Origin of the sequence: Streptomyces atratus (genome assembly GCF_900119365.1) — a bacterium.
GTDB classification, from domain to species: domain Bacteria; phylum Actinomycetota; class Actinomycetes; order Streptomycetales; family Streptomycetaceae; genus Streptomyces; species Streptomyces atratus_B.
Genome location: NZ_FPJO01000017.1, coordinates 1,838 through 117,180, shown reverse-complemented (window position 1 = coordinate 117,180; position 115,343 = coordinate 1,838). Strand labels below are relative to the sequence as shown.

Annotated in this window: 103 protein-coding genes, 3 tRNA genes and 5 pseudogenes; 65 read left to right on the top strand and 46 right to left on the bottom strand. The window is 69.7% G+C overall.

Annotated features, from left to right (window positions below):
* Positions 1-101 precede the first annotated feature (101 nt).
* From gnd to BT364_RS25500, 7 genes are all read left to right on the top strand, one after another.
* Positions 102-980, top strand: a complete 879-nt coding sequence (gene gnd, locus BT364_RS25530; RefSeq protein WP_072487581.1) for a phosphogluconate dehydrogenase (NAD(+)-dependent, decarboxylating) — start codon at positions 102-104, stop codon at positions 978-980.
* A gap of 84 nt (positions 981-1,064) precedes the next feature.
* Complete coding sequence (recF, locus tag BT364_RS25525; RefSeq protein ID WP_072487580.1) at positions 1,065-2,195, top strand: DNA replication/repair protein RecF; 1,131 nt, start codon at positions 1,065-1,067, stop codon at positions 2,193-2,195.
* Positions 2,192-2,764: a DciA family protein gene (locus BT364_RS25520; RefSeq protein WP_072487579.1), complete on the top strand. Its 573-nt coding sequence runs from the start codon at positions 2,192-2,194 to the stop codon at positions 2,762-2,764. Before recF ends, BT364_RS25520 begins: the two co-directional genes overlap by 4 nt.
* Positions 2,765-3,191: 427 nt before the next feature.
* The gene (gyrB, locus tag BT364_RS25515) at positions 3,192-5,297 is read left to right on the top strand and encodes a DNA topoisomerase (ATP-hydrolyzing) subunit B (protein WP_072487578.1); all 2,106 of its coding nucleotides are present in this window, start codon (positions 3,192-3,194) and stop codon (positions 5,295-5,297) included.
* Between the two features lie 46 nt (positions 5,298-5,343).
* Positions 5,344-7,965: a DNA gyrase subunit A gene (gyrA, locus tag BT364_RS25510; protein WP_072487577.1), complete on the top strand. Its 2,622-nt coding sequence runs from the start codon at positions 5,344-5,346 to the stop codon at positions 7,963-7,965.
* A 93-nt stretch (positions 7,966-8,058) separates the two neighbouring features.
* Positions 8,059-8,667 (top strand): DUF3566 domain-containing protein, encoded by a 609-nt coding sequence (locus BT364_RS25505; protein ID WP_072487576.1) that lies wholly within the window; start codon positions 8,059-8,061, stop codon positions 8,665-8,667.
* 71 nt (positions 8,668-8,738) lie between these two features.
* Positions 8,739-8,815 (top strand) — tRNA-Ile (locus tag BT364_RS25500).
* Between the two features lie 323 nt (positions 8,816-9,138).
* On the opposite strand, the gene BT364_RS25495 is transcribed toward BT364_RS25500, so the two are convergent.
* Entirely contained in the window at positions 9,139-9,510 is a 372-nt protein-coding gene (locus BT364_RS25495) for a DUF6344 domain-containing protein (protein ID WP_072487575.1), read from the bottom strand.
* 308 nt (positions 9,511-9,818) lie between these two features.
* Between BT364_RS25495 and BT364_RS42305 the strand changes: the two genes are divergently transcribed.
* The 3 genes and pseudogenes from BT364_RS42305 (at position 9,819) to BT364_RS25480 (ending at position 13,367) form a co-directional block, all read left to right on the top strand.
* The gene (locus BT364_RS42305) at positions 9,819-9,953 is read left to right on the top strand and encodes a DLW-39 family protein (RefSeq protein ID WP_003958712.1); all 135 of its coding nucleotides are present in this window, start codon (positions 9,819-9,821) and stop codon (positions 9,951-9,953) included.
* A 233-nt stretch (positions 9,954-10,186) separates the two neighbouring features.
* Positions 10,187-12,021 (top strand): annotated as a pseudogene (locus BT364_RS25485) (vWA domain-containing protein).
* Positions 12,021-13,367: a hypothetical protein gene (locus BT364_RS25480; RefSeq protein ID WP_177328219.1), complete on the top strand. Its 1,347-nt coding sequence runs from the start codon at positions 12,021-12,023 to the stop codon at positions 13,365-13,367. Before BT364_RS25485 ends, BT364_RS25480 begins: the two are co-directional and overlap by 1 nt.
* 49 nt (positions 13,368-13,416) lie before the next feature.
* On the opposite strand, the gene BT364_RS25475 is transcribed toward BT364_RS25480, so the two are convergent.
* Both BT364_RS25475 and BT364_RS25470 read right to left on the bottom strand, forming a co-directional pair.
* Positions 13,417-14,790 carry a serine/threonine protein kinase gene (locus tag BT364_RS25475; protein ID WP_072487572.1) on the bottom strand — a complete coding sequence of 458 codons (1,374 nt, stop codon included), beginning with the start codon at positions 14,788-14,790 and terminating at the stop codon, positions 13,417-13,419.
* 83 nt (positions 14,791-14,873) lie between these two features.
* Positions 14,874-15,422: a helix-turn-helix domain-containing protein gene (locus BT364_RS25470; protein WP_072487571.1), complete on the bottom strand. Its 549-nt coding sequence runs from the start codon at positions 15,420-15,422 to the stop codon at positions 14,874-14,876.
* Positions 15,423-15,592: 170 nt separating this feature from the next.
* On the opposite strand from BT364_RS25470, the gene BT364_RS25465 reads away from it, so the two are divergent.
* Positions 15,593-15,665: transfer RNA gene (locus tag BT364_RS25465), tRNA-Ala, on the top strand.
* Positions 15,666-15,755: 90 nt separating this feature from the next.
* Here BT364_RS25465 and BT364_RS25460 read toward each other — a convergent pair.
* On the bottom strand, positions 15,756-16,481 hold the full coding sequence (locus tag BT364_RS25460; RefSeq protein ID WP_072487570.1) for a DUF5324 family protein: 726 nt from the start codon (positions 16,479-16,481) through the stop codon (positions 15,756-15,758).
* Positions 16,482-16,856: 375 nt separating this feature from the next.
* Between BT364_RS25460 and BT364_RS25455 the strand changes: the two genes are divergently transcribed.
* Both BT364_RS25455 and BT364_RS25450 read left to right on the top strand, forming a co-directional pair.
* Positions 16,857-17,384 carry a peptidylprolyl isomerase gene (locus BT364_RS25455; RefSeq protein ID WP_072487569.1) on the top strand — a complete coding sequence of 176 codons (528 nt, stop codon included), beginning with the start codon at positions 16,857-16,859 and terminating at the stop codon, positions 17,382-17,384.
* 157 nt (positions 17,385-17,541) lie between these two features.
* Positions 17,542-18,444: a rhomboid family intramembrane serine protease gene (locus tag BT364_RS25450; RefSeq protein WP_072487568.1), complete on the top strand. Its 903-nt coding sequence runs from the start codon at positions 17,542-17,544 to the stop codon at positions 18,442-18,444.
* Positions 18,445-18,739: 295 nt separating this feature from the next.
* Here the strand turns inward: BT364_RS25450 and crgA are convergent, their stop codons facing one another.
* Positions 18,740-18,994 (bottom strand): cell division protein CrgA, encoded by a 255-nt coding sequence (crgA, locus tag BT364_RS25445; protein ID WP_072487567.1) that lies wholly within the window; start codon positions 18,992-18,994, stop codon positions 18,740-18,742.
* A gap of 140 nt (positions 18,995-19,134) precedes the next feature.
* On the opposite strand from crgA, the gene BT364_RS25440 reads away from it, so the two are divergent.
* Genes BT364_RS25440 through BT364_RS25415 form a run of 6 tightly spaced genes read left to right on the top strand, consistent with a single transcriptional unit; the run spans position 19,135 to position 23,633 of the window.
* A complete protein-coding gene (locus tag BT364_RS25440; protein ID WP_072487566.1) occupies positions 19,135-19,902 on the top strand; it encodes a DUF881 domain-containing protein in 768 nt (255 codons plus the stop codon).
* 29 nt (positions 19,903-19,931) lie between these two features.
* Positions 19,932-20,648 (top strand): class E sortase, encoded by a 717-nt coding sequence (locus tag BT364_RS25435; protein ID WP_072487565.1) that lies wholly within the window; start codon positions 19,932-19,934, stop codon positions 20,646-20,648.
* Positions 20,649-20,704: 56 nt separating this feature from the next.
* Complete coding sequence (locus tag BT364_RS25430; RefSeq protein ID WP_072487564.1) at positions 20,705-20,887, top strand: hypothetical protein; 183 nt, start codon at positions 20,705-20,707, stop codon at positions 20,885-20,887.
* Positions 20,884-21,522: an aminodeoxychorismate/anthranilate synthase component II gene (locus BT364_RS25425; RefSeq protein WP_072487563.1), complete on the top strand. Its 639-nt coding sequence runs from the start codon at positions 20,884-20,886 to the stop codon at positions 21,520-21,522. Before BT364_RS25430 ends, BT364_RS25425 begins: the two co-directional genes overlap by 4 nt.
* Positions 21,519-22,877 (top strand): class E sortase, encoded by a 1,359-nt coding sequence (locus tag BT364_RS25420; RefSeq protein WP_072487562.1) that lies wholly within the window; start codon positions 21,519-21,521, stop codon positions 22,875-22,877. Before BT364_RS25425 ends, BT364_RS25420 begins: the two co-directional genes overlap by 4 nt.
* A 27-nt stretch (positions 22,878-22,904) precedes the next feature.
* Entirely contained in the window at positions 22,905-23,633 is a 729-nt protein-coding gene (locus BT364_RS25415) for a class E sortase (RefSeq protein ID WP_072487561.1), read from the top strand.
* 360 nt (positions 23,634-23,993) lie between these two features.
* On the opposite strand, the gene pknB is transcribed toward BT364_RS25415, so the two are convergent.
* The 6 genes from pknB to BT364_RS25380 form a co-directional block, all read right to left on the bottom strand.
* Positions 23,994-25,976 carry a Stk1 family PASTA domain-containing Ser/Thr kinase gene (gene pknB / locus BT364_RS25410; protein ID WP_072487560.1) on the bottom strand — a complete coding sequence of 661 codons (1,983 nt, stop codon included), beginning with the start codon at positions 25,974-25,976 and terminating at the stop codon, positions 23,994-23,996.
* 167 nt (positions 25,977-26,143) lie between these two features.
* The gene (locus BT364_RS25400; protein WP_072487559.1) at positions 26,144-27,601 is read right to left on the bottom strand and encodes a penicillin-binding transpeptidase domain-containing protein; all 1,458 of its coding nucleotides are present in this window, start codon (positions 27,599-27,601) and stop codon (positions 26,144-26,146) included.
* The gene (locus BT364_RS25395; RefSeq protein ID WP_072487558.1) at positions 27,598-29,007 is read right to left on the bottom strand and encodes an FtsW/RodA/SpoVE family cell cycle protein; all 1,410 of its coding nucleotides are present in this window, start codon (positions 29,005-29,007) and stop codon (positions 27,598-27,600) included. The genes BT364_RS25400 and BT364_RS25395 overlap by 4 nt, the downstream gene beginning before the upstream one ends.
* 22 nt (positions 29,008-29,029) lie before the next feature.
* Positions 29,030-30,535: a Stp1/IreP family PP2C-type Ser/Thr phosphatase gene (locus BT364_RS25390; protein WP_072487557.1), complete on the bottom strand. Its 1,506-nt coding sequence runs from the start codon at positions 30,533-30,535 to the stop codon at positions 29,030-29,032.
* Between the two features lie 129 nt (positions 30,536-30,664).
* Positions 30,665-31,180, bottom strand: coding sequence for an FHA domain-containing protein FhaB/FipA (locus tag BT364_RS25385; RefSeq protein ID WP_072487556.1), 516 nt, complete (start codon positions 31,178-31,180; stop codon positions 30,665-30,667).
* Between the two features lie 10 nt (positions 31,181-31,190).
* Entirely contained in the window at positions 31,191-32,060 is an 870-nt protein-coding gene (locus tag BT364_RS25380) for an FhaA domain-containing protein (protein WP_072487555.1), read from the bottom strand.
* Positions 32,061-32,375: 315 nt separating this feature from the next.
* Between BT364_RS25380 and BT364_RS25375 the strand changes: the two genes are divergently transcribed.
* Positions 32,376-32,458, top strand: a tRNA-Leu gene (locus tag BT364_RS25375).
* 249 nt (positions 32,459-32,707) lie between these two features.
* Here BT364_RS25375 and BT364_RS25370 read toward each other — a convergent pair.
* Positions 32,708-33,178: a MarR family winged helix-turn-helix transcriptional regulator gene (locus BT364_RS25370; protein WP_072487554.1), complete on the bottom strand. Its 471-nt coding sequence runs from the start codon at positions 33,176-33,178 to the stop codon at positions 32,708-32,710.
* A 90-nt stretch (positions 33,179-33,268) separates the two neighbouring features.
* Between BT364_RS25370 and BT364_RS25365 the strand changes: the two are divergent.
* The 4 genes and pseudogenes from BT364_RS25365 to BT364_RS25350 all read left to right on the top strand — a co-directional run bounded on the left by BT364_RS25365 (position 33,269) and on the right by BT364_RS25350 (position 37,463).
* Positions 33,269-34,382: pseudogene (locus BT364_RS25365) on the top strand (hypothetical protein).
* Between the two features lie 193 nt (positions 34,383-34,575).
* On the top strand, positions 34,576-36,027 hold the full coding sequence (locus tag BT364_RS25360) for a DUF2252 domain-containing protein (protein WP_072487553.1): 1,452 nt from the start codon (positions 34,576-34,578) through the stop codon (positions 36,025-36,027).
* A gap of 58 nt (positions 36,028-36,085) precedes the next feature.
* Entirely contained in the window at positions 36,086-37,072 is a 987-nt protein-coding gene (locus BT364_RS25355; protein ID WP_072487552.1) for a J domain-containing protein, read from the top strand.
* Between the two features lie 46 nt (positions 37,073-37,118).
* Entirely contained in the window at positions 37,119-37,463 is a 345-nt protein-coding gene (locus BT364_RS25350) for a rhodanese-like domain-containing protein (protein WP_072487551.1), read from the top strand.
* Between the two features lie 48 nt (positions 37,464-37,511).
* Here BT364_RS25350 and BT364_RS25345 read toward each other — a convergent pair whose 3' ends face one another.
* From BT364_RS25345 to paaA, 6 genes are all read right to left on the bottom strand, one after another.
* On the bottom strand, positions 37,512-38,684 hold the full coding sequence (locus BT364_RS25345) for an acyl-CoA dehydrogenase family protein (RefSeq protein WP_072487550.1): 1,173 nt from the start codon (positions 38,682-38,684) through the stop codon (positions 37,512-37,514).
* Between the two features lie 138 nt (positions 38,685-38,822).
* On the bottom strand, positions 38,823-39,884 hold the full coding sequence (locus BT364_RS25340) for a 2Fe-2S iron-sulfur cluster-binding protein (RefSeq protein WP_072487549.1): 1,062 nt from the start codon (positions 39,882-39,884) through the stop codon (positions 38,823-38,825).
* A complete protein-coding gene (paaD, locus tag BT364_RS25335) occupies positions 39,885-40,397 on the bottom strand; it encodes a 1,2-phenylacetyl-CoA epoxidase subunit PaaD (protein WP_072487548.1) in 513 nt (170 codons plus the stop codon).
* Complete coding sequence (gene paaC, locus BT364_RS25330) at positions 40,391-41,092, bottom strand: 1,2-phenylacetyl-CoA epoxidase subunit PaaC (protein WP_072487547.1); 702 nt, start codon at positions 41,090-41,092, stop codon at positions 40,391-40,393. The genes paaD and paaC overlap by 7 nt, the downstream gene beginning before the upstream one ends.
* The gene (paaB, locus tag BT364_RS25325) at positions 41,089-41,379 is read right to left on the bottom strand and encodes a 1,2-phenylacetyl-CoA epoxidase subunit PaaB (RefSeq protein ID WP_072487546.1); all 291 of its coding nucleotides are present in this window, start codon (positions 41,377-41,379) and stop codon (positions 41,089-41,091) included. The genes paaC and paaB overlap by 4 nt, the downstream gene beginning before the upstream one ends.
* Positions 41,376-42,410: a 1,2-phenylacetyl-CoA epoxidase subunit PaaA gene (paaA, locus tag BT364_RS25320; protein WP_072487545.1), complete on the bottom strand. Its 1,035-nt coding sequence runs from the start codon at positions 42,408-42,410 to the stop codon at positions 41,376-41,378. The genes paaB and paaA overlap by 4 nt, the downstream gene beginning before the upstream one ends.
* Positions 42,411-42,525: 115 nt before the next feature.
* Between paaA and BT364_RS25315 the strand changes: the two genes are divergently transcribed.
* The 3 genes from BT364_RS25315 (at position 42,526) to BT364_RS25305 (ending at position 45,364) form a co-directional block, all read left to right on the top strand.
* Entirely contained in the window at positions 42,526-43,347 is an 822-nt protein-coding gene (locus BT364_RS25315) for a DUF5819 family protein (protein WP_072487544.1), read from the top strand.
* Entirely contained in the window at positions 43,242-44,609 is a 1,368-nt protein-coding gene (locus BT364_RS25310; RefSeq protein WP_256260213.1) for an HTTM domain-containing protein, read from the top strand. Before BT364_RS25315 ends, BT364_RS25310 begins: the two co-directional genes overlap by 106 nt.
* Positions 44,610-44,725: 116 nt before the next feature.
* A complete protein-coding gene (locus BT364_RS25305; protein WP_177328223.1) occupies positions 44,726-45,364 on the top strand; it encodes a TrmH family RNA methyltransferase in 639 nt (212 codons plus the stop codon).
* 46 nt (positions 45,365-45,410) lie between these two features.
* Here the strand turns inward: BT364_RS25305 and paaN are convergent, their stop codons facing one another.
* Positions 45,411-47,111, bottom strand: a complete 1,701-nt coding sequence (paaN, locus tag BT364_RS25300; protein ID WP_072487542.1) for a phenylacetic acid degradation protein PaaN — start codon at positions 47,109-47,111, stop codon at positions 45,411-45,413.
* 123 nt (positions 47,112-47,234) lie between these two features.
* Between paaN and BT364_RS25295 the strand changes: the two genes are divergently transcribed.
* Positions 47,235-47,828, top strand: coding sequence for a TetR/AcrR family transcriptional regulator (locus tag BT364_RS25295; protein WP_072487541.1), 594 nt, complete (start codon positions 47,235-47,237; stop codon positions 47,826-47,828).
* A 42-nt stretch (positions 47,829-47,870) separates the two neighbouring features.
* On the opposite strand, the gene BT364_RS25290 is transcribed toward BT364_RS25295, so the two are convergent.
* Positions 47,871-48,377: an Lrp/AsnC family transcriptional regulator gene (locus BT364_RS25290; protein ID WP_072487540.1), complete on the bottom strand. Its 507-nt coding sequence runs from the start codon at positions 48,375-48,377 to the stop codon at positions 47,871-47,873.
* A 263-nt stretch (positions 48,378-48,640) separates the two neighbouring features.
* Between BT364_RS25290 and pdhA (BT364_RS25285) the strand changes: the two genes are divergently transcribed.
* From pdhA (BT364_RS25285) to BT364_RS25255, 7 genes are all read left to right on the top strand, one after another.
* Entirely contained in the window at positions 48,641-49,813 is a 1,173-nt protein-coding gene (gene pdhA / locus BT364_RS25285) for a pyruvate dehydrogenase (acetyl-transferring) E1 component subunit alpha (RefSeq protein ID WP_072487539.1), read from the top strand.
* Entirely contained in the window at positions 49,810-50,841 is a 1,032-nt protein-coding gene (locus BT364_RS25280) for an alpha-ketoacid dehydrogenase subunit beta (RefSeq protein WP_072487538.1), read from the top strand. The genes pdhA (BT364_RS25285) and BT364_RS25280 overlap by 4 nt, the downstream gene beginning before the upstream one ends.
* Complete coding sequence (locus BT364_RS25275) at positions 50,841-52,247, top strand: dihydrolipoamide acetyltransferase family protein (protein WP_072487537.1); 1,407 nt, start codon at positions 50,841-50,843, stop codon at positions 52,245-52,247. Before BT364_RS25280 ends, BT364_RS25275 begins: the two co-directional genes overlap by 1 nt.
* Before the next feature lie 119 nt (positions 52,248-52,366).
* On the top strand, positions 52,367-53,221 hold the full coding sequence (locus BT364_RS25270; protein ID WP_072487536.1) for an NTP transferase domain-containing protein: 855 nt from the start codon (positions 52,367-52,369) through the stop codon (positions 53,219-53,221).
* 50 nt (positions 53,222-53,271) lie between these two features.
* Complete coding sequence (locus BT364_RS25265; protein ID WP_107408305.1) at positions 53,272-54,969, top strand: molybdopterin molybdotransferase MoeA; 1,698 nt, start codon at positions 53,272-53,274, stop codon at positions 54,967-54,969.
* A complete protein-coding gene (locus BT364_RS25260; protein WP_072487534.1) occupies positions 54,927-56,069 on the top strand; it encodes a potassium channel family protein in 1,143 nt (380 codons plus the stop codon). Before BT364_RS25265 ends, BT364_RS25260 begins: the two co-directional genes overlap by 43 nt.
* A gap of 136 nt (positions 56,070-56,205) precedes the next feature.
* A complete protein-coding gene (locus tag BT364_RS25255) occupies positions 56,206-57,192 on the top strand; it encodes an NAD(P)H-quinone oxidoreductase (RefSeq protein WP_072487533.1) in 987 nt (328 codons plus the stop codon).
* Positions 57,193-57,357: 165 nt separating this feature from the next.
* Here the strand turns inward: BT364_RS25255 and BT364_RS25250 are convergent, their stop codons facing one another.
* The 7 genes from BT364_RS25250 to BT364_RS25220 all read right to left on the bottom strand — a co-directional run bounded on the left by BT364_RS25250 (position 57,358) and on the right by BT364_RS25220 (position 65,432).
* Positions 57,358-57,906, bottom strand: coding sequence for a bacterial proteasome activator family protein (locus BT364_RS25250; RefSeq protein WP_072487532.1), 549 nt, complete (start codon positions 57,904-57,906; stop codon positions 57,358-57,360).
* A 128-nt stretch (positions 57,907-58,034) separates the two neighbouring features.
* A complete protein-coding gene (locus BT364_RS25245) occupies positions 58,035-60,881 on the bottom strand; it encodes an FtsX-like permease family protein (RefSeq protein WP_072487531.1) in 2,847 nt (948 codons plus the stop codon).
* Positions 60,878-61,645, bottom strand: a complete 768-nt coding sequence (locus tag BT364_RS25240; protein ID WP_072487530.1) for an ABC transporter ATP-binding protein — start codon at positions 61,643-61,645, stop codon at positions 60,878-60,880. The genes BT364_RS25245 and BT364_RS25240 overlap by 4 nt, the downstream gene beginning before the upstream one ends.
* 133 nt (positions 61,646-61,778) lie before the next feature.
* The gene (locus tag BT364_RS25235) at positions 61,779-62,393 is read right to left on the bottom strand and encodes a PadR family transcriptional regulator (RefSeq protein WP_072487529.1); all 615 of its coding nucleotides are present in this window, start codon (positions 62,391-62,393) and stop codon (positions 61,779-61,781) included.
* Positions 62,394-62,499: 106 nt separating this feature from the next.
* Positions 62,500-62,898, bottom strand: coding sequence for a hypothetical protein (locus BT364_RS39330; protein ID WP_256260209.1), 399 nt, complete (start codon positions 62,896-62,898; stop codon positions 62,500-62,502).
* Between the two features lie 392 nt (positions 62,899-63,290).
* A complete protein-coding gene (locus tag BT364_RS25225; protein ID WP_143166545.1) occupies positions 63,291-63,719 on the bottom strand; it encodes a hypothetical protein in 429 nt (142 codons plus the stop codon).
* An 81-nt stretch (positions 63,720-63,800) separates the two neighbouring features.
* Positions 63,801-65,432: a protein kinase domain-containing protein gene (locus BT364_RS25220; protein ID WP_072487527.1), complete on the bottom strand. Its 1,632-nt coding sequence runs from the start codon at positions 65,430-65,432 to the stop codon at positions 63,801-63,803.
* Between the two features lie 294 nt (positions 65,433-65,726).
* Here BT364_RS25220 and BT364_RS25215 point away from each other — a divergent pair, with 294 nt between their 5' ends.
* Positions 65,727-67,352 carry a protein kinase domain-containing protein gene (locus BT364_RS25215; RefSeq protein ID WP_072487526.1) on the top strand — a complete coding sequence of 542 codons (1,626 nt, stop codon included), beginning with the start codon at positions 65,727-65,729 and terminating at the stop codon, positions 67,350-67,352.
* 31 nt (positions 67,353-67,383) lie between these two features.
* On the opposite strand, the gene BT364_RS25210 is transcribed toward BT364_RS25215, so the two are convergent.
* The 3 genes from BT364_RS25210 to BT364_RS25200 form a co-directional block, all read right to left on the bottom strand.
* Positions 67,384-68,376 carry a phosphotransferase gene (locus BT364_RS25210; RefSeq protein WP_072487622.1) on the bottom strand — a complete coding sequence of 331 codons (993 nt, stop codon included), beginning with the start codon at positions 68,374-68,376 and terminating at the stop codon, positions 67,384-67,386.
* 162 nt (positions 68,377-68,538) lie between these two features.
* Positions 68,539-68,982, bottom strand: coding sequence for a pyridoxamine 5'-phosphate oxidase family protein (locus BT364_RS25205; RefSeq protein WP_072487525.1), 444 nt, complete (start codon positions 68,980-68,982; stop codon positions 68,539-68,541).
* Between the two features lie 142 nt (positions 68,983-69,124).
* On the bottom strand, positions 69,125-69,784 hold the full coding sequence (locus BT364_RS25200; RefSeq protein ID WP_072487524.1) for a response regulator: 660 nt from the start codon (positions 69,782-69,784) through the stop codon (positions 69,125-69,127).
* A 340-nt stretch (positions 69,785-70,124) separates the two neighbouring features.
* On the opposite strand from BT364_RS25200, the gene pdhA (BT364_RS25195) reads away from it, so the two are divergent.
* The 8 genes and pseudogenes from pdhA (BT364_RS25195) (at position 70,125) to BT364_RS25160 (ending at position 76,302) form a co-directional block, all read left to right on the top strand.
* Complete coding sequence (pdhA, locus tag BT364_RS25195) at positions 70,125-71,330, top strand: pyruvate dehydrogenase (acetyl-transferring) E1 component subunit alpha (protein WP_072487523.1); 1,206 nt, start codon at positions 70,125-70,127, stop codon at positions 71,328-71,330.
* Between the two features lie 2 nt (positions 71,331-71,332).
* Complete coding sequence (locus BT364_RS25190; RefSeq protein ID WP_072487522.1) at positions 71,333-72,313, top strand: alpha-ketoacid dehydrogenase subunit beta; 981 nt, start codon at positions 71,333-71,335, stop codon at positions 72,311-72,313.
* A 10-nt stretch (positions 72,314-72,323) separates the two neighbouring features.
* Complete coding sequence (locus BT364_RS25185; RefSeq protein ID WP_072487521.1) at positions 72,324-73,736, top strand: dihydrolipoamide acetyltransferase family protein; 1,413 nt, start codon at positions 72,324-72,326, stop codon at positions 73,734-73,736.
* A gap of 222 nt (positions 73,737-73,958) precedes the next feature.
* Positions 73,959-74,165 (top strand): hypothetical protein, encoded by a 207-nt coding sequence (locus BT364_RS25180; protein WP_072487520.1) that lies wholly within the window; start codon positions 73,959-73,961, stop codon positions 74,163-74,165.
* Positions 74,149-74,673 (top strand): DUF6879 family protein, encoded by a 525-nt coding sequence (locus BT364_RS25175; RefSeq protein WP_072487519.1) that lies wholly within the window; start codon positions 74,149-74,151, stop codon positions 74,671-74,673. Before BT364_RS25180 ends, BT364_RS25175 begins: the two co-directional genes overlap by 17 nt.
* Positions 74,657-75,380 (top strand): annotated as a pseudogene (locus BT364_RS25170) (helix-turn-helix domain-containing protein). The gene BT364_RS25175 and the pseudogene BT364_RS25170 overlap by 17 nt, the downstream one beginning before the upstream one ends.
* A 140-nt stretch (positions 75,381-75,520) precedes the next feature.
* The gene (locus BT364_RS25165; protein WP_072487518.1) at positions 75,521-75,751 is read left to right on the top strand and encodes a DUF397 domain-containing protein; all 231 of its coding nucleotides are present in this window, start codon (positions 75,521-75,523) and stop codon (positions 75,749-75,751) included.
* Positions 75,752-75,834: 83 nt separating this feature from the next.
* On the top strand, positions 75,835-76,302 hold the full coding sequence (locus tag BT364_RS25160) for a hypothetical protein (protein WP_072487517.1): 468 nt from the start codon (positions 75,835-75,837) through the stop codon (positions 76,300-76,302).
* Between the two features lie 6 nt (positions 76,303-76,308).
* Here BT364_RS25160 and BT364_RS25155 read toward each other — a convergent pair whose 3' ends face one another.
* On the bottom strand, positions 76,309-76,788 hold the full coding sequence (locus tag BT364_RS25155) for an ATP-binding protein (protein ID WP_072487516.1): 480 nt from the start codon (positions 76,786-76,788) through the stop codon (positions 76,309-76,311).
* 252 nt (positions 76,789-77,040) lie between these two features.
* Between BT364_RS25155 and BT364_RS25150 the strand changes: the two genes are divergently transcribed.
* From BT364_RS25150 to BT364_RS25125, 6 genes and pseudogenes are all read left to right on the top strand, one after another.
* Complete coding sequence (locus BT364_RS25150; RefSeq protein ID WP_072487621.1) at positions 77,041-77,922, top strand: helix-turn-helix domain-containing protein; 882 nt, start codon at positions 77,041-77,043, stop codon at positions 77,920-77,922.
* 5 nt (positions 77,923-77,927) lie between these two features.
* Positions 77,928-78,119 (top strand): DUF397 domain-containing protein, encoded by a 192-nt coding sequence (locus BT364_RS25145; RefSeq protein ID WP_072487515.1) that lies wholly within the window; start codon positions 77,928-77,930, stop codon positions 78,117-78,119.
* A gap of 73 nt (positions 78,120-78,192) precedes the next feature.
* Positions 78,193-78,732: a GNAT family N-acetyltransferase gene (locus tag BT364_RS25140; protein WP_107408304.1), complete on the top strand. Its 540-nt coding sequence runs from the start codon at positions 78,193-78,195 to the stop codon at positions 78,730-78,732.
* A 338-nt stretch (positions 78,733-79,070) separates the two neighbouring features.
* Positions 79,071-79,835: a DUF6879 family protein gene (locus BT364_RS25135; RefSeq protein WP_072487514.1), complete on the top strand. Its 765-nt coding sequence runs from the start codon at positions 79,071-79,073 to the stop codon at positions 79,833-79,835.
* A gap of 12 nt (positions 79,836-79,847) precedes the next feature.
* Positions 79,848-80,183 (top strand): annotated as a pseudogene (locus BT364_RS25130) (helix-turn-helix domain-containing protein); the annotation flags it as partial.
* Between the two features lie 76 nt (positions 80,184-80,259).
* Entirely contained in the window at positions 80,260-80,694 is a 435-nt protein-coding gene (locus BT364_RS25125; protein WP_072487513.1) for a VOC family protein, read from the top strand.
* 66 nt (positions 80,695-80,760) lie between these two features.
* On the opposite strand, the gene BT364_RS25120 is transcribed toward BT364_RS25125, so the two are convergent.
* Positions 80,761-81,660 (bottom strand): D-alanyl-D-alanine carboxypeptidase family protein, encoded by a 900-nt coding sequence (locus tag BT364_RS25120; protein WP_072487512.1) that lies wholly within the window; start codon positions 81,658-81,660, stop codon positions 80,761-80,763.
* 229 nt (positions 81,661-81,889) lie between these two features.
* On the opposite strand from BT364_RS25120, the gene BT364_RS25115 reads away from it, so the two are divergent.
* Both BT364_RS25115 and BT364_RS25110 read left to right on the top strand, forming a co-directional pair.
* Positions 81,890-82,573 carry a GntR family transcriptional regulator gene (locus BT364_RS25115; protein ID WP_072487619.1) on the top strand — a complete coding sequence of 228 codons (684 nt, stop codon included), beginning with the start codon at positions 81,890-81,892 and terminating at the stop codon, positions 82,571-82,573.
* Positions 82,570-83,880 (top strand): MFS transporter, encoded by a 1,311-nt coding sequence (locus BT364_RS25110; protein WP_072487511.1) that lies wholly within the window; start codon positions 82,570-82,572, stop codon positions 83,878-83,880. Before BT364_RS25115 ends, BT364_RS25110 begins: the two co-directional genes overlap by 4 nt.
* A gap of 111 nt (positions 83,881-83,991) precedes the next feature.
* Here BT364_RS25110 and BT364_RS25105 read toward each other — a convergent pair whose 3' ends face one another.
* On the bottom strand, positions 83,992-84,816 hold the full coding sequence (locus BT364_RS25105; RefSeq protein ID WP_072487510.1) for a maleylpyruvate isomerase family mycothiol-dependent enzyme: 825 nt from the start codon (positions 84,814-84,816) through the stop codon (positions 83,992-83,994).
* A gap of 171 nt (positions 84,817-84,987) precedes the next feature.
* Here BT364_RS25105 and BT364_RS25100 point away from each other — a divergent pair, with 171 nt between their 5' ends.
* Entirely contained in the window at positions 84,988-85,785 is a 798-nt protein-coding gene (locus BT364_RS25100; protein WP_072487509.1) for a carbon-nitrogen family hydrolase, read from the top strand.
* A gap of 32 nt (positions 85,786-85,817) precedes the next feature.
* On the opposite strand, the gene BT364_RS25095 is transcribed toward BT364_RS25100, so the two are convergent.
* Positions 85,818-86,309, bottom strand: coding sequence for an LURP-one-related/scramblase family protein (locus BT364_RS25095; RefSeq protein ID WP_072487508.1), 492 nt, complete (start codon positions 86,307-86,309; stop codon positions 85,818-85,820).
* Between the two features lie 64 nt (positions 86,310-86,373).
* On the opposite strand from BT364_RS25095, the gene BT364_RS25090 reads away from it, so the two are divergent.
* Positions 86,374-88,224 carry an NHL domain-containing thioredoxin family protein gene (locus tag BT364_RS25090; RefSeq protein WP_072487507.1) on the top strand — a complete coding sequence of 617 codons (1,851 nt, stop codon included), beginning with the start codon at positions 86,374-86,376 and terminating at the stop codon, positions 88,222-88,224.
* 34 nt (positions 88,225-88,258) lie between these two features.
* Here BT364_RS25090 and BT364_RS25085 read toward each other — a convergent pair whose 3' ends face one another.
* From BT364_RS25085 to BT364_RS25065, 5 genes are all read right to left on the bottom strand, one after another.
* Positions 88,259-91,270 carry an AfsR/SARP family transcriptional regulator gene (locus tag BT364_RS25085; RefSeq protein WP_072487506.1) on the bottom strand — a complete coding sequence of 1,004 codons (3,012 nt, stop codon included), beginning with the start codon at positions 91,268-91,270 and terminating at the stop codon, positions 88,259-88,261.
* Positions 91,271-91,474: 204 nt separating this feature from the next.
* On the bottom strand, positions 91,475-92,773 hold the full coding sequence (locus BT364_RS25080; protein WP_072487505.1) for a M18 family aminopeptidase: 1,299 nt from the start codon (positions 92,771-92,773) through the stop codon (positions 91,475-91,477).
* 61 nt (positions 92,774-92,834) lie between these two features.
* Positions 92,835-93,512 (bottom strand): hypothetical protein, encoded by a 678-nt coding sequence (locus BT364_RS25075; protein ID WP_143166544.1) that lies wholly within the window; start codon positions 93,510-93,512, stop codon positions 92,835-92,837.
* Between the two features lie 75 nt (positions 93,513-93,587).
* Positions 93,588-94,211, bottom strand: coding sequence for a Uma2 family endonuclease (locus tag BT364_RS25070; protein WP_072487503.1), 624 nt, complete (start codon positions 94,209-94,211; stop codon positions 93,588-93,590).
* A 108-nt stretch (positions 94,212-94,319) separates the two neighbouring features.
* Positions 94,320-96,146, bottom strand: coding sequence for an acyl-CoA dehydrogenase (locus BT364_RS25065; protein WP_072487502.1), 1,827 nt, complete (start codon positions 96,144-96,146; stop codon positions 94,320-94,322).
* 171 nt (positions 96,147-96,317) lie between these two features.
* Here BT364_RS25065 and BT364_RS25060 point away from each other — a divergent pair, with 171 nt between their 5' ends.
* The 3 genes from BT364_RS25060 (at position 96,318) to BT364_RS25050 (ending at position 99,030) form a co-directional block, all read left to right on the top strand.
* Entirely contained in the window at positions 96,318-96,758 is a 441-nt protein-coding gene (locus BT364_RS25060) for an SseB family protein (RefSeq protein ID WP_072487501.1), read from the top strand.
* Positions 96,759-96,904: 146 nt separating this feature from the next.
* Positions 96,905-97,861, top strand: coding sequence for a pirin family protein (locus BT364_RS25055; protein WP_072487500.1), 957 nt, complete (start codon positions 96,905-96,907; stop codon positions 97,859-97,861).
* An 83-nt stretch (positions 97,862-97,944) separates the two neighbouring features.
* Positions 97,945-99,030 (top strand): AI-2E family transporter, encoded by a 1,086-nt coding sequence (locus tag BT364_RS25050; RefSeq protein WP_072487499.1) that lies wholly within the window; start codon positions 97,945-97,947, stop codon positions 99,028-99,030.
* Between the two features lie 7 nt (positions 99,031-99,037).
* Here the strand turns inward: BT364_RS25050 and BT364_RS25045 are convergent.
* Positions 99,038-100,292: pseudogene (locus BT364_RS25045) on the bottom strand (SpoIIE family protein phosphatase).
* Between the two features lie 361 nt (positions 100,293-100,653).
* On the opposite strand from BT364_RS25045, the gene aspS reads away from it, so the two are divergent.
* Positions 100,654-102,471 carry an aspartate--tRNA ligase gene (gene aspS, locus BT364_RS25040; RefSeq protein WP_072487498.1) on the top strand — a complete coding sequence of 606 codons (1,818 nt, stop codon included), beginning with the start codon at positions 100,654-100,656 and terminating at the stop codon, positions 102,469-102,471.
* 149 nt (positions 102,472-102,620) lie between these two features.
* Here the strand turns inward: aspS and BT364_RS25035 are convergent, their stop codons facing one another.
* Genes BT364_RS25035 through BT364_RS25020 form a run of 4 tightly spaced genes read right to left on the bottom strand, consistent with a single transcriptional unit; the run spans position 102,621 to position 106,268 of the window.
* Complete coding sequence (locus BT364_RS25035) at positions 102,621-103,814, bottom strand: ABC transporter permease (protein ID WP_072487497.1); 1,194 nt, start codon at positions 103,812-103,814, stop codon at positions 102,621-102,623.
* Positions 103,811-104,530 (bottom strand): ABC transporter ATP-binding protein, encoded by a 720-nt coding sequence (locus BT364_RS25030; RefSeq protein ID WP_072487496.1) that lies wholly within the window; start codon positions 104,528-104,530, stop codon positions 103,811-103,813. Before BT364_RS25030 ends, BT364_RS25035 begins: the two co-directional genes overlap by 4 nt.
* Complete coding sequence (locus BT364_RS25025) at positions 104,527-105,606, bottom strand: peptidoglycan-binding protein (protein ID WP_072487495.1); 1,080 nt, start codon at positions 105,604-105,606, stop codon at positions 104,527-104,529. Before BT364_RS25025 ends, BT364_RS25030 begins: the two co-directional genes overlap by 4 nt.
* Positions 105,603-106,268 carry a hypothetical protein gene (locus BT364_RS25020; RefSeq protein ID WP_072487494.1) on the bottom strand — a complete coding sequence of 222 codons (666 nt, stop codon included), beginning with the start codon at positions 106,266-106,268 and terminating at the stop codon, positions 105,603-105,605. The genes BT364_RS25025 and BT364_RS25020 overlap by 4 nt, the downstream gene beginning before the upstream one ends.
* A gap of 134 nt (positions 106,269-106,402) precedes the next feature.
* Between BT364_RS25020 and BT364_RS25015 the strand changes: the two genes are divergently transcribed.
* The 5 genes from BT364_RS25015 (at position 106,403) to BT364_RS24995 (ending at position 110,851) form a co-directional block, all read left to right on the top strand.
* Entirely contained in the window at positions 106,403-107,098 is a 696-nt protein-coding gene (locus BT364_RS25015; protein WP_072487493.1) for a response regulator transcription factor, read from the top strand.
* Positions 107,095-108,615 carry a sensor histidine kinase gene (locus BT364_RS25010; RefSeq protein ID WP_079179620.1) on the top strand — a complete coding sequence of 507 codons (1,521 nt, stop codon included), beginning with the start codon at positions 107,095-107,097 and terminating at the stop codon, positions 108,613-108,615. The genes BT364_RS25015 and BT364_RS25010 overlap by 4 nt, the downstream gene beginning before the upstream one ends.
* Positions 108,612-109,103: a hypothetical protein gene (locus BT364_RS25005; RefSeq protein ID WP_072487492.1), complete on the top strand. Its 492-nt coding sequence runs from the start codon at positions 108,612-108,614 to the stop codon at positions 109,101-109,103. Before BT364_RS25010 ends, BT364_RS25005 begins: the two co-directional genes overlap by 4 nt.
* 271 nt (positions 109,104-109,374) lie before the next feature.
* Entirely contained in the window at positions 109,375-110,202 is an 828-nt protein-coding gene (locus BT364_RS25000) for a L,D-transpeptidase family protein (RefSeq protein WP_072487491.1), read from the top strand.
* Positions 110,203-110,269: 67 nt separating this feature from the next.
* Positions 110,270-110,851: a Uma2 family endonuclease gene (locus tag BT364_RS24995; protein ID WP_072487490.1), complete on the top strand. Its 582-nt coding sequence runs from the start codon at positions 110,270-110,272 to the stop codon at positions 110,849-110,851.
* Positions 110,852-110,936: 85 nt separating this feature from the next.
* Here BT364_RS24995 and metG read toward each other — a convergent pair whose 3' ends face one another.
* On the bottom strand, positions 110,937-112,550 hold the full coding sequence (metG, locus tag BT364_RS24990; RefSeq protein WP_072487489.1) for a methionine--tRNA ligase: 1,614 nt from the start codon (positions 112,548-112,550) through the stop codon (positions 110,937-110,939).
* A gap of 148 nt (positions 112,551-112,698) precedes the next feature.
* Here metG and BT364_RS24985 point away from each other — a divergent pair, with 148 nt between their 5' ends.
* Positions 112,699-113,352 carry a response regulator transcription factor gene (locus tag BT364_RS24985; RefSeq protein WP_072487617.1) on the top strand — a complete coding sequence of 218 codons (654 nt, stop codon included), beginning with the start codon at positions 112,699-112,701 and terminating at the stop codon, positions 113,350-113,352.
* Positions 113,349-114,560: a sensor histidine kinase gene (locus tag BT364_RS24980; protein ID WP_072487488.1), complete on the top strand. Its 1,212-nt coding sequence runs from the start codon at positions 113,349-113,351 to the stop codon at positions 114,558-114,560. The genes BT364_RS24985 and BT364_RS24980 overlap by 4 nt, the downstream gene beginning before the upstream one ends.
* Here the strand turns inward: BT364_RS24980 and BT364_RS24975 are convergent.
* The coding region (locus tag BT364_RS24975; protein ID WP_143166547.1) for a VWA domain-containing protein at positions 114,494-115,343 on the bottom strand (850 nt) is incomplete at its 5' end. The two genes, BT364_RS24980 and BT364_RS24975, sit on opposite strands and share 67 nt — an antisense overlap.

Below are 115,343 nucleotides of genomic sequence, written 5' to 3'. Positions count from 1 at the left end.
CGACGGGCATGCTCGGCGCCGGGCATGCCCGTCGGTCCGTCCCCGGCCGGGCGTAGGCTCGTCCTTGGGTACGAATCGGCACAACGCTTAAGGAATCTCTGATGGAGCTCGGTCTCGTCGGCCTCGGCAAGATGGGCGGCAACATGCGCGAGCGCATCCGCCGCGCAGGCCACACCGTCATCGGTTACGACCGCAACCCGGACGTCTCCGATGTCCACAGCCTCGAAGAGCTTGTGGGCAAGCTGAAGGGTCCCCGGGTCGTCTGGGTGATGGTTCCGGCCGGAGCTCCGACCCAGGCCACCATCGACGAGCTCGCCGGTCTCCTCTCGCCCGGCGACATCGTCGTGGACGGCGGGAACTCCCGCTGGACCGACGACGAGAAGCACGCCGTCGAGCTGGGCATCAAGGGCATCGGCTTCGTGGACTGCGGTGTCTCCGGCGGCGTCTGGGGCCTGGAGAACGGCTACGCGCTGATGTACGGCGGCGACGCCGAGAACGTGGCGAAGGTCCAGCCGATCTTCGACGCGCTGAAGCCCGAGGGCGACTTCGGTTCCGTGCACGCGGGCAAGGTCGGCGCCGGCCACTTCGCGAAGATGGTCCACAACGGCATCGAGTACGCCATGATGCAGGCCTACGCCGAGGGCTGGGAGCTCCTGGAGAAGGTCGACTCCGTCACCGATGTGCGCGAGGTCTTCCGCTCCTGGCAGGAGGGGACGGTCATCCGTTCCTGGCTGCTCGACCTGGCGGTCAACGCGCTGGACGACGACGAGCACCTCGACAAGCTCCGGGGCTACGCCGCCGACTCCGGCGAGGGCCGGTGGACGGTGGAGGCCGCGATCGACAACGCGGTGCCGCTGCCCGCGATCACCGCGTCGCTCTTCGCGCGTTTCGCCTCGCGCCAGGACGACTCCCCGCAGATGAAGATGATCGCCGCGCTGCGCAACCAGTTCGGTGGCCACGCGGTCGAGAACAAGAAGTAACCGCAACGGGAAGCGGGCCGGCCCCAGACGTCCGGTCCGCTCCACGAAGCACGGAGCAGGAAGCCGGGAAGGTCGGCGTACACCATGCATGTCACGCATCTCTCGCTGGCCGACTTCCGCTCGTACGCCCGGGTCGAGGTGCCTCTCGACCCGGGCGTCACCGCTTTCGTGGGGGCCAATGGCCAGGGCAAGACGAATCTGGTCGAGGCGGTCGGCTATCTCGCGACGCTCGGCAGCCACCGGGTCTCCTCCGATGCGCCGCTGGTGCGGATGGGCGCCGACCGGGCTGTCATCCGTGCCGCCGTGACGCAGGGAGAGCGTTCGCAGCTGATCGAGCTCGAACTCAATCCCGGCAAGGCCAACCGGGCTCGTATCAATAGATCGTCGCAGGTCAGGCCGCGTGACGTGCTGGGGATAGTGCGTACGGTGCTGTTCGCGCCGGAGGACCTGGCGCTGGTCAAGGGAGACCCCGGGGAGCGTCGGCGCTTTCTCGACGAGTTGATCACGGCTCGTTCGCCGCGGATGGCGGGGGTGCGCTCGGACTACGAGCGGGTGCTGAAGCAGCGCAACACGCTGCTGAAGTCGGCGGCGATGGCGCGCCGGCACGGCGGCAGGTCGATGGACCTGTCCACGCTCGACGTGTGGGACCAGCATCTGGGCCGGGTGGGTGCGGAGCTGCTGGCGCAGCGGCTGGATCTGCTCGCGACCCTGCAGCCGCTGGCGGAGAAGGCGTACGCGGATGTCGCGCCGGGCGGCGGCCCGGTGGCGCTGGAGTACCGCAGCTCGGTCGGGGCCGGCGTGGAGTCGGCCCGTACCCGCGAGGAGCTGTACGAGCTGCTGATCGCCGCTCTGGCAGAGGTCCGCAAGCAGGAGATCGAACGGGGTGTGACCCTGGTCGGTCCGCACCGCGACGATGTGCTGCTGGGGCTGCGCGGGATGCCGGCCAAGGGGTACGCGAGCCACGGTGAGTCCTGGTCGTACGCGTTGGCGCTGCGGCTGGCTTCGTACGATCTGCTGCGCAGCGAGGGCAATGAGCCGGTGCTGGTGCTGGACGACGTCTTCGCGGAGCTGGACGCGCGGCGCCGTGAGCGGCTGGCGGAGCTGGTGGCCCCGGCCGAGCAGGTGCTGGTGACGGCCGCGGTGGACGACGACGTTCCGGGCGTGCTGGCGGGGACGCGGTACGCGGTGTCCGCGGGTGAGGTGGAGCGGCTGTGAGCGGCCGCGGCGAGAGAGCCGGGGAGCCGTCGCGGGAGCGTTCCGGCGGGGGTAGGGCTCCGGAGCCCTCGGGTGTCGATCTGGCGCGGGTGGCGTTGCGCGCGGCCAAGGAGCAGGCGCGGGCGCGTGGTGCTGCGGCGCAGCAGAGGAAGCAGGCCAGGCGGGGTGGCGGGCTGCGCTCGGGGGCGCGGGCCGATGGGCGTGATCCCTTGCCGCTGGGTTCTGCGATCAACCGACTGATCACCGAGCGCGGCTGGGAGACGCCTGCGGCGGTGGGCGGGGTGATGGGGCGCTGGCCGCAGATCGTCGGTGAAGATCTGGCCAATCATTGTGTGCCGCTGCGGTACGACGAGGACCCGGACGAGCGGGTGCTGACGGTGCAGTGCGACTCGACGGCGTGGGCGACGCAGCTGCGGTTGCTGGCGCCTCAGCTGGTGGCCCGGCTGAACGCGGATCTGGGGCAGGGCACGGTCCGGTTCATCAAGGTGCTGGGGCCCGGTGGCCCGCAGCGCAGGTTCGGTCCGCTGCGGGCGCCGGGGAGCACGGGTCCGGGCGACACCTACGGCTGACCTGGGCTTTTCCCTGTTCTCGGGCTGTTCCACAGCCCTTCCCGGGCCGCTCCAAAGCCCTCCCTCGGACCGCTCACGAGCCGTCTCCGGGCCGTTCCCGCGCTCTGTGGGGGCACTGTCCGTCGGATCCGTGTTGTACGGGTATGCGGTGGTTGAAACCACGGGCTGAGAATGGGGCGTCCCTCACGGTAGCGGGAGGTTGACAGGCCGAAGCGCTCAAGGCCCGCGTGAGCCTCCTGAGGGCCCTTCCTGAATATGGGGAGTCGTCAGCCGCTCATTCAGGGCGGCACATGCGTACTCAGGTACCGGCAAACCCCCATTCATGTCAGCGCTACCGGTAGACTGGTGGACAATCCCGCATCCTTGCGGGAGTCGTCGATTACAAGCCGAACGACGCAGCCGCTCCCGTTTGCCCGGAGAACGGCCTGTGCTGTGCCAGAAAGGGCGCTTCGTGGCCGATTCCGGCAACCCCAACGAGAACATTCCGTCCACACCCGGTGAGAGCGCCGAGGCTGTCGCCGCGGGCGAGACCGCGGGCACCGGCGAGGTCACCTCGTCGTACGACGCCAGCGCGATCACCGTCCTCGAGGGCTTGGACGCGGTCCGCAAGCGACCTGGCATGTACATCGGTTCGACCGGTGAGCGCGGCCTCCACCACCTCGTGCAAGAGGTGGTGGACAACTCGGTCGACGAGGCGATGGCCGGGCACGCGGACACGATCGACGTCACGATCCTCGCCGACGGCGGGGTCCGCGTGATCGACAACGGCCGCGGTATCCCGGTCGACATCGTGCCGTCGGAGAAGAAGCCCGCGGTCGAGGTCGTGCTGACGGTGCTGCACGCCGGCGGCAAGTTCGGCGGTGGCGGCTACGCCGTCTCCGGCGGTCTGCACGGCGTCGGTGTCTCCGTGGTCAACGCGCTGTCGTCGCGGGTCTCGGTCGAGGTCAGGCGCGACGGTTACCGCTGGACCCAGGACTACAAGCTCGGTGTGCCGACCGCTCCGCTGGCCCGTAACGAGGCCACCGACGAGTCGGGGACGTCCGTCACCTTCTGGGCCGACGGGGACATCTTCGAGACGACCGAGTACTCCTTCGAGACCCTGTCGCGCCGCTTCCAGGAGATGGCGTTCCTCAACAAGGGTCTGACGATCAAGCTCACCGACGAGCGCGAGTCGGCGAAGGCGACGCTGGGCGCGGAGGTCGCCGAGGTGGCCGAGGTCGCCGAGGCGGAGCAGGCCCGCACGGTCACGTACCACTACGAGGGCGGCATCGTCGACTTCGTGAAGTACCTGAACTCCCGCAAGGGCGATGTCATCCACCAGTCGGTGATCGACATCGAGGCCGAGGACAAGGAGCGCCTCCTCTCGGCCGAGATCGCCATGCAGTGGAACACGCAGTACAGCGAGGGCGTCTACTCCTTCGCGAACACGATCCACACGCACGAGGGCGGTACCCACGAGGAGGGCTTCCGCGCCGCGCTGACCACGCTGGTCAACAAGTACGCGCGCGAGAAGAAGCTGCTGCGCGAGAAGGACGACAACCTCACGGGTGACGACATCCGCGAGGGCCTCACGGCGATCATCTCGGTGAAGCTGGGCGAGCCGCAGTTCGAGGGTCAGACGAAGACCAAGCTGGGCAACACGGAGGCGAAGACCTTCGTCCAGAAGGTCGTCCACGAGCAGCTCACGGACTGGTTCGACCGCAATCCGAACGAGGCGGCCGACATCATCCGCAAGGGCATCGCGGCGGCCACGGCCCGTGTCGCGGCCCGCAAGGCGCGTGACCTGACCCGTCGCAAGGGGCTCCTGGAGAGCGCCTCGCTGCCGGGCAAGCTGAGCGACTGCCAGTCCAACGACCCGACGAAGTGCGAGATCTTCATCGTCGAGGGTGACTCCGCCGGTGGTTCGGCGAAGTCCGGCCGCAACCCGATGTACCAGGCGATCCTGCCGATCCGCGGCAAGATCCTGAACGTCGAGAAGGCCAGGGTCGACAAGATCCTGCAGAACACCGAGGTCCAGGCGCTGATCTCGGCCTTCGGTACCGGGGTCCACGAGGACTTCGACATCGAGAAGCTCCGCTATCACAAGATCATCCTGATGGCGGACGCCGATGTCGACGGTCAGCACATCAACACCCTGCTGCTGACGTTCCTCTTCCGCTTCATGCGTCCGCTGGTCGAGGCCGGGCACGTCTACCTCTCCCGCCCGCCGCTCTACAAGATCAAGTGGGGCAGGGACGACTTCGAGTACGCGTACTCGGACCGTGAGCGCGACGCCCTGGTCGAGCTCGGCAAGCAGAACGGCAAGCGGATCAAGGAAGACTCGATCCAGCGCTTCAAGGGCCTCGGCGAGATGAACGCCGAGGAGCTGCGTGTCACCACGATGGACATCGACCACCGGGTCCTCGGCCAGGTCACGCTGGACGACGCGGCGCAGGCCGACGACCTCTTCTCGGTGCTGATGGGCGAGGACGTCGAGGCGCGGCGCTCGTTCATCCAGCGCAACGCCAAGGACGTCCGCTTCCTCGACATCTGAGTCGGCCGTACCAGCAAGCCGCCGCTCGAAAGGACTTTGACCAGCAATGGCCGACGAGAACAACCCTGTGACACCTGAAGAGGAGCCCGCCGCCGGTGTGGGCATGCGTGTCGAGCCCGTGGGGCTCGAGACGGAGATGCAGCGCTCCTACCTCGACTACGCGATGTCCGTCATCGTCTCGCGTGCGCTGCCGGACGTACGGGACGGTCTCAAGCCCGTGCACCGCCGGGTGCTGTACGCGATGTACGACGGCGGCTACCGGCCCGAGAAGGGCTTCTACAAGTGCGCCCGTGTCGTCGGTGACGTCATGGGTACGTACCACCCGCACGGTGACTCGTCGATCTACGACGCACTGGTGCGTCTGGCGCAGCCGTGGTCGATGCGCATGCCGCTGGTGGACTCCAACGGCAACTTTGGTTCTCCGGGCAACGACCCGGCCGCCGCCATGCGGTACACCGAGTGCAAGATGATGCCGCTGTCCATGGAGATGGTCCGGGACATCGACGAGGAGACCGTCGACTTCCAGGACAACTACGACGGCCGCAACCAGGAGCCGACGGTTCTGCCGGCGCGCTTCCCGAACCTGCTGGTCAACGGTTCGGCGGGCATCGCGGTCGGTATGGCGACCAACATCCCGCCGCACAACCTGCGCGAGGTCGCGGACGGCGCGCAGTGGTACCTGGAGCACCCGGAGGCCTCGCAGGAGGAGCTCCTGGACGCGCTGATCGAGCGGATCAAGGGCCCGGACTTCCCGACCGGCGCGCTGGTCGTGGGCCGCAAGGGCATCGAGGAGGCGTACCGCACCGGCCGTGGCTCGATCACGATGCGCGCGGTCGTCGCGGTCGAGGAGGTCCAGAACCGGCAGTGCCTGGTCGTCACGGAGCTTCCGTACCAGACCAACCCCGACAACCTTGCGCAGAAGATCGCCGACCTGGTGAAGGACGGCAAGATCGGCGGGATCGCCGACGTCCGTGACGAGACCTCGTCGCGTACCGGTCAGCGTCTGGTCGTCGTGCTGAAGCGGGACGCGGTCGCCAAGGTCGTTCTGAACAACCTGTACAAGCACACCGATCTGCAGACCAACTTCGGCGCCAACATGCTGGCGCTGGTCGACGGTGTGCCGCGCACCCTCTCGATCGACGCGTTCATCCGGCACTGGGTGACGCACCAGATCGAGGTCATCGTCCGGCGTACGAAGTTCCGGCTGCGCAAGGCGGAGGAGCGGGCGCACATCCTGCGCGGTCTGCTCAAGGCGCTGGACGCGATCGACGAGGTCATCGCGCTCATCCGGCGCAGCCAGACGGTCGAGGTGGCGCGCGAGGGCCTGATGGGCCTGCTGGAGATCGACGAGATCCAGGCCAACGCGATCCTGGAGATGCAGCTGCGCCGGCTGGCCGCGCTGGAGCACCAGAAGATCACGGCCGAGCACGACGAGCTCCAGGCGAAGATCAACGAGTACAACGCGATCCTGGTGTCGCCGGAGCGGCAGCGGAAGATCGTCAGCGAGGAGCTGGCGGCGATCGTCGACAAGTTCGGCGACGACCGGCGCTCCAAGCTGGTGCCCTTCGACGGTGACATGTCCATCGAGGACCTGATCGCCGAGGAGGACATCGTCGTCACGATCTCGCGCGGCGGCTATGTGAAGCGTACGAAGACGGACGACTACCGCTCGCAGAAGCGCGGCGGCAAGGGCGTGCGCGGTACGAAGCTCAAGGAAGACGACATCGTCGACCACTTCTTCGTGTCGACGACCCACCACTGGCTGCTGTTCTTCACGAACAAGGGCCGGGTGTACCGGGCGAAGGCGTACGAGCTCCCGGACGCCGGCCGTGACGCCCGCGGTCAGCACGTCGCCAACCTGCTGGCCTTCCAGCCGGACGAGCAGATCGCCCAGATCCTGGCGATCCGCGACTACGAGGCCGCGCCCTATCTGATCCTGGCCACGAAGGGCGGTCTGGTGAAGAAGACCGCGCTGAAGGACTACGACTCGCCGCGTTCCGGTGGTGTCATCGCCATCAACCTCCGCGAGACGGCGGATGGCTCGGACGACGAACTGATCGGTGCGGAGCTGGTTTCGGCCGAGGACGATCTGCTGCTCATCAGCAAGAAGGCCCAGTCGATCAGATTCACCGCGACGGACGACGCGCTGCGCCCGATGGGCCGTGCGACCTCGGGCGTCAAGGGCATGAGCTTCCGCGAGGGAGACGAACTGCTCTCGATGAATGTTGTCCGGCCGGGTACGTTCGTGTTCACTGCCACCGACGGCGGGTACGCGAAGCGGACTCCCGTCGACGAGTACCGGGTTCAGGGCCGTGGCGGTCTGGGCATCAAGGCTGCCAAGATCGTCGAGGACCGGGGCTCGCTGGTCGGCGCGCTGGTGGTCGAGGAGACGGACGAGATCCTCGCCATCACGCTCGGCGGTGGTGTGATTCGCACGCGAGTCAATGAAGTCAGGGAGACGGGCCGTGACACCATGGGCGTCCAACTGATCAATCTGGGCAAGCGCGATGCCGTCGTCGGTATTGCCCGTAACGCCGAAGCCGGTCGCGAGGCCGAAGAGGTCGAGGGGTCCGAGGACGCCGAGGCCGCGACGGCGGAGGGTGCCGAGAGCACGGTCGAGGGCAATGTCGAAGGCACGTCGCCTTCGGCCGGGGAGCACGAGGAGTAGAGCGTGAGTGGAGCCACGGGCGCCGGTTCGGCCGCTTCCGGAGCAGGAGCGAGCGGTGCCCGTGGCCCTGCCACGGACTCCCAAGGGGGCATTGTGACGGACACCCGGGGGCCTCAGCCCCAGTACGAGGGCTATGCGACCGGGCCGTTGCCGGGTGAGCGCGAGCCCGCATCGGGGCAGGCGAGCGGGCCGTACCACCCGCCGCAGGCGTATTCCTCGCCCGCGGGCGGGACGGAGGGCGGCCGGCCGCACGGCACACAGGGCGGCGCGCAGGGCGTCGGCGCCGCGCAGGCGGCCCGGCGGCCGCGGACGGGGGCGCGGACGACTCCGCGTACCCGCAAAGCACGGCTGCGGGTGGCCAAGGCCGACCCGTGGTCGGTGATGAAAGTCAGCTTCCTGCTCTCCATCGCGCTCGGCATCTGCACGGTGGTGGCGTCCGCGGTGCTGTGGATGGTGATGGACGCGATGGGCGTCTTCGAGACCGTGGGCGGAACGATCAGCGAGGCCACCGGTTCGAACGACAGCAACGGCTTCGATCTCCAGTCGTTCCTGTCGCTGCCGCGGGTTCTCATCTTCACCTCGGTCATCGCGGTGATCGACGTGGTCCTGGCGACCGCGCTGGCGACGCTGGGCTCCTTCATCTACAACCTGTCGGCGGGTTTCGTGGGCGGTATCGAGCTCACGCTGGCCGAGGACGAGTAGGGCGCCGGGTATCGATTTTGGGACTGGCCCCGACGTGCGCTAATCTTCAGAAGTCAGCGCAGCAGCGCGGCGGGGCTATAGCTCAGTTGGTTAGAGCGCATCCCTGATAAGGATGAGGCCACAGGTTCAAATCCTGTTAGCCCCACCAGCACGAAGGCCCCTCACCGGAAACGGTGGGGGGCCTTCGGCGTACCCGGCCGACGGGTGGGGGCGGGGTGCGTACGGCCGGTGCGTATGCGCGGTGTGTACGTGTGGCGGGTACGGCCGATGTGTGCCGCCGGAACCGGCCGGATCGTGGATCTGATCCGCCGCCAGGCGCCTGGGACCGTCGTGTGCTGGGACTGCCGGCGCATTCGACGGTGCCGAGGTGGCAGCCGGCTCCGGCGGGCGGGGCAAGCCCCTGGACGGCACGGAGAAGCCCCCGTCCGGTGTGAACCGGCCCGGGGGCTCCGTACGTCAGTTGAGCGGCTCTCAGGGCGGAAGGAAGGACGCGTCCCCCGCCGGGGCCCCGTGGGCGGTGCGGGCGGCGTTCCTGGCGTTCATGATGTCCGTGGTGTCGACGGACAGATGGCGGGTCGCGGGTGAGGAGCCGTGTGCCTCGGCGCGGATGCGCTGCTTCATCGTGGGTGGCAGCGTCCGGTCGCGCGGAAGGGTCCATCGCACCGACGGGGTGGTCGCGGTTGCCGCGGTCGCACCCATGTGTTCCTGGGTCGTGGTGGTCGGCTCCGTGGCGCTCTGTTCCGTGGCCGTCGCCGGGGTGCTCATGAGCCCCAGCGCGGCGAGCAGTGCGAAGAAGGCGGTGACGAAGGCGGTCCAGATGTTCTTGGGCTTGAAGGTGCTCATGGCCCCTCGCTCTCGGGTGGTCCGGTTTGCTTACCTTTCTGATGATGTGGATGTGGCTCGCGATTTCATGGACCGACGCCACCGATCCGTCGATCTTCGGATGAACACCACTCATATGGTTCAACCGGTCCCGACGGGCTTGTGCCGGGCCGTGCATCGCCGCCGGATCTCCAGGTCGGAGCGGTCCTGGGATGGCCGCTCGCTCCCGGGCGCCAGTTGGGTTGCGGGCAGGTCACCGGTTGATATCGGCCGGTGTGTATAGTCGGGCGGCAGAAGTCCCCTACGTCAAGGAAAGACGAGGTCGCGCGGTGAAGAAGCTTCTCCTGGTCGCACTGGCCGCCATCGGCGGGCTCCTCGTGTACCGCCAGATCCAGGCGGATCGCGCCGAGCAGGATCTGTGGACGGAGGCGACTGACTCCGTGCCCGCAGGTTCGGGTGTGTGAGACAGAACAGCCTGATTGCGGGCCCCGGTCGCTGAGCGGCCGGGGCTTCGTGCTGTTGCGGGGCTGTGACGCCTGTGCCCTTGAGTTCACCTGAGCAAATCAATACGTTGCTTGAGCAAAACTGCCGGGTTTTGTTCGAGGGGGCACGGGTGAAGGCACGGGACCACCACCGCCATGGCGCGGGCGTGGGGGCATGGATCGGCGGGGCGCTGCTCGCCCTGGTGGCGGGCGCGATGCCGGCCGCGGCGGCGCCCGCGGACAGTGCGACCGAGCCATCCGGAGCCGGTCCGAACGGCAGCCTGGTCATGGTCCTCGACTCGTCCGGCTCCATGGGGACGACGACGGCACGGGGCGCACCCGGATGGAGAGTGCCCGCGAGGCCGTCGGAACCGTCGTCGACGGCCTTCCCGACGGGTATCCGACCGGACCGCGGGTGTACGGCGCCGACCGCGCCCGGGGCTGTACGGACACCAGGCTCGTGCGGCCGGTGTCCGCGCTCGGCCGGGCGGCCGTGAAGCGGGCCGTGGCGGCCGTACGGCCCCGGGGCGACACACCCATCGGCCTCTCGCTGCGGAAGGCCGCCGAGGACCTTCCGCGGCCCTCGGGCGGCGCCATCGGTGCGCACACGATCCTGCTGATCTCCGACGGCGAGGACACCTGCGGTGCGCCACGGCCATGCGAGGTCGCCGAACAGCTCGGCAAGGAGGGTATCGGGCTGCGGATCGACACCGTGGGCTTCCAGGTGGAGGGCGCGGCCCGCGAGCAGCTCGAATGCGTCGCGGCGGCGGGCAACGGCCGCTACTACGAGGCACCGGACGCCGATTCGCTGGCCAGGCAGCTGCAGCGGGCGTCCCAACTCTCCGCGGACGGCTACCGGTTCAGGGGCGAACCGATCGCGGGCACGGCGACGGGTTCGGGGGCGCCCGTGCTCGCGCCGGGGCAGTACCTCGACACCATCGGGCCGGGCGAGAAGCGGTATTACGCCGTCGATCTGGACGCCGTCTCGACGGCGGACTTCTCGGCCACGGCGGTGCCGCAGCCCGGGGCCGCCCTCGACACCTTCGACGCGATGCGTACCAGCATCGCGTACGGCACTGACAGTTCCTGCGGGTCGGAGACCGCGCGCTTCTCCCAGAAGGAGGGCGCGACCCCGCTGACCTCGGCGATCGCCCGAATCCCCACCGTGCGGGGCACCCACCCCTGCGACCGGGCGGGGCGGTACTGGCTGGTGGTCGAGCGGGAGAGCAAGAAGGGCTCCGACGCGGCGCGTTGGCCGCTCGAACTCGTCCATGGGGTGGAGGCGCCGTTGGCGAAGGGTGTCACGCCCGCCCAGTCGCAGCCGGAGTACGGCAAGGGCGGCAAGGGCGCCGTACCACCCTCCGGCGACCCTCGCGACGTACGCGGCGGCACCGGCTTCAACGATGCCGAGGAGATCGGCCGGGGCGTGTGGCGCGACCGGATCCTTCCGTCGCAGACCCTCTGGTACAAGGTCCCGGCCGGCTGGGGCCAGCAGGTGCGCTACGACGTGGAGTTCGCGAACGCGCCCACGGTGGAGCGCGGCGCCTCCACGTACTCGTACGGGGCGACGCAGCTGTTCACCCCCGCCCGGTTCCCGCTCACCGGGGGTGGCGAGTTCACCCCGACGACGCTGTACAGCGGCCGTCCGGCGGCGATCGGGATGGGCGGTGTGCCGGTCGCCTGGACCAATCGCTACGAGAACGCCTCCCATGTCCGGGCCGTGCACGCCGGCGGCGACTTCTATATCTCGGTGACGCTGGGGGCGCGGGCCGCGGACATCGCGGAGAACCGGCGGATCGGTGTGGTGCTGCGGGTGTCGGTCCTCGGCGACGAGCTGGCCGGCCCCGAGCACCACGCCCCCGCCGCGGCCAAGAAGGCGGACAAGAAGGGCAATTCGATCAGGGTCGAAGACAGCAGCGGTACGGGCGGGGCAGGATGGACCGGCATCGCGGTCGCTGCCGGGGCGGGCGCCATGGTGGTGCTCGCGGGGCTCGTGTTCGTACGCGGGCGTCGCGGGCGGGCCGCACAGACGACGAGGGGAAGCGCGTGATGAGGCAGCGCAGCAGGGGCCGGGTGGCGCTGGCCGCGGTCGCGGCGATGTGCGCGGCGGCGGCGCTGCCGGGGCAGGCGTTCGCGGCCGGGGAGCCCGCCGCGTACACCTTCGATCCCGGGGCGAAGAAGGTCGTCGGTACGGAGGCCAGCACGGAGGCGTCGGCGCTGACGCCCGGATCGGTCTACAAGAGCTCGATCAAGCCCGGTGAGAAGCTCTACTACCGCCTCAACCTCGACGCGAGGACCAACGCATACGTCTCGGCGGTGGCCGTGCCCAGGGGCGGCGGTCAGGTCGCCTACGGGGACGGCATCACGGTCAGCATCCGCGACACCACGGACATGCAGTGCAGTTCCGAGGACGCGCGGTTCGAATCGGCGGAGTTCGCCCGTCCGATCGCCACGTACGCCTACCGGATCATGGAGAAGGGCAGCAGCACCTGCCAGGAGGCCGGCACGTACAACGTCCTGATCGAGCGGGAGAGCAAGGAGACCTCGGCCCCCGACGAGTGGGACCTGGAGCTGCGCTACGAGTCGGAGCCGCAGCTGAAATCGGCCGGTTCGATGCCGACCGACGCGCCGGAGGACTGGCCGTCGGCCTCGCCCGTGCCGCCCATCGCCGCCCCGCAGAAGCGGTCGGGCGGTACCAGCTACCACGACGCGACCGGTCTGGAGACCGGCGAGTGGCAGGAGAAGGACGGCATCAAGCCGGGGCAGACCCTCTTCTACCGGGTGCCGGTGGACTGGGGCCAGCAGATCTTCGCCACCGCGGACCTGAGCAACAACAACGCCTCGGACGATTTCATCGGCAACGCGCTCGCGCTCTCCCTCGACAACCCGGCGCACGGCCATGTCGATTCCGCGACGCCGCTGTCGTACTCCGGCAAGTCCGCGTCCGTGTCGCTGGATCCGCTGCCCCCGGTGGCGTACGAGAACCGCTACGACTCCACCGGCAGCGTCAGCGCGATGCGGTTCGCCGGCTGGTACTACCTGTCGGTGACACTCAGCCCGCAGGTCGCGAAGTCGTACGGCGACAAGGCGATTCCGCTGACCCTGAAGATCAAGGTCGAGGGGAAGGCCGGGAATTCGCCGTACACGGGGGACGCCGGGATCTTCTCGGTCACGCAGGACGACAGGGACATGGCGAGGGAGGGCCAGGCGGCCCCGCAGGCGGCCAGGAGCGACAGGATGAAGGCGGTCGGCGTGGCCGGGATCGGCGCGGGTTCGGTGCTGGTGCTCGGGCTCGGGGTGTGGACGCTGCTGGCCCGGCGCCGCGCCGCGAGCACCGCCCCGGCGGGCCCGTCCGCCGACGCGCAGCCGTACGGAGGCCCGCCGCAGGCCTGGTAGCCGGGGCGGATCCCGGGCCCCGTACGGCAGGGGCCAGGGACGACCGGGTTCAGCTCTGGGTCAGCGCCCAGATGCCCACCGCGAAACAGATCAGCGCCACCACCAGCACCGGGACCGCCACCTTCGGGGACGGCCCCGGACGTCTCTGCGGCGCCCGCGCCCCGGCGGCCGCCGGGCCGTGCGGGGACACCCCCGCGCCGGGCGCGGCGGCGGGAGCCTGCGGCTGCCCGACGGTGTACGCGCGGGTGAGGGCGGGTTCGTGCTGCACGGCGGCCGTGGGCGCCTGCGAGGGATTCGGCGCGGGAGCGGGGACGGGAGCGGCGTAGGGGGAGGCCGCGTCCGGCTGAGCCTGCTGGGGCGGCGGCGTGGGCTGCTGCGGAGGCGGCGGGAGGTGGAAGCTGCCCGTCTCCGACATGGGGACCGGCGGCTGGGCGTACGGCTGCTGTACGGGCTGCTGGGCCGACGCCTGACCCGGCTGGGCTTCCTGGACGTTCTGCGGGTTCTGGACGTTCTGCGGGCTCTGGGGGCTCTGAACGGGGGCCGTGATCGGTCCTGCGGGGCCGAAACCGGGCGGCAGCGGCCCGATTTGATCGAAGACCTCGACCGGCTCGTCCTCGGCTCCGGGCTCCGGCAGCATCTCGACCGCGGCCGTCAGCGCCTTGCGCGCACCCGTGGCCGTACGGAACCGGGCCTGCGGATCCGGCTGCAGCAGCCCCGCGAGGACCTGCCACAACGGCTCGGGGATCCCCTCCGGGGCGGACGGCGTGCCGTACGAGGCGAAGTGCTCGACGATCGCCTGCGCGTCGGGCTTCCTGCCCTGGAGCAGATACAGCGCGACAAGACCGACCGCGAACAGGTCCGCGGGGAAGTCGGGCTCCGCGCCCATCATTTGCTCGGGAGCGAAGTAACCGGGCGTTCCCACCACATAGTTGGTCTCGGTGAGACGCGGCTCTCCCTTGCGCATGGAGATCCCGAAGTCGGACAGCCGCAGATGCGGTCGTCCGGTTCCGGTCGCCTCCATCAGGATGTTGGCCGGTTTGATGTCCCGGTGCACGACGCCCTCCGCGTGCACCGTGGACAGCCCGGACAACAGCTGGTCGAGGAGCGTGCAGACGAAACGGGGCGGCAACGGCCCGTAGTCGCCGATGACATGGGCCAGCGAACCGCCGCTCACCAGATCCATGGTGAACAGGACCTTGTCGTCGTCCGCGGCCCAGCTGGCGGGCGCGAGCACATGCGGATGCTCGATCCGCAGCGCCTGCTCGCGGACGAAGCGCAGCAGCGTGTGCGCGTCGCTCTGCTGGAGGACCTTGGCCGCCACGTAGCGGCGGCGCCGGTGGTCCCAGGCCCGCCAGACGGCGCCGACTCCACCACGTCCGATCGGATCGATCAGTTCGTACCGACCGGCGAAGACCTCACCCATTGCGCTGCGCCCGCTCCCAGTTCCTGTTTCGGCCCACGGTCGGCCTTCGGAGGTAGTGCCCGGCCCGATCCGGACGAAAGGCCCTAGCTCTGGTGTCCCTCGTAGTGCGCCACCGCGTCCGCGGTGCGCCCCGCGCCGTACACCTTGAGGAACTCTGCCAGTTCCGGGTGGGTCGGGGCGAGCGAGTCGGCGGCATCGATGATGTCACCGGCGGCCGCGACCGACCGCAGCAGCGACTGGATCTCGCGGACCACGCGCCGGACGGTGGGGGCGCCGCCGGTGTTCGAGGTCTGGCCGGTGCCGGTGAGGACGGAGCCCCCCTGGGACTTCTTGACCTCTTCCATGCGGTCGGTGGCCTCGCCCGCGCTGACGCTGCCGTCCGCGACCTGCCCGGCCAGTTCCTGGAGCGCCTGGACGCGCTGGACGACCGCGGGATTGCCGATCTTCGCCCGCTGGCCGCTCATCAGCTGGGAGAGCATGGGGGCGGACAGCCCGAGGACAGCGGCGAGCCGGGCCTGGTTCAGGCCGAGATCATCGATCAGCCGGCGGAAGAGCGCTCCGAGAGGCTCTCCGTACCAACTGCGCTGAAGCTCCCTGGCCCTTGCCGTTGCCTCTTGCTGCGCTGCGTCCATGGCGTCTCCCCTTCGCTGCGGCTTCGCTGCTGCGAACCTCGTCGAGCATCTTACGGAGAGTGGTCGCCGACCGGGAGACCCCATCTTTTTGCAGGATTCCGGGGAGTACCCGGTACTCTGGTCTGCGGCGGTGGCCAAGGCGCTGAAGCGTCCGGGGCTGTCCGTTTTTCGGGGCCTTAGCTCAGTTGGTAGAGCGCTGCCTTTGCAAGGCAGATGTCAGGAGTTCGAATCTCCTAGGCTCCACACACAAACCCCCTCCGACCGGCACAAACACGGTCGGAGGGGGTTTTGCGTGCTGTCGCCTGTTTTCGCGGCGGTCGTCCGGGAGCCGGCTCAGCGGCGGTCGTCCGGGCCGGTGCCGTCCGTGCCCTCCGGGCCGTCGGCCTCCGACTTGTCCTGCTCGGCCCGGACCTCGGGGTCGAGCGGGGCCGGGCCGCTGCCGTCGACCGAGGTCAGCGGTGCACGGTCGGAGACCTCCGTGGCAGCGGGCGGTTCGACCAGCCAGTCGGGGTTGGCCTGCCTGTCCCACCACCGCCAGGCGGCGTAGGCGCCGCCGGCCACGAGGCCGACCACGACGAGCCCCTTGAACAGCCGCCCGGCCTTCGCCCGCCGTTCGTGCTTTCTGGCCAGCCGGCGGATCTCCTCCGCCGTGACCTGTCCGCGCAGCGCGGCCAGCGCGGCGGCGCTGCGGGCCGTGGCCTCCTCGGCCACGGGCTGGGCAATGGCCATCGCGTGCTCGACCCGCGGCACCGTGAAGTCCGCGGCGGTACGGGCCGCCCGGCGGGTGTGGAGGGCGGCGCGCCGGCCGGCCTCGTCGACCTTGGGCGGCACATGGGTGAGGGCCAGTTCGATACGTGGTGCCAGATGCGCGTCGTACTGGACGCGGGCCTGCTGGGCCGCCTTGGACACCTTCGGCGCGAGCCGCGTGCGGGCCTCGTGCGCGAGATGTGCGGCCTGGTCCTTGGCCGTGTCGGCGTAGGGCGCCACCACTTCCGCGGCGTGCTGCACGCTGTCCTTCGCCGAGTCGGTTGCGGCGCGCACGCTGTCGATGCGGGTCACGGGATCCTCCTCCTTGGTGGCGGGTAGACACTCCGCCTTTCCACCCATTTCGAGATCATGCCCGCCGGAGCCCTGTATGGCATGCGGGGCGGGCATCCGGGTTATTCAGGTCATGAGCGACACCTGCGGGCAGTGCGGTGCAAAGGGAGCTTGCCGACGACAATGCCACGGTTCGCTCCAGCCCGCGCCGCTGCGTCACGCACTTGGCCGCATTTGTTCCTGCGGGGAGCGGCACGGAAGCGGCGGCTCCGCGCGAAGCGCGGAACGGGGCGGGAGGGTGAGCGCCACGCGTTCGCCGACGGCGGCCGAACGGCCGGGACGCGACGTCCGTGCGAGGATCGTCGGACGTCACTGAAGACTTACGGAAGGCAGATCGTGGCCGAGCAGCTTTACGCCACCTTGAAGACCAACCAGGGCGACATCGAGATCCGGCTCCTGCCGAACCACGCGCCCAAGACGGTCAAGAACTTCGTGGAGCTCGCCAAGGGCGAGCGTGAGTGGACGCACCCCGAGACCGGTGAGAAGTCGACGGACAAGCTGTACGACGGCACCGTCTTCCACCGCGTCATCAGCGGCTTCATGATCCAGGGCGGCGACCCGCTGGGCAACGGCACCGGTGGCCCGGGGTACGAGTTCGTGGACGAGTTCCATCCCGACCTCAGCTTCAACAAGCCGTACCTGCTGGCCATGGCCAACGCGGGTCCGGGCACCAACGGCTCGCAGTTCTTCGTGACCGTTTCGCCGACCGCCTGGCTGACCGGCAAGCACACCATCTTCGGCGAGGTCACCGACGAGGCCAGCAAGAAGGTCGTGGATGCCATCGCCGCCACCCCGACCAACGCCCGCACCGACCGCCCGGTGCAGGACGTCGTGATCGAGTCGGTCGTCATCGAGACGCGTTGATCACCCGCGGTCATCGGCCGATCACACGCTGATTGTCCGTTCGGGAACCAACCGCCCTGCCCGTCCGTACTGATACATAGCGGACGAGCAGGGCGGCGTTGTGCGTGCCCGTGCCCGCCATGACGAGGACCGAAGGGACCGGGAAGCGATGGGACCGATGGACCGGCAGCCGCCGGGAGGCACGGACCAGCCGGCCGCCGCGGACGGCTCGCTCAGCTGCTACCGCCACCCCGGTCGCGAGGCGAACATCCGCTGCACCCGCTGCGACCGCCCGATCTGCCCCGAGTGCATGATCAATGCCTCGGTCGGCTTCCAGTGCCCGGACTGCGTACGCCAGGGATCGGGCACGGGACACGGCCCGGCCGCCAATCAGCCGCGCACCGTCGCGGGCGGCAGCATCACCGCCGATCCCCGCCTCGTCACCAAGATCCTGCTCGGCATCAACGTCGCCGTGTACCTCGCGGTGCTGGCGAGGGGCACCACGCTGGTCGACGAGCTGATGCTGCTCGGCCGCGCCACGACCCACTACGGTGGTCCGCTCGAAGGCGTCGCGGAGGGCCAGTGGTACCGACTGGTGACATCGATGTTCCTGCACCAGGAGGTGTGGCACATCGCGTTCAACATGCTGGGGCTGTGGTGGCTCGGCGGGCCGCTGGAAGGGGCGCTCGGCCGCGCCCGCTATCTCACGCTCTACATGATCTCCGGCCTGGCCGGCAGCGCCCTCACCTACTGGCTCTCCGCGCCCGTGCAGGGCTCGCTCGGAGCCTCCGGGGCGATCTTCGGACTGCTGGGCGCCACCGCCGTGCTCATGCGCCGGCTCAACTACGACATGCGCCCGGTCTTCGCGCTGCTCGCGGTGAACCTGGTCATCACCTTCAACCCCTGGGGCGGAATCGCCTGGCAGGCACATGTCGGCGGCCTGATCGCGGGCACGCTGATCGCGATCGGCATGGTCCACGCACCCCGCGAGCGGCGCGCACTGGTGCAGTACGGCACCTGCGCCCTGGTCCTGGCGGCCGTGATTTTTGTGGTCGTCGCCAGAACGGCCGCGCTGACCTGAGCGGGCATCGTCCCCGGGCCGGTTGTCCACAGTCGGAGTTGTCCACAGCGGGTGCCGGATCTTGTGCATTCTGTGCGAACAACTGTGCCCCTTGTCGCTGAGCTGGGTTTTTCCAGTCAGGACAAGGGGCGTGCCATCTCTCGATGGGGGAGACTGTAGTCACATCGGCGTCAACCGACCGGGAGTTATCCACAGATCGTCTGACCTTTTCCCCCGCCTGTGGATAACGCTGTGGGTAACTCGGGGCAAGGCTTGCGGGACAGGGGCCCGCTGTGCACCTACGAGCGCCGCGGTACTACTTCCACTGCGTGGAGACACCGAAGCCGCCGGCGATGAAGCCGAACCCGACGACGATGTTCCAGTTCTCGAGGTCCTTGATCGGCAGGTCGCCGTCGGTCACATAGAAGACGACGATCCAGGCCAGACCGATCAGGAAGAGCGCCAGCATCACCGGCGCCACCCAGCTGTGGCTGGTCAGCTTTATGTTGGTTGCCTGCTTCGCCGGAGGGGGCGTGAAGTCGGCCTTCTTGCGGATACGTGACTTCGGCACGAGGAACTCTCCTGTCGATGCGCTGCGTGACCGCGCAGGGAACTGTGGCTGGCGCCGGGGCGGGCTCGAGGGGGAATGCTGCCTCCCTCGGGCGTCCGTTAGCGTAGTGCTTCCCTGGCGCCGAAGGAGATAAGGGTACGTTGAGCAATTCTGCCGACTCCCCCCAAGGGTCCGTCCGGCGCAACTTCCGGCACCCGGCCCGTGTGCTCACCGCTGCCGTCTTCGCGCTCGCCGGGCTGATCTTCGTGACCAGTGCCAACACGGCCAAGGGCACCAATATCCGCACCGACTCCTCGCTGCTGAAGCTCTCCGATCTCATCCAGCAGCGCAGCAACAAGAACGCCCAGCTGGACGAGACCACCGCGGCCGTGCGCAAGGACATCGACGCCCTCGTCCGGCGGGACGACGGCAGCACCGAGGCGGAGGACGCCCGGCTCAAGGAGCTGGAGCGGGACGGCGGCACCACGAAGCTCACCGGCCACTCGGTGAGCGTCACGCTCGACGACGCCCCGCCCAACGCCACCGCCAACCCCGGCTACCCCGACCCGCAACCCAATGACCTGGTCATTCACCAGCAGGACCTGCAGGCGGTCGTCAATGCCCTCTGGCAGGGCGGTGCCCGGGGCATCCAGGTCATGGACCAGCGGCTGATCTCCACCAGTGCGGTGCGCTGCGTCGGCAACACCCTGATCCTCCAGGGCCGGGTCTACTCCCCGCCGTACAAGATCACCGCGGTCGGCGACCCGGGCAAGCTCAAGCAGGCGCTCAACAACTCCCCGGCGATCAGCAACTACCTGTTGTACGTGAAGGCGTACGGGCTCGGCTGGAAAGTCGACGAGCACGAGGCGGTGACTCTTCCCGGCTACTCGGGCACAGTGGACCTCCACTATGCGGAGCCGGTGAAGTAGTAGCGAGCGGCTGTGGGGAGGCCGGCCAGGTGTCGGTGCGACTGATCGTCAGGACGTTCAGCGAACTCTGCATCACCGTCGGTGCCCTGATCGTGCTCTTTGTGGTGTACGTGCTGTTCTGGACCGGGGTGAAGGCGGCCGACGCCACCGAGGGGCAGATCGACTCCCTGCGCAGCCGGTGGGCGCAGGGGGCGGTGTCCTCTCCGGGGCCGCAGGTCTCCCCGAGGTCGAATCCATCGGGGTCTTCGAAAGAGCCCCCAGCCCCCGCCGCGTACCGGGACGGCAAGCCGTTCGCGATGCTGTACATACCCCGCTTCGGCAAAGGCTGGGAGTGGCCCGTCCTGGAGAACACCGAGGTCAGGACCTTACAGAAGGGCCTCGGCCACTACACAGGGACCGCCCGCCTCGGTGCGACCGGCAATTTCGCGGTGGCCGGACACCGCCGTACCTACGGGGATCCGTTCAAGGACTTCCCGAAGCTGCGTCCGGGAGACGCGGTGGTGCTGACGGACGGGACGACGTGGTTCACGTACCGCATCGACAAGAAGCCCTACCGGACGGTGCCGAGCGACATCGGGGTCATCGATCCCGTACCCCGCAAGTCCGGCTTCGACGGGCCGGGCCGCTATCTGACGCTGACCACCTGCGACCCCGAATGGGGCAGCAGCCACCGGCTGATCGCCTGGGCGCACCTCGACGCCACCCAGCCTGTGACCGAAGGCAAGCCGGCAGCTTTCCACAGCTGACCCACGCTCCTGCCCCCGCCCTTTAGTCTGGTCCCGTACCGAATGGAGGGGACAGCATGTACGGCTGGATCTGGCGGCATCTGCCGGGCAACGCATGGGTGCGTGCGCTCATCTCGCTCGTGCTGGTGCTGGCCGTCGTCTACGCGCTTTTCCAGTACGTCTTCCCTTGGGCGGAACCGCTGCTTCCGTTCGGCGATGTGACGGTCGACGGCTCGACCGGGACGGAGGCCGGCCAGTGAGTGCCCGCATTCTCGTCGTGGACAACTACGACAGCTTTGTCTTCAACCTCGTCCAGTACCTCTACCAGCTCGGCGCCGAATGCGAAGTGCTGCGCAACGACGAGGTGACCACGGCGCACGCCCAGGACGGCTTCGACGGTGTCCTGCTGTCGCCCGGTCCCGGCACCCCGGAGCAGGCGGGCGTCTGCGTCGAGATGGTGCGCCACTGCGCGGCGACGGGCGTCCCGGTCTTCGGGGTCTGCCTGGGGATGCAGTCGATGGCGGTGGCGTACGGCGGCGTGGTGGACCGCGCCCCGGAGCTGCTGCACGGCAAGACCTCGCCGGTGACCCATGAGGGAGCGGGGGTCTTCGCCGGCCTGCCGTCCCCGTTCACCGCGACCCGCTACCACTCGCTCGCCGCTGAACCGGACACAGTCCCGGCGGAGCTGGAGGTGACGGCGCGGACTGCCGACGGCATCATCATGGGGCTGCGCCACCGTGAACTGCCGGTGGAGGGCGTGCAGTTCCATCCGGAGTCGGTGCTGACCGAGTATGGGCACCTGATGCTGGCCAACTGGCTGGCACAGTGCGGCGACACGGGGGCCGTCGCGAGGTCGGCGGGGCTCGCGCCGGTGGTGGGCAAGGCCGTCGCGTGACCGCACTCCGCCCCGAACACGACGCCGGACAGGACGGCCCGTACGAGCAAGGAGCGTACGAGGCCGCAGGCGCGTTCGAGGCGGCGGTCGACCGGCTGGCGGACCCGTTGAACGATCCGCTGCCGGGGCGACACGCCTCGCCGTGGTTCAGGGCGGACAACATCCCGGCCGAGACATCCGAGGCACAGGCAGAGTCTCCAGCGCAGGCAGAGCCTCCGGCACAGGCACAGGCGCGGGCGCCACAGGGGGTGCAGAGCCCCGAGGGGGCTCCGCGGGAGTGGTACGACCCCGAAGGGTTCGAACGGGACTGGTACGGGCAGCAGACGCCCGCTCCGGCCCCCGTACGGGCCCCCGCTCCGGCCCCTGCTTCGGCCCCCGTACCGGGGACCCGGGTGCAGCCCGCGCCCCTTCCCTTCCCGCTCGACGACGAGACGATCGGCCTGCGGACGGGCCTCGAACCGGATCAGGCGGGCGATGCGGAGAGCTTCCGGGAATCCGAACCGGACTCCGAAGGCACCGATCCGGAACCGCGCACCGGAGGCCGCGCCGAACGCCGCCGCGCCGCCAAGGGGCGGGGCCGCCACCATGCCGAACAGCGGCCGGACACCGCAGCCACGGCCGCCACGCAGGCCGACAAGCCGATGTCACGCGTCGAGGCACGGCGTGCGGCGCGCGCGGCCAAGGACAGCCCGGCCGTGGTGGCCAGCCGGGTCACCGGAGAGCTGTTCATCACGCTCGGTGTGCTGATGCTGCTGTTCGTCACGTATCAGCTGTGGTGGACGAATGTGCGCGCCGATCAGTACGCCGGCAAGGAGACGCACAAGATCCAGGACGACTGGGCGAAGGGCGACCGCAACCCCGGTGTGTTCGAAGCGGGGCAGGGGTTTGCCATCATCCACATCCCCAAGCTGGACGTGGTCGCTCCGATCGCCGAGGGCATCAGCAAGGAGAAGGTCCTCGACCGGGGCATGATCGGTCACTACGGAGAGGGCGCGCTCCGCACCGCGATGCCGTCGGCCAAGCAGGGCAACTTCGCCCTGGCCGGTCACCGCAACACACACGGTGAGCCGTTCCGCTACATCAACCGGCTGAACCCCGGCGACCTGATCGTGGTCGAGACGCAGGACGCGTACTACACGTACAAGACGACGAAGACCCTGCCGCAGACGTCGCCGTCCAACGTCTCGGTGATCGATCCCGTGCCGCAGGGTTCCGGGTTCACCGGGCCGGGCCGGTACCTCACTCTGACGACCTGTACGCCGGAATTCACGAGTACGTACCGTTTGATCGTCTGGGGCAAGATGGTCGACGAACGACCGCGCAGCAAGGGGAAGCCCGACGCGCTCGTGGGCTGAATCATCATCACGACAGGGACGGGTGCGGTGACAGCGAGGACCGAGCACGAAGAGCGAACCGGCGAGTCCGCGCCCCCGCCCCGGCGCCGGGGCCGCCATCCCGTCGCGACCGTGGTCAGCGTTTTCGGCGAACTGCTGATCACCGCGGGCCTGGTGCTGGGGCTCTTCGTCGTCTACTCCCTCTGGTGGACGAATGTCCTCGCCGACCGTGAGGCCACCAAGCAGGGCCACACCGTCCGCGACCGCTGGGCGGGCGGCCCGGGCGCGCTGGACACGAAGGACGGCATCGGCTTCCTCCACGTCCCGTCGATGAAGAACGGCGAGGTGCTGGTCAAGAAGGGCACCGACACCGAGAACCTCAACAACGGAACCGCGGGCTACTACACGGACCCGGTGAAGTCGGACCTTCCGTGGGACAAGAAGGGCAACTTCACCCTGGCCGCCCACCGTGACGGACACGGCGCCAAGTTCCACAACATCGACAAGGTGAAGACCGGGGACGCGGTCGTCTTCGAGACCAAGGACACCTGGTACGTCTACAAGGTCTTCGAGGAGCTTCCCGAGACGTCGAAGTACAACGTCGACGTCCTCCAGGCGGTACCGAAGGGATCGGGCGCGAAGAAGCCCGGCCGCTACATCACGCTGACGACCTGCACGCCGGTCTACACGTCGAAGTACCGCTACATCGTGTGGGGCGAGTTGGTACGCACGGAGAAGGTGGACAAGGACCGTACGAAGCCGGCGGAGCTGCGCTAGCCGATACGACGAGTCGGGCCCGAAGCCGCAGCCAATCCTTGCGACTTCGGGCCCTCCGCAGTCCTGGTCCCTGGCTCCTACTTGAGTACTTGCAGTTTCGCGCCCGCGCTCCAGGCCTCCAGGAGGTCCTCGACTCCAGGAGAACTGCCTCGGTGAACATGCTTCTGCCCTTCTGCCCACTCAGCGGTACGGCCGGAGTCCGATGCTCCGCCCCACCGGATCAACGAATTGCCACATATGAAGACGTGATCGGTTTACGGATATATATGCGGTATGCACCGGATATTTCGTGGCGGGCACAGCAAAGGACCCCGGCACTGTGAGGTGCCGGGGTCCGATGGCGGTCGGTGCGACTCGGGGTCAGTGCCGGCGTGAGCCGGATGGGCCACCGAAGATGTTGCCGTCTCCGCCGCCCGGCATGGTCTGGACGTTGACCGCGCTGTTCTTGTCGACCGGCTGTCCCGAGAGGGGCTGGAAGGCGACGATCTTCGCCTTGTCGTCAGTTGGCCCCTGCACCTGACCGAGCTGCAGACCCGCCTGGGCAAGCAGGGCCTTCGCCTCAGCGAGTGTCTTGCCCTGCAGATCGGGAACTGTGGTCTGTTCCGGCTGCTGCGGGCCCTTCGAGACCGTCAGCACGATCTGGGCCGTCAGCGGCTGCATCGAGTCGGCGAGCGGTGTCTGGCTGATCACCTGGTTCGCGGGCTTCTCCGAATCGACGTCGGTCCTGGAGACATTCGTGAAGCCCAGGCCATTGAGCTGGGCCACGGCGGCGTCGTAGTCCCGGTCGGCGACGTTCGGCACCTTCTGGGTGGCCTGCTTGGCGACCGTGATCGTGACTTCGGAGTTCTTCTCGGCCTTCGAGTTGCCCGCGGGGTTCTGCGTGATGACCGTGCCCGCGGTCTTGCCGGACTCGACCGAGGTGACCTTCACCGTGAAGCCCTTGGCCTCGAGGTCCTTGCGGGCGGTCGCCTCGGTCTTCTCCACGACGTCCGGGACGTCGACCTTCGGGGCGCCGGTGGAGACGACGACCGTGACGGTGTCCTTCTTGTCCATCTCTTCGTCCGAGGTCGGCGTCTGGCTGCAGATCTTGCCCTTGGGCTGCTCCTCGCACGGTTCGCGCGAGCCGATCTTCAGGACGACGTCGGAGTGCTCCGCGAGCTTCTGTGCTTCCTCCACGGTAGAGCCGACCATGTTCGGCACATCGACCTGGTTGCTGTCGTTGGTGCTGCTGAAGACCGACCTGCCGATCAGGATCGCGCCGATCAGCACCAGGACGCCCGCGACGATCAGCAGGATCGTCGAGGTGTTGCTCTTCTTCTGGCGACGGCGGTCCGGCCGGTCGTCGTAGCCGTAGCCGCCGTCGTCCGGGTTGACCGGGGGCAGCATGGACGTGGGTGCGCCGTTCTGGTCGGCGGCGCGCAGTGCGGTGGTCGGCTGGTCGTTGCCGTATCCGTCGTAGCCGCCGTAACCGGCCGCACCCATCGCCGCGGTGGCGGCGACCGGCTGGCCGTCGAGGCAGGCCTCGATGTCGGCGCGCATTTCGTCGGCCGACTGGTAGCGGTAGTCGGGGTCCTTGACCAGGGCCTTCAACACGATCGCGTCCATTTCGGGCGTGATCTCGGGGTCGAAGTTGCTGGGCTTCTGCGGCTCTTCCCGTACGTGCTGGTAGGCGACCGCGACCGGTGAGTCCCCGATGAAGGGCGGTCGGACCGTCAGCAGCTCGTAGAGCAGGCAGCCGGTCGAGTAGAGGTCGGAACGCGCGTCGACCTGCTCGCCCTTGGCCTGCTCCGGGGAGAGGTACTGGGCGGTGCCGATGACGGCGGCGGTCTGCGTCATCGTCATTCCGGAGTCGCCCATGGCGCGGGCGATACCGAAGTCCATGACCTTGACCTGACCGGTGCGCGTCAGCATGACGTTCGCCGGTTTGATGTCGCGGTGGACGATGCCGGCGCGGTGCGAGTACTCCAGCGCCTGGAGGATGCCGACGGTCATCTCAAGGGTGCGCTCGGGCAGCAACTTGCGGCCGGAGTGCAGGAGTTCCCTGAGCGTCGACCCGTCGACGTACTCCATCACGATGTACGGGATGGAGACCCCGTCGACGTAGTCCTCGCCGGTGTCGTAGACGGCGACGATCGCCGGGTGGTTGAGCGAGGCGGCGGACTGGGCCTCACGGCGGAACCGGGCCTGGAACGACGGATCGCGGGCCAGATCGGCCCGGAGCGTCTTCACGGCTACGGTGCGGCCGAGCCGGGTGTCGTGTGCGAGGTAGACCTCGGCCATGCCACCACGGCCGAGCACCGAGCCCAGCTCGTACCGGCCGCCGAGGCGACGCGGCTCTTCCATAACAGTTCCAGCCCTCTCCGTCAGTCCCGACCGCACCGGTGTGTGGTCCGGCGGTGTGCTGCTCGCGCATACGCTACCGGCCGCGCACTACCTGATCGGCCTGGAGTCCGGACCTGATATCTGACCGGTATCCCGATGTGCAGGTATGGCACCCGATGTGATGGGCGTCACTTCTTGCTGTCGATGACCGCCTTCATCACGTCCCGCGCGATCGGGGCGGCCAGGCCGCCACCGGAGATGTCGTCGCGGTTGGCCTGGCTGTCCTCGACGACCACGGCGACGGCGACCGGGGAGCCGCTGTCGGTCTTTGCGTACGAGATGAACCAGGCGTACGGGTTCTCACTGTTGTTCAGGCCGTGCTGGGCGGTACCGGTCTTGCCGCCGACAGTGACGCCGTTGATGAGGGCATTGGTTCCCGTGCCCTTCTTGACGACGGTCTCCATCATCTGCTGGAGCTTCTGCGCGTTCTCACCCGAGAGGGGCTGGCTGAACTGTTCCTTCTCGTGGGTGTAGATCACGTCGAGGTTGGGGGCCTGGCGCTCGGCGACCATGTACGGCTGCATCAGCTTGCCGTCGTTGGCGACGGCCGCGGCGACCATCGCCATCTGGAGCGGGGTGGCGCGGTTGGACGCCTGGCCGATGCCGGCCATGGCGTTCTGCGGCCGGTTGTCCTTGGGGTAGACGCTGGCGTCGGCGCGTACCGGGGTGAAGATCTCCTCGTTGAAGCCGAACTTGTTGGCCTCGTCGATCATCTTCTGGTTGCCGAGATCGTCGCTGATCTTGCCGAAGACGGTGTTGCAGGACCACCGCAGCGCTTCCCGGAGCGAGGCGTTCTCGCACGGGATGTTGCCCTCGTTGTCGAGGTTGCCGGTGGTCAGCGGGAGCCGCCAGGGCAGCGGGGAGTTCGTCTTGTCGTCGATGCCCTTGTACAGCCCGTTCTCAAGGGCCGCGGCAGCGGTGACGACCTTGAAGGTCGAGCCGGGCGGGTAGGTCTCGCGCAATGCCCGGTTGAGCATCGGCTTGTCCTTGTCGGCAAGGAGCTTCTGCCGGGCCTTGCTGTCCTTGTCGGAGTTGCCCGCGAAGACCGACGGGTCGTACGACGGGGTGCTCACCAGGGCCAGGATGGCGCCGGTCTGCGGGTCGAGCGCGGCCACGGCGCCCTTCTTGCTGCCGAGCCCCTTGAACGCGGCCTTCTGCGCGGCGCCGTTCAGGGTGGTGACGACATTGCCGCCCTGCTTCTTCCCGCCGGTGAACATCGAGAGGGTGCGGTCGAAGAAGAGCTGGTCGTCGTTGCCCGTGAGGATGCCGTCCTCGATGCTTTCCAGCTGCGAGGCGTCGAAGGCCTGCGAGGAGTATCCGGTGACGGGCGCCCACATGGCGCCGTTCTTCCAGACCCGCTTGTACTTGAAGTCGCTGCCCTTGGTCTCGACGGACCCGGTGACCGGATTGCCGTCGACGATGATGTTGCCGCGCTCGTGGGCGTAACGCTCGATGCGGACGCGGCGGTTCTCGTCGCGGCTGTTCAGTTCGTCGGCACGGACGTACTGCAAGTAGTTGGTCCGTACGAGCAGGGCGAGGATGAGGATGCCGCAGAAGATCGCGATCCGGCGCAGGGGCTTGTTCACGGTCGGACCACCTGGGTCATCTCGGCGTCGGGGGACGGTGCGGGTGCCGGTGCCGGGCGGCGAGCGGTGTCGCTGATCCTGATCAGGATGGCGATCAGCGCCCAGTTGGCCAGCACGGACGAACCGCCGTACGCGAGGAACGGCATGGTCATACCGCTGAGCGGGATGAGCCCCATGACACCGCCGGCAACCACGAAGATCTGGATCGCGAAGGCTCCCGACAGGCCGATGGCGAGTAGCTTGCCGAAGGGGTCGCGGGCGGCGAGCGCCGTGCGGACGCCCCGCTCGACGATCAGGCCGTAGATCAGCAGGATGGCCATCATCCCGGCCAGGCCCAGCTCCTCGGCGACGGTGGAGAGGATGAAGTCGGCGTTGGCGGCGAACATGATCAGGTCGGAGTGACCCTGGCCCAGTCCGGTGCCGAGCGTGCCACCGGAACCGAAGGCCATCAGTGACTGGGCGATCTGGTCGCTCTGCTCCATAGTCGCCTTGGCGAACGGGTCGAGCCATGCATTCACCCGGGACTGCACGTGCGGCTCGAAGGACGCCACACCCACCGCGCCCACCGCGGACATCAGCAGGCCGAAGACGATCCAGCTGGTTCGTTCGGTGGCGACGTAGAGCATCACCACGAAGAGCCCGAAGAACAGCAGGGAGGTGCCGAGGTCGGTCTCGAAGACCAGGATCAGGATCGACAGGGCCCAGATGGTGATGATCGGTCCGAGATCGCGTCCGCGCGGCAGGTACATCCCCATGAAGCGGCGGCTCGCCAGCGCCAGTGCATCACGCTTCACCATGAGGTAGCCGGAGAAGAACACTGCGATGAGGATCTTGGCGAACTCCCCCGGCTGGATCGTGAACGGGCCGAGGCTGATCCAGATCTTCGCGCCGTTCACCGCCGGGAAGAACATCGGCAGGATCAGCAGGACCAGCGCCACGGCCATCGAGATGTAGGTGTAGCGCTGCAGGATGCGGTGGTCCTTGAGGATCACCAGCACGGCGACGAAGAAAGCGACGCCGATTGCCGAGTAGAGCAGTTGCTTGGGGGCGTCCGGGCTGTATTCCCCGTACAGATACTCCGCACGCTGGATCAGCCGCTGCGACTGGTCCAGCCGCCAGATCAGCACCAGGCCCAGGCCGTTGAGCAGGGTGGCGAGCGGGAGCAGCAGCGGGTCCGCGTACGGGGCGAACTTGCGTACCACGAGGTGGGCGACGCCGCCGAGCAGGATGAGTCCCGCTCCGTATCCGAACATGCCGGACGGGAGCTTGCCGTCGATGGCGAGCCCGACATTGGCGTAGGCGAACACCGAGATGGCGATGGCGAAGCCCATCATCATCAGTTCGGTGTTGCGACGGCTCGGTGCGTCGATCGCGCCGATCGTGGTCGTGTTGGTGACAACGCTCATGGTGCTGAAGGCCCCCTACGGCTTACTGCTTACCGCACTGCGGGACCAGCTTTTTCTCTTCCTCCGAGAGGCTGGGACCAGGAGCGGGAGTTTTGGTCGGCTTGGTCTTGGCGGCATCGGACGTCTTGGCGCCGCTGGATGTCTTGGCAGCGTCCGTACCCGGTGCCTGGCCCTCGTCGGCGCTGGCCTTCTCGGCGGCACGTCGTTCGGCGTTCTTCTTGCAGGCGGACGCCTGGACGGAGAGTTCGTCGATCTTGTCGCGGGCGGCGGTGAGGGTGCCCTCGGCGATGGTCGCCTCGACCTGCTTGCGCTGGTAGGCCGGGAGGTACTTGAGTTCGATCTCGGGGTGGTCCTTCTCGACCTTCGAGAGCGAGACCCAGGCCAGGTCCTGGCTGATGCCGCGGAACAGTGCGACGTGTTCGTTCTTCGCGCCTACGTAGAACTGGTTCTGCGTCCAGCGGTAGCCGCCGTAGAGGCCGCCGCCGATGACGGCGAGCGCCAGCACGGAGTAGAGGGACCGCTTCAGCCACTTGCGACCGCCGCCGGGCTTGACGAAGTCGTCGTCGGTGTACGCGTCGAAGGAGCCGTCGGGCATGCCACCGTAGTCGCCGCCGTCACCGCTTCCGGGCGGGCCGAAGCCTCCCGCGGGCGGCGGTACGGGGCGGCCGAGGCCGGCTGCCCGTCCGGCGGGGGTCTGCATGGCGGCCGTGCTCTCGGCGGCGGACATCTGCGCGGCCTGGTTCTCGGCGACCGCGCCGACGATGACCGGGGTGTCGCTGAACTGCGCGGCCAGAGTGTCGTTGCTGTCGACGTCGAGGACGTCGGCGACGATGCAGGTGATGTTGTCGGGGCCGCCGCCGCGCAGGGCGAGCTGGATCAGCTCCTGGATGGTCTCCTGCGGGCCCTGGTAGCTGGCGAGTGTCTCTTCCATCGTCTGATGGGAGACGACGCCGGACAGCCCGTCGGAGCAGATCAGATAGCGGTCGCCGACCCGGACCTCACGGATGGAGAGATCGGGTTCGACGTGGTCGCCACTGCCCAGTGCGCGCATCAGCAGGGCGCGCTGCGGGTGGGTGGTGGCCTCTTCCTCGGTGATCCGGCCCTCGTCGACAAGCCGCTGCACCCAGGTGTGGTCCTGGGTGATCTGGGTGAGTACGCCGTCGCGCAGCAGGTACGCGCGGGAGTCGCCGACGTGGACGAGGCCGAGGCGCTGGCCGGTCCAGAGCAGGGCGGTGAGCGTGGTGCCCATGCCCTCCAGTTGGGGGTCCTCCTCGACCATCATGCGCAGCTGGTCGTTGGCCCGCTGGACCGCCGTGCCGAGCGAGGTGAGGATGTCCGAGCCCGGGACGTCGTCGTCGAGCTGGACGAGCGTGGAGATCACCTCGGAGCTGGCGACCTCGCCGGCTGCCTGGCCACCCATGCCGTCGGCGATGGCGAGAAGGCGCGGTCCGGCGTAGCCGGAGTCCTCGTTGCCCTCCCGGATCATGCCCTTGTGCGATCCGGCGGCGAAGCGCAGGGAAAGACTCATGCGCACCTCTCCCGTCGGCTCGGGGTACAGCCGGTCTCGAGCCACACTGCCCACCCTCCGGTCGGGAGCCGGGCGGGGTCCGTTGCCCGGACCGCCGCGGCTCGCTCGCTCCGCTCGCTCATTGTCGTACTACTTCCGCAGCTCGATGACGGTCTTGCCGATCCGGATCGGCGCGCCCAGCGGAACTGGTGTCGGGGTGGTGAGTCGGGTCCGGTCGAGATACGTGCCGTTGGTGGACCCGAGATCCTCGACGATCCACTGGCCGTCACGGTCGGGGTAGATCCTGGCATGCCTGCTGGACGCGTAGTCGTCGTCCAGCACGATCGTTGAATCGTGCGCCCGGCCCAGCGTGATGGTCTGCCCCTGGAGTGCCACCGTGGTGCCGGTGAGGCTGCCCTCGGAGACGACCAGCTTTGTGGGTGCTCCCCGGCGCTGGCGGCCCGGCTGCTGGCGTTGCTGCGGCGGTGCCGCAGCGTTCTGGCGTGCCTGTGGAGGCCGTGCGTCGTTCGCAGTGCGGCGTGAGCCGCGCTGCGTGACGCGCGTTCCGAACAGGTCGCTGCGAATGACCTGGACGGCCACGATCACGAACAGCCACAGAACAGCCAGGAAACCTAGCCGCATGACCGTCAGGGTCAGCTCTGACATTGCCCCCGCTTCACCCTTCGGCTTGCCGGTAAACGATGGTGGTGCTGCCCACGACGATCCGCGAGCCGTCGCGGAGCGTAGCGCGGGTGGTGTGCTGCCCGTCTACCACGATGCCGTTGGTAGATCCGAGATCCTGGATCGTCGAGGGCGTTCCGGTCCGGATCTCACAGTGCCGACGGGATACGCCGGGGTCGTCGATCCGCACGTCGGCGTCGGTGCTGCGTCCCAGCACCAGCGTCGGGCGGGAGATCTGATGGCGGGTGCCGTTGATCTCGATCCAGCGTCGCACCTGCGCGTTCGGCAGGGGGCTGGGCCCGGCTGGCGGGTGCCGGTCGGTGCTGGGTGCTCCGGGCCTTCCGGCGCCCGGCGGCGGGGCCGCAGGCATGGGAGGGGCGGAGCTGGGAGGGTAGCCGTAGCCGCCGGTGGGCTGCGCGGACCGGCCCGGGCCCGGGTAGGGAGGCTGGCCCTGCAGTTCTTGGTGGCCCTGGGGGTCCTGCTGTGACGAACTCGACGCCAGGGTGCGGCTGCGTACCCGGTAGAGCCCGGTGTCGAGGTCGTCGGCCTTCTCCAGGTGGACCTTGATGGGGCCCATGAAGGTGTACCGCTGCTGCTTGGCGTAGTCGCGGACCAGCCCGGAGAGTTCGTCGCCCAACTGGCCCGAGTACGGGCTGAGTCGCTCGTAGTCGGGGGTGCTGAGCTCGACGATGAAGTCGTTGGGGACGACGGTCCGCTCGCGGTTCCAGATCGTTGCGTTGTTGTCGCACTCGCGCTGGAGGGCTCCCGCGATCTCGACCGGCTGGACCTCGGACTTGAAGACCTTGGCGAAGGTGCCGTTGACCAGACCCTCGAGACGCTGCTCGAAACGCTTCATGACTCCCATGGGGCACCTCCTCCGTTGTTGTCGTCCCTGTACTGCTTACTGATCGTATCCACGCGTCGGGAAATCGGCTGGTTCCCCTTGTCTGCCCTGTGGATGAGTGTCACCTCTCACACGGATCGTAGAGGCGGCCTCCTCACAGTGTCCCGTATCCGGGGTGCACAGAGGAGGAGTGGGGGCGATCGCTCGGCGTTCCCGCTTCCCCCCAGTCGGTCGGTCAAACAACGGATGTGAATCCACCCTGTCCAGCGTGCTAATGTTCCGCATGTCGCCAGGCAATCGCACCAAGCGGTGAGAGAGTCTGGAAACACCACTCTTGCGCGAGTGGCGGAACGGCAGACGCGCTGGCTTCAGGTGCCAGTGTCCTTAGGGACGTGGGGGTTCAAATCCCCCCTCGCGCACAAGAGAGAAGCCCCACAGGCCAACGGTCTGTGGGGCTTCTTCGTTCCCGGTTCCGGAACCGGCTCCCGTTCCGTGGCTCGCGGGTTCCGGTTCCGGTTCGGGATTCTGATTCCGGGTTCTGATTCCCGATTCTGGTTTCACGTGAAACGTCTGATTCGAGGCGCCCTGCGAGGTCTTGGGACTGAGAGGTCGTACGAGTCATAGGTGTCGTACAGGGCTTGTGGGGCTTCTGAGGGCTTAGGGGTGGATCAGGCCTTGGGTGTCTGTTGGGCGGGCGGGACGGTGTCGCCTGCCGAGTTGTAGCGCAACAGGTACTTCGCGAACCGGGCGAGATCTTCCTCCGTCCAGTCCGCCAGGCGTTCCTGGTAGGCCATGCGGCGGCTGGCCTGGGTGGAGGCGAGGGCTTGGGTTCCGGCCGCCGTGGGATGCAGCACCTGGATCCGGTGGTCGTCGGGGTCCGGATGGCGCTCGACCAGTCCCAGCTTCTCCAGGGTGCCGATCTGCCGGCTGACCGTCGATTTGTCCAGCATGTAGTGCGCGGCCAGGTCTGTCGCGCGGCAGCCGTGCTGGTCCTCGATGTGTGCCAGCAGCGTGTACGAGACCAGGGGGAGCTCCGGGTGGAGGCGGGCCGCGGCGGCCCGTGCGCGGCGTGCGAAGGCGGTCAGTTCGCGCTGGATGACGTCCAGTGATTCATTGCGTTCCTCGGGGGTGCCCGGCACTGTTTCGCCTTCCGTCTCGCGGATCTCGAGTTTCAGTTGTATATTACAACGAATTATGAGTTGTAAAAGCCAACTATTTGAGTGTTCCGCATGTCCGCAGGCCCGAGTGCCGCCACCGGCTCCACCGCCGCCGCTCTCCGCCATGTGCTGGGGCATTTCGTCACGCCGTTGCTGATGTGCATCGGCATGGGGGCTTGCCTACCTCGGGGCCTTCCACGCCCCGGAGCCGCACGATCTGCGGGTGGACGTGGTCGGGTCGGGGCCGAGCGCGCAGGTGCTCGCCCAGACGCTGCAGGACAAGAGCGACGGGGCGCTGAGCGTACGTACCGTTCCCGACCGGGCCGCGGCGGTGAACCACCTCAGGACACAGGCGAGTTACGGCGCCCACCTGCCGGGGAAGCACCCCGAGCTGCTCGTGGCCAGTGCGTCCTCGGACACCAGCGCCACGGTGGTCGAGAAGGTGTTCACCAAGGTCGCCGCCGAGAAGGGGCATCCGCTGAAGGTGACGGACACGGCACCGACAGCGGACGGCGATCCGACCGGGCAGGGCATCTTCTTCCTGCTGGTCGCGGTGAGTATCGGCTCGTACGCATCGGTCGCGGTCATCGGTGGCGCGGGTGCCGTGCTGGCGCTGCGGATCAGGGCCGCGCTGGCTGTTGCCGCGTCGCTGGTGGTGAGCGTGATCGGGGTCGTGTTCGCGGGGCCGCTGTTCGGTCTCGTCGACCATGGGCTCGGCGGTCTGTGGGCGATGGCCTGGCTCTACTCGGCGGGCATCCTGCTGATCGGCGTCGGACTGCACACCTTCCTCAAGCGCTGGACGACGCTCGGCCTGATGGTGCTGTTCGTGATGCTCAACTTCACCAGCTCCGGCGGCATCTTCCGGCCCGAACTCCAGCCCGGCTTCTTCGCTTCGCTGCACTCGTTCTGGAACGGTGCGGGATTCGTCGAGGGCGTACGCAGTCATGTGTACTTCGGCGGATACGGGCTCGGCGGACATGTGCTGGTGCTCGCGCTCTGGTTCGTGGCGGGCCTGGCCGTGGTGGGTCTGGCGGGGCTGTCCGAGTCGAAGCGGCGGAAGGCCGCGGCGCGGGTGGCAGCGGCCGGCACCGATGCCGTCGCCGGTTCCGTAGAGGCAGGCGGAACTCACGGGTCGAAGCACGCCGCCAGGACCGAGGAGGAGATCGAAGAGACCGTCGGCGTCTGACCGTCCAGCCGTCTGGCTGTCTGATCAGGGCGGATCGTCGCCCGCAGGCCGCAGAGGCGTTGTCCACAGGCCGCCGGGTGAGTTTTCCACAGGGGCAGACGGCTTTCGGCCGACGACGGTACCTTCGTCGCAATTGATCTGCGACAGGCGTCGGGCCAGGAGCGCAGGGCGAGGGTGGGGGAGGCTGCGCGCCATGGGTGACATCGAAGCAACAGTGCCGGTTCAGCGGGCTGTGACGGGTGATCCGCGTATTCCGGTCGTGCCCGGATTCGCACGGAGGGCGGCCGCGGCGGGCGGGGGCGCGACGCGGTCGCCGAGGGCGGCGGGCAAGGCGCTGCGGGAGCGGGTGCCCAGGGCCTCGCACGCGTTCCTGGACCTTCCGGCCGGGCGGCCCGATGCGGTGCAGGCGGTCGAGGAGTCGAGCCGGGGCAGAGTGCCCTCGCTCGCCCCGATCCGGGTGGGACGGATGGCGGCCACGCCCTTCGCCTTTCTGCGCGGCTCGGCCGGGCTGATGGCCCATGATCTGGTGGGCACACCGGTCAGTGGGGTGGGCGCTCAGCTCTGCGGCGATGCGCGCGCGGCCAATTTCGGGCTCTATGGCGATGCGCGGGGCAGCCTGGTCATCGATCTGAACGACTTCGACGAGACCGTGTTCGGCCCGTGGGAGTGGGACCTCAAGCGGCTGGCCACCTCGCTGGTGCTCGCGGGGCGCGAGGCCGGGGCGGACGAGGAGACCTGTCGGCGGGGCGCGTACGACACGGTGGGCGCGTACCGGCGGACGATGCGGCTGCTGGCCAAGCTGCCCGCGCTCGATGCCTGGAACGCCATCGCGGACGAGGAGTTGGTCTCGCACACGGATGCGCGGGATCTTCTCGGCACGCTGGAGCGGGTCTCGGAGAAGGCCCGCAACAACACCAGCGCCCGCTTCGCGGCCAAGTCCACCGAGGACACCGGGGACGGCGGACGCCGCTTCATCGACGCGCCGCCGGTGCTGCGCCGGGTGCCGGACGAGGAGGCCGCGGCGGTCGCGGCGGGACTCGGCGACTATCTGGGCACGATCTCGGAGGACCGGGTACCGCTCCTCGCCCGGTACGCGATACACGACGTGGCGTTCCGGGTGGTCGGTACCGGGAGCGTCGGCACCCGGTCGTACGTGGTGCTTTTGCTCGATCACCGCGGTGAGCCCCTGGTGCTGCAGGTGAAGGAGGCGCGGCCCTCCGTGCTGGCGCCGTATCTGCCGACGGTCGGCTTCGATGTGCCGGAGGTGGCGCACGAGGGACGCCGGGTGGTGCTCGGGCAGAAGCGGATGCAGGTCGTCAGCGACATCCTGCTGGGCTGGGCGACGGTGGACGGACGCCCCTTCCAGGTACGGCAGTTCAGGAACCGCAAGGGCAGTGTGGACCCGGCGGCGCTGGCAGCCGATCAGGTCGACGACTACGGCCGGATGACCGGTGCGCTGCTGGCGCGGGCCCATGCGCACAGCGCGGATCCGCGACTGATCGCGGGCTACTGCGGCAAGAACGAGGAACTGGACGAGGCGGTGGCGGCGTTCGCGGTCACCTACGCGGATCGTACGGAGGCGGACCACGCGGAGTTGGTGCGAGCCATCGGGTCGGGGCGGATAGCCGCCGAACTGGGCGTCTGAGGGGCATCGGGCCGACCGCGGGTCCTCGGGACGTGGGCCGTGGCCATACGCTGGACGGGTGACCCACGAAGCCGCCGGGGTGCCGACCACCCGGAACGACGATGACCGGCAGGACAACGACCGGCAGCGCGAGCAGCAGGCCCGAAGCGAGCAGCACGAGCAGTACGGGCCGGGCGAGCCGCTTGAGCAGCACGGCCGGCCGGCCGGTGCCGGTCCGGAGAGCGGTGTCGGCCCGGAGAACGGGGCCGGCGCGGGCGGTCGTGCTGAGGGGGAGCGGCCCGAGGCCCGGCTCGCGAAGGCGGTGCGGGCGGCGGAGCAGGCGCTGATCGAGTTCGAGATCGCGGTGGAGACCTTCCGGGTCGAGGTCGAGAACTTCTCCCGGCTGCATCACCAGAAGCTCGGGCCCATGTACACCCGCCTCGACGAGCTCGATGCGCAGATCGCGGAGGCCCGGGCCGCCAGGACGGGCGATCCGGAGGACATCCGCAAGGCGCAGGAGGCACGGGCGATCGTCATGCCGATGCCCGGCGTGGACGAGCTGTTCCACGACTGGATCGACTCCGACGGGCTGTCCCCCGAGGCTGCGGCGATGCTGACCGAGCAGCCGGTCCGGCCGCCCAAGCGGGTCCGGCCGACCGAGGAGGCGCGCAAGCTCTACCGCGACCTGGCCCGCCAGGCCCACCCGGACCTGGCGCAGGACGAGACGGAGCGGGCCCGTCGGGACGAGTTCATCGCCCGGGTGAACGCCGCTTACGGGCGGGGGGACGAGGCGCTCCTGATGGAGCTGGCCCAGGAGTGGGCGGCGGGTCCGGTGGCTCCGGAGGCGGAGCTCAGCGAGAGCGAGGAGCTCTACGCCCGGCTGAACTGGCTGACCCAGCGCAAGGAACTGCTGACGGTGCTCGCCCAGGAGCTGGAGGAGAGCGCGATCGGGGCCATGCTGCGGATGGCGCCGGACGATCCGGACCGGCTGCTCGACGAGATCGCCGAGCAGCTGCTGGGCGAGGTCGCGCAGCGCGAGGCCGAGCTGGCGGGCCTGGTGCAGTAGCGTTCCGGGTGACTCAGGAGCGTACGTACGAGAGAAGGCATGACCCATGAATTTCGCACCGCTGCCCTCGGTGGATGTCGCGGCGGTTCCGTCGGACGGCTTTGTGCTGGACGTCCGGGAGGACAACGAATGGACGGCCGGTCATGTCGAGGGCGCTCTGCACATCCCGATGAGCGACTTCGTGGCCCGCTTCGGTGAGCTGACCGAGGCCGCCGACGACGGCCGGCGCGTGCACGTGATGTGCCGGGTCGGTGGCCGGTCGGCCCAGGTCACCCAGTACCTGGTGCAGCAGGGCATCGACGCCGTGAACATCGACGGCGGGATGCTGGCCTGGGACGGCGCCGGACGCCCGATGGTGACGGACAACGGCAGCCCGGCCTTCGTGCTCTGAGCCGGGCAGCCGCTCTGCCGGGGGCGTGACCGCCGCCCGTGGCCGGTGTCAGCCGAGGAGGTGTGCGGCCAGCAGGTCGCCCAGCGCCTCCTCGTGTGCCGCCGCCGGACCGAGGGACAGCTCGATCTGCTTCGCCCAGGCGTGGAAGCGGTGCAGCGGGTAGTCCGTGTCCGCTCCGAAACCGCCGTGAAGATGCTGTGCCGTCTGCACGACCCGGCGGACGCCGTCCGACGCCCAGATCTTCGCCACGGCGATGTCGCCCTCGGCAGGCAGCCTCCCGCCGGCTCCGGTGGAGATCCGCCAGGCCGCCTGCCAGAGCGTCACTTCCATGGCCCGTAGGTCGATGTACCGGTCCGCGGCCTGTACCGCGACGGACTGGAACGTTGCCACCGGGAAGCCGAACTGCTCGCGCTTGCCGGTGTATTCGCTCGTCATGGCGAGCACGGCCTCGCCCAGGCCCAGTGCCAGCGCGCACGTCCCGGTGGTGAGGAGGGCGCGCAGCCACTCCCAGGCCCCGGCGTCGTCGATCAGTGCGCGGCCGTCGATCCGTACCGACTCCAGCCGGACCTCCGCGAACCGTTCACCGCTGGTGGAGACCTGCTCGGCCAGGGTGACGCCGTCCTGGGCGGGCTGGATCAGGGCGACGACCGCCCGGCCCCCGTCGGTATGGGCCGGAATCGCGATCCAGTCCGCTGCCTGCGCCCACGGCACCGCCGACTGCACCCCGTCGAGCACCCAGTCGGCAATGTCCCCGTCGCGGTTTGTCGGGACGGTTCCAGCTGTCGCTTCCCGGCGGGCGGTGACGGCGAGTTCGGCCGGATCGTGGCCGGAACGGCCGTTGGCCCCGACGGTGAGGACCAGCTCACCCCGGCCGGTCCGGGGCAGCAATTCGGCGGCCAACTGCCGGTCTCCGTAACGCTGGAGTGCCATCGCGACCGCGCACGTCTCCAGCAATGGCACTCTCGCGAGCACCTTGGCGGACTCGCGCAACACCAAACAGAGCGCGACGAGATCGAGTCCGGCCCCGCCGTGTTCCGGCGAAAGCATCAGACTCAGCAGATCACTTGAGGCGAGTCCGGCCCACAGCGGGCGGTCGATGTCCTCGGCCACCGCGCCCGGCACGAGAGCGGGGCTGGGAACCCCGTCCGGTACGACTCCCGAGAAGACCGCTCGCGCTGCCTCCACGGCTGCCTGCTGTTCCTCGGTGAAGGTGAAGTCCACTGTCCTGGCCTCCCGCTGACCGACGCCCCCGCGCCCGAAGTTGACGGGTCGTCAAGATAGAACAGGTTCTACAAGAAGGGAACAGTGGAGGAGCGGGAGACGGGGAGACCGACCGGCGGGGGAGAGGGCGGGGTGCGGTCAGCGGTCGAAGTCGAGCTCCACCTCCGGGGTCGCCGGATGTGACTGGCACGCCAGCACATAGCCCGCGTCCGTCTCTTCGGGCTCCAGCGCGAAGTTGCGGTCCATCCGCACCTCGCCCGAGACCAGGAACGCCCGGCAGGTCCCGCACACCCCGCCCTTGCAGGCATACGGAGCGTCGGCGCGGCTGCGCAGCACGGTCTCCAGCAGCGATTCGCCCTCCTCCACCGGCCAGGTGCCGGAACGGCCGTCCAAGGTGGCGGTGAGTCGGCTGTGGGCGGGCGAGTCGACTCGGGGGCGGGTGGATGTGTTCGGGCCGTCGTCCACATGGAAGATCTCCTGGTGGATACGGGTCCGGTCGACGCCCAGTCCGCGCAGCGCCCGGTCCGCGGCCTGGACCAGTCCGAAGGGCCCGCAGAGATACCAGCCGTCCACCTCGGTCACGGGAAGCAGCGCGGGCAGCAGCTCGGTGAGACGGTCCCGGTCCAGGCGGCCGGAGGGGAGACCTGCCTGCTGCTCTTCCCGGGAGAGTGCCGTGACCAGCTGGAAGCGGTTCGGGTAGCGGTCCTTGAGGTCGGCGACCTCGTCCAGGAACATCGTCGAGAGCGCTGTCCGGTCGCTGCGGATCAGGCAGAAATGGGCGTCGGGCTCCTGTGCCAGCAGCGTGGCCGCGATGGACAGGACCGGTGTGATCCCGCTGCCGCCGACGATCGCCGCGAAGTGCCCGGCGCGGGGCGCCAGCACGAAGCGGCCCATCGGAGGCATCGCCTCGACCAGATCACCGACGGCGAGCTCCTTCAGCGCGTACGTGGAGAACGCGCCGCCGTCGACGAGCCGGATGCCCACACGCAGCACCGGGTCGTCCTGTTCCGCGGCGGTGACCGGGGAGCAGATCGAGTACGAGCGGCGGATCTCCTCGCCGTCGACCGTGTACCGCACATTGAGGTGCTGGCCGGGCTGGTGGTGGAAGGTCTCGCGCAACTCGGGCGGCACAGCGAGGGTGACGGCCACCGAATCGTCCGTGAGCCGTTCGATCGTGCGGACCCGGAGCGGATGGAACATCTACAACTCCTTGAAGTGGTCGAACGGTTCGCGGCATGTCACGCAGCGGCGCAGCGCCTTGCACGCGGTGGAGGAGAACCGGCTCAGCAGCTCCGTATCGGTCGAGCCGCAGTGCGGGCAGCGCACCGAGAGCGCGAGCGGCACCGGACCGTTCGCGGGGGCCGTGGCATCGTGCGGACGCGGGGGCGCTATGCCGAACTCGGCCAGCTTGCGCCGCCCTTCCGCGCTGATGTCGTCCGTGGACCAGGCCGGTGAGAGCACGGTGACCACGGAGACCTCCGGTATGCCGTGGTCGTGCAGCACTCGCTCGATGTCGGCGGACATGGCCTCGATCGCGGGGCAGCCGGTGTAGGTCGGGGTGAGCCGCACGGTGACCTTGCCGGGGGCGAGAACATCCACGCCCCGGAGCACCCCCAGCTCGTCCAGGGTCAGCACCGGCAGTTCAGGATCGGGTACGGAGCCCGCGAGGCGGTGCAGCTCCTTCTCCAGGAGTGTCCCAGTCCCGGTCACCATGACGCCCCCGGGTGGCTGCGATGCAGATGCTGCATCTCGGCGATCATGCGGCCGAAGGGTTCGGTGTGGATGCCCTGGCGTCCCGCGCCCGCCGTCCACGCCCCGGACTGCGGACCGGCCGGCAGCGTCAGCGTGGCCCGCTCCAGCACCGCCGAGACGGACTCCAGCCATCCGCTCCGCAGCGACTGCCAGTCGATCTCCACTCCCTCGACGGGCTCGAAGAGCTCACCGGTGAACCGCCACAGGGCGTCCACGGCGCTCTGCATCCGGTCATGGCTCTCGTCCGTGCCGTCGCCGAGCCGCAGGGTCCAGTGCTCCGCGTGGTCCTGGTGGTACGCGACCTCCTTGACGGCCTTCGCCGCCAGACCGGCGAACGGGCCCTCGCCCGATGCCAGCTGCTCGTACAGCAGCTGTTGGTAGGCGGAGAAGTACAGCTGGCGGGCGATGGTGTGGGCGAAGTCGCCGTTCGGCTGCTCGACCAGCTGGACGTTGCGGAAGGCGCGTTCCTCGCGCAGATACGCCAGCTCGTCCTCGTCCCCGGCCAGGGAGAGGAGCACCCGGGCCTGCCCCAGCAGGTCCAGGGCGATGTTGGCCAGGGCCACTTCTTCTTCCAGCACGGGCGCATGGCCCGCCCACTCCCCCAGCCGGTGCGAGAGCACCAGCGCGTCGTCGCCCAGGGCGAGGGCCGCGGTCACAGGTGCTTCACCCCTTCCGGGATCTCGTAGAACGTCGGATGCCGGTACGGCTTGTCGCCGGCCGGTTCGAAGAAGGAGTCCTTCTCGTCCGGAGAGGAGGCCGTGACCTGAACGGACGGGACCACCCAGATGGAGACGCCCTCGGAGCGGCGCGTGTACAGATCGCGCGCGTTGCGCAGGGCCATCTCCGCGTCAGGGGCGTGCAGGCTGCCCGCGTGGGTGTGGGAAAGACCGCGGCGCGAACGCACGAACACCTCCCACAGTGGCCATTCGGTCGAGCTGCTCATGCTGTCGCCTCCCCGTTCCCCGCTGTTGCGTGTGGTGCTGCGTGCGCTTGTGGCGCTGTGTGCTTCCCGGCGTAGGCAGCCGCCGCGTCCCGGACCCAGGCGCCCTCCTCGTGTGCCCGGCGGCGCTGGCCGAGGCGCTGCTCGTTGCACGGGCCGTTGCCCTTGAGGACCTCCTGGAACTCCTTCCAGTCGATCGCCCCGAAGTCGTGCTGTCCACGCTCCTCGTTCCACCGGATGTCCGGGTCGGGAAGGGTGAGCCCCAGCGCCTCGGCCTGCGGGACACAGATGTCCACGAAGCGCTGCCGCAGCTCGTCGTTGGAGTGGCGCTTGATCTTCCAGGCCATCGACTGCGCGGAGTGGGCCGATGCGTCGTCCGGCGGGCCGAACATCATCAGGGACGGCCACCACCAGCGGTTCACCGCGTCCTGCGCCATTTCGTGCTGCGCCGGGGTGCCGCGGCTGAGGGCGAGCAACAGCTCGTACCCCTGGCGCTGGTGGAAGGACTCCTCCTTGCAGATGCGGACCATCGCCCGGGCGTACGGGCCGTAGGAGCAGCGGCACAGCGGCACCTGGTTGGTGATCGCGGCGCCGTCCACGAGCCAGCCGATCGCGCCGACGTCCGCCCAGGTCAGCGTCGGGTAATTGAAGATCGATGAATACCTCTGGCGGCCCGCGTGCAGCTTGTCGAGCAGCTCCTCGCGGCCGGTGCCGAGCGTTTCCGCCGCGCTGTACAGATAGAGCCCGTGGCCCGCTTCGTCCTGCACCTTGGCCATCAGGATCGCCTTGCGGCGCAGCGAGGGCGCACGCGAGATCCAGTTGGCCTCCGGCTGCATGCCGATGATTTCCGAGTGGGCATGCTGGGCCATTTGCCTGACCAGCGAGGCGCGGTACGCATCGGGCATCCAGTCGCGTGGCTCGATGCGCTCGTCCGCCGCCACCGCGGCGTCGAACACCGCCTCCAGGGCCTCGTCCGTCTCTTCAGGCCTGTCCGCTCCCGCCTGCGCTGTCTGGTCCGCAGTCACTGCCGCCATCCCGGGCTCCCTACCGACCGATCGTTCGGTTCAATGTCTTCAATGGTGAGTCGACGGCCCGTAGGGTGTCAACCCTGTGGATAACTGACCGGGGATCGACGGGGATCGGGGCGGGATGGATTCGTACGGCGACAGGGGTGCCGACAGCGGGGGCGAGAGTTCCGAGTCGGGGCCCGACCAGCGTGAACAAGTGGCTTTCGGCGCTGGTCAGGGGCAGGAATCAGGATTTCGCGAATCAGAGCCTCGGGCATCAGAGCCTCGCGGAACAGGGCCCACGGAATCAGGGCCCCGTGGCGGAATAGCCGCCCTGTCGCTTCCGTACCAGATCGTTGCCGCAGTCGCGCTGTCCGTCATCGGGCTGGTCGCCTGTGGGCAGCTGGCCATGGTGTTTCTGCACGTCGCCCCCTCCAACACCATGACCAAGCAGCACGGCGAAGCGGTCGACGACTGGATCTATCCCGAGTTCGAGCAGAACTGGAAGCTCTTCGCCCCGAATCCGCTCCAGCAGAACATCGCCGTCCACGTACGAGCCGAGATAGCCGGCCCCGACGGACGCCGCACCACTCCCTGGATGAGCCTTTCCGGCGAGGACGGCAAGGCGATACGCGGCAGTCTTCTCCCCAGTCACGTCCATCAGAACGAACTCCGCCGCGGCTGGGACTTCTACCAGGGCTCCCACGACAACGAGAACCGGGCCATCGGCCTTCGCGGCCAGCTCTCCGAGCGCTACATCCGCCGGATCGTGATGCTGCGCCTCGGCGAACACGACTACGGCGGCACCGTCGAGCGCATCCAGGTCCGTTCCGAGGTACGGTCCGTCGCGGCGCCCGCATGGAGCGAGGAGAAGATCAGTACGAGGCCGTCCTACCGGGTGCTGCCGTGGTGGACGGTGACCGCGGCGGACCTTCCCGCCGGCACCGAGGGGGCGGACAAGTGAGTGCACCCGCCCTCGACCGCAAGATCGAGCCAAAGATCGACTACAAGATCGCCCGCTCCATCCAGCGCATCACCTCCACGGCCTTCGGCCAGTATCAGAGTGCCGTCATCCGGATCGGTTTCTCTGCCACCTATCTGTTCTTCCTGCTGCGCGAATTTCCGCACCGCCACGAGATGTACGGCCCCGACGCCCCTTGGCGCTGGGACATGGCCCAGCAGCTCATATCCGGCAATCAGGCGTTCACCGCGCTGATGTGGTCGGACAACACGGTCTGGTTCGAGATCGTGTACGCGGTCGCGCTGATCTCCGCGGCGCTGCTGATGGTCGGCTGGCACACCCGGGCCATGTCGGTCCTCTTCATGGCCGGGGTGCTCTCCCTGCAGAACCGCAGCATCTTCATGGGCGACGGCGGCGACAACGTCATCCATCTCATGGCGATCTATCTGATGCTCACGCGCTGCGGGCGGGTCTGGTCGTTGGACGCCCGGCGTGCGGCGCGACAGGCGCGTGCGGGAGGGGAAGATTCCCGGCGCCCGGCGCGGGGGACAGTGGCCGGTACGGTCCTCTGGGCGGTGCTCGGCCTCGTGCTGATCGTGGCCAGCGCGACCGACGGGCTCGGCGGCACCTGGTGGCTGCCGACTCTCCTCTGGATCCTCTGGGTCGGCGAGGGCGCCTGGTGGGCTGTGAACCGTTACGCACCGCACAGCGAGTCGCGCACCCTGCTCGATGTCATCGCCAACCTCGCCCACAACGCGACCCTCGTCGTGATCATGGCCGAGGTCTGTCTGATCTACGCCACCGCGGGGTGGTACAAGATCCAGGGCTCGCGGTGGCAGGACGGCACGGCGCTGTACTACCCGCTCAAGCTCGACTACTTCACGCCCTGGCCCTGGCTGTCGGACGTCCTCGCCTCCAGCGGTGTCATGGTGATGCTGATCACGTACGGCACGGTCGTCGTCCAGGTCGCGTTTCCCTTCACCCTGTTCAACCGGCGGGTCAAGAACGTGCTGCTCGTCGCCATGATGTGTGAGCACGCCGGCATCGCCCTGCTGCTCGGGTTGCCGTTCTTCTCCATGGCGATGATCGCCGCCGATGCCGTCTTCCTGCCGACCGTCTTCCTGGTGTGGCTCGGCGGCCGGGCGACCCGCGTCCGGGAGCGGCTGTTCCCGGGCCGGGGCACAGTGCCCGGGCAGCGGCGTGGCACCGGTGACGAGGAGGTCCCGCAGCACAGCGGCGACGGGGGCCATACGCTCGTCGGGTGAGTAGCAGCAGCGAGAGTGGCAGTACGCGCGGCACGGGCAGCGCAGGCAGCAGCGGCGGGGAACCGTCGGCCGAGGAGCCCGGTCAGTCGGAAGAGACCGGGCGTTCCGCGGAACCGTTGCAGTACGACGACGGCTTCGGGACGGAGATCGGCGTCGGGCCCCACCCGCTGCCGTGGCCCGAGGACGAGCGGTACGACCCCGAGCTGCTCGCCCACGGCGACCGGCGCAACGTGGGCGATGCCTACCGGTACTGGACCCGGGAGGCGATCGTCGCCGATCTGGATCTGCGGCGGCACGACTTCCACGTCGCGGTCGAGAACTGGGGCCACGACTTCAACATCGGCTCTGTGGTGCGCACGGCGAACGCCTTTCTCGCCAAGGAGATCCATATCGTGGGGCGGCGGCGCTGGAACCGGCGCGGCGCGATGGTCACCGATCGGTACCAGCATGTGCGGCACCACCCCGACACGGAGTCGCTGACCGCGTGGGCGGAGGCCGAGGGCCTGCCGATCATCGGGATCGACAATCTGCCGGGGGCGGTGCCCCTGGAGCGGACCGAGCTGCCGCGGCGCTGCGTACTGCTCTTCGGGCAGGAAGGGCCCGGGCTCACCGAGGAGGCCCGTAAGCACGCGGTGATGGTGTGCTCCATCGCGCAGTTCGGCTCGACGCGGTCGATCAACGCGGGCGCCGCGGCCGCTGTCGCCATGCACGCGTGGGTGCAGCGGTACGCGGAGATCCCTGAGGCCGGGAGCTAGACGGCCTGGTCCGGGGGCGGAGCCCCGCCCCCGGACCCTGGCCGGATCATGCCTGGCGGCGCACTTCCACCATGCGGAAACGGTTGGACACGAAGGCTCCGTCGCACAATGCCGCGTTCGCCGCCGGATTGCCGCCCGAGCCGTGGAAGTCGGAAAAGGCGGCGGTCTGGTTGACGTACACCCCGCCGGTCAGATTCAGCGACAGCTGGGCCGATTCGTCCAGGCAGACATCTTCCACCGCGCGCTCCACCTCCGGTGAGGTGGTGTACGCGCCGACCGTCATCGCGCCCTTGTCGCGGACCGTGCGGCGGAGCAGCTCGACGGCGTCGGCCGTCGAGTCGACGGCCACCGCGAAGGCGACCGGGCCGAAGCATTCCGACAGGTAGTGCTCCTCGTCGTCCGGCTTGGTGGCGTCCAGCTTGACGACGACGGGGGTGCGGACCACGGCGTCGGGGAACTCCGGGTTGGCCACCTCACGGGAGGGCAGGGCGACTTCGCCCAGATCCGCAGCTGCCTCCAGGCGGGCCTTCACATCGGGGTTGACGAGTGCGCCGAGCAGCGCGTTCGCCCGGCTGTCGTCGCCCAGCAGCCCGCTGACCGCAGCGGCGATGTCGGCGACCACTTCGTCGTACGTCTTGTCGCCGCCGTCGGTGGTGATGCCGTCCCGGGGGATCAGCAGGTTCTGCGGGGTCGTGCACATCTGGCCGCTGTACAGGGAAAGGGAGAACGCCAGGTTGGACAGCATGCCGCGGTAGTCGTCCGTGGAGTCGAGGACGATCGTGTTGACCCCGGCCTTCTCTGTGTAGACCTGGGCCTGGCGGGCGTTGGTCTCCAGCCAGTCACCGAAGGCGGTGGACCCGGTGTAGTCGATGATCTTGATTTCGGGGCGGAGGGCGAGGGTCTTCGCGATGCCTTCGCCCGGTCGCTCGGCGGCCAGGGCGACCAGGTTGGGATCGAAGCCTGCCTCGGCGAGCACCTCGCGGGCCAGCTGCACCGTGAGCGCGAGCGGAAGCACGGCGCGGGGGTGCGGCTTCACCAGGACGGGATTGCCGGTGGCCAGGGAGGCGAAGAGGCCAGGGTAGCCGTTCCACGTGGGGAAGGTGTTGCAGCCGATCAGGAGCGAGATGCCGCGTGGTGCCGCGGTGAACGACTTCTGCAGCTGGAGCGGGTCGCGCTTGCCCTGCGGCTTGGACCAGTCGGCGCTCTGCGGGGTGCGGATCTGCTCCTCGTACGCGTATGCCACCGCCTCCAGGCCGCGGTCCTGGGCATGTGGGCCGCCCGCCTGGAACGCCATCATGAAGGCCTGGCCGCTGGTGTGCATCACGGCGTGACCGAACTCGTGGGTCCTGGCGCTGATCCGCGCGAGGATCTCCAGGCAGACCAGGGCCCTGGTCTCGGGGCCCGCCGCACGCCAGGCCGGCATGGCCGCGCGCATGGCCGGAAGCAGGACGTCCAGGTCGGCGTGCGGATACTCGACGCCGAGCTCCGGGCCGTACGGCGAGACCTCTCCGCCCGTCCAGCCGTCGGTGCCGGGCTGGCCGAGGTCGAGCCGGGTGTTCAGCACGGCGTCGAAGGCGGCCTTGCCCTCGGCGGCGCCCAGGCTGCCCGGGGCGCCCCCCTCGCCGTATGCCTTCGGATGCTCGGGGTGCGGGGACCAGTAGGCGCGCGTACGGATCGCGTCGAGGGCCTGGTCGAGCGTGGGGCGGTGCTTCTCGGACAACAGGTGCGGGGAGAGCTCGGCGGCCATGACGGACCAACTCCTCATCGAGCTGGGCAGGGACGGGCGGACAGAGTTAGAGTAACCGAACGATCGGTCGGGACAAGGGGGCCCGCCAAACCTGTGGACAACTCGTAGGGGAGGATCGCGGACATGACCACGGCCAAGCGGGACACGTACACCCCGGAGACTCTGCTCACCGTTGCCGTCCGTGTCTTCAACGAGCGCGGCTACGACGGCACGTCCATGGAGCACCTCTCCAAGGCGGCAGGCATCTCGAAGTCGTCCATCTACCACCACGTCGCGGGCAAGGAGGAGCTCCTGCGCCGTGCGGTCAGCCGGGCGCTGGACGGGCTCTTCGGGATTCTCGACGAGCCGGGGGCGACGCAGGGGCGTGCGATCGAGCGGGTCGAGTACGTCACCCGTCGCACCGTCGACGTGCTGATAGCCGAACTGCCCTACGTCACGCTGTTGCTGCGCGTGCGGGGCAATACGAAGACCGAGCGCTGGGCCATGGAGCGACGGCGCGAGTTCGACCAGCGGGTGACCGACCTGCTCAAGGCGGCGGTCGCGGACGGCGACCTCCGCTCCGACGTGGACATACGGCTGGTGACCCGGCTGCTCTTCGGGATGGTCAACTCACTGGTGGAGTGGTACCGGCCGCTGCCCGACGGCGGTGTCGACGGGCAACGGCTGGCGGACACGCTCGTTCGCGTGGCTTTCGAGGGGATGCGGTCCAGCCGCTGAGTCGGCGGGATGCCGAGTCGTTGGCCGGCGGCGGGACGGTCGTCAGGTGAGCTCGGTGGGCCTGTCCGGCCCCGGGGCCAGGTCTGTCTCCTCGAACACCAGGAGAGTGCGGGTGGAGAGCACTTCCGGAATGGCCTGGATCCGCGTCAGGACCAGTTCGCGCAGCGACCTGTTGTCCCGGGTGTGCACCAGCAGCAGCACATCGAAGTCGCCGCTGACCAGCGCGATATGAGTCGCCCCCGGCAGGGCCTGGAGCTCTTCGCGCACCGTGCGCCAGGAATTCTGGACGATCTTGAGAGTGATGTAGGCGGAGGCTCCCTGCCCCGCCCGCTCATGGTCCACGCGCGCGCTGAAGCCGCGGATCACGCCGTCGTCGATGAGCCGGTTGATCCGGGCATAGGCGTTGGCCCGGGATACATGGACGCGGTCGGCCACCGACCGTATCGAGGCGCGTCCGTCCGTCTGGAGCAGTCGCAGGATGCGGCGGTCGATGGCGTCGAGCGGGCGCGCGGGCGGAATCCGGTCGGCGTCCTCACCCCCGTCGGCCATTTGTTCAGCTGACATGTGCCCCCGCCTCCCTGTCCTGGACGACCTGCCTCTATCCCAGGCTGTGGAGAACCGTTTGTCCACAGGCTGAAGGCGCCTGTAGCCAAAATGCGCTCGCGACCGAACAATCGGTAGGTGAGGGGCACCACACTCGTGCCTCGGACAGCGCTCGACATTTCGATGTATTTCGACACCCCTCGGCATCGGACGATCCCTGATGCCGACTGACGCCGCTCGAAACCCCTCGATGCCAGGAGGTGCTTGTCATGACGGTCCAAGAGCTGCCCGGCGCGGCTGCTTACCGGCCCACGCCGCCCCCGGCCTGGAAGCCGCTCACCGATCCCGCGCCGCTGCTCCCGGACCCCGAGCCGTACCGCGTGCTCGGTACGGACGCCGCAGCCGACGCCGACCCCGATCTGCTGCTGAGGCTCTACGCGGAGCTGGTGCGCGGCCGGAGGTACAACGCGCAGGCCACCGCCCTCACCAAGCAGGGCCGGCTCGCCGTCTACCCGTCGAGCACGGGGCAGGAGGCCTGCGAGATTGCGGCCGCACTGGTGCTGGAGGAGCGGGACTGGCTCTTCCCCAGCTATCGGGACACGCTTGCCGCAGTGGCGCGCGGACTGGACCCGGTCGAGGCACTGACACTGCTGCGCGGCGACCGGCACACCGGTTACGACCCGCGCGAACACCGCATCGCACCGCTCTGCACCCCCCTCGCCACCCAGCTGCCGCACGCCGTCGGGCTGGCACACGCGGCGCGCCTCAAAGGCGACGACGTGGTGGCGCTCGCCATGGTCGGTGACGGCGGGACCAGCGAGGGCGATTTCCACGAGGCGCTGAATTTCGCGGCCGTCTGGCGTGCCCCGGTCGTCTTCCTCGTACAGAACAACGGATTCGCGATCTCCGTACCGCTGGCGAAGCAGACCGCCGCGCCGTCCCTGGCGCACAAGGCCGTGGGGTACGGGATGCCGGGCCGGCTGGTGGACGGAAACGACGCGGCCGCGATGCACCAGGTCCTCGGTGAGGCGGTGGCGCGGGCCCGGAGCGGCGGTGGGCCGACGCTCGTCGAGGCGGTGACGTACCGCATGGACGCCCATACGAACGCCGACGACGCCACTCGTTACCGCGTCGACAGCGAGGTGGAGACGTGGCGTGCGCACGACCCGATCCAGCTTCTGGAGCGGGAGCTGACCGGGCGGGGGCTGCTCGGTGACGGCGGGATCGAGGAGGCACGCGAGGCCGCGGAGCGGATGGCAGCCGCTCTGCGCGAGCGGATGAACGCCGATCCGGTGCTGGACCCGATGGATCTGTTCTCCCATGTCTATGTGGAGCAGACCGCACAACTGCGGGAGCAGGCGGCCCGGTTGCGTGTCGAGCTGGAAGCCGAGCAGGACCAGCAGGATCAGCACGGCCACGACGATGTGGAGGACGGGCGATGACCACCGCAGCGGCGACGGCCGGAGAGCGGACGGCGAAGGCCAAGCCCGCCACGATGGCGCAGGCACTCGGGCGGGCGCTGCGCGACTCGATGGCGCAGGACCCGACGGTGCATGTCCTCGGCGAGGACGTCGGCACGCTCGGCGGGGTCTTCCGGATCACCGACGGTCTGGCGAAGGAGTTCGGCGAGGACCGTTGTACGGACACCCCGCTGGCCGAGGCGGGCATCCTCGGGGCGGCCGTGGGCATGGCGATGTACGGGCTGCGGCCCGTGGTAGAGATGCAGTTCGACGCCTTCGCCTATCCGGCGTTCGAGCAGCTCATCAGCCATGTCGCGAAGATGCGGAACCGGACGGCCGGCGCCATGCCGCTGCCGATCACGGTCCGGGTGCCGTACGGCGGCGGGATCGGCGGGGTCGAGCACCACAGCGACTCCTCGGAGGCGTACTACATGGCGACGCCCGGCCTCCATGTCGTCACACCCGCCACGGTCGAGGACGCGTACGGGCTGCTGAGGGCCTCGATCGCCTCCGACGATCCGGTGGTGTTCCTGGAGCCGAAGCGGCTCTACTGGTCGAAGGCGGACTGGTCGCCCGATGCGCCGGTGGCGGTGGAGCCGATAGGCCGGGCGGTCGTCCGCCGGACGGGCCGCAGCGCGACGCTGATCACGTACGGGCCGTCCCTGCCCGTCTGCATGGAGGCGGCGGAAGCGGCCGTCGAGGAGGGCTGGGACCTGGAGGTCGTGGACCTGCGCTCGCTGGTGCCGTTCGACGACGAGACCGTTGCCGCTTCCGTACGGCGTACGGGGCGTGCGGTCGTCGTCCATGAGTCCTCCGGTTTCGGCGGTCCGGGCGGTGAGATCGCTGCCCGGGTCACCGAGCGCTGCTTCCACCACCTGGAGGCGCCGGTGCTGCGGGTCGCCGGGTTCGACATTCCGTATCCGCCGCCGATGCAGGAGAAGCACCATCTCCCGGGCGTGGACCGGGTGCTGGACGCGGTCGCCCGCCTGCAGTGGGAGGCGGAGAGCTGATGCCCCAGGTACTCGAATTCAAGTTGCCGGACCTCGGTGAGGGGCTCACCGAGGCGGAGATCGTGCGCTGGCTGGTGGAGGTCGGCGATGTCGTCGCCATCGACCAGCCGGTCGTCGAGGTCGAGACGGCCAAGGCGATGGTGGAGGTGCCGTGCCCTTACGGGGGCGTGGTGACCGCGCGGTTCGGCGAGGAGGGCTCGGAACTTCCGGTCGGGGCGCCTCTGTTGACGGTGGCGGTCGCGGTGGGGTCGGACGACGAGGGGACAGGGCCTGATTCCGGTTCCGGGTCCGGGGCCGGGACGGGTTCCGGCGCTGGTTCCGGTGAGGTGGAGTCGTCCGGCAATGTGCTGGTCGGGTACGGGACGGGCGCACCGGTGGCGCGCCGTCGTCGGGTCCGTCCCGCTGCCGTGACGGCAGCTTCTCCCGCACGGGTGCCAGCGGCTCCGGCGCCGACTCCCGATCCCGTGCCGGATGCGGTGCCGGGTCCGGTGGCGGTCGTTTCCCCGCTGGTACGGAAGCTGGCGCGGCAGCATGAGCTCGATCTGCGGCAGCTGGTGGGCTCCGGTCCGGACGGGCTGATCCTGCGGGCCGATGTCGAATCCGCGATCAGGGCGCTGGCGGAGGGAACGGCGGCTCCCCGGCCGGCCTCGGTACCGACGCCGGAAGTGGTGGCGGAGTCGGTTTCCGCGGCGGTGTCGGGACCGGCCGTACAGCGGATTCCGTTGCGCGGTGTGCGGGGCGCGGTCGCCGACAAGCTGGCGCGCAGCCGTCGGGAGATCCCGGACGCCACGTGCTGGGTCGATGCCGATGCCACCGAGCTGATGGCGGCCAGGTCCGCGATGAACAGTGCCGGAGGTACGGCTGCCGGGCCCAAGGTTTCGGTGCTGGCCCTGCTGGCACGTATCTGCACTGCGGCGCTGGCCCGGTTCCCCGAGCTCAACTCCACGGTGGACCTGGAAGCGCGGGAGATCGTGCGGTTGCCGGAGGTCCATCTCGGGTTCGCGGCGCAGACCGAGCGGGGCCTGGTCGTCCCCGTTGTGCGGGACGCGCAGGCCAGGAACGCCGAGTCGATCGGGGCCGAGATAGCCCGGCTGACCGAGGCGGCGCGGGCCGGGCGGCTGACCCCGGCGGAGCTGACCGGTGGCACGTTCACGCTGAACAACTACGGGGTGTTCGGAGTCGACGGATCGACCCCGATCATCAACCACCCCGAGGCGGCGATGCTGGGCGTGGGCCGGATCGTGCCGAAGCCCTGGGTGCACCAGGGGGAGCTGGCCGTACGACAGGTGGTCCAGCTCTCGCTGACCTTCGACCACCGGGTCTGCGACGGCGGCACGGCGGGCGGCTTCCTGCGCTACATAGCCGACTGCGTGGAACAACCGGCGGTGCTGCTGCGCACGTTGTAGGCGGAAACAGCTGAAAACGTCCGTGGGCTCCTGTTTGCCTCCCCCGCTCGATCCTCCCGATCGGCTCGATCGCCGACCGGGAGGATCAACAGGAGACCACGGCCCGCATACTCGGACGCATGACCGTGTATGACGCCATCGTCCTTGCCGGAGGGGCCGCCAAGCGGCTCGGCGGTGCCGACAAGCCCGGGATCCGGGTCGGTGGCCGTGCGCTGCTCGACCGGGTGCTCGCGGCCTGTGCCGACGCCTCGACGACGGTGGTGGTGGGCGGGCGCCGGGCCACCGTGCGGCCGGTGATCTGGACGCGCGAAGAGCCCCAGGGCGGCGGTCCGTTGGCCGCGCTCGACGCGGGGGTCCGGCGGACCGCGGCGGACCGGGTTCTCGTGCTCTCCGCCGACCTGCCGTTCCTCGGGCCGGGCACTGTCGGAGCGCTTCTGGACGTCGCCGGGGAAGGGCAGCGGGACGGGGCCCTGTGCACCGATCAGCAGGATCGCGACCAGCCTCTCGTCGCCGTCTACCGTGCCGAACCGCTGCGCCGTGAGCTTGCGCTGCTCGCCGCCGAGCACGGCGGTCTGTCAGGGCTCCCCCTGCGGCTGCTGACGCAGGAACTCGACCTCGCCCGGGTGGAGGCCGACCCGCTCGCCTCCTTCGACTGCGACACCTGGGAGGACATTGCGTCGGCCCGGGCCCGTATCAGAGAGCATGGGACCGTGCTGGATGAATGGATCACCGCAGTCAAGAACGAACTCGGCATCGACCTCGACGTCGACACCGGCGTCCTGCTCGATCTCGCCCGTGACGCCGCCCATGGTGTCGCCCGGCCCGCCGCACCGCTGACGACCTTCCTGGTCGGGTACGCGGCGGCCAGGGCGAGCAGCGAAGAAGGGGGTGACAGCGCCACGGCGGTGGCCGAGGCCGCCCGGAAGGCTGCCGCGCTCGCCCTTCGCTGGGCGGACGAGAACGAGACGCAATGACCACCGGTGGCGGTGGGTCCGATCGGCCTCCGGGCGCGGATATCGCGTCGATGGGCGTCGGGCCGTCCCCGGCCGCGGGTTCTTCCTCGGCCGCCGGTTCTCTCTCGGGGAGCGACCGTACGCGAAGCGGAGAGCGCTGCCCGGCCTCGGTGGACCGGGCCGTTGAGCAGGCTCTCGCGCTGGTCGGGAGCCATTCGTCCGGTGCACCGCACTCCCCGGATCAGCCGCACTCCGCGGATCAGCCGCACTCCACCGGGCGGCCACGTCCTGCGGACGAACCCGCGGCGGCACCCCGTTCGCTGCCCCCGGACCGGGACGCCGGCGCGGCCCACGCGCATGGCCAGGACGGGCACCAGCAGGAGCACCGGCAGAGGCACTCGGTCTCCTGGCAGGAGGCACGGGCGCTCGCCATCCGGGCGGGGCAGGCCGTTGAGGTCCGAGCAGGCCGACTCCCCCTCGACCAGGCGCTCGGACATGTACTCGCCGAGCCGCTCGTCGCGCTCACGGATCTGCCGTCCTTCGACACCTCTGCCATGGACGGCTGGGTCGTCTCCGGACCGGGTCCGTGGAACATCCGCGAGGTTGCCGAGGCCGGAGACAAGAAGAGGGCCGGTGCCGGCCCGAGCCGGGATCTGGGCATCCTCGCCGGGCGGAGCACCCCCGCCACGCTGCCCGACGGAGATGCCGTACGGATCGCCACCGGCGCCCGCATTCCGGCGGAAGCCAACGCCGTGATCCGTAGCGAACACGCGCACGTGGACGAGGCCAAGGGACTTCTTCACGCGAAGCATCAGGTGCTGCCCGGGCAGGACATCAGGCCCCGTGGCCAGGAGTGCCGTGCCGGCGATCAGCTCATGCCCGCCGGAGCGCTGGTGACGCCCGCCGTTCTGGGGCTGGCCGCCGCGGCCGGATACGACGCACTCGTTGTGGTGCCTCGTCCCCGCGTCGACGTCCTCGTGCTCGGTGACGAACTGCTGACCGGCGGTCTGCCGCACGACGGGCTGATCCGTGATGCGCTCGGCCCGATGATCGGCCCCTGGCTGCGCGCGCTGGGCGCCGAGGTATCGGCCCCGCAGCGCCTCGGCGACGACGCGGCGGCCCTGCGGCGCGTCCTCACCACGTCCGACGCCGATCTGGTCATCACCACGGGCGGTACGGCTGCGGGCCCCGTGGATCACGTCCACCCGGTCCTTGCCGAGATCGGGGCCGAGCTACTGGTCGACGGGGTCGCTGCCCGCCCCGGCCACCCGATGCTGCTGGCCCGGCTCAAGAAGGAGACGGCAGCGGCGGTGTCATCCGGCAGCCGGGGTGGGGCGCGGGGCGGGGGACCGTATCTCGTCGGATTGCCGGGCAACCCCCTGGCCGCCGTCTCCGGGCTCCTCACCCTCGCAGAGCCCCTGCTCCGGGGCCTGTCCGGCCGGGAGCCGGAGGCACCGTACCGGGCCCTCGTACGCGATGAGGTGCACGGGCATCCGCATGACACCCGGCTGGTCCCCGTCGTCCACCGGGCGGGCGGCAGGAGCAACGGACCAGGAAGCGGGTACGGCGGCGGAGGCGCGGGAACCGGGAGCAGTGCCGAGTACGTCGTACCGCTGCATTACAGCGGTCCGGCGATGCTCCGCGGGGTCGCTGCTGCCGACGGGCTGGCCGTCGTACCGCCGGGCGGGGTACGGTCCGGCACCGAGGTGGAGATCCTCGATCTACCGTGGGCCTCGGCGATGCCGTGGACGGAAGGGTGTTTCACGTGAAACTTCCCGGCCACGATGCGATGGCCAGGCGCGCCGACGAGCACGTCCTACCCACCCGGGTACTGCTCCCGCGCAGAGTCGTCGACCGACCGGCACGGCAGGTCGCCAAGCGGCTGCTGATGGCGCTTCTGGTACTAGCCGCAACGGTGTTGATCGTCTGGCTGGACCGCGGCGGGTACCACGACGCCGCCGACGGCAAGGTCGACCTGCTGGACGCGGTGTACTACGCGACGGTCACCCTCTCCACCACCGGCTACGGCGACATCACCCCGTACGGGGACGCTGCCCGGCTCACCAATGTGCTGCTCGTGACACCACTGCGGGTGCTCTTCCTGATCATCCTGGTCGGCACCACTCTTGAGGTCCTTACGGAACGGACCCGGGAGGACTTTCGGCTGAAGCGTTGGAGAACCAACTTGCGTGATCACACCGTTGTCGTCGGCTTCGGGACGAAGGGCCGCTCGGCCATCCAGACCCTGTGTGCCACCGGCCTGAAGAAGGAACAGATCGTCATCGTCGACCCGGCGACGAAGGTGATCGAGATCGCCAACGCCGAGGGCTTCGTCGGTGTGGTCGGTGATGCGACGCGCAGTGAGGTGCTTTTGCGGGCCGAGCTCCAGAAGGCGCGTCAGATCATCATCGCCACCCAGCGCGACGACACGGCGGTGCTGGTGGCGCTGACGGCCCGCCAGCTCAACCGGGGCGCGAAGATCGTCGCGGCGGTGCGCGAGGAGGAGAACGCCCCGTTGCTCCGGCAGTCCGGCGCCGACGCGGTGATCACCAGCGCCAGTGCGGCAGGCCGGCTGCTGGGTCTCTCCGTGCTCAGCCCCAGCGCGGGCACGGTGATGGAGGACCTGATCCAGCAGGGCAGCGGGCTCGATCTCGTCGAACGCCCGGTGATAAAGGCCGAGGTGGGCAAGAGCGTCCGGGAGACCGATGACCTCGTGGTCAGCGTGTTGCGGGGTCATCGGCTGCTGGGTTACGACGATCCGGCGGCCAGTCCGCTGCAGTTGACGGACCGTGTGATCACCATCGTGCGCGTCTCGAACGAGTCGCCGCTGGACGGCCCGCACCCGGGCACACCGCGCCCACTCGACTGATCCCGCCCACGTACGACCGGCCTCGTCGACGTACGACTGGCCTCGTCGACGTACGACTGGCCTCGTCGACGTACGACCGGCCGTCCGCGTGGCGCCGTTCGTGGTCCTTCACCTGCCGCGGAGTAGCCTCGCCGCCATGTATGCGATCACGATCCCTGAACCCGGCGGTCCCGAGGCGCTCGTCTGGGCCGAGGTGCCCGATCCGGTGGCCGGCGAGGGCGAGGTCCTCGTAGATGTCGTGTCCAGCGCGGTCAATCGCGCCGATGTGCTGCAGCGGCAGGGGTTCTACAACCCGCCGCCCGGCGCGTCCCCGTACCCCGGCCTGGAGTGTTCGGGCCGCATCTCGGCGATCGGGCCCGGCGTCACCGGCTGGACGGTCGGCGACGAGGTGTGTGCGCTGCTCGCGGGCGGTGGATACGCGGAGAAGGTCGCCGTGCCCGCCGGGCAGCTGCTGCCCGTACCGGACGGCGTCGACACGGCTCTGGCCGCGGCGCTCCCCGAGGTGACGGCCACAGTCTGGTCCAACGTCTTCATGGTGGCCCATCTGCGCCCCGGCGAGACGCTGTTGGTGCACGGCGGGTCCAGCGGTATCGGCACGATGGCGATCCAGCTCGCCAAGGCCGTGGGTGCGCGGGTCGCGGTCACCGCCGGGGGACCGGAGAAGCTGGCGCGCTGCGCTGAGCTCGGGGCCGACATCCTGATCGACTACCGGAAGCAGGACTTCGTCGAGGAGCTGCGCAAGGCGACCGACGGGGCCGGCGCGGATGTCATCCTCGACATCGTCGGCGCGAAGTACCTGGACCGGAATGTGCAGGCGCTCGCCGTCAACGGCAGGCTGGCCGTCATCGGCCTTCAGGGCGGCGTCAAGGGCGAGCTGAATCTGGGCGCCCTGCTGAACAAGCGGGCCGCCGTCACCGCGACCTCGCTGCGCGGCCGCCCGCTCGCCGAGAAGACCGCCATCGTCGCCGCCGTGCGCGAGCATGTCTGGCCGCTGGTCGCGGACGGCGTCGTACGGCCCGTCGTGGACCGCACGGTGCCCATGCCGGACGCCGCCGAGGCCCACCGGGTGCTGGAGTCCAGTGCGCACATCGGAAAGGTGCTGCTGCGGGCCCCGGCGGCCTGACGCAGGCCCGGCCCCTGCCCCCGCCTCACCGCACGGAGCTCCACCACACGGAAGGCCCGGCGCGCAGGTCGTGGACCATGTGCGCCGGGCCTCGGTGTCGCCCACTGTCGGGGGCGTACGTATCAGGGATCAGGGATATCGGAGGTGCAGGGCCCCGGCCGAGGGCTACAGGTACGGGCCCGACCTGAGGGCCCCGTGCGGGTCCCCGCTGCCGTCCTCTTCCTCGTGGCCACTGCCCGGCGGAAGGGCGCGGCGCATCTGTTCCAACTGGGCCCGGGCCGCCATCTGCTGGGCGAACAGCGCCGTCTGGATGCCGTGGAACAGGCCCTCCAGCCAGCCCACCAACTGGGCCTGGGCGATCCTGAGTTCCGCCTCGGAGGGCACCGACTCGTCGGTGAACGGCAGGGAGAGCCGCTCCAGCTCCTCCACCAGCTCCGGCGCGAGGCCGTCCTCCAGCTCCTTCACGGAGCTGGCGTGGATCTCCTTGAGCCTGACCCGGCTCGCCTCGTCGAGAGGAGCCGCCCTGACCTCCTCCAGGAGCTGCTTGATCATGCTGCCGATGCGCATGACCTTCGCGGGCTGCTCGACCATCTCCGTCACCGGTACCTCACGCGATTCGTCGTCAGTGCCACCGCCGCCGACCGCCATGCCGTCCTGCCCCACCACGAGGACTTGGGGGTGCTCCTGCGACCGTTCATTCCTCGGCATCTCCATGGCGCCATTGTCTCGCACACCTGCCGTACAACACCGTGGTGCCCCCGCAAACGGTTGATCCACCGTCCACGGGGGCACCAAGTCAGCCGGTCAGCCCACCGGCCGCACCACCTCTGTGGCCTCCGGCATCACCCGGCCCTCCGTGCCAGTGCGAGGCGGGAGCGGGTGAGTGCCGTGGCGAGCAGACCGGCCAGCAGCGGCACGCCCACGACGAGCAGGCCGAGGGTGGTCCAGGGCAGCACGATCGGTGTGTACGCGGACTCCGTGGGCTCCATCCGCATTGTCTGCAGCGCCTGGCGCAGATCGACCAACCGCAGTGCCACCGCAGGCACCAGTCCGGCCAGCGTGCCGAGCACCACACCCGTGAGCGCCACCACCACGCACTGGAAGCCGGACAGTTTCCGTCGCACGCCCGGGGGCGCGCCGACCGCGCTGAGCGTGTTGAGATCGGCCTCCGCGTCCGCCTTGGCGAGACCCGTCGTGATCGCGGCCGCGCCCAGCGTCACTATCCCGGCGAACAGGGTCAGGATCAGCAGCATGGAGTTGTCGGTCCGGCCGGGGCCGGACTCGGACTGCGTCCAGATGCCGCCGCCGGCCTGCTCGATCGCGCCGTAGGTCCGCTGCTGCTCGGTGTCCGTGGGCGCGTGGGTGACCGCGTACACGCTTCCGCTCGCCCGGGTGTGCAGGCCGAGCCGTTCCGCGGTCCGCTGCGGCAGGATCATGCTGATCCCGGGGGTGGCGGCGTACTTCTCGGGTGCCACGTACACCTTCAGCCTGTCCGTGGTGGTGCGGGCCTTGCCCGGGTGCAGCTTCCGGCCCTGCTTGTCCTTGTCGCTGTAGTGGTGGACGGCCTTGATGGTGACTTCGCCGTTCTTCGCGAACACCGGGTTGAGCAGTACCGGTGTGCCCGCGGCCAGCGCCTTGGCGGCGGCGGGGTCGTCGAGCTTCACATAGGTGCTGAGCATGGCCTCGTCCGCCACGACGATGCCGTGCTCACCGGCGTTGAAGACGCCCGACGTCATGATGCCGACGAGGCAGGCGGGGGAACGCATCAGCTTCTTGTGCTCGTCGGCGGTGAGCCGCGCGGCGAGTTCCTTGGCGCCCTTGCCGGTGAGCGGGCAGGAGGCTGCCTTTCCGGCGGGCTTCACCAGCTCGACCGAGCCGCAGGCGTTCTCGGCGTCGCCGTAGACGTTGCAGTCGCTGCCCGCCCACACGTGCCGGAAGTCGGCGTGCCCACCGGTGACGGCCATGTTCCGTTCGACGGCGGCCCGTGCCTGCGGGAGCCGGGCGGCAGTTTTGTCGTCGAAGGCGGAGATGACGACGGTCCCCTCGTTCAGCGACGGGACGTAGTTGTACTCCGCCTCGGCCATGGAGCTGGACATGTACGTGGCGATGGCGACCGAACCGGCGACGGCCGCCATCACGGCCGCGACCGCGGGGGCGGTACGACCGCGGTTGCGGGCCGCGTCGCGCAGCGCCAGCCGGGGCGAGAGCGGCAGCCTGCTGCCGAGCCGCCCGAGGAAGCCGACGATCACCGGGATGCAGGCGAGCAGCCCGAGCTCGGCGGTCACCGAGCCGGCGGCGACCAGCGTCGAGTCCCCGGCGGTGCCGCCGTAGACGGCGACGGCGCATCCGATGGCCAGTACGCAGGCGCCCAGAACGGGCAGCACCCGGGAGGAGCGGCGGACGCCGCGGCGTCCGGTGAGCGACTCCAGCACGGACTGCCGGCTCGCCACGATCGCCGGGGCGAACGCCGCCAGCAGCCCCGTGATCAGGCCGATGGCCGCGATGACCAGCAGTTCCATGGGATTGAGAGCAAGCGAGACGAAGCGGTTCCCGGACCACTCCTCGATCATGGGGCGGAACACCGCGGTGGCGGCCAGCCCGACCGCCACACCGGCCGCGGCCCCGACACCGCCGAGCACCAGACCGCCGCCGAGCACCACGGCCCGGACATGACGCCGGTCCCCGCCGCAGGTGCCTAGGAGGCCGAGCTGGCGGCGGGAGCGGCGCGCACCGACGGCGAAGGCCGGTCCGGCGAGCAGCACGATCTCCAGGACCGCCATGGCGACCACGGTGACCAGTGCCGCGCTCACCTCCCCGGAGGTGTCCGGGTACGCCTCGACACCCTTCCTGGCCAGCGGGACATCGAAGTCCGGTGGCGGGTCGAGGACGACCTGACGGGACTTGACGAGGACGCCCGACTCATTGGCCGCCATGACGTCCGGCCAGGTCACCCCCACCCCTTCGGGGCCCTTGACCAGCCACGTCTTGGAGCCGACGTTCGGCGGCAGCACCTTCTTGTCGTGGTCGGCCCTGGCCTGCCACGGGGCGATGACCGCTCCCGGATCGGCGTACAGCGCCTCGGCGCTCAGCTGGTCCGGCTGCTCGACCACGCCGGTGATCGTGTACTTCTTGCCGAAGTTGCGCACGGCGGTGGTCGAACCGACGTGCAGGCCGGTCGACTTCAGGAACGGCTCGGTGGCCACCACCTCGTCCTTGCCGTGCGGGAACGCACCGCGTACGAGGTCGATCTTGCCGCGGGCCAGCTCGTCCGAGGTCCGGAACTCGTAGATCTCGGTGGTGGCGATGCCGTAACCGGTGGTGATGCCGGCCGGGACGGACTGGATGCTGATCGCCCGTGAGCCCTTGGGGAACGTGGTGGTGATGTCGATCGACGGGCCGTCCTCGTCCACCGGCGCGTTCTCGTCGACCCGGTCGTAACTCTCCGCGTCGGGCAGCTGCTGGATGGGGCCGATCTGCTCGTCGCTGAAGAGCGCGTCGGCGGAGCCCATCGAGGCCGTCAGCTCTTCGGCCGTCGTCGGTGTCACGCTGCGGTACGTCACGTCGAGGGCGGTGACGCCGAGGACGGGTACGGCGATCATCGCGACCACCAGTGCGCTGCGGCCCTTGGACCGCATCGCGTCGCGCCGGGCTATCCGGAGGGCGGCGCGCCAGCCGGTGAAGAGGCTCACTTGGCGGCCTCGGGGGCGAGCAGCGATTCCGCGTCGGCGTGGCCGGTGAGCGTCTGGTCGACGACCGAACCGTCCCGGAGGAACACGACCCGGTCCGCCCAGGCCGCGTACCGCGGCTCGTGCGTCACCATCACACCGGCGGCGCCCCGGTCGCAGCGGCTGCGCAGCAGCGCGAGGACCTGCTCGCCGGTCTCGGAGTCGAGCGCTCCGGTCGGTTCGTCGGCGAGCACCAGGCGCCGGTCCCCCACCAGCGCACGGGCGATGGCGACACGCTGCTGCTGGCCGCCGGACATCTCGTCCGGGAACCGGTCGGCGATCTCCAGGAGCTTCATCTCCTCCAGCGCCGCCCGGGCCTCCTTGCGGGCCTTGCGGACGGAGACGCCGTCGAGTTCGCGCGGCAGGGCGATGTTCTCGGCGGCGGTGAGGGCGGGTATCAGGTTGTAGTCCTGGAAGACATAGCCGACGCTGCGGCGGCGCAGGGCGGCGACGCCCTTGCGGCCGAGCCCGGCTATGTCCTGGCCCTCGATGACGACCTGGCCGCTGGTCGCGGTGTCGAGTCCGCCCGCGATGGTCAGCAGGGTGGACTTGCCGGAGCCGGACGGGCCCATCACGGCGACGAGTTCACCGGCGTGCACGGAGAGGTCGATGCCGCGCAGGGCGTGCACTTCGGCGATGCCGGAGCCGTGGGTGCGGGTGAGCGCCCGGAGTTCGAGCACCGGCGCACCGGCCGGTGTCGCGGATCGGGACGGGACGTGCGAGGACATGGTGAGTGGTTCCCCCCTCGGGACGGGTGTGGAGTTACGGGCCTGCGGCCTTGCGGTCTGTGGCCACGCGGTCCTGCGGTCTGTGGCCACGCGGTCCTGCGGTCCGGGGCCGCGCGGCCCTGAGGTTTCGCGTTCAGCGCCGGCTGCGTGGGCGGGCGATACGGGACGCGACGCGGCCGGTCGTACGGACCTCGGGTTCCGGCTCCGTGGCGGCGGCCTCGGCGAGGCGGACCAGCCGGGTCTCGCAGTGGTCCAGCCAGCGTGCCTCGGCCTCCGCCTGGAAGATCAGCTGCTCCAGTACGAGCAGCCAGGCGACCTCGCCGCGGTTGGCCGGGACGTCGCTGAGCGACTGCGCTTTGAGGCGGGTGTAGTCCTGCATCGCCTTGAGGGTGTGGCGGCGCTGGGACTGGATGACGGCACGGATGTCGACCCCGGGTGCGCCGACCGCCATGGCGAGCTTGATGGCCAGTTCGTCGCGGGGCGGGTTGCTGCGGTCGACGGGCGTCTCGAACCAGTTCCGCAGCTCGGTGCGTCCGTCGTCGGTGATCGCGTAGAGAGCGTGCCCCTGGTCGTCCTCGTCGTCCTGCACGACCAGGCCGTCGCGCTCCAGCCGGCTGAGCGTCGTGTACACCTGGCCGACGTTGAGCGGCCAGGTGGAGCCGGTGCGCGATTCGAACTCGGTACGGAGCTGGGAGCCGTATCGGGGCCCCCGTTCCAGGAGGGCCAGCAGCCCATGACGGATCGACATACTCAGTATGTATACCGAGTATGTTCCTTGATGCAAGTCTCCGCCGGGCGCATGGGCGCTGGTGGGAGCCCGGTTCATGGAGGGGTGCGGAAGGTATGGGGGCGACTCAGTCCGCGCGGCGCATGCGGAACGCCAGGAAGCCCAGCCCCAGCCCTATCAGCGCGATTCCCGCGCCCAGCGACACCCGTTTCACCCGCTGTACGGTCGGGGTGTCCAGAGCCTGCGGCGCGAGCGGGCCGGCTCCGGGGGAGGTGCTCGCCGCGGGGGGCACGGAAGACACCGGCTCCGGATCGGTCGCGGCGGAGGGTGGGGTGGACTGCTGGAACGTACTGTCCGCGTGCGCGAGATCCTGCGGCGAGAGCTGCCGCCCGGGCCGCAGTCGACCTTCCCCGGCCTCCCGTCCGGCCAGCGGGGGCTGCGCCTCGGAACGCGGCGTCTCCTCGGCGGAGTCGGGGCCTTCGGGAGCGGCGGAGGAGGGGGAGCCGGAAGCCGGGGGGGACGGCAACGGCGATCCGGAGGGTGCGGGGGCGGCCGAAGGGGTGACCGATGGGTCGATCGACGGGGAGTTGGGTGGGGTGTGCTGGGGAGAAGGGGGAACGGAACTTTCCGAAGTCTGGTGAGGCTTTGGAGGCGTCGGACTGGCTGCCGGAGCGGTGACTGGTCCCCGTATTGCCCCCAAGGTGCCGTTGGGCAGCTGGTGACTGGCATGAGCGTGGCCCTGTATCAGCGCCAGCGCCACACCTGACGCCGCCATGTAGGCGACACGCCGCGAATGCCGTGTGTAGAAGAGCGCAGCAGACATGAGTGCAGCGTTACATGCGTGGACATTGCGGGCATTTTGGGCGATGTGTGACACCCGGCATTCACCTGCGTGCCGGGCGTCACGTATGGGTTTGTCTATGCGAAAGCGTTGGATTTCCAGTCGCTGTACACACAGTTGAGCAGGGTGTCACCCTCGCCCCTGCACACCTGGAGTCGTACCTGAGCGATTCCCTCTGCGTCGGTCAGGGACGTCGTCCATTCTGGCTGGGCTCCCTTGCCGCCGTAGTTGATTCGCCACGGCCAGGCGGCCTGTACGCCATTACTCCGTTTGGTGATCAGTCGGAGACGCGCGTGATGGCCATCGGCCAGGGTGTCGACGGATCGGAACTCGATCTTGCTCGCGTACGTCCGGCTTGCGAACGTGACGTACGCGTCGCCGTAGGCGCCCGTGGTCTCTGCCGACAGGACCGCCCCGGTTGCTGCTGAAGCCGAGGTGGTGGTCGTGGCGCTGAGAAACGCTACGGATGCCGCCACGAACAGCATGGACTTGCTGCGAAGTCGCATGGATCCCCCATTCGATTGATGCCGAACGATGATCCTAATTGCCTTAGGTGACGGAGTGCAACGTTCCGTAACCTACGCGGCTCAGGCCGGGTCGCCCGTGGCGACGCGCAGTTCGAAGTGGGCGCCGGTCTTGTCCATGGCGGTGCCGGACGACGGGAACTGGTCGATGACCTGATCCTCCGCGTATGTGTTCCCCGGAACCATGACCTTCTTGACGGTCCAGCCGGCCGCGTCCGCGCACGCCTTCGCGGAGAGGTAGTCCTTGTACAAGAACTTCGGTGCGTCCACCTTCTCCGGGTCGTCGCTGTTCTCCAGCGCGTCCGTGCAGTCCTCCGTGTCCATCGTCCGGTTCCGCTCCGGATCCTTGTGCTCGCTCGCGGCCGGTGACTCGTTCGCGGTCGTGCCGCCCTTGTCGTTGCCCTTCAGCGAGAGCACCGTGATCAGACCGCCGATCGCGATCAACGCGACCACGATCGAGCCCACGATCACCGGCATGTTCCGCTTGGAGCCGCCGCCCGAGCCGGAGTGCGACTGGGTCTGCGTCTGCGGCGAGATCGTGTAGGGCGGCGGGGTCTGCTGCACCGGGGGCTGGCTCCGGTACGGCTGGGCCGCCTGCGGGTAGCCGTACGACGGTGCCGGTGTGGGGGCCGGGGTCGACGGGCCGTATGCGCCCGACTGGTACGGACCCGGCTGGTACGGCGTCTGGACGCTCTGGGGCGTGGCGCCGGACTGGTCGACCGGCGGGAAGACCGTCGCGCCGACGCCCGAGCCGCTGTTCGCCGGGTTGCCTCCGCCCGCGACGATCACCGGCGCGCCCGCGGTGCCGCTCGCGGCCAGCACGCGGGCGATCTCGTCCTGCATCGCCGTCGCGCTGGGGAAACGTTCATTCGGGTTCTTCTTCAGCGCGCGGGCGACCAGCGCGTCCATCGCCGGGGTGATCGACCGGTTGATGGTGGAGGGCACGACCGGCTCCTCCTGGACGTGCGCGTACGCGATGGCCAGCGGGGAGTCCGCGTCGAAGGGGATCCGCCCGGTCAGCAGCTGGAAGAGCATGATGCCGACCGAGTACAGGTCGGAGCGGGCGTCCACGCTGCGGCCCAGGGCCTGCTCGGGGGAGAGGTACTGCGGGGTGCCGACGACCATGCCGGTCTGCGTCATCGACGTGACGCCCGACTGCATGGCGCGGGCGATGCCGAAGTCCATGACCTTCACGACACCGCGCTTGGTCACCATCACGTTGCCGGGCTTGATGTCGCGGTGGACCAGGCCCATCTCGTGGCTGGTGTCCAGCGCCGCCAGCACGTCGGCCGTCACCTTCAGTGCCCGGTCGGCCGGCATCGCGCCGTGGTTCTGGATGTCCGCCTGGAGCACGGAGCCGAGCGGCTGCCCCTCCACGTACTCCATGACGATGTACGGCATCAGCGCGCCGCCGAGTTCGTCCTCGCCGGTGTCGAAGACCGAGACGATGTTGGTGTGCTGCAGTTTGGCGACGGCCTGCGCCTCGCGCCGGAACCGCTCACGGAAGGACTGCTCGCGCCCCAGCTCTGTATGCAATGTCTTGATTGCGACCTGGCGGTCCAGGGCGGTGTCGTACGCGAGGTATACGGACGCCATCCCGCCCTCGCCGAGCAGGTCGCGAAGCTGGTAGCGCCCGCCGGCGACCGAACCGCCCGCGTAGCGACCCTGAGCGCCGTGTGCGCCGTCCTGGCTCATGACTTGCTTCCCCCTCGGCGCGCGACTCACGCGATCATCCCTATTACGCGCCAAGTCTGCCCGAGGGGTACGACACGTCAAGCCAGGTGCCCGTTCCGTGACCCTACGCACAAGAAGCGTCTCGGAAGCGTTACAGGACCCGCATCAAATTTGCGTGGACGGCACGCCGGGCAGTTGGGTAACCGGTCCCTCCCGGGAACGGTGTGTCCGGAAGAGGCTGTAGCGTGACGTGGCAATGCAGCTAGACACCGTGAGAACCCGCGGACGCGCGGACAGATACGACGGCGAGGACTGATGGCACCCGATTCCGAAGCAAACGGCGGCGGAGTTTCGGATGGCACCGACTCCTGGGGCATCGGTGGTGTTGTCGGTGACGGACGTTACCGGATGACCCATCGCCTCGGCCGGGGCGGTATGGCGGAGGTTTTCGCGGCCGAGGACGTCAGACTCGGGCGTACCGTCGCGGTGAAGCTCCTGCGCTCCGATCTCGCCGAGGACCCCGTCTCCAAGGCCCGGTTCACGCGCGAGGCGCAGTCGGTCGCCGGGCTCAACCATCACGCGATCGTCGCCGTGTACGACTCCGGCGAGGACATCGTGGGCGGGGCGACTGTCCCCTACATCGTGATGGAGCTGGTCGAGGGCCGCACCATCCGCGATCTGCTGATCAGCGCCGAGCCCCCGCCGCCCGAGCAGGCCCTGATCATCGTCTCCGGCGTGCTCGAAGCGCTGGCGTACTCGCACCAGCACGGCATCGTGCACCGCGACATCAAGCCGGCCAACGTGATCATCACCAACTCCGGTGCGGTCAAGGTGATGGACTTCGGCATCGCGCGTGCGCTGCACGGCGCGCAGTCGACGATGACCCAGACCGGCATGGTCATGGGCACGCCGCAGTACCTCTCCCCCGAGCAGGCGCTGGGCAAGGCCGTCGATCATCGCTCCGACCTCTACGCCACCGGCTGCCTGCTGTACGAACTCCTGGCGCTGCGGCCCCCGTTCACAGGCGAGACGCCGCTGTCCGTCGTGTACCAGCACGTGCAGGACATTCCGGTCCCGCCGTCCGGGGTCCTGGACGCGGTGCCGCCGGAGCTGGACGGGCTGGTCATGCGCTCCCTCGCGAAGGACCCGGACGACCGGTTCCAGAGCGCCGAGGAGATGCGCGGCCTGGTCCAGTACAGCCTCCAGATGCTTCAGGTGCAGGGCGGCCACACCGGTACGTGGAACACCGGCCCGGTCGCGATGCACGAGGGCGGGCACACCCCGGCCATGGGCGTCGCCGGGGCCACGATGGCGATGGGGCACCCGCCGCACGGGGACACCTCGCAGGGCCCGATCCTGCCGCCGATGAACCCCGACGACGGCGGCTACGAGGGCGGGCACCAGGGCGGTGGCGGCCGAGGCAAGCTGTGGCTGTTCGTCGTGCTCGCGCTGATCGCCATCGGGGCGGGCGTCGCCATCGCGGTCAACGCCGCGCAGGGCACCGGCTCGAAGCACGAGAAGAAGCCCGACAAGGTCTCCAGTTCGCCGTCCCCGAAGAAGAGTTCGTCCGGGCCGCGCGATGAGGAGAGCGAGCAGACCCAGGTGCCGGAGAACTCCACCGGCAACCAGCAGGACCCCCCGCCGCCGCGGACCTACCCCCCGTCGACGGCCCCGAGCCAGCCGTCCGTACCCCCGTCGACCGAACCGTCCGGGCCGACCACCGGTACGGCCGACGGCGGCACGGGTGCGGCCGATGGCGGTACGGGTGGGGCCGACGGTGGTACGGGTGGGGCCGACGGTGGTACGGGTGGGGCCGATGGCGGTACGGGTGGGGCCGACGGTGGTACGGGTGGGGCCGATGGCGGTTCGGGTGCGGCCGACGGTGGTGCCACCACCGGTACGTCCGCGGCGACCGGGGCCAGTACGGGTACCACCCCCTAGCCCGTGCTGACCCGGACGTTCACGGGCGGAATCACCCCGTGAACGCCTCGCGCACCGTCTCGTACTCGCGCGTCCACCAGACCGCCAGGGCCGACACCGCAGGGAACTGCGGGTCGGCCCTTCGGTCGTCCAGGCAGTACCGCCAGCGCAGTATCCAGAAGTCGTTGAGCCGTTCCCACCACACCCGGTGCACCGCGGCGGCCAGTTCCGTCGCCCCCGCCCCGGCCGCCCGCCGGTAGGCCCGCGCGTACGCCCGTACCTTCTTCAGCTCCAGCTCCCCGACCGGCAGTACGAAGAAGATCGCCGCGGCCCGTACCGCCTCCTCCGCCCTCGGTTGGACCCCCAGCCGGTCCCAGTCGAGGATCGCGACCGGGTCCGCGCCCCGGTACAGGACGTTCAGCGGGTGGAAGTCGCCGTGCACCCAGCCGGTGGCCGGGGCGCCGGGCGTCGGGGGCCTGCGGTCGGCGTGACGTTCCAGCAGGGTGCGCCGCTCCAGCAGGCGGTGCTCGGCCAACTCGTCGAAGCAGTCCCGCCGGTGGCGCCCGCGCGCGGCCGTCAGCAGGTCGTCGATGAGTGCGAAGGTGTCGCCCGGGTCGGCGCTCCGGTAGCCGCAGGACCGGTGCGCGAGCCCGGTGCCCGACCCCATGACCTGTTCGAGCCCGGTGTGCACCGCCCCGAGCAGCGCCCCGAGCCGCTCCGACTGGGCGGTGCTGAGCTGGGCGCCCGCCCGGTGCAGCCCGTCCACCCACGGGTGCAGGGCGTAGCACCGGCCGCCGATCTCGGTGACCGTGTCGCCCTCGGTGTCCTGCACGGGCGGGGCGACGGGCACGCCCAGCGACTGGAGCCGCTGGGTGGCGCGGTGCTGGCGGACGATCGTGGCGCGGTCGCCGGTGGAGTCGTCGAGATGGTGCTTGAGGAAGTAGGAGCCGCGGGTGGTGGAGACGCGGTAGCCGTGGTTGAGCAGGCCCTGGGTGATGGGCTTGCAGCTCAGGGGTTCACCGGTGTCCGGATAGTGGCGCAGCACCTCGTTCACCGGAGGCACCGGCGGCTGCCGTGGCACGGACGGGAGGAGCACCTTGTCCACCGGGGACACGGGCGGAGCGGGCACGGGCGGGAACAGCACCTCACCGGCCGATGGAACGGGCGGAAGGGTGACAAATGAGCGCGGCACTCACCAGATGTTAGATCACGCTGTGTTGCTGATCGGCTGACTTGCGTCGAAGCCCAGAGTGTGCACGGAGACGAAGTGCGGTTCGAGCCCGAGGTACGCCGGGTCGAAGGGCTCGCCGTTCACCCGGGCGGGACCGACGCCGAAGAGTTCGCGCTGGCCGGGCGCCGGGTGCACGATCTCGGCGGTGCCGGTGAACTGCACGGCCCACAGATCGCCGTCGCCCCCCGGACCGGCGCCGCCCGGACCGGCGGTGCTGAAGTTGTCCGCGCCGTACGCCACGACTGTGCCGTCGCACGCGTTGTGGTACCCGAAACCGCTGTGCATCCGCAGGACCACGCGACCGTCGATCACGACGTGGCGGGCCACCGACAGAAACGGGAGGGCCCGCATGCTCGTCGCCAGCCGGCCGTACCGGACGCGGCCGAGCAGTTCGATCGCCTGGAGTTCCTCGGAGGACATGACCTCCACTCTCCGTCACCGGCGAGGTCACAGAAAGAGGCCGCAGCCCCGGTTGCTCCGGGACCAAAGTCCCGAAGAACGCCGGGGCGCGCTGCCCCTTCCGGCCCGCTCCCGCGCCGTCCCGGTCGCCCGGGTGCGGCGCTCAGCGCTTCTCCGCCTGCAGCCTGGCCACGTACGCGGCAGCCTGCGAACGCCGCTCCATGCCCAGCTTGGAGAGCAGACTGGAGACGTAGTTCTTGATCGTCTTCTCGGCGAGGTGCAGCCGCTCGCCGATCACCCGGTTCGTCAGCCCCTCGCCGATCAGGTCGAGGATCTTGCGCTCCTGGTCGGTGAGACCGGCGAGCTTGTCCTCGCCCCGGCCCTTCTTGCCGTTGCGCAGCCGCTCCAGCACCCGGGCGGTCGCCACCGGGTCCAGCAGCGACTTCCCGGCCGCCACGTCGCGTACCGCGTTCAGCAGTTCGTTGCCCCGGATCGCCTTCAGCACATAACCCGACGCGCCGGCCATGATCGCGTCGAAGAGCGCCTCGTCGTCGGCGTACGAGGTGAGCATCAGGCATTTGACGTTCTCGTCCCTTGAGCGGACCTCCCGGCAGACCTCCACCCCGCTCCCGTCCGGCAGCCGTACGTCGAGCACCGCCACATCGGGCCGGGTCGCGGGGATGCGGACCAGGGCGTCGGCCGCGGTGCCGGCCTCGCCGACGACCTCGATGTCGTCCTCGGACGAGAGCAATTCATGGACTCCGCGTCGGACGACTTCGTGGTCGTCCAACAGGAAAACGGTGATTTTTCCTTGTTCGCGCACAAAACGCAGTCTCACACACTCGCCTCTTCCCTGCCGCCGAACGGCGGGATAACGTGCCGTTGTTCCGGCGGCCTGCGAGGCTGTTACCAGTGCTGTGACCAGCGAGAGTTCCCGACTTTTTCGATTTACTTGGAAATCCAAGCAAAATCGCAGGTCAGATAGGGTTTCGCAGTTATGCGGCGTACTGGGTAACGTGCTTTTGGCAGGGCGCTCGCCGGGGCACCTGTCACGCCTGTTCCCGGACCGAGCGGCACCCACCCCGTGCACGGGTACGGACACAGGCGAGCCGCACTGGCTTCCCGGCAGACCCCGGGGGCCGGACCGACGGAGGAGCACGCACGTGACCGTGGAGAGCACTGCCGCGCGCAAACCGCGACGCAGCAGCAAGCGGACCAGCGCCGTGAAAACGACCGCGAAGACGACCGCGAAGACGACCGCGAAGACGTCCGCGAAGACGCCACAGAGTTCCGAGCCCGAGCTCGTACAGCTGCTGACGCCCGAGGGCGAGCGCGTGGAGCATCCGGACTATTCGATCGACCTGACCGCGGACGAGCTGCGCGGTCTGTACCGGGACATGGTCCTGACCCGCCGCTTCGACGCCGAGGCCACCGCCCTCCAGCGCCAGGGCGAGCTGGGCCTGTGGGCGTCGCTGCTCGGCCAGGAGGCCGCCCAGATCGGCTCCGGCCGGGCGCTGCGCGACGACGACTACGTCTTCCCGACGTACCGCGAGCACGGCGTCGCCTGGTGCCGTGGGGTCGACCCGACCAATCTGCTCGGGATGTTCCGCGGCGTGAACCACGGCGGCTGGGACCCGAACAGCAACAACTTCCACCTGTACACGATCGTCATCGGCTCGCAGACCCTGCACGCCACCGGCTACGCCATGGGCGTCGCCAAGGACGGCGCGGACTCGGCCGTGATCGCGTACTTCGGTGACGGCGCCTCCAGCCAGGGGGACGTCGCCGAGGCCTTCACCTTCTCCGCGGTCTACAACGCCCCGGTCGTCTTCTTCTGCCAGAACAACCAGTGGGCGATCTCCGAGCCGACCGAGAAGCAGACCCGCGTCCCGCTCTACCAGCGCGCGCAGGGCTTCGGCTTCCCCGGTGTCCGGGTCGACGGCAACGACGTACTCGCCTGCCTGGCCGTCACCAGGTCGGCGCTGGAGCGGGCCCGCCGGGGCGAGGGTCCCACCCTCGTCGAGGCGTTCACCTACCGGATGGGCGCGCACACCACCTCCGACGACCCGACGAAGTACCGGGCGGACGAGGAGCGGGCCTCGTGGGAGGCCAAGGACCCGATCCTGCGGCTGCGCGCGTACCTGGAGAAGGAGGGCGCCGCCGACGAGGCGTTCTTCACCGCGCTGGACGAGGAGAGCGAGGCCCTCGGCAAGCGGGTGCGTGAAGCGGTACGGGCGATGCCCGACCCGGACCCGATGGCGATCTTCGACCACGTCTACGCCGACGGGAACCCGCTCGTCGACGAGGAGCGCGCCCAGTTCGCCGCCTACCAGGCATCGTTCGCAGACACCGCCGAGGAGAGCAAGTAGCCATGGCCATGGAAAAGATGTCCATTGCGAAGGCTCTCAACGAGTCGCTGCGCAAGGCCCTCGACACCGACCCCAAGGTCCTCATCATGGGTGAGGACGTCGGCAAGCTCGGCGGGGTCTTCCGGATCACCGACGGGCTCCAGAAGGACTTCGGCGAGGACCGGGTGATCGACACCCCGCTCGCCGAGTCCGGCATCGTCGGTACGGCGATCGGCCTGGCCCTGCGCGGCTACCGGCCGGTCGTGGAGATCCAGTTCGACGGTTTCGTCTTCCCCGCGTACGACCAGATCGTCACGCAACTCGCCAAGATGCACGCCCGCGCGCTCGGCAAGATCAAGCTGCCGGTCGTCATCCGGATCCCGTACGGCGGCGGCATCGGCGCGGTCGAGCACCACAGCGAGTCGCCCGAGGCGCTGTTCGCGCACGTCGCGGGGTTGAAGGTGGTCTCGCCGTCGAACGCGAGCGACGCCTACTGGATGATGCAGCAGGCCGTCCAGAGCGACGACCCGGTCATCTTCTTCGAGCCGAAGCGCCGCTACTGGGACAAGGGCGAGGTCGAGACCGACTCCATCCCGGGCCCGCTGCACAAGGCATCGGTGGCCCGCACCGGCACCGACCTCACGCTCGTCGCGTACGGCCCGATGGTGAAGGTCTGCCTGGAGGCGGCCGCGGCCGCCGAGGAGGAGGGCAAGTCGATCGAGGTCCTGGACCTGCGCTCGATGTCCCCGATCGACTTCGACGCCATCCAGACCTCGGTCGAGAAGACCGGCCGGCTCGTCGTGGTCCACGAGGCGCCGGTGTTCTACGGCTCCGGGGCCGAGATCGCCGCCCGGATCACCGAGCGCTGCTTCTACCACCTGGAAGCACCGGTGCTGAGGGTCGGCGGCTACCACGCCCCGTACCCGCCGGCGCGGCTTGAGGACGAGTACCTGCCGGGTCTCGACCGTGTGCTCGACGCCGTCGACCGCTCGCTGGCGTACTGAGGACTGGGACGTGACAACGATGACCGACACTTCCAACGCTGCTCGCTTCCGTGAGTTCAAGATGCCCGACGTGGGCGAGGGACTCACCGAGGCCGAGATCCTCAAGTGGTACGTCCGGCCCGGCGACACCGTCACCGACGGCCAGGTCGTCTGCGAGGTCGAGACGGCGAAGGCGGCCGTGGAGCTGCCGATCCCGTTCGACGGGGTGGTGCACGAGCTGCGCTTCCCCGAGGGCACGACCGTCGACGTCGGCCAGGTGATCATCGCGGTGGACGTGGCACCGGGCAGCGGTGACGCGGCCCCGGCGCCGGTCGCCGCGCCGGTCGCGGAACCGGAACCGTCGGAGCCGGAGGCTCCCAAGGGCCGTCAGCCGGTCCTGGTCGGGTACGGCGTCTCCGAGAGCTCGACCAAGCGGCGGGCCCGCAAGGGTGCGGCCGCTTCCGTCCCGGCCGCCGCGGCGGCGATCCAGGGCGAGATGAACGGCCACGGCGCCGTGGTCCCGGAGAGCCGTCCGCTGGCCAAGCCGCCGGTCCGCAAGCTGGCCAAGGACCTGGGCATCGACCTGGCGACGGTCGTCCCGACCGGCGAGGGCGGGATCATCACCCGCGAGGACGTGCGCGCGGCTGCCGCGCCCGTACCGGCACAGGCCCCGGCGCCCGTCGCCGCGGAGGCCGTCCCCGCTCCGGAGGCCCCGGCTCCGGTCGTGGTCACCACGGTGGGCGCCCGCGAGACCCGTATCCCGGTCAAGGGCGTACGCAAGGCCATCGCGCAGGCCATGGTCGGCAGCGCCTTCACGGCCCCGCACGTCACCGAGTTCGTCACCGTCGACGTGACGCGCACGATGAAGCTGGTGGCGGAGCTCAAGGAGGACAAGGACATGGCGGGGGTGCGGGTCAACCCGCTCCTGATCATCGCCAAGGCCCTCCTGGTCGCGATCAAGCGGAACCCGGAGGTCAACGCCGCCTGGGACGAGGCCAACCAGGAGATCGTGCAGAAGCACTACGTGAACCTGGGCATCGCCGCCGCGACCCCGCGCGGTCTGATCGTGCCGAACATCAAGGACGCGCACGACAAGACCCTGCCCCAGCTCGCCGCCGCACTGGGCGAGTTGGTTTCCACGGCCCGGGACGGCAAGACCTCCCCGGCCGCGATGGCGGGCGGCACGGTGACCATCACCAACGTCGGTGTCTTCGGCGTCGACACGGGCACGCCGATCCTGAACCCGGGCGAGTCCGCGATCCTCGCGGTCGGTGCGATCAAGCTCCAGCCGTGGGTCCACAAGGGCAAGGTGAAGCCCCGTCAGGTCACCACGCTGGCCCTGTCGTTCGACCACCGCCTGGTCGACGGCGAGCTCGGCTCCAAGGTCCTGGCGGACGTCGCCGCGATCCTGGAGCAGCCGAAGCGGCTGATCACCTGGGCGTAGGGGTACGAGACGGGCCCGCGCACACCGAGGCGCGGGCCCGTCGGCGTGCTGGAATCGGGGCAACCGATCGCGGATGTCCTTCGCAGATGCACGCGGCCATCCACCATGATCTTTATGCGAGTACGCGCATAAGGTGCGTCTGTACGTAGACGTCCCTTCTGCCCCGCCGTAGCGTCATGGTGACCGGCCCGCAGGGGGCCAGGGCAAGGGGGCTCGACAGCTATGGCACGCGAGGAACTGACCCGGCTCACCGGTAACGGGAATGGCACCTGCGGCGACGAGGACTGTCCGAACGTCTATCGGACATCGAGCGGCACACTGGTCGTTCAGGGAAACGTCTCCGAGGCGTTCGCGCCGCCGTCCGGAGAGGCACTGGTGGAGATTCCGGAAGAAGTGCTGAAGGAGGCCGTACGTGCTCTTGGATGGTGACGAGTGGCGTCGGCGGTTCGCGGAGATCGAACGGGAAGCATGGCGGCTTGAGACCTTGCCGCAGTACCTCGTAGCACACGAGGCAGAAGAGTTCGCAGCGTTCCGTGAAGGTCGGCCGATCACCCCGTACTCGACTTCCTCGTACACGGAACGAGTCTCCCGCCAGCGCGCCGAGGGGAAGCGAAACGGACGGGTGCACATCGTCACGCAGCCGCTCTCCGACTACCTGCGATTCGAGTTCGCTCGCTACTACGAGGCGCATAGTCGGGCGGGGGATGACATTCGGATTCTCGACGTGACGAACCGAGCCAACCCCCTCGATGGGGTTCGAGACTTCTGGATGTTCGACCAGGCAGAAGTCGTCCTCATGAACTACGAGGCGGACGGAAGCCAGATCAGCCGTGAGGTGTTCGAGGGTGACGTGTCCTCGTTCGTCGAATACCAGCGGGTCGCGATAGCGGAGTCGGTCCCTTTCGAGGAGTACGTGAACGGTGGCCTTCGAGCCTGACCGGCTCGACCAGTCCGGTCTGGAACTGGCGGCCATGCTCAAGCATCTGCGCAAGCAAGCCGGACTTTCGGGAGTCCGGCTTGCTGTGCGTTGCAATATTTCTCAGTCCAAAATCAGCAGGATCGAAGGGAACAAGATACTTCAGCCGCGACGACGGAGGACTGGACAAGAAGCAACTTGAGCTGGCCGGGTTGGAGGCTGTGACCAATGAGTTCCGGCACTTCCTGCTGTCCATGAACACGGGCCTGCTGGCCACGCCGGAGTACATCAGGGAGAGCATCGCCCACGCTCCGCCGACGCAACAGGCCAAGGCGATCGGCATGAAGCTGGACCGGCAGTCTGTGCTGTTCGACCGGGCCAAGCGCTTCACGTTTCTACTCACCGAGCAAGCCGTCAGATATCCACTGCTGCCACTGGACGCGATGGCCATGCAGATCGACCGGCTGGCCTCGCTCGCCATGCAGGCAAATATCCGGGTTGGTGTACTGCCCATGCGGGTAAAGTTCAGCAACGCTCCGCTGAGTACGTTCACTATTTACGACGACCGCTTGGCAACCATTGAGACAGACCTTGGTGCAGCCGTCTTCCGGAATCCCAAGGACGTTCGTTCGCTCCTCGACCGGTTTACCAGTTACGAGGCACATGCCCTCTTCGGGGACGACGCGCGGGCGCTATTGAGTAAGTGGGCCTGGTCATTCCGCCAGTGATCTTTATTCGGTAACGCGAATAAAGCTGGAGATACATCATCGGCAGTCCGAGGATGTATCCATGCCGACCGAGCCGAAGAATTACAGGCAGAAGGTGTCGGCATATCTACCCGTCGCTGATCGCGTAGAAAGGCACACCCATGTCCGAAACAGACCTGTACAGCCTGCCCGTCGAGGGAGCCACGTTCCTCAAGGCGTGCGGGGGCAACACGCATCCGGACGGAGAGTCCTGCGCCACGCTGGCGAAAATCGGCCCCGACGCGTGGGCACTGGGCGACAGCAAGCGGCCCGGTGCGGAGCCGCTGAGGTTCACCACTGCCGAACTGAACGCGGCCGGCGTCGACCCGGGCCGCTTCACCATCTCGGCCTGAGCGGCCGCCCCCGCTGGCTGGCGATCTCTGCTCGCCAGGGGGGGGGCGGGGGCGCCTTCAACTGCTCGGGAAAGGAGGAGTAGTTGCATTATCACGGTTACCTGTGGACTGGCGCCAAGCAGCGCTTCGACGATGAGGCTCTGAGGCGGCCTCCCCATCCTGATCCCCCCTCGGCTGACGGTAAGCCGGAGCTGGTTCAGCGGTACAAGGAAGTGAAGACGGAGTTTCCCGTCGTGGACCTCCCGCCGCTCGAAACGGCGTACTGGCTCATCAAGCCCAGGAAGTTGGTGCGCGGAACCTGGAGGCGGCCGAAGGAAGCAGCGGAATGGTTCGGGGAACGGCTTACTGAGCATGCGCCCCGGTTCGTCTCCGAGTCGGACCGTGAGGGTGCGCGAATGGCGATGCTGGTTAATTCCGCCTCTGACCGGATCGGTTGGGGTGGGGATGTGTCGCACGGGTTCTATCTGGAGCGGCCTGCGTTCCTGTCTCTGGCCCTGGTGTGCTGTTCTTCGAATCGGGCCATGCCGGGACTGGAGTGCCCGTTGCGGTAGGTCCGCTCAGCTACGAGATGGGCTCGCGCGAAGTTCGCGCGAGCCCATCGGCATGTCCGGCCTCTGCCGCAGGGCGAGTTCGGCGAACACGGTCTTGCCGACGGTGCGCGGCTCGACGCCCCAGCGGTCCGCGAGCCGCGCGACGATCAGGAGCCCCCGCCCGTAGCACTCGTCGTCCCCGGCCTCACGCAGTCCGGGCAGCCGCTCGCCGCGCGCGTCGCTCACCGCGATTCGGAACGTGGTCGCGGTGAGCGTGAGGTGGACGCGGAAGAGGCGGCCCTCGATGGCGCCGTGCAGCAGTGCGTTGGTCGCCAACTCGCTGACCAGCAAGGCCGCGTCACCGGACAGGCCCGGATGCCCCCACTCGGCGACGAGCCGCGCGGTGCGGCGTCGGGAGAGGGAGACGCTGCGCGCGGTGGGGGTGTAGTCGAGCCGGTCCTCGCGGAGGACAGGTTCGGGGACGGAGATCTGTTCGGCTGCGGTCATGGGCGCGTGCCTCCGTGAGTGCGGGCGGTGGCGATGCCGCGCTTGCGGGGCGCCGGGTCCTGGTTCGGTCCCGGTGCAGGGCAGGGCGGTGCACTTCCGCCGGTTCCGGCTCCGCTGTGCGAGCGGTGGAACACCGACAGTAGCGGTGTGATTGCGTGTGCAGCAATAAGTTCGGGCAGAAATTTCTCTGCCCTAGTTGGTGTTCGAGGAGAATGCGCCCCAGACTTGGGCGACTCGGCGGAGGGATGCGACGTGGCAGGTAACAGCCCTGATCGGGGGCGGACGGTCTCGACTGTGCTCGGGCGCCGTCTCGGCGGCGAGTTGCTGCGAATGCGTGAGGCGCGCTCCCTGCGGCAAGCGCACGCTGCGGAAGCGCTGACGGCGTCGGTCGCCAAGGTCGCGAAGATCGAGCGGGGCCTCGTACCGATACGGGACCCCGACATCAGGGCCTTGTGCCACCTGTACGGCGAGGTCGGCGCCGATTTCATCGACAGGTTGCTGGCACTCGCCAAGACCGACCGCGAACGTCGCAAGGCAAGCGGTTGGTGGAATCAGTACCCGGGACTTCAGTCCATGGCCGAGTACGTGGCGCTGGAGGACATCGCCACCAGTCTTCGTACCTGGCAAGTCGCCATCGTGCCCGGACTGTTGCAGACCCCGGACTACGCCAGAGCGCTCGCTGTGGGAAACGGGTCCTGGGAGGACCCCGACGAGATCGAACCCTTCGTCGAGTCCAGGATGGCGCGGCAGGCGCGGTTGAGTGGCGACCGCCCGCTTGAGCTGCGGGTGGTGGTGCACGAAGGCGCCCTGCGTCAGCTGGTGGGCGGACGCGAGGTGATGAAGGAACAGCTCGGCAGGCTGCTGGACGTGGCGCGGCAGCCGAACGTGAAGCTTCAGGTGATGCCGTACATCGCGGGTGCTCACCCCGGCATGACAAGTGCCTTCACCATCGTGTCCTTCGCTGAACCGGGAGCGCTCGACGTGGTTCACATGGATACGACCTCGACCACTCTCTGGCTGGAGAGCGATACTGATGCCGAGCGCCACGGCAGCCTTTTCGACCGCATCTCGCGTCTGGGGCTTGCGCAACACACCTCGGTCAGACTCATCAACGCCATCCTCAAGGAGCTGTAAACCGCGTGCCCGGGTACAAGTTCGTCAAGTCCAGCTACAGCGGCGGCAACGCGGGCCAGGAGTGTGTCGAAGTGGCCCGCAACATCCCCCGCACCGTCGCCGTCCGCGACTCCAAGCGTCCCGACGGCCCCGTCATCGTCCTCGGCCCCACCGCCTGGGACGCCTTCCGGGCCGGGCTGGTCCGGTCGTCGGACTGACCCGGCCCGGCCGGCCGGCGCCTGTTGCGAAGGCCGCTGTTCACTGGCCTTCGGGCTGTGTTTCCATGCCGCAGTGAAGAGCGAGAGCGTGTCCGGCGCGGATGTACCCCCGAGTGTCCGACGGCGGACCGATCGCGATCTCGGTGACTGTGCGCGGGTGCTGGCAGAGGTCCATGAGCACGATGGCTATCCGGTGAACTGGCCCGACTCCCCAGGCGCATGGCTCACACCGCCATCGCTCATCGCCTCATGGGTGGCGGAACTGGACGGCCGCGTGGCCGGTCATATCGGCTTGTCCCGGAGCGGCGTGGGAGACGCGGCTCCCGGGCTGTGGAGCGCTCGCGCAGGGCTGAGTATCGACGCCACCGCCGTGGTCAACCGACTGTTCGTCGCCCCGTGGGCCCGCGGCCACGGGATCGGTGCGCTGCTGATGGGGCAGGCTGTCGCAGAAGCGCAGGATCGTGGCTTGCATCCGGTGCTCGACGTGCTGGCTTCGGACACCGCGGCGGTTGTTCTGTACGAGCGGCTCGGCTGGCAGCTGCTGGCCACAGTCGAGCAGCAGTGGAGCCCGGAGCAGAAGGTGACCGTCCGGTGTTATGCGGCGGCAACCTGAGGTGGTACCTCCAGCACGGTCGCCTCGTGGCGGATCACCACGACCACAGGACGTGACCACCCTGACGGCACTCCAGATGCAGGTCCTCGTAACCGGGCCGCAGAGCGACGGCGTATTCCGCGGACATCGGTGCGCTGCCGTTCACGCGGCGCGGTGTGACCATGAACAGGACGGCAGGGAGGGGGAGTTACCGGACTCGATGCAATGTTCTCGAATGTTCTGCTGTGCCAGGTCAATGTTCTCGTGTGGTCCCGCGCAAGGCGGCATGCTTGTGGCGCGGGTGCGGACGAGTTGGTGATGCTGGTGGCAACAGGGCCACACACCATCGGGAGGCGACCATGGCACGACGACTCCGCTTCAACGGCACCGACAGCAAGAACGGTGGCTGCCCCGCTGTGCACGAAGATCTCGACTCCGGTGAGATCGTCGTCCAAGGAACGCCGCTCACCGACCCCGAGGACGTCGCCCAGCTCCAGCACCTCGGGCCCGGAGACGCCGCGGTCGTGGTGCCGCGTGAACTTCTCGTCCATCACGGTCCCAAGGAGGCAGCCCACGTGCCTGTGCTGATCGGCCTGGAGGAGTTCGGGCGCCTCTTCGAGACCTTCGAGCACTCGGCCTGGCATCTGGAGACCCGGCGGGGCTACGCATCGGACAGGGAGGATCCCGGGTATGCGGAGTTCCTTGCGACTGGCACGGTGTCGTGCGACCTCGACAGCGAGTGGTGCGTGAACATCCGCCGACAGACGGCTGACGGAAAGTATGTGGGGCGGGTGCGTGTCGTCGACAGCCCGCCGACCGATGGGCAGCTGTTTCTGCTCGGGTACTCGACGTGCAACGCGGCCACGGGCGAGGACGTGCGGAACCTGTGGCGCGAGGATGCGGAGGGACTCCGGCTGCCCGCTGAAGACTTCTGGATCTTCGACAGTCGATTGGTGGCCGTGCTGCGCTTCGATGACGCGGACGTCTTCCATGATGTGGAGGTCATCACGGAGCCTGCCGAAGTCTTGCGGTACTGCCAGATCCGCGATGCTGCGATGCACGGGGCCTTGCCCTACGCAGAGTTCGCGGCGCAGCTCGGCGTCGGCCTTGCCCGACAGCACTAGCCGGCGGAACCAGTGGGCACGGACTTTCAGCAGGCCAGAAAGGCTCTCGGGCTGTGCTTGAGGGAACTCCGACTGTCAGCCCCGGGAGGACGGCTCACCGGAACGGAACTCGCTCGGCGGCTCGGTTGGCCGCACTCCAAGATCTACAAGCTGGAGAACGGCCGACAGACCGCCACCGGTGACGACCTGCGGGCCTGGGCCGAAGGGGTCGGCCGGCCGGATGTCCTTGACGAGTTGTACGCCCGGCTCCAGGGCTTCGAGTCGCACATCCGGTCGTGGCGGCGTCAGCTGGCCTCGGGACACAAGGCGGTCCAGGACACCCACCTGAGCGCCCACGCCGACTCTTCGCAAAGGAAATCCGCTGGTCAACGTACGCATTCTCGCCGGGAATTGAGCTGCCGAGGTGCGCTGTTAGGGTGGCCTGATGGCATCGGTCAAGAAGATCCAGGTCACCTTCGACTGCGCGGACCCCGAGCGTGTCGCTCGATTCTGGTGCGAGGTGTTGGGGTACGTCGCACCGCCGGCACCGGAGGGGTTCGACTCCTGGGACGCCTACAACGACTCGCTGCCGCCCGAGGAGCGGGGTGCGTGGTTCGCGTGCTCCGATCCCACGGGTGAGGGCCCGCGCATGTACTTCCAGCGCGTTCCCGAGGGCAAGGTCGCCAAGAACCGGGTGCACCTCGACGTGCGGGCCGGCACCGGGCTCGTGGGTGCGGAGCGGCTGGCCGTGCTTGAGGCCGAACGCGATCGGCTGGTGGCGCTCGGCGCGGTGTGCACGAAGGTGCTGTATGCCGATGAGGACAACGAGTCGTGCATCAATATGCAGGACGTCGAGGGCAACGAGTTCTGTCTCGACTGAGCATCCTCCGGTACGGCGAGAGGGGGCCCGCGTGATGCGAGCCCCCTCTGTGCGTGCGGTGCCGGGCTACTTCTTGAAGGAGTAGTCCATGATCTTCTTCATGTCCGCGCTGCGGTTGGCCGCGGACGTGGAGGCGAGCACCGTACCGATGACCGTCTTGCCGTTGCGGGTCGCGGCGAAGACCAGGCAGTACTTGGCCGTCGGGCCGGAGCCGGTCTTCACGCCGATGGCGCCGCTGTAGCTGCTGAGCATGGTGTTGGTGTTGGACCACGACATGTACCGGTAGCCGCCGGACTTCGTGGTGACCTTCTGCTTGGTCGACTTGGTCTTGACGACCGAGCGGAAGGTGGAGTGCTTCATCGCGCTGCTGGCGATCTTCGTCAGGTCGCGCGGCGTCGAGTAGTTCGAGCCTTTCCCTATGCCGTCGAACGAGTCGAAGTGGGTGTTCTTCAGCCCGAGGGACTTGGCCTGGGCGTTCATCTTGCCGATGAACGACTTCACGCGGGCCGCGCGGGTGGAGCCGGAGCCGAACTTGTCGGCCAGTGCGTAGGCGGCGTCGCAGCCGGACGGCAGCATCAGGCCGTACAGCAGCTGGCGGACCGTGACCTTGTCGCCCACGATGAGGCGGGCCGACGAGGCGCCCTTGGAGACGATGTAGTCGCTGTACGCCTTCTGGATCGTGACCTTGGAATCCAGGTTCAGGTTCTTCTGCGACAGCACCACCTTGGCCGTCATGATCTTGGTGGTGGAGCCGGTGGAACGACGGGTGTCCGCGGTCTTGGCGAACAAGGACTTCGCGGTGCCGTTGTTCATCACGTACCCGCCCGCGGCGGTGATCTTGGGGTTGGGCAGCGTGGCGGCCTGCGCGGTGGAGGCGAACGCGCTGCCCGCGATGACGGCACCTGCCGTCAGGGCCACGGTGGCAGTGGCAGTAACGCGGTTTATGCCCTTAATGCCGATTTTCAACTTGAACGCTCCAAATGCCCCTGGAATGCGGCCACATGTGGGTGCCGCTCGGTGGTGAGACTCATGAGAGCGGGGGATGGATGTGCTGATTCCTGGGGCAATTGCAGGGCTACGGGTGATTCCGGCCATGATCGTGTGAAGTGGTGCGGGCTTGTCCGTGGCGGGTGGGCGTCCGTCCGGATCCCGGACCGGTTTCGTCATGCACGCATGTTGTATCTATGCTGTGTACATGCCTGCCGCACCCCCAGCCGTGAAGCCTGCCGTGAAGTCCGCCGTCAAGCAGCCCCCCGCCGCCGAGCGCGTGTACGCCCACATCAAGGAGGCGGTCCTGGACCGCCGTTACGAGGGCGGCACGCTCCTGACCGAAGGAGATCTCGCGGAGGCCGTCGGCGTCTCCCGTACGCCGGTGCGCGAGGCGCTGCTGCGGCTGGAGGTCGAGGGGCTGATCAAGCTGTACCCGAAGAAGGGCGCCCTCGTCCTCGCCGTCTCCGCCCAGGAGATCGCGGATGTGGTGGAAACCCGGCTGCTGGTCGAGGAGTTCGCGGCCCGCAAGGCCGTGCCCGCCTCCGCGCAGCTGATCGGCCGGCTCGAAGAACTCCTGGAGGAGCAGCGGCAGCTGGCCGAGGCCGGGGATCTGGCGGAGGTGTCCGTGAAGGACCGCTGCTTCCACGCCGAGATCGTGCGCAACGCGGGCAACGACATTCTCTCGCGCCTCTACGACCAGCTGCGCGACCGGCAGTTGCGGATGGGCGTCGCCGTGATGGAGGCGCACCCGGGGAGGATCGCCGCCAACATCACCGAGCACGGTGAGCTGCTGGAGGCGATCAGGGCCGGGGACGCGGACTGTGCCGCGCAGGTCGTGCGGCGCCATGTCGGCCGGGTCAAGGTGCTCGTCAGGGGTGAGGACCGGTGAGTTCTGCCGCCGCTCCCACCCTGTCCCTGCCCGGCGATCCACCCGGCGGCCGGCGTGCCGCGTGGGTCTGGGGCATCGGGGTCGCCGTCTACTTCGTCGCCATCATCTTCCGCACCAGCCTGGGCGTCGCCGGGCTGGATGCCGCCGACCGGTTCCACGTCAGCGCCTCCGCGCTCTCCACGTTCTCCATCCTCCAGCTGCTCGTCTACGCGGGCATGCAGATACCCGTCGGCCTGATGGTCGACCGGCTCGGCACCAAGAAGGTCCTCACCTTCGGGGCCGTCCTGTTCACCCTCGGGCAGCTCGGCTTCGCGCTCTTCCCTTCGTACGGCATGGCGCTGGCGTCCCGGGCGCTGCTCGGCTGCGGTGACGCGATGACGTTCATCAGCGTGCTGCGGCTCGGCGCCCGCTGGTTCCCGGCCCGGCGCGGCCCGCTGATCGGCCAGGTCGCGGCGCTCTTCGGGATGGCGGGCAACCTCGTCTCGACGCTCTTCATCGCGCGGGCCCTGCACGGATTCGGCTGGACCACCACATTCGTCGGCAGCTCCGTCGCCGGGGTCGTCGTCCTCGTTCTGTTGCTGCTGTTCCTGAAGGACCACCCCGAGGGCCACGAGCCGCCGCCCGCGGAACACGCGGGCGCCGCCTATGTGCGCAAGCAGATCGCCGCGGCCTGGCAGGAGCCCGGCACCCGGCTCGGCATGTGGGTGCACTTCACCACGCAGTTCCCGGCCATGGTGTTCCTGCTGCTGTGGGGGCTGCCGTTCCTGGTGGAGGCGCAGGGGCTCAGCCGGTCCACCGCCGGTGAACTGCTCACCCTGGTGGTGCTCTCCAACATGGCTTTCGGGCTGGTCTACGGGCAGATCATCGCCCGCCACCACGCGGCCCGCGCCCCGCTGGCCCTCGGCACGGTCCTGGTGACGGCGCTGCTCTGGGCATCGGCCATCTTCTACCCCGGCGACCACGCGCCGATGTGGCTGCTGATCGTGCTGTGCGTGGTGCTCGGCGCCTGCGGCCCGGCCTCGATGATCGGCTTCGACTTCGCACGGCCGGCCAACCCGCCGGAGCGGCAGGGCACCGCGTCGGGCATCGTCAACATGGGCGGCTTCATCGCCTCGATGACCACGCTGTTCGCCGTCGGTGTGCTGCTGGACGCGACCGGCGACAACTACCGGATCGCGTTCGCCTCGGTCTTCGTGCTGGAGGCGCTCGGCGTCGTACAGATCCTGCGGCTGCACTCCAGGGCCACGCACCGCGAGCGGAACCACCATGTGGTCAGCCGCGTGGAGGCCGTGCACGTACCCGTGTGACCGCTCGTCATGCCGGATCGGCGGCGCGCCCGTCCCTCGTGCGACGGGCGCCGCCGATCATGACGTCACGGCGCTGAGCCGTCACGCCGTCAGGCCGTCACGGCTCACGGCTCACGGCGTCACGGCGAAGTTCTGCAGGATCGCCGTCGCCAGGTCCTCGTCGCCCTCGACCTTGATCCGCTCGGCGACCGCGGCCGCGCGCACCCGCCCGCAGGCGAGGAGGAAGTACGTCTCCCAGTCCATCGCCAGCGTCACCACGGGCCCGAGCGACGGCGAACCGTCCACCGAACCACGGCCCTCCGCGTCGACCCTGACGGTGCGCAGGAACTCCAGCGGCCCGTGCACATCGAGCACGACCGCCGAATTGGCCGGCGCTCCCGCGTCCTTGGCGACCACCTTCGGCAGCGCCTCCAGCAGGGTGTCCCGGACGACGGTCGCGCCGGGGGAGTCCAGATTGCCGGGCTGACCCAGCGTCGCGCGCAGGTCCTGCTCGTGCACCCAGACATCGAAGACGCGCATCCGCAGCGCCAGTTCGAGGGTCTGCTCGGCGCCGAGCGGCGCGCGGACCATGGTCTCGGGGTCACGTGTCTCGTTGCGGAGCTGACGCGCCCGGCGGATGATCGTGTACTCCAGCTCGGAGGTCATCTCCGGCGCGGTGTGGTGCCGCCGCACATCGACCTGCATCTCCATGTAGCGGGCGAAGTCGCTCTGTACGTGGTAGAGGTCGCGGGGCAGGGAGTGGATCGGGCGCGGGTCGCCGAGCTGTTCGGACTCCATGCCGATGACGTGCGAGACGATGTCGCGCACCGACCAGGCGGGGCATGGCGTACGGCGGTTCCACTCTCCCTCGGCGAGCGGCTTCACCAGCTCGGCTATCGACTCGATGGAGTGGGTCCAGGCATCGGCGTAGTTCTGGAGGCTGGGATGGACGGTCACGGGACCCCTCGTGCGGTTCTGCGGTGCATGGGCTGGAGAAGCTGGGCGCGGGCGGCGGGCTGCGTGGGAGGTTCGTTCGCTAAGTTACGCTGCGAGCAGGCACCCCGGCAGTGCTTTCGTGTGACGATCGTAGGCCTGTGTTGACGGCTCGAATGCCAGGACGGTGGTAGTGTGCGCGCCTCCCTCATCCAGATCGCAGTAGACCCGGACGAATCCGTCAATGCCCGAAGGCAGCGTGCGGCTTCGCTGATCGCGGGCCGGCGCGGTGCGGACCTGGTGGTCCTTCCCGAGCTCTGGCCGGTCGGCGCGTTCGCCTACGACGCCTTCGCGGACGAGGCCGAACCGCTCCAGGGGCCCACCCACGACATCATGGCGAAGGCCGCGGCCGACGCCGGGGTCTGGCTGCACGCGGGCTCCTTCGTCGAGCGCGCCGCCGACGGCACCCTCTACAACACCTCGCTCGTCTTCACGCCCGAGGGCGAGCGGGCCGCCGCGTACCGCAAGATCCACCGCTTCGGCTTCGACCAGGGCGAGGCGGTCATGATGGGCGCCGGCGAGGAACTGGTCACGGTCGCCCTGCCGCAGACCACGCTGGGCCTCGCGACCTGTTACGACCTGCGCTTCCCGGAGATGTTCCGCGGCCTGGTCGACGCGGGCGCCGGCACGCTGATCGTCTCGGCGGGCTGGCCCGAGCGGCGCCGCGCCCACTGGACGCTGCTGGCGCAGGCCCGTGCCGTCGAGAACCAGTCGTACGTCCTGGCCGTCGGCTCCGCGGGCACCCATGCCGGAGTCCAGCAGGCCGGGCACAGCATCGTGGTCGACCCGTGGGGCGAGGTACTCGCGGAGGCCGGCGCGGACGAGGAGGTGCTCGACGTGGAGTTCGACCCGGCGAGGGTGGCGGCGACCCGTGAGCAGTTCCCGGCCCTCAAGGACCGCCGCCTGGGACTGGCCCCGCCCAGGCTCCGGTAGATTCGCTTCGTTTCACGTGAAACCGGGGCGGATCAGTCCTCGCGCTCCTTGTCCGCGAGCACGATGACGCAGACCGATACGGCGATGAGCAGCGCCGCGTCGGCGTCCTCCCGTACGACATCGATGCCGTAGGTGTCCCGGACGGTCAGCCGGCGCCGGGAGATCTGGGCCAGCAGTTCCCCGTCGTACTCGATGGCGAACTCGCGGTCCAGGATCTTGCCGCTGACGTCGAGTTCGGTGCCGTCGACCAGCGTGACCCGGTAGTGGTTGCGCAGCAGCGACAGCCTCTTGCGCTTGATCCTGGCGAGCTGTTCGCCGTCGCGCTCGATGAGCATCGTGTCGCGCAGGCTGAGCAGCTTCTGCCGGATCTCGACCAGGATCCGGCCCCGTGCGTCCTTCAGCTCGAAGGTGTCCCGCACCCGCATGGCCTTGCCGTCGACGAGGAACACCTTGCGGCCGTCCGCGTCCTCGATCCAGTAGTCGTCACCGACGGCGAAGAGTCGTTCACGCACCAGGAATCTCATGGCTCACAGGTTCCCCGAGGTCCCTGCGGAATGTGTGGACGCCACGGTGATGTTGACTGTTCACATGGCAACACGTGCGCGCGTCAGGGCTCCCGAACTGGTCGGCAAGGGCGGCTGGCTCAACACAGGCGACCAGCAGTACACCCTCGCCGACCTGCGAGGACGCATTGTGGTTCTGGATTTCTGGACCTTTTGCTGTGTGAACTGTCTGCATGTCCTCGATGAGCTGCGCGAGCTGGAGGAGAAGCACCGCGACACCCTGGTGATCATCGGGGTGCACTCGCCGAAGTTCGTCCACGAGGCCGAGCACCAGGCCGTCGTCGACGCCGTCGAGCGGTACGAGGTCCACCACCCGGTCCTCGACGATCCGGAACTGGCGACCTGGAAGCAGTACGCCGTACGGGCCTGGCCCACGCTCGTCGTCATCGACCCCGAGGGCTATGTCGTCGCCCAGCACGCCGGCGAGGGCCATGCGCACGCCATCGAGAAGCTGGTCGAGGAGTTGGAGGCCGAGCACGCGGCGAAGGGCACGCTGAGCCGCGGCGACGGCCCCTATGTCGCGCCCGAGCCGGTCGCCACCCATCTGCGCTTCCCCGGCAAGGCGCTGCTCCTGCCCGACGGCGGTTTCCTCGTCTCCGACACCACCCGCCACCGCCTGGTCGAACTCGGACCCGACGGCGAGACGGTGCGCCGCCACATCGGTGCGGGCGAGCGGGGCTTCGCCGACGGCGGGCCCGACGAGGCCCGGTTCTCCGAGCCGCAGGGGCTCGCCGTGCTGCCCGACGGCCGGATCGCGGTCGCCGACACGGTCAACCACGCCGTCCGCGCCCTCGACCTCGCCACCGGGGAGACGACGACGCTCGCCGGCACCGGCCGTCAGTGGTGGCAGGGCTCGCCGACCTCCGGACCCGCCCGCGAGGTCGACCTCTCCTCCCCCTGGGACGTCGCCTGGTTCGCCGACCGGCTGTGGATCGCCATGGCGGGTGTGCACCAGCTGTGGACGTACGACCCCGCGACGCAGACCGTCGAGGTCGCGGCGGGCACCACCAACGAGGGCCTGGTCGACGGGCCGGCCGACGAGGCGTGGTTCGCCCAGCCGTCCGGGCTCGCCACGTCCGCCGACGGGGAGCGGCTCTGGGTCGCCGACTCGGAGACGTCCGCCCTGCGGTACGTCGAGCGCGACGGGGACGGCTTCGCCGTCCGTACCGCCGTCGGCACCGGGCTCTTCGACTTCGGGCACCGCGACGGCGCCGCCGGACAGGCCCTGTTCCAGCACCCGCTGGGGGTGGCGGCCCTGCCCGACGGGTCCGTCGCCGTCTGCGACACGTACAACCACGCCCTGCGGCGCTACGACCCCGGGAGCGGCGAGGTCACCACTCTGGCCACGGATCTGCGCGAGCCCAGCGACGCCGTGCTGGTCGACGGCGATCTCGTCGTCGTCGAGTCCGCCCGGCACCGGCTGACCCGGCTGCGGCTGCCCGAGGAGGCCGTACGCGTCGCCGACCGGGCGCACCGCACACAGCGCGCGGCCACCGAGATCGCCCCGGGCACGCTCCGGCTCGATGTGGTCTTCCAGGCGCCCGCCGGGCAGAAGCTGGACACCCGGTACGGCCCCTCGACCCGGCTGCTGGTCTCGGCGACGCCGCCGGATCTGCTGGCCGAGGGCGCGGGCCCCGGCAGTGACCTCTTCCGCGAGCTGGTCCTGGCCGACGACGTCACCGAGGGCGTCCTGCACGTGTCGGCGATGGCGGCGTCCTGCGACGACACTGCATCCGACAGCGGCTCTGCCGCGGGCGCGAACGAGTACCCGGCCTGCCATGTCCACCAGCAGGACTGGGGAGTCCCCGTCCGTGTGAGCGCGGCGGGAACGGCCCGGCTGCCGCTGGTGCTGGCGGGAATGGACGAGCAGCGATAGGGCCCGAGCCCTTCCGGGTCCCGCCCGGGAGGGCTCACCCGTCGTCGGTGAGCCGGCGGACCGCCTCCTCGTACCGCTTGCGGTACTCCGGCTCGGCCGTCACCCGCAGCAGCGCCTGGAGGGCCCGCACCGCGCCCTCGTCGTAACCGGCGCGCTCCGCCTGCCCGGCCGCCCGGTCCAGCAGCCGGATCCCGTCGTTCTCCTCGCCCAGCGCCAGACGGGCCTCGCCGCTGGTGGTCAGCAGCAGCACCCGGCGGGCGATCTCCTCGTGCTCGGGCCCCAGGTCGAGTGCCGTCCGGGCGGATTCGAGGGCTTCGTGCGGCCGGTTCGCGGCCAGCTGCATCCGGGCGAGATGCTGGAGCGCCAGCATCTCGGTGTGCGCGTCCTGCTCCTCACGGGCCAGCGCGACGGCCCGCTCGCACCCCTCGAGAGCCGTGTCGAGATCCCCCTGCTCGGTCAGGACGACGGCCAGGTTGATCAGCGCGGTCGTCTCGCCGAGCCGGTCGCCGGCCTGCCGGGCCAGACCGGGCGAGCGCTCCAGCAGGGCGACGGCCTCGGCGGTCCTGCCCTCCTCGGCCAGTACCCAGCCCAGCAGGTTGATCACCCTCGACTCGGCGTACGCGTCGTCGTGGGCGCGGGCCGAGTCCAGCGCCAGCTCCAGCAGCGGGGACCAGTTGTCCCGCACCCGCCACACCACCTGCGGCCACTGGAGCAGGACGATCCGCCACGCCCGGTCGTGGAATCCGGCGGTCCGGGCGGCGTCGGCGGCCAGCGCCAGATCGTCGCGTTCGGCAGCCAGCCAGTGCATCGCCGCCGCCCGGTCGACGAAGTCCCGCACGGCGACCGGGCGGCGGTAGTCCTCCGGCAGCACGAAGCAGGGCTCGCCGCCGGGCTCGGCCGTGTCGGCGGCGGCCAGCGCGGTGGCGATGTAGTGGTCGAGGACCCCGATGAGTGCCTCGGACCCGCCCTCGGGGTCCATGCCGCGGGCGTAGAGGCGCACCAGATCGTGCAGCACCCAGCGTCCGGGCGCCGTCTCGGTGACGAGATGGGCGGCGGCGAGCCGTTCCAGCGCCGCCGTGGCGACGACCGGGTCGGTGCCGGCGAGCGCGGCGGCCGTGTACGGGTCGAAGTGGCTGCCGGGGTGGTGGCCGAGCCGGGCGAGCTGGTGGACGGCGTCCTGCGGCAGCTGCTGCACGGTCAGCCGCAGCGCGGCCGAGACGCCGGTGTCGTCCACGTCGAGGTACGTCAGCCGGCTGCGTTCGTCGGCCAGTTCGTCGGCGAGACCGGCCAGCGTCCACGTCGGGCGCCCGGCCAGCCGGGCCGCAGTGACCCGCAGGGCGAGCGGCAGTCCCCCGCAGAGTTCGGCGAGCCGACGGGCCGCGACCGGTTCGGCGAGCACCCGGTCCTCACCGAGCACACCGGCCAGCAGGGCCGTGCCGTCCGGCGGTTCGAGCACGTCGAGCGGGACGGGACGGGCCGCGTCCGAGGCGATGAGGCCCTCCAGCCGGTGGCGGCTGGTGACCAGCGTGACGCAGTCGGTGCCGCCCGGCAGCAGCGGCCGGACGGTGGCGGAGTGGCGGGCGTTGTCGAGTATGACGAGCAGGCGGCGCCGGTCGGTCAGGGCCCGGAAGAGCGCGGCCGCGGCCGCGACGGACTCCGGGACGCGGCGGGGCGCGACGCCGAGCGCCAGCAGGAACTCGCGCAGGACCTCGATGAGTGCGGGCTCGCCGGTGTCGCTGAAGCCGCGCAGATCTGCGAAGAGCCGCCCGTCCGGGAAGGCGGCCGGGTTGCGGTGCGCCCATTGCAGGGCCAGTGCGGTCTTGCCCACCCCGGCCGGTCCGGTGACCAGGCAGACGGGTGCCTCGCCCGCCGCGGCCCGGGTGAGCGCGGCCAGTTCGGCGGGCCGCCCCTGGAAGCCGCGGGGTGCGCGGGGCAGCAGATCGGTGGGGTGCGGCTCGCCGGCCAGGGACGGCACGGGGAGGGGACGGGGCGGCGCGGCGCCGGGCGCGCCGGTCGTACCGACGCCTGTACCGACGCCTGTACCGGCGCCCGTACCGACGCCTGTACCGACGCCTGTACCGACGCCTGTACCGGCGCCCGTGCCGCCGGTCGGGGCGGCCGGTTGTGCCGTGGATCCGCCGTCCGTTCCGGTCCGCGGGTCCGCCACCGGACGGGCCGCGGGCACGGTCCCGTTGCCGGAGCCGCCGCCGTTGCCGTCACCGCCGCCTGCCCGGACCGGGCCGCGAGGCGTGGCCCCCCGCCCGTCGGGCGCGTTCCGTCCGCCTTCCCGTCCGGCGTCCGGCCCGGGGTCGCCGCGCAGGATCAGCGCGTACGCGTCGGCGAGCTCATGTCCGGGATCGATCCCCAGCTCATCGGCGAGCAGCCGCCGCGTACGGTGGAACCAGTCCAGCGCCTCCGACTGACGCCCCGCCCGGTACAGCGCCGTCATCAGGGCCGCCGCCAGCGACTCCCGCATCGGATGCGCGACGGCCTCCGCCCGCAGCACCGACGCCGCCCGGTTGTGCTCCCCCAGCGCCGCGTAGGCGCGCGCCAGTTGCTCGACGGTCGCCAGCCGCGACTCCTCCAGCGAGTGCGCGGCGGCCTGGAGCGGCCGTCCGGCGAACGCGCCACTGAGCGCCGGCCCCTGCCACAGGGACAGGGCCTCCTTGAGCATCAGCACCGCGTCGGCGGGGCTGCGCTGCCCCCGCGCCAGCGTCAGCAGTTCCTCGAAGCGCTGCGAGTCCAGCAGGGTCTCCGGCAGCCGCAGCACATACGCGTCGCCGAGGGTGACCAGCTCCACCCCGTACGCCTCCGCGTCCGCACCCACCAGCAGGGCGCGCAGCCGGGACACATGGCCCTGGATGACGCTGCGGGCGTGCAGCGGCGGTGTGTCGTCCCAGAGCGAGTCCGTCAGTCTGGCGATGGAGACGGGGGTGTTGGCGGACAGCAGCAGCGCGGCGAGCAGACTGCGGCGCTTGGCGGGGCCGAGCGGCAGCGGCCCGGTGAACGTGTCGACGGAGACGGTGCCGAGCAGCCGGAACTCCACGAGCGGCTTCCCTTCCGGGCGGGATGCGCCCGGGGGCGGGCACGGGAAAGTCCCAGGATATCGGGGGTGCCGGGGAGCCGACGACGGGTTGTGCCCGATCGGCGGGGTGCGCGCGCGGCGGCCGCCGCGCGCCGACGGGCCGACGTTGCGGAGCGTCTCGCGCACCGGCCCGTCGGCCCGTCGGCGGCCTCGCGGCAGGCGGGATCAGCCCGCCAGGAACGCCGTCAGTGCGTTGGCCAGCAGATACGGGTCGTCCGCCCCGCACAGCTCACGGGCGCTGTGCATCGACAGGATCGCCACACCGATGTCCACGGTCTGGATCCCGTGCCGGGCGGCGGTGATCGGGCCGATCGTGGTGCCGCACGGCATCGAGTTGTTGGAGACGAACGTCTGCCACGGCACGCCCGCCTTCTGGCACGCCGCCGCGAACACGGCCCGGCCGCTGCCGTCGGTCGCGTACCGCATGTTGACGTTGGTCTTGAGGATCGGTCCGCCGTTGGCCACCGGGTGGTGGGTCGGGTCGTGGCGCTCGGCGTAGTTGGGGTGGATCGCGTGACCGGTGTCGGAGGAGAGGCAGACGGTCCCGGCGAAGGCCCGGGCGCGGTCCTCGTACGTACCGCCGCGCGCGAAGACAGAACGCTCCAGGACCGTGCCGAGCAGCGGCCCGTCGGCGCCGGTGTCGGACTGCGAGCCGTTCTCCTCGTGGTCGAAGGCGGCCATGACCGGGATGTACGGAAGCTCTTCGTCCGGCTGCCCGGCGACGGCGCCGAGCGCGGCGGTCGCCGCGTGCACGGAGAGCAGGTTGTCCATCCGGGGCCCGGCCAGCAGCTCGCGGTCCCGGCCCAGGTAGGCGGGCGGCTCGACGGCGTGCGGCATCAGGTCCCAGCCGGTCACGTCCTCGGCGTCGACGCCGGCCTCCTCGGCGACGAACCGGATCAGGTCGCCCTCCTCGACGTCCCCGAGGCCCCAGATCGGCTGCATGTGCTTCTGCCGGTCGAGCTTGAGCCCGTCGGGGTTGGCCGACCGGTCCAGGTGCACGGCCAGCTGCGGTACGCGCAGCAGCGGCCGGTCGATGTTCACCAGCCGGTGGGTGCCGTCGCGCAGCGAGATCCGGCCGGCCAGGCCGAGGTCACGGTCGAGCCAGGTGTTGAGCAGCGTCCCGCCGTAGATCTCCACGGCGACCTGTCGCCAGCCGTACGCCCCGGTGTCGGGCAGCGGCTTGACCCGCAGGTTGGGCGAGTCGGTGTGCGCGCCGACGATCCGGAACGGGGTGTGCGCCGCGGCGCCCTCCGGTACGTACCAGGCGACGATCGCACCCCCGCGCAGGACGTACTTGCCCCCGGCGGTCCCGTCCCAGGCCGCGGTCTCCTCGACCTGCCGGAATCCGGCCTTCTCCAGCCGGGCGGCCGCGGTGGCCACGGCGTGGTACGGGGAGGGGGAGGCCATCAGGAAGGCCATCAGGTCGTCGGTGTGACCGCGGTCGAAGCGGAGGGAGGAACTCATGTTCCTCACTGTAACGAGACCGGGCCCGGCGGCTTCACCGCCGTCGCGCGAGGGAATCCGCTCACTGCCCCGGGAGGGCTGCCGTGGGCTTCTCGCCGTTCTGGGCCTGCTGCGCGCGCTCGGCGAACATGGCCGCGAACGCCTTGACCTCCTTGTCGGGGACCACCGCTTTGCCCGTGGTGCCGGTGCTGATGCCCAGGACGGTCGTGCCGACCCGGATCTGCGCGATCGTGGCCGGTCCGGCCATGGTGCCGACCGCCGCACGGTTGGCCTCGCGCTCGGCGCCCGGACTGCCGAGGTCCACCTTCTCGGCGTTCTGACCGACCCGGTCCCCGCCGTACCACTCGGCCAGGATGTCGTAGGCGGCGTCCGCGGCCTTCTCGTCCTTGTAGGCGAGGGCCCAGAAATTGAGCGTGGTCATGTCCGCCTTGCGCGAGAAGGCCGAGACACCCCAGGACGTGACCGGGTCGCAGGCCGTCTTCCGCTGCTCCTTCGTCCTGGCCACGCAGACCGACGGCGGGTACTCGGGGACCGGCTTCTGGGCCTCCGGCTTCATGTGGTTCCGCCAGCCCGGTACGGCTTTCGCGTCCGGCAGCACCGAGGCGACCTGCCCGTTGTCGAGCGCCGCTGCCTTGGCGTCCTCGCCCCCGCCCCCGCAGCCCGCGAGCAGCAGCACCGCCGCCCCGGCCGCCAGGAGCCCCTGACTCCTTCGCGTACCCACGAAACCCTTGCCACCCATGAGTGAACCCGCCCCCTCCGGCTACTGGGTGTCCGATCCTAGGGGCCGGTGCGGTGGGGCGGGGTGGGACCAGGTCTACAGGCGGTCGATGGCGGTCAGGTCGATGTCGATGTCGTACGGGACGGAGAGCTTCAGCCGGTCGTGGTGGACGCCGGTGGAGACGTACTTCTTGTTGACCGGGTCCAGCGCGTACGTCCAGACCGCGGGCCGGCCGTTCGCGGACATCTCGACGAGCCAGAAGTTCTGGATGCCGGCCCCGGCGTACTTGTGCGGCTTGGTGTCGCGGTCCCGCGCCTCGGAATCGGGCGAGACGACCTCGACGGCGAGCAGAACGTCGGAGGCCTGGTAGCGGGTCTGGAGCTGGTCCCCGTCCGCTTCGGCCGTCACCACGACGAGGTCGGGTTCCGGCGCGTTGCGCTTGCCGAGGACGACGGCCATTTCGCGGCGGACCCGCAGATCTTCCGGGACGTGGCTGCGCAGCCCTTGTTCCAGCAAATACATCGCCAGCGTGTGGAACTTCCGCTGCGGACTCACGAAAACCAGACTCCCGTCGATCAGCTCTGTGTGTGGCGGGAGGTCGTGAAGTGCGAACAGGTCGTCCACGGTGTAGCCGTCCGTTGGCGGGACCGGCCACCTGGAGCCGTCCGGCTGGCGGTGCAGCGAGTCGGGCAGTGCCTCGGCGGTCATGGTTCCTCCCATGAAAGGGATTCTGGGCCGTGCACTCAGCGTACCCAGCTGATACGACAGCACCGCCACCCGAAAGCGTGTCCGGGTGACGGTGCGTGTTGACGATCGTGAGCGGGAGGCCTAGAACGCGGCCTCGTCCAGCTCCATCAGCGAGTTGTCGACGGACTCGGCGAGCGCGCGCTCGGTCGAGACGCCCGGCAGGACGTTCGCGGCGAAGAACTTCGCGGCGGCGATCTTGCCCTGGTAGAAGGCGACGTCCTTCGCGGAGGCGTCTCGCAGCTTCTCGGCCGCGACGGCCGCGCCCTTGAGGAGCAGGTAGCCGACGACGACATCGCCGGAGGCCATCAGCAGGCGGGTGGTGTTGAGGCCCACCTTGTAGATGTTCTTGACGTCCTCGCCGGTCGCGGTGAGGTCGGTGATCATCGTGCCGACGATCGCCTCCAGGTCCACGGCCGCCTTGGCGAGCGAGTCCAGCGCGCCGGCCAGCTCCTCGTTGCCCTGGGCGCCGGAGAGGAACTTCTTGATCTCCTCGGAGAGGGCGTTCAGCGAGGCGCCCTGGTCGCGGACGATCTTCCGGAAGAAGAAGTCCTGGCCCTGGATCGCCGTCGTGCCCTCGTACAGCGTGTCGATCTTGGCGTCACGGATGTACTGCTCGATCGGGTACTCCTGGAGGTACCCGGAGCCGCCGAAGGTCTGGAGCGACTGTGCCAGCTGCTCGTAGGACTTCTCGGAGCCGTAGCCCTTCACGATCGGGAGCAGCAGGTCGTTGAGGCCGTGCAGCGCCTTCGCGTCCTCGCCCGCGGCCTCCTTCTCCTGGATCGCGTCCTGGACGGTGGCGGTGTACAGCACCAGGGAGCGCATGCCCTCCGCGTACGCCTTCTGCGTCATGAGGGAGCGGCGCACGTCGGGGTGGTGCGTGATGGTGACCTTGGGGGCGGTCTTGTCCATGAACTGCGACAGGTCGGTGCCCTGGACGCGCTCCTTGGCGTACTCCAGCGCATTCAGGTAGCCGGTCGACAGGGTGGCGATGGCCTTCGTGCCGACCATCATGCGGGCGAACTCGATGATGCGGAACATCTGGCGGATGCCGTCGTGCTTGTCGCCGATGAGCCAGCCCTTGGCGGGGTGCTGGTCGCCGAAGGTCATCTCGCAGGTGTTGGACGCCTTGAGGCCCATCTTGTGCTCGACGTTCGTCGCGTACACGCCGTTGCGCTCGCCCAGCTCGCCGGTGGTCCAGTCGAAGTGGAACTTCGGGACCATGAAGAGCGAGAGGCCCTTGGTGCCGGGGCCGGCGCCCTCGGGGCGGGCCAGCACGTAGTGGATGATGTTCTCGGACATGTCGTGCTCGCCCGAGGTGATGAAGCGCTTCACACCCTCGATGTGCCAGGAGCCGTCCTCCTGCTCGACGGCCTTCGTGCGGCCCGCGCCGACATCCGAACCGGCGTCCGGCTCGGTCAGCACCATCGTCGAGCCCCACTGCTTCTCGACGGCGATCTCGGCGATCTTCTTCTGCGCCTCGTTGCCCTCCTCGAAGAGGATGCCGGCGAACGCCGGGCCCGAGCAGTACATCCAGATGGCCGGGTTCGCGCCGAGCAGCAGCTCCGCGTAGCCCCAGATCAGGGAGCGCGGCGAGGTGGTGCCGCCGATCTCCTCGGGCAGGCCCAGCCGCCAGTACTCGGAGTCCATGAACGCCTGGTACGACTTCTTGAAGGTCGCCGGGACCGGCGCGGTGTTGGTCTCCGGGTCGAAGACCGGCGGGTTGCGGTCGGCGTCCGCGAAGGAGTCGGCCAGCTCGTTCTCCGCGAGGCGGTTGACCTCGTCGAGGATGCTCTTCGCCGTCTCGACGTCCATCTCGGCGAACGGGCCGGTGCCGTACGTCTTGTCGCGCCCGAGGACCTCGAAGAGGTTGAACTCGATGTCGCGGAGATTCGACTTGTAGTGCCCCATGGAAGGCTCCGTAATCAATAGCAGTGGCGCGCAGTGCCCCGGGACGGGGTGTGGGCCGGGCGGGCGACGAGCTGGCGGTGCGTATATCAGCTGACCTCTCCGATGATGCTACCCGTCAGTAATAAGACGCAACCCCTCAAGGCCCCGATGTGTCCGATTACTCTTTGCGCTATGTACGGCTACGACCAGAACCCGGGCGCACAGCAGCAGATGGGTGGCGGCTACGGCGAGCAGCCGCTGTACCCCGAACCCTCGCCGCCGTCCCTGGGTGACGCGGTACGGGCCTTCACCACCGGCTCGCTGTCCGCCGAGGACTTCCAGCAGATCTTCGCGACGTCGAAGGTCTACTGCCCGCGCGGCGACAACCCCGGGTTCCTGGCGCTGCACAACACCCAGCAGCCGGTGATCCCGATGTTCACCACGCTCAAGGAGCTGCGGCTGTACGCGGGCAAGGAGTCCAAGTACTTCGTGATCACCGGGGCCGAGGTGATCGACCTGCTGCCGACCGGCTACGGCTTCGTCCTCGACATGGAGGGCGAGCACCGCATGGTCTTCGACGCGAAGGCCGTGGAGCAGATGGTCGACTTCGCGATGCGCCGCATGTACGGCTGAGATTCGATCCTTCACAAGGGGCCCGCACCGAACGAACGGTGCGGGCCCCTTGTGCTGCTCCGGACGGCTGAGGGAATGGGCGACCCCTTGCAGGATGTTCATCATTCAACTAAAATGAATGCAGAACGATCCCGGAGGTGGCTCCCATGCCCGCAGTGACTGTCGAAAACCCGCTGACCCTGCCCAAGGTCGCCGCCAAGGGCGACGCAGCGGACCGTCCCGTGTTCGCCGTCACCACGGCGCCGAGCGGATTCGAGGGCGAGGGCTTCCCGGTCCGCCGCGCGTTCGCCGGGATCAACTACAAGTACCTCGACCCGTTCATCATGATGGACCAGATGGGCGAGGTGGAGTACGCGGCCGGTGAGCCGAAGGGCACCCCCTGGCACCCGCACCGCGGCTTCGAGACCGTCACGTACCTGATCGACGGAACCTTCGTCCACCAGGACTCCAACGGCGGCGGCGGCACCATCCGCAACGGCGACACGCAGTGGATGACCGCCGGCTCCGGCCTCCTGCACATCGAGGCGCCGCCGGAGTCCCTCGTGATGTCGGGCGGCCTCTTCCACGGACTCCAGCTCTGGGTGAACCTGCCCAAGGCCGACAAGATGATGAACCCCCGCTACCAGGACATCCGCGGGGGCCAGGTCCAGCTCCTCGCGTCCCCGGACGGCGGCGCGCTGCTCCGGGTCATCGCCGGTGAGCTCGACGGGCACGAGGGCCCCGGCATCACGCACACCCCGATCACGATGATCCACGCCACCGTGCGCCCCGGTGCCGAGGTGACCCTGCCGTGGCGCGAGGACTTCAACGGACTCGCGTACGTGCTGGCCGGCCGCGGCACTGCCGGTGCGGAGCGCCGCCCCGTCCACATGGGGCAGACCGCGGTCTTCGGCGCCGGTTCCGCGCTGACCGTCCGCGCGGACGAGAAGCAGGACGGCAACACTCCGGACCTGGAGGTCGTGTTGCTCGGCGGCCGGCCGATCCGCGAGCCGATGGCGCACTACGGGCCGTTCGTGATGAACAGCCAGGCCGAACTGAAGCAGGCCTTCGAGGACTTCCAGGCCGGCCGCCTCGGCACCGTGCCCGCGGTTCACGGAATGTGACACCTGCAGACGGAGTGTGACAGTGCGTCATTCATAAGGGCCCACAAGCGGACATCACACCCGTGCCGTGATTGGGTGGGAGGGTGCAGAACCAGAATCCCCTCCTGCCCGATGCCGCGCGGCGCACAGCCGCCTGGTGCGGCGTGGTCCTCCTCGTCACCGGCGTCGCCGCAGTCGCCGTCTGGCTGTGCGTCGTCTTCAAGACCGCGGTCACTCCCGTGCTGCTCGCGCTGCTCGGTACGGCGCTGCTCGGGCCGGTGCACCGCTGGCTGACCGCCCGCGGACTGAAGCGCTCGCTCGCCGCGGGGCTCACCTGCGTGCTGCTCGTCGCGGTGGTCGGCGGAGCCGGGTACATCGTCGTCACCGCACTCGTCGACACCGGTGACCAGATCGTCCGGTCGCTGAAGGACGCCGGTCAGTGGGTCATCGACCACTTCGGGATCGGCAAGAACAGCAATGTGGACGACCTCGTCGCCAACGCCCGCAAACTCGTCGAGAAGTTCGGGGCGAGCGCCGCGGGCGGGCTCCTCTCCGGGATCAGCCTGATCGGCTCGCTGATCGCGACCAGCGTCCTCGCACTCCTGCTGACCTTCTTCTTCCTGCGCGACTCCGACCGGGCCGCGCAACTCGCCCACACGATCGCCCCGCGCGGTACCGGGGAGCTGGTCGAGGCGATGGGGCGGCGGGCCTTCGAGGCCGTCGAGGGCTTCATGCGCGGCACCACGTTCATCGCGCTGATCGACGCCCTCTGCATCACCGTCGGCCTGCTGATCCTGCGCGTTCCCGGTGCGGTGGGGCTCGGTGCGCTGGTCTTCGTCGGTGCCTACATCCCCTACCTCGGGGCCTTCCTCTCGGGCGCCGTCGCGGTCCTGGTCGCATTCGCCGACCGGGGGTTCGTGATCGCGCTCTGGGCGCTGGGGGTCGTGCTCGCCGTGCAGGTGCTGGAGGGCCACGTCCTGCAGCCGATGATCCAGAGCCGTACGGTGCAGATGCACCCTGCCATGATCATGATCGCGATCACCGCGGGCGCCAGCGTGGCCGGGCTGCTGGGCATGCTGCTCGCGGTCCCGGTCTGCGCGGCGGCCTTCGGCGTGCTCGGCGAACTGCGCGGTGACCGCCCGGGGCCGCCGTCCGGGGACGAACCGCCGGCCGCCGCGTCCGGGGCCTGAGCCCGGCTCAGCCCACGGGGACGCCTTCCGTTCCGGCCTCCGCCCCGGTCCCCGGCCCCGACTCGTTCAGCTCGAACCAGATCGACTTTCCCGCGCCCCGCGGATCCACCCCCCACGCGTCGGCGAGCATCTCCATCAGCACCAGGCCCCGGCCGCTGGAGGCCATCTCCCCGGGGCGCCGCTTGTGCGGCAGCTCGTCGCTGCCGTCCGACACCTCCACGCGCAGCAGCCGCTCGCCCTGCTCCCCCGTCGCCTGCGCGAGCATCAGCGCGTCCCCGTCCGTGTGGACGAGGACATTGGTGGCCATCTCGGAGATCATCAGCACCGCCGCGTCGACCTGCTCCGGATCCGCCCAGTCGTGCAGCAGGTCCCGCAGCTGCTGCCGGGCCGCCGCGATCCGCTCCGGCTCGGCCTGCGCGATGGTCAGCGCGATGCGCCGCGGCGCCGGCCGGCGCCCGATCCCTCCGTCGCTCCGGAGCAGGAGCAGCGCGATGTCGTCCTCCCGGCGGTCCGCCAGCGGCCCCGTCGTGTAGTGCGACGTCGGTCCGTGCACGGCCTGGACAAGGGCGTCGGCGAGCTTCTCCAGGTCGGTGGTGTGCTGCTCCAGGACGGGCCGCAGCCGGTCCCAGCCGGAGAGCATGTCGTGGCCGCCGGTCTCGATCAGCCCGTCCGTGCAGAGCATGATCGTTTCGCCGGGTTCCAGGGTGAGCCGGCTCGTCGGATAGTCGGCGTCCTCCTCGACGCCGAGCGGCAGTCCGCCCTCGGTCTGGCGGATCACCGCGGTCCCGTCGGCGGTGGTCACCACGGGGTCGGGGTGACCGGCCCGCGTCCAGCAGGAAGGCCTCGCGGGAGCGGCGCCAGTCCCCGGTGATGGGGGTGTGCGCCCCGGTGGTGCCGGGCTGCGGCTCGGCGACCTCCTGGAGCGTGCCGACCAGTATGCAGTTCGCGCCGCCCGTCGGCTCGGCCGGCAGTGGCTTGGAGCGGCTGCGCACGATGCGCAGCACCCGGCCGCTCCCGTCCACGATCCGCAGCCGGGCCTCGGCGAGGGTGCCCTCGGCGCGTGCGAGATTCACCACCCCGTAGATCTCGTTCCAGTCGACGGGGTGGAAACGGGAACGCACCGCGGACTCGCGGAACACACCGGCCGCGGCGGGCAGCTCCAGCAGCCGGGCCGCCTCCGCATCGAGCGTGACGGTCCCGGCTGCGTTGTCCCAGCGCCACAGACCGGTCGCGGTCGCGGCCAGGACGTCCTCGGTGCGCATTGCCCCACTTTAAGACCGACCGGCAATAGGGGGGCGGCGTCGCGGGGCTGGGTGCGCACATCTGCCGCGTTGTCGTCAATCAACAACTTCCCCAAGCTCTCGGCTTCGCTCGAGCAGGGGAGACCCCATTGCGTTGCCTCAATCCTCCGCCTTGCAGCTGCACGCACCCAGCCCCGCTCCTTCACCCACCCCCCAATTGCCGGTCGGTCCAAGAAGTTCTGCTCCGTGGACGCCACCGAGGGGTGGCCTCTTCGGCCCCCGGATGATCTTGAAATGTCAATGTCAATGATTCGGTGCGGGTGCGGGCGGTAGCCTGGGGAGGCTGAATCCACCCCGAACCGCGAAGACTGGATGAACGACGATGCATCGGTACAGGTCCCACACCTGCGGCGAGCTCCGCGCCTCTGACGTCGGCACCGACGTCCGACTGAGCGGCTGGCTGCACAATCGCCGAGACCTGGGCGGCATCCTCTTCATCGATCTGCGCGACCACTACGGTCTGGTGCAGCTCGTCGCCCGCCCGGGTACCCCCGGCAACGAGGCGCTGTCGAGGCTCACCAAGGAGACCGTCGTACGGATCGACGGCAAGGTCTCCGCGCGCGGCGCCGACAACGTGAACCCGGAGCTCCCGACCGGCGAGATCGAGATCGAGGTCACCGAGGTCGAGGTGCTGGGCGAGGCCGCTCCGCTGCCCTTCACGATCAACGCCGAGGACGGGGTCAACGAGGAGCGGCGCCTGGAGTACCGCTTCCTCGACCTGCGCCGCGAGCGCATGCACCGCAACATCATGCTGCGCTCGGCGGTCATCGCCGCGATCCGCGCCGAGATGGTGGCCCTCGGCTTCAACGAGATGGCGACCCCGATCCTCACCGCGACCTCCCCCGAGGGCGCCCGTGACTTCGTCGTCCCGTCCCGTCTGAACCCGGGCAAGTTCTACGCCCTGCCACAGGCCCCGCAGCAGTTCAAGCAGCTGCTGATGATCTCCGGCTTCGACCGCTACTTCCAGATCGCGCCGTGCTTCCGCGACGAGGACGCCCGCGCGGACCGTTCGCCCGGCGAGTTCTACCAGCTCGACGTCGAGATGTCGTTCGTCGAGCAGGAGGACGTCTTCCGGCCGATCGAGAAGCTGATGACCGATCTCTTCGAGAAGTTCGGCAACGGCCGCCACGTCACCTCGCCGTTCCCGCGCATCCCGTTCCGCGAGTCGATGCTGAAGTACGGCAACGACAAGCCCGACCTGCGCGCCAAGCTGGAACTGGTCGACATCTCCGACGTCTTCGCCGACTCGGAGTTCAAGGCGTTCGCCGGCAAGCACGTCCGCGCCCTCCCGGTCCCGGACACCGCCGGTCAGTCCCGGAAGTTCTTCGACGGCCTCGGCGACTACGCCGTCCAGCACGGCGCCAAGGGTCTGGCCTGGGTCCGCGTCGGCGAGGACGGCACCCTGGCGGGTCCGATCGCCAAGTTCCTCACCGAGACCGATGTCAAGACCCTCACCGAGCGTCTCTCCCTCGTCCCCGGCCACGCCGTCTTCTTCGGCGCGGGCGAGTTCGACGAGGTCTCCAAGATCATGTCCGCCGTCCGCGTCGAGGCCGCCAAGCGCGCCGGCCACTTCGAGGAGGGCGTCTTCCGGTTCTGCTGGGTCGTCGACTTCCCGATGTACGAGAAGGACGAGGACACCGGCAGGATCGACTTCTCCCACAACCCCTTCTCGATGCCCCAGGGCGGCATGAAGGACCTGGAGGAGAAGGACCCGCTGGACATCCTCGCCTGGCAGTACGACATCGTCTGCAACGGCATCGAGCTGTCCTCCGGCGCCATCCGCAACCACGAGCCCGACGTGATGCTCAAGGCCTTCGAGATCGCCGGTTACGACCGCGAGACCGTCGAGCACGAGTTCGCGGGCATGCTCCGCGCCTTCCGTCTCGGCGCCCCGCCGCACGGCGGCATCGCCCCGGGCGTCGACCGCATCGTGATGCTGCTGGCCGACGAGCCCAACATCCGCGAGACGATCGCCTTCCCGCTCAACGGCAACGCCCAGGACCTGATGATGGGCGCCCCGACGGAGCTGGACGAGACCCGGCTGCGCGAGCTGAACATCCAGCTCCGCAAGCCGGCCGCGTCGGTGAAGGAAAAGGCGGACGCCAAGGATTCCGTGGCGAGGGACACCGGCGCGAAGTAAGAGCGTCCGGCAGCAGGCCTCGCGGCGTCGCGGGGCCGTGCTGCCTGCTTCCGGGCGCTCCAAGCGTCACCGGGTCCGCTTCGGTTCCACGTGAAACATCCCCCGGCCGGGGTCGGCCGGGGGATGTTTCACGTTTGCGGCGGGCCCTCTCACGTCGCGTTCAGGGCCACCGTCGGATGGAGACGGGAGGCACGGATCGCCGGGTAGAGGCCCGCGACCACGCCGATCAGGAGCGTGGCGGCCAGCCCGCCCGCCAGGGACCAGGGCGGGACCACCGCCGTCCACCCCTGGAACGACGCGAATCCGTACGTCGTCGCCGCGCCCAGCAGCGCGCCCGTCGCCCCGCCCAGCGCCGACAGCAGCAGCGACTCGGTCAGGAACTGGAGCCGGATCGCACCCCGCGTCGCGCCCAGCGAGCGGCGCAGGCCGATCTCCTGGCGGCGCTCCAGGACGGAGATGACCATGGTGTTGGCGACGCCCACACCGCCGACCAGGAGGGCCACCGCGCCCAGGCCGAGCATCAGGGTCGTCAGGCCCTCGTCGGTGGCGGCCTTGGCGGCCAGCGCGTCCGAGGGCCGGGAGACCTTGATGCCCATCTCGTCGCCGGGGCTGATGGTGCGTGCCAGGATCGCCCGTACGTCCGCCACCGAGGCGTCCGTGGAGCGCTCGAAGACGGTGGTGGGGTGGCCGTCGAAGCCGAAGTAGCGCTCGGCGGCGGGGAACCCGACCATGGCCACCCGGTCCAGGTTGGGGACCAGTTCGAGCGGTTGGAGGATGCCGACGACGGCCACGCGGGTGTCGTTCATCATGATCGTCTCGCCGGTGCGGGTGACGCCGAGGCGCTGCGCGGCCACCGCGCCGAGCACCGTCGTCGGGAGGCGTTCGCCGGCCGGGGTCAGCCAGGTGCCCCTGTCGACCTCGCCGCCGAGCGCGGAGAGCAGGTCGGCGCGGACCGCCTGGGCGGTGACGCCCGCGGTGCGCTCCTCGGGCACCACGTCGCTGCGGCGGATGCGGGCGTCGATGTCGGCGCTGGCCGTGGCGTGCTGTACCGGGCCGATGCGCTCGACCATCGCGACCGCGTTCCTGGGCAGCTTGATCTCCTGCCCCATGGCGTCCTTGCCCGCCTCGGCGGTGAGCAGGTTGGTGCCGAGGCGGTCGAGACGGGCCATCAGGTCCGCGCGGCTCGACTCGGACAGCCCGACGACCGCGACCATGGTCGCGATGCCGATGGCGATGCCGAGCGCCGAGAGCACCACACGCGCGCGCCGCGCGCGCAGCCCGACCGCGCCGACGCGCAGGATGTCGCGGGGGGAGAGGCGGGCGGGCCTGAGATCGTTCTTCATGAACCGGCCTTCTGCGTACGTGGGTCGAGGAGCGCGCCGGACCGTATGTCCGAGACGATCTCGCCGTCCCTGAAGCGGACCCGGCGCGGCAGCGAGTCCGCGATCTCGTTGTCGTGGGTGATCACGCAGACGGTGGTGCCGGACGCGTTCAGCTCGTGCAGCAGCTCCATGACGATCCCGCCGGACGCGGTGTCCAGCGCCCCGGTCGGCTCGTCGGCCAGCAGCAGCCGGGGCTTCCCCACCAGGGCGCGGGCGATGGCCACGCGCTGCTTCTCGCCGCCGGACAGCTCGTTCGGCGTGTGCGAGCCGCGGTGGTCCAGCCGCACCCTGGCGAGCGCCTCCCGCGCACGGGCACGCCGTTCCTTCGGCGGGACGCCCGCGTACAGCAGCCCGTCGGCGACGTTGTCCACCGCGTCGCGTCCCGCCGCCAGGTGGAAGTGCTGGAAGACGAAGCCGATGTGGCGGGCGCGCAGTGCGGAGAGCCGGGAGTCGGAGAGCTCGGACACGTCGTACCCGGCGACCCGGACGGTGCCGGTGGTGGGCTTGTCGAGGGTGCCCATGATGTTGAGCATCGTGGACTTGCCGGAGCCGGACGGGCCGACGACGGCGAGGAGTTCGCCCTCCTCGACGGTGAGGCTCACTGAGCGCAGGGCGTGGACGCCGCCGGGGTACGACTTGCCGGCGTCCCGCAGTTCGATGACCGGGGCCGTGGTCATGGCTTCGCCACTCCGACCTTCAGGCCCTCGCGCACATCCGGTCCGGAGACCTCGATCTGCCCGTCGGCGGTCATGCCCGTCTCCACCCGCACCATCCTCGACGTGGCGCCCTCGACGACCTGGAGGCCGTAGCCGCCGTCCTCGCCGCGCAGCGCGACGACCGCCTCGACGGGGACCGCGAGGACCCCCTTGTGCGCCTCGCTGACGAACTTCACGCTCGCCGATGCCCTGGTGTCCTCGCCGGACGCGGCGCCCGCCCCGCCGTCCAGGACGACCTCGACGGTGATGCCGTCCTCGGCTGCCGCCTCGCCCCCGGCCGCGGACGCCTCGGGGCGCACCGTCCCGGCGACGTGGCCGGCCACGGTCTTCCCGCTCGGCAGGGTGACCTCGACCTTGGTGCCCCGTGAGGTGAGCGCGCCGTCGGTCTGGTCGAGCTGCGCCCGTACGACGGGTTTGGTGGAGGCGACCGTCAGGACCGGCCCGTCCGGGCCGACCTGGTCGGCGAGCGCCGCGTCGGCGGAGACCACCTTGACCGGACCGGGCTGGAAGACGACGTCGCCCTTGCCGACCCTGCCGGTGGGCTCGCGGTTGAGGGACTTCTGCCACTGCTCGACGGCGGCCGCGGTGTCCTCGTCGTACCGGACGTCGACGTAGAGCCGCGATCCGTACCCCAGGTCACGCAGATTGCGCTCCAGCTGGAGCACGTCGCTGCCCCGGTCGCCGGGCTTCATCTCGCGGAACATCGGGACCGGCCCGTAGAGGAGGGTGACGGGCTTGTCGTTCAGCTCGTACAGCGCCTGTCCCATGGTCAGCGTCTTCCCTTCGGGGGCGGCGACCGTGACGGTGCCCTCGACGGCGGACTTGACCGCGCGGCGCTGCGCGAAGTCGAGCCTGCCGTCGACCGTCCTGGACTGCACGAGGTCGGTGCGTACGACGGCCGCGGTGGCGGGCGGCAGTGCGCCGCCCTTCCCGGAGGCGCCCGCGTCGCCGCCGTTGCCGAGGAACAGGACACCCCCGGCGACGGCGGCGGCGGCGGTCACCGCGCCGAGCGCGAGGAGTGCGGTGCGGTGCTTCACTGCATGCCGTCCAGACCGTCGAGCAGCTTCGGCCTGCACGCCTCGCGGGCCTTCTTGTACGTCGGCGAGTTCGAGTCGATGACCGGGGACGCCGGGTTCGGGTCGCCGCCCGGCTGGGCGTTGCCGCCGCTCATGGTCGGGTTGGTGAACCGGGAGACGCCGTTGTCCCGCATGCACTTGGCGTGCGCGAGCATCGACTCGTAGGCCTTCTGCTCGTCGCGCTCGGGCTCGGCCGCCATGGCGGCCTGCAGCTCGGCCACACAGGCACCGTTCCTGCCGCCCTTGATGCCCTCGTTGCGGCCTGGCTGGGAGCCGATCTCGTTGACCTTGTCCCAGTCGAGGTAGCCGCTGAGCGTGGGGTCGGGGAAGTCCTTGTAGCCGCCCTTGACGCGCATGCACTGGACGTACTTCATCTGGGCGTCGTAGAAGGCGCTCTTGCCCGCGGGCGGGGTGCTCGGCCCGTCCGCGTCCTTCGTGTCGCCGGCCGTCGGCGTCCGCGGTACGTCGGCGATCGCGTCGTCCTTCTTCGTGCCGCCCGCGCCGTCGTCCCCGCCGCCGCAGGCGACGGAGAGAGCGAGTACGGGCAGGGCCACGAGGGCGGCCATGCGCAGCGCGGCGGTGCTGCGGCGGTTCGTGCGGTGTTTCGTCCTGAGGAAGGTCATGCGCCGCACGCTCGCCGCCACAGATGATGGCCCGTCCATGGCCACATGATGGGAACGTAACAATGCCCCCCGCCTGCACATCCGCCCCGTGCACGGCGGACGGGAACGGTCCGGACGTGCCCATAATCGGCCCTATGCCGCATGTGTTGCTCATCGAGGACGACGCGTCCGTACGGGACGGGATGGAGCTCGTGCTGCGCCGGCACGGGTACGGCGTGGACACCGCCGCCACCGGCGAGCAGGCCCTCGCCCTGCTGGCCGGGGAGCGGGGTGCCCGGGTCGAACTGGCCGTGCTGGACCTGATGCTGCCCGGCATGGACGGCTTCGAGGTGTGCCGCCGCATCCGCGCCCGCTCGGCGACCCTGCCGGTCATCATGCTGACCGCGCGCGGCGACGACCAGGACATCGTGACGGGCCTGGAAGCGGGCGCCGACGACTACGTCGTCAAGCCGGTCACCGCCCCCGTCCTGGAGGCCCGCATCCGGGCCGCGCTGCGGCGCGCGGAACCGTCCGGACAGGTGCAGGGGCCCGGCGCCGACCTCGCCGGGCTGGTGATCGACCGCGCCGGACTGACCGTCACCAAGCACGGCACCCCCGTTCCGCTGCCGCCCACCGAGCTGCGGCTGCTGCTGGAGCTCTCGGCCTCCCCCTGCCGGGTCTTCAGCCGCGAACAGCTCCTCGAATCCGTCTGGGACCACACCTTCCTGGGCGACTCCCGGCTGGTGGACGCGGCGGTCGGCCGGCTGCGCGCCAAGCTGGAGGACATACCGTCCAAGCCCCGCTACGTCCAGACGGTGCGGGGCTTCGGCTACCGCTTCGGGCCGCTGTGAGCCGTACGGATCGCGCCGGGCGCCCCGCCGCCCCGAAGAGACGCGCGCGGCACCTCGTCGGCGGGCTGCGCACCCGGCTCGTCGTCACCTTCGTCGTCGTCGCCCTGATCAGCGCGGTGACCGCGACCGCCCTCGCCTACCGGGACGCCCGCACCGCCGTCCTCCAGCGCACCCAGAACGCGGCCGTGAACGACCTCCGGGAGCGGGTCGGCGCGGTGGCCGCCGACTTCGACGTACCGCCCGACCAGCGGTCGCTGTCCCGGTTCGCGGCGAAGGTGTCCGAGGGCATCGGCGGGAACATCGTGGTCGCCCGCTACCAGGACCTGTCCGCCGTCTCCGACTCGCTCGCCGACACCACGTCCCGGATCACCGTCGAGCTGCGCACCGCCGTCACGACCGGCGGCGACGCCGAGTTCCAGCGGGTGCGGTGGCGGGGCGAGCCCTATCTGGTCGTCGGCATGCCCGTGACGTACGCCGACGGGGACCGCAGCACCTCCGGGCTGGAGGTCTACGCGATCTCCGATCTGCGGGCCGAGCGCGACGACACGGCCGCCCTGCTGGACTCCGTACGGACGGGCATCGTGCCGGTGGTGCTGCTGGCCGCCGTCCTCGCGCTGCTGGCCGCGGGGACGGTCCTGCGTCCGGTACGGAAGCTGGGCCGGGCCACCCGCGAGCTGGCGGCCGGGGACCTCGGCAGCCGGGTCGCCGTCACCGGGCACGACGAACTCGCCGACCTGGCACGAACGTTCAACGAGACCGCCGACGCGCTCCAGGAGTCCGACGCGGATCTGCGCGAGCAGGAGGCGAAGGCGCGCCGCTTCGTGGCGGACGTGTCGCACGAACTGCGCACGCCCCTCGCCGCGATGACGATGGTGGCGACGGTGCTGGAGGAGGACGCCGACCAGCTGCCGCCGGACGCGGCGCGGGCGGCCCGTACCGTCGGCGCGGAGACGGCCCGGCTGTCCCGGCTGGTCGAGGACCTGATGGAGATCTCCCGCTTCGACGCCAAGGCGGCCCGGCTGAACGCGGCGGAGACCGACCTCGCCGACACCGTACGGGCGTCCCTGGCGCTGCGCGGCTGGACGGACCGGGTACGGACGGAGCTCGACGAGGGCGTACGGGCGGTGGTCGACCGGCGCCGGATCGACGTGATCGTCGCGAACCTGGTGGGCAACGCGCTGCGGCACGGCGCCCCGCCGGTCACCGTGACCCTCACGACGGCCCCCGAGGCGGACGGCGAGCGGGTGGTGCTGTCCGTCGCCGACCACGGCCCGGGGCTGCCGCCGGAGGCGGGGGAACGGGTCTTCGACCGGTTCTACAAGGCGGACACGGCCCGCACGCGCGGCGCGGCCGACGACAGCGGACAGGGCAGCGGCCTGGGCATGGCGATCGCGCTGGAGAACGCCCGCCTGCACGGCGGCACGATCGACGCGGCCGACGCGGCGGACGGACCGGGGCACGGCGCGGTGTTCACCCTGCGGCTGCCCCTGCGACGTACGGGAGAGGACACGGAGTGAAGGTCCGACAGGGCATGGCGGTCGCCGTACTGGGGGCCGCTCTCGTGGGCTGCGGGGTCCAGCCGACCGGGGTGATAGGCGCGGGCGAGCCCGCGTCCGGGCTGACGCGCGGCATGCGGCTGTACTACGCGTCGGCCGCCGGGCTGCGCGCGGTGCCGCTGATCGACCAGGAGGTCGACGACCTCAACGGCGTGCTGAAGCTGCTCGGCGAGAGGACGCCGCCCGCCGAGCAGGGCGGGCTCACCTCCCTCGTCCATCTCGGCGGTTACTCGGCGACGGGCTCGGGCACCCGGGTCACGGTGCGGCTGGAGGGCCTCTACGGGGAGTCGGGACGCGACCAGGCCACCGGTCAGCTGGTGTGCACGCTGGCGCGTGCCCAGTCCGTACTCGAACCGAAGGTCAGGACCGACGACGTGGAGGTCACCCTGCGACCGTCCGAGGGCTCCGCGCTGGGCCCGTACCGGTGCGCGGAGTTCCTCGACGGGTGAGCGGTCACCGGTTTTGGCACCGGCACCCGCACCTATTCCTGACCCGTACTCAGACCTTCGCCCACCCCCCGCGGAGGTGAAGGGCCCGGAACCTACACGCAAGGAACGGTTCCGGGCCGTTCCGGCGCACGTGTCCGGCGGCCGGTACAGCCGTATGGCCCTGGTACGGATTCACGTTCGCGCGACGCGGCGTTAACTGGGGTCGGCGGCAGGAGGCGTGACGGGGAGCTCGCCTGTGCTGCCGTCACCCCACCAGCGCTGAGGAGTTCCTGTGTCCGTTTCCCGTCCGTCGGCCCTCCGGCGTCCCCCGTACGCCGTCTCTGTCGGTGCCTGTGCCGCCGTGCTGCTGCTGCTCACCGCCTGCGGCAACACCTCCGGGACCGCCGCCCCCAAGGACCCCGCCGTCCGGGCGGGCGCCACGGCCACCGCCGGTGTCGCGGGCCCGCCCGCCGAACGGGCACGGAGACGGGCCGCCCGGGCGCCGCACGCGCCGGTCGTCCGGCCGCGCGAGATCCCCGCGCTCGGACCGAAGACCCGGGCCGAGATCCCGGCGTCCTCCAAACAGGTCTTCGTCGTCACCGGCGACGGCTACGACTCCAGCCTGTCCACCGCGGTCCTCTACGCCCGCGACAACCCGGCCCTGGGCTGGCTGCCCGTCACGACCCGCTGGCCGGCCCACAACGCGCTGAACGGCTGGACCGACGAGCACTGGGAGGGCGACCTCCGCTCCCCGGTCGGGGTCTACGGGCTGACGTACGCGGGCGGCCTGTTCGACCCTCCCGAAACGGCGTTCCCCTATGACCGGAACCCGGCGTTCGTGGTGAGCGGCGAGGGCTTCGACGGGGAACCGCTCGAAGGGTCCTTCGACTACGTCGTCGCCGTCGACTACAACCGGACCCCCGGCGTCACCCCCCTCGACCACGAACGCCCGCTCGGCCAGGAACGCGGCGGCGGCATCTGGATCCACGTCGACCACGGCGGCCCCACCCAGGGCTGCATCTCGCTCCCCCTGGACCGGATGCGGGAACTCCTGAGCACCCTCGACCCGGCGAAGAACCCGGTCGTGGTGATGGGCGACGCGGAGGCACTGGAGCGGTGAACGGGATACGGGCCGGGAGGCGGGCCCGTACGCTGGAGGCAGCCCGTTTCCGTACCAGGAGGCAGTGATGACCGTGACTGACGAGGGTGTGCTGACACAGGAGGTCTTCGAGGACCTTGCCCGTCACGCCATACGCGCGGAAGAAGCACTGCGTCTGGAATTCGTGAACGGGAAAATGGGGGTCAAGGCTGTGCCGGACGGGGATCACGGGCGGATCATCGAGTGGCTCACCCGGCAGTGCATGCAGGCTGATCCCGGCCGCTGGCTCTACGCCGAACAGGGGCTGCGCATCGAGACGTACCGCAAGGGGAACGCCCGGCCCGATGGGACGCTCGCTCGCAGTGGCGCCTTCGTCGGTCAAGGCGAATGGGCCAGCTCCGACGGTGTCCTGATGGTCGTCGAGGTCACCTCGTACGACGAGGACACCGACCGCCGGGACCGGGTCGAGAAGCCGCGCGCGTACGCCGAGACCGGGATTCCCGTCTATCTGCTCATCGACCGCGACACCTGCGAGGTCAAGGTGCATTCGCAGCCCGACGGAGTGCGATACGAGCAGGTGGTGACAGTTCCGTACGGGAAGACCGTCGAACTGCCCGACCCGGTGGGCATCGAACTGGACACCGAGCCGCTGAAGAACTGGGTCCGCTGACTCGGGTCGGAGCACATGCAGCAGCACGGCGAAGGGCGGGACCGACACGCGGTCCCGCCCTTCGCCGTATGTGCGTGAGACCCGCCTACGCGGACTTCTCCTCCAGGCGGGGGAACAGCACCGCGCCCTTCGTCACCGTCGCGCCCGCCGGGAGCCGGCCCCAGCTGCCCGCGTCCTGGACGCGCTGGTCGGCCAGGGCGCCCAGGGACTCCTCGGCGCCCAGGGACTCCCACAGCTTCTGCGAGGTCTCCGGCATCACGGCGTTCAGCAGGACCGCGACACCGCGCAGCGACTCGGCGGCCGTGTAGAGGATCGTCGCGAGGCGGGCCTGGCCCTCGGGGGAAGTGTCCTTGGCGACCTTCCAGGGCTCCTGCTCCGTGATGTAGCCGTTGACCTGCTTCACGAAGTCGAAGATCGCCAGGATGCCGGCCTGGAAGTCCAGCTCCTCGCCGATCTTCTCGTCGGCCGCGGCGACGGCCTTCGCCAGACCTTCCTGGACCGCCTGCTCGGCGTCACCCGACGCGGTGGCCTCCGGGAGCGCCCCGCCGAAGTACTTGCCGACCATGGCCGCGACGCGCGAGGCGAGGTTGCCGTAGTCGTTGGCGAGCTCGGAGGTGTAGCGGGCCGAGAAGTCCTCCCAGGAGAACGAGCCGTCGCTGCCGAACGCGATGGCGCGCAGGAAGTACCAGCGGTACGCGTCCACGCCGAAGTGCGAGGTCAGGTCCTGCGGCTTGATGCCCGTCAGGTTCGACTTCGACATCTTCTCGCCGCCGACCATCAGCCAGCCGTTGGCCGCGACCCGGCCCGGCAGCGGCAGCCCCTGCGCCATCAGCATCGCGGGCCAGATCACCGCGTGGAAGCGGAGGATGTCCTTGCCCACCAGGTGCACATCGGCGGGGAACGTCCCGTCGAACTTCTCCTGGTTGGCGCCGTAGCCGACCGCCGTGGCGTAGTTCAGCAGGGCGTCGACCCACACGTAGATGACGTGCTTCTCGTCCCACGGCACCGGGACGCCCCAGTCGAAGGTCGAGCGGGAGATGGAGAGGTCCTGAAGGCCCTGCTTGACGAAGTTCACGACCTCGTTGCGGGCGGACTCGGGCTGGATGAAGCCCGGGTTGTTCGCGTAGAACTCCATCAGCTTCGGGCCGTAGGCGCTCAGCTTGAAGAAGTAGTTCTCCTCCTTGAGGATCTCCACCGGCTTCTTGTGGATCGGGCACAGCTTGACGCCGTTCTCGCCCTCCACGAGGTCGCCGGGGAGTTTGTACTCCTCGCAGCCCACGCAGTACGGGCCCTCGTAGCCGCCCTTGTAGATCTCGCCCTTGTCGTACAGGTCCTGCACGAACTCCTGGACCCGGTCGGTGTGCCGCTTCTCCGTCGTACGGATGAAGTCGTCGTTCGCGATGTTCAGGTGCTCCCAGAGGGGCTTCCATGCCTCCTCGACGAGCTTGTCGCACCATTGCTGGGGCGTGACGTCGTTCGCCTCGGCAGTGCGCATGATCTTCTGACCGTGCTCGTCCGTGCCGGTGAGGTACCACACCTTCTCGCCGCGCTGGCGGTGCCAGCGCGTGAGCACGTCGCCTGCGACGGTCGTGTAGGCGTGGCCCAGGTGAGGAGCGTCGTTGACGTAGTAGATGGGGGTCGATACGTAGAAACTCTTCACGCCGTCGCCCCCTTGCTTCTCGGATCCAGTGGCCGCCATGGTCGAAATCCTAACGGCCTGCGGGAGATCAACTCACACCGATAAACCCGGCCACGGCTGTGGAGACCTTTGCGAAACATCCCTTCCCGTAACAAAGACGCATCCTGGGAGGGAGTGGACACGCGTGTACGAGGCAGGGGACATCACGATGCGGGTACTGGTCGCCGAGGACGAGGAGATCCTGGCGGAGCTGGTCGCCACCGGGCTGCGGCGGGCCGGGTTCGCCGTCGACACGGTGTACAGCGGTGACGCCGCCCTCGCCTACCTGGGGCTGCACGACTACGACGTCGTCGTCCTCGACCGCGACCTGCCAAGGGTGCACGGCGACGACGTGGCGCGCGGCCTCGTCGCCTCCGGCTCCCGGACCAGGATCCTGATGCTCACCGCCGCCGGCTCCATGGAGGACCGGGTCGCCGGTCTCGACCTCGGCGCCGACGACTACCTGGGCAAACCCTTCGAGTTCCCCGAGCTGGTGTCGCGGGTACGGGCGCTGCGGCGGCGCAGCGCCCGCCCCGTGCCGCCGCAGCTGGAACGGCACGGCATCCGGCTCGACACCGTACGGCGCACCGCCTCGCGGGACGGGCGGGAGCTGGACCTCTCGCCGAAGGAGTTCACCGTGCTCCAGTTGCTGCTGGAGGCCGACGGCGGGACCGTCAGCGCCGAGGAGCTGCTGGAGCGGGCCTGGGACGCCAACGCCGATCCCTTCACCGGCGCCGTCCGCGTCTGCATGAGCAAGCTCCGCGGGAAGCTCGGCGAACCGGCGCTGATCCGCACGGTGCAGAGCGTGGGGTACGCCCTGTGAGGCGCCTCGCGCAGGTGCCGCACTCCAGGATCCGGGCCCGGATCGCGCTCGTGTACGGCGGAGTGTTCCTGATCCTCGGCACGGCGCTGCTCGCCACCGTCAACCTCGCCTCCCGCGCCGGTACGGACTCCCAGGCGCGCGACATCGCCCGCACGGCCGCGGTCGTCCAGCCCGGCTACGCGGTGAACGGCCCGCTGGTCACCCGGCGCAGTCTCGGGCCGCCCACCGTCTACGACCTCACCGACCACGTCAGCGACGCGGCCGGGCACCAGCTGCTCATGTGGTCCGCGGCCTCGCTGCTCGTCATGACGGCCTGCGCGGTCGGCGTGGGCTGGTGGACCGCGGGGCGGGTGCTGCGCCCCGTCCACGCCATGACCGCGAAGGCGCGCCGGCTCTCCGAGCACAATCTGCACGAGCGGATCGCGTCCAGCGGGCCGGACGACGAGCTGAAGGAGCTCGGCGACACGCTCGACGCGCTGCTGGCCCGGCTGGAGAAGGCCTTCGACAGCCAGCGGCGGTTCATCGCCAACGCCTCGCACGAGCTGCGGACCCCGCTCGCCACCCAGCGGGCCGCGATCCAGATCGGTCTGGACGACCCGTCCCCGGAGGATCTCGTACGGACCCGGCAGACGCTCCTGGACAACAACCGGCGCAGCGAGCGGCTCATCGAGGGGCTGCTGGTCCTGGCCCGCAGTGAGCGCGGGCTCGCCGAGGGCGAGCGGGAGATGGTGGATTTCGCGCAGGTGGTGGCGGAGGAGACGGCCCGGCACCCGGGCGTGCGGGCCGACACCCACTTCTGCACGGTGCGGGGCAACCGGATGCTGCTCGCGCAGCTGGTGGCGAATCTGCTGGCCAACGCCGTCACGTACAACGTGCCGGACGGGACGGTGGACGTGGCGCTGGTGACGGCCGGCGGCGGGGCGCTGCTGGAGGTGCGCAACACCGGGCCCGTGGTGGACGCGGCGGACATCCCCGGGCTGTTCGAGCCGTTCCGGCGGGGTGAGGGCAAGGACCGGATGGGGCGGGGGTCGGGGCTCGGCCTTTCGATCGTGCGTTCCATCGCCGTCGCGCACGGCGGTACGGTCACGGCGGTGCCGGGCCCCGGGGGCGGGCTCGCCGTGACCGTACGTCTGCCGGTGGATCAGGCGTCGGCCGCGGTGTCGCGGGCCGCGATCCACGCGGGGAGCGCGGCGAGGACCTCGCGGTAGAACGTGGTGTCCGCGACTTCCCGGGGCGCGGGGCCCGCGTGGAAGAACCCGGCGTTCGGGGCGTCCAGCTTGCGCAGGAAGTCGAAGCCCTTGGCGTCCTCGTCGCCGAACGCGACGAACTGGAAGAACAGCGGCAGTCGCGCCGCGTCGGCCAGCGCCTGCTTGGCGGCCTGCTTGGCGTCCGGCGGGCCGTCCGTCTGGAAGACCACCAGGGCGGGGCCGGTCGCCTCCGACTTCTCGTAGTGCGCGACGACCTCTTCGACGGCGCGCTGGTAGTTCGTACGGCCGAGGCGGCCGAGGCCCGCGTTCAGCTCGTCGATCCGGCCCTCGTGGTCGGCGAGGCCGACCGTGCCGGTGCCGTCGATGTCCGTCGAGAAGAAGACGACGGGGACGGTCGCGTTCTCGTCCAGGTGCGCGGCGAGCGCGACGGTGCGGTCGCCCAGGTGCTGGGCGCTGCCGTCCTTGTAGAACGGCCGCATGGAGCCGGAGCGGTCGAGCACCAGGTACACGGTGGCCCGCAGCCCGGTCAGCCCGTGGGCCTTGAGCCCGGCCTGGGCGGCCTTGTACGAGTCGACGAGCCCGGGTGCACGCGACTTGACCCGGGCGAGGGTGACGGCGGGCTTGGGGGCGGGGGTGGATGCGGACGCCGGGGCCGGGGCCGGGGCCGGGGTCGCTTCGGGGGTGGGCTCGGGCGCGGGCTCGGCCTGTGCCTCCGGCTCGGCGGGGGCTTCGGGCTCGGGCTCTGCCTCGGCCACCGGCTCCGGCGTGGGCTCGGCCTTGACC

Coding starts and splice junctions, on each gene's coding strand:
- BT364_RS25090 (WP_072487507.1), top strand. CDS start 86,374: ATGGCAACACGTGCGCGCGTCAGGGCTCCCGAACTGGTCGGCAAGGGC.
- BT364_RS24995 (WP_072487490.1), top strand. CDS start 110,270: ATGACCGTGACTGACGAGGGTGTGCTGACACAGGAGGTCTTCGAGGAC.
- BT364_RS25235 (WP_072487529.1), bottom strand. CDS start 62,393: ATGTCGATCCGTCATGGGCTGCTGGCCCTCCTGGAACGGGGGCCCCGA.
- BT364_RS25340 (WP_072487549.1), bottom strand. CDS start 39,884: ATGTTCCATCCGCTCCGGGTCCGCACGATCGAACGGCTCACGGACGAT.
- pknB (WP_072487560.1), bottom strand. CDS start 25,976: ATGGAAGAGCCGCGTCGCCTCGGCGGCCGGTACGAGCTGGGCTCGGTG.
- aspS (WP_072487498.1), top strand. CDS start 100,654: ATGCATCGGTACAGGTCCCACACCTGCGGCGAGCTCCGCGCCTCTGAC.
- BT364_RS25055 (WP_072487500.1), top strand. CDS start 96,905: ATGCCCGCAGTGACTGTCGAAAACCCGCTGACCCTGCCCAAGGTCGCC.
- BT364_RS25385 (WP_072487556.1), bottom strand. CDS start 31,180: ATGTCAGAGCTGACCCTGACGGTCATGCGGCTAGGTTTCCTGGCTGTT.
- pdhA (WP_072487539.1), top strand. CDS start 48,641: ATGACGGTCCAAGAGCTGCCCGGCGCGGCTGCTTACCGGCCCACGCCG.
- BT364_RS25495 (WP_072487575.1), bottom strand. CDS start 9,510: ATGAGCACCTTCAAGCCCAAGAACATCTGGACCGCCTTCGTCACCGCC.
- BT364_RS25395 (WP_072487558.1), bottom strand. CDS start 29,007: ATGAGCGTTGTCACCAACACGACCACGATCGGCGCGATCGACGCACCG.
- BT364_RS25135 (WP_072487514.1), top strand. CDS start 79,071: ATGGCACGACGACTCCGCTTCAACGGCACCGACAGCAAGAACGGTGGC.
- BT364_RS25065 (WP_072487502.1), bottom strand. CDS start 96,146: ATGGGGCACTACAAGTCGAATCTCCGCGACATCGAGTTCAACCTCTTC.
- BT364_RS25190 (WP_072487522.1), top strand. CDS start 71,333: ATGGCCATGGAAAAGATGTCCATTGCGAAGGCTCTCAACGAGTCGCTG.
- BT364_RS25215 (WP_072487526.1), top strand. CDS start 65,727: ATGGCACCCGATTCCGAAGCAAACGGCGGCGGAGTTTCGGATGGCACC.
- BT364_RS25295 (WP_072487541.1), top strand. CDS start 47,235: ATGACCACGGCCAAGCGGGACACGTACACCCCGGAGACTCTGCTCACC.
- paaD (WP_072487548.1), bottom strand. CDS start 40,397: ATGGTGACCGGGACTGGGACACTCCTGGAGAAGGAGCTGCACCGCCTC.
- BT364_RS25015 (WP_072487493.1), top strand. CDS start 106,403: ATGCCGCATGTGTTGCTCATCGAGGACGACGCGTCCGTACGGGACGGG.
- BT364_RS25450 (WP_072487568.1), top strand. CDS start 17,542: ATGGACCGGCAGCCGCCGGGAGGCACGGACCAGCCGGCCGCCGCGGAC.
- BT364_RS25155 (WP_072487516.1), bottom strand. CDS start 76,788: ATGACCGCAGCCGAACAGATCTCCGTCCCCGAACCTGTCCTCCGCGAG.
- BT364_RS25390 (WP_072487557.1), bottom strand. CDS start 30,535: ATGAGTCTTTCCCTGCGCTTCGCCGCCGGATCGCACAAGGGCATGATC.
- BT364_RS25350 (WP_072487551.1), top strand. CDS start 37,119: ATGAATTTCGCACCGCTGCCCTCGGTGGATGTCGCGGCGGTTCCGTCG.
- BT364_RS25255 (WP_072487533.1), top strand. CDS start 56,206: ATGTATGCGATCACGATCCCTGAACCCGGCGGTCCCGAGGCGCTCGTC.
- BT364_RS25075 (WP_143166544.1), bottom strand. CDS start 93,512: ATGGGTGGCAAGGGTTTCGTGGGTACGCGAAGGAGTCAGGGGCTCCTG.
- BT364_RS25070 (WP_072487503.1), bottom strand. CDS start 94,211: ATGGGAGGAACCATGACCGCCGAGGCACTGCCCGACTCGCTGCACCGC.
- BT364_RS25265 (WP_107408305.1), top strand. CDS start 53,272: ATGGGCGTCGGGCCGTCCCCGGCCGCGGGTTCTTCCTCGGCCGCCGGT.
- BT364_RS25165 (WP_072487518.1), top strand. CDS start 75,521: ATGTCCGAAACAGACCTGTACAGCCTGCCCGTCGAGGGAGCCACGTTC.
- BT364_RS25275 (WP_072487537.1), top strand. CDS start 50,841: ATGCCCCAGGTACTCGAATTCAAGTTGCCGGACCTCGGTGAGGGGCTC.
- BT364_RS25315 (WP_072487544.1), top strand. CDS start 42,526: ATGGATTCGTACGGCGACAGGGGTGCCGACAGCGGGGGCGAGAGTTCC.
- BT364_RS25240 (WP_072487530.1), bottom strand. CDS start 61,645: ATGTCCTCGCACGTCCCGTCCCGATCCGCGACACCGGCCGGTGCGCCG.
- BT364_RS24985 (WP_072487617.1), top strand. CDS start 112,699: ATGCGGGTACTGGTCGCCGAGGACGAGGAGATCCTGGCGGAGCTGGTC.
- paaA (WP_072487545.1), bottom strand. CDS start 42,410: ATGGCGGCAGTGACTGCGGACCAGACAGCGCAGGCGGGAGCGGACAGG.
- BT364_RS25095 (WP_072487508.1), bottom strand. CDS start 86,309: ATGAGATTCCTGGTGCGTGAACGACTCTTCGCCGTCGGTGACGACTAC.
- BT364_RS25360 (WP_072487553.1), top strand. CDS start 34,576: ATGGGTGACATCGAAGCAACAGTGCCGGTTCAGCGGGCTGTGACGGGT.
- recF (WP_072487580.1), top strand. CDS start 1,065: ATGCATGTCACGCATCTCTCGCTGGCCGACTTCCGCTCGTACGCCCGG.
- gyrA (WP_072487577.1), top strand. CDS start 5,344: ATGGCCGACGAGAACAACCCTGTGACACCTGAAGAGGAGCCCGCCGCC.
- BT364_RS25270 (WP_072487536.1), top strand. CDS start 52,367: ATGACCGTGTATGACGCCATCGTCCTTGCCGGAGGGGCCGCCAAGCGG.
- BT364_RS25080 (WP_072487505.1), bottom strand. CDS start 92,773: ATGAGTTCCTCCCTCCGCTTCGACCGCGGTCACACCGACGACCTGATG.
- BT364_RS25220 (WP_072487527.1), bottom strand. CDS start 65,432: ATGAGCCAGGACGGCGCACACGGCGCTCAGGGTCGCTACGCGGGCGGT.
- BT364_RS25205 (WP_072487525.1), bottom strand. CDS start 68,982: ATGTCCTCCGAGGAACTCCAGGCGATCGAACTGCTCGGCCGCGTCCGG.
- BT364_RS25480 (WP_177328219.1), top strand. CDS start 12,021: ATGAGGCAGCGCAGCAGGGGCCGGGTGGCGCTGGCCGCGGTCGCGGCG.
- BT364_RS25280 (WP_072487538.1), top strand. CDS start 49,810: ATGACCACCGCAGCGGCGACGGCCGGAGAGCGGACGGCGAAGGCCAAG.
- BT364_RS25060 (WP_072487501.1), top strand. CDS start 96,318: ATGTACGGCTACGACCAGAACCCGGGCGCACAGCAGCAGATGGGTGGC.
- BT364_RS25225 (WP_143166545.1), bottom strand. CDS start 63,719: ATGCGACTTCGCAGCAAGTCCATGCTGTTCGTGGCGGCATCCGTAGCG.
- BT364_RS25470 (WP_072487571.1), bottom strand. CDS start 15,422: ATGGACGCAGCGCAGCAAGAGGCAACGGCAAGGGCCAGGGAGCTTCAG.
- BT364_RS25180 (WP_072487520.1), top strand. CDS start 73,959: ATGGCACGCGAGGAACTGACCCGGCTCACCGGTAACGGGAATGGCACC.
- BT364_RS25020 (WP_072487494.1), bottom strand. CDS start 106,268: ATGACCTTCCTCAGGACGAAACACCGCACGAACCGCCGCAGCACCGCC.
- metG (WP_072487489.1), bottom strand. CDS start 112,550: ATGGCGGCCACTGGATCCGAGAAGCAAGGGGGCGACGGCGTGAAGAGT.
- gnd (WP_072487581.1), top strand. CDS start 102: ATGGAGCTCGGTCTCGTCGGCCTCGGCAAGATGGGCGGCAACATGCGC.
- BT364_RS25380 (WP_072487555.1), bottom strand. CDS start 32,060: ATGGGAGTCATGAAGCGTTTCGAGCAGCGTCTCGAGGGTCTGGTCAAC.
- BT364_RS25475 (WP_072487572.1), bottom strand. CDS start 14,790: ATGGGTGAGGTCTTCGCCGGTCGGTACGAACTGATCGATCCGATCGGA.
- BT364_RS25125 (WP_072487513.1), top strand. CDS start 80,260: ATGGCATCGGTCAAGAAGATCCAGGTCACCTTCGACTGCGCGGACCCC.
- BT364_RS25310 (WP_256260213.1), top strand. CDS start 43,242: ATGGAGCGAGGAGAAGATCAGTACGAGGCCGTCCTACCGGGTGCTGCC.
- paaN (WP_072487542.1), bottom strand. CDS start 47,111: ATGGCCGCCGAGCTCTCCCCGCACCTGTTGTCCGAGAAGCACCGCCCC.
- BT364_RS25430 (WP_072487564.1), top strand. CDS start 20,705: ATGTACGGCTGGATCTGGCGGCATCTGCCGGGCAACGCATGGGTGCGT.
- BT364_RS25115 (WP_072487619.1), top strand. CDS start 81,890: ATGCCTGCCGCACCCCCAGCCGTGAAGCCTGCCGTGAAGTCCGCCGTC.
- paaB (WP_072487546.1), bottom strand. CDS start 41,379: ATGAGCAGCTCGACCGAATGGCCACTGTGGGAGGTGTTCGTGCGTTCG.
- BT364_RS25290 (WP_072487540.1), bottom strand. CDS start 48,377: ATGGCCGACGGGGGTGAGGACGCCGACCGGATTCCGCCCGCGCGCCCG.
- BT364_RS25035 (WP_072487497.1), bottom strand. CDS start 103,814: ATGAAGAACGATCTCAGGCCCGCCCGCCTCTCCCCCCGCGACATCCTG.
- BT364_RS25250 (WP_072487532.1), bottom strand. CDS start 57,906: ATGGAGATGCCGAGGAATGAACGGTCGCAGGAGCACCCCCAAGTCCTC.
- BT364_RS25030 (WP_072487496.1), bottom strand. CDS start 104,530: ATGACCACGGCCCCGGTCATCGAACTGCGGGACGCCGGCAAGTCGTAC.